The 110,285-nt window shown below is 63.5% G+C and carries 113 protein-coding genes, 1 tRNA gene and 2 pseudogenes (1 of these 116 cut by a window edge); 74 read left to right on the plus strand and 42 right to left on the minus strand.

Annotated features, from left to right (window positions below):
* Nucleotides 1–3,806 carry the 5' portion of a kinesin gene (locus QAZ22_RS19750; RefSeq protein ID WP_278202407.1) on the minus strand. Its footprint begins 2,395 nt before the window's first position, so 3,806 of the gene's 6,201 nt are visible here — the first part of the coding sequence; it begins with the start codon at nucleotides 3,804–3,806; its stop codon lies beyond the left edge, outside the window.
* 288 nt (nucleotides 3,807–4,094) lie between these two features.
* Here QAZ22_RS19750 and QAZ22_RS19755 point away from each other — a divergent pair, with 288 nt between their 5' ends.
* From QAZ22_RS19755 to QAZ22_RS19765, 3 genes are all read left to right on the plus strand, one after another.
* Nucleotides 4,095–4,463 (plus strand): Hpt domain-containing protein, encoded by a 369-nt coding sequence (locus QAZ22_RS19755; RefSeq protein ID WP_278074141.1) that lies wholly within the window; start codon nucleotides 4,095–4,097, stop codon nucleotides 4,461–4,463.
* Nucleotides 4,464–4,587: 124 nt separating this feature from the next.
* Entirely contained in the window at nucleotides 4,588–4,908 is a 321-nt protein-coding gene (locus QAZ22_RS19760) for a 2Fe-2S iron-sulfur cluster-binding protein (protein ID WP_278074142.1), read from the plus strand.
* A 96-nt stretch (nucleotides 4,909–5,004) separates the two neighbouring features.
* On the plus strand, nucleotides 5,005–6,036 hold the full coding sequence (locus QAZ22_RS19765) for an NAD(P)/FAD-dependent oxidoreductase (protein ID WP_278202409.1): 1,032 nt from the start codon (nucleotides 5,005–5,007) through the stop codon (nucleotides 6,034–6,036).
* Nucleotides 6,037–6,221: 185 nt separating this feature from the next.
* Here the strand turns inward: QAZ22_RS19765 and QAZ22_RS19770 are convergent, their stop codons facing one another.
* Together QAZ22_RS19770 and QAZ22_RS19775 are read right to left on the minus strand one after the other, a co-directional pair.
* On the minus strand, nucleotides 6,222–7,703 hold the full coding sequence (locus tag QAZ22_RS19770) for an MDR family MFS transporter (protein ID WP_278202411.1): 1,482 nt from the start codon (nucleotides 7,701–7,703) through the stop codon (nucleotides 6,222–6,224).
* A gap of 233 nt (nucleotides 7,704–7,936) precedes the next feature.
* Nucleotides 7,937–8,557 (minus strand): DUF922 domain-containing protein, encoded by a 621-nt coding sequence (locus QAZ22_RS19775; RefSeq protein ID WP_278202413.1) that lies wholly within the window; start codon nucleotides 8,555–8,557, stop codon nucleotides 7,937–7,939.
* An 84-nt stretch (nucleotides 8,558–8,641) separates the two neighbouring features.
* On the opposite strand from QAZ22_RS19775, the gene folP reads away from it, so the two are divergent.
* Genes folP through folK form a run of 3 tightly spaced genes read left to right on the plus strand, consistent with a single transcriptional unit; the run spans nucleotide 8,642 to nucleotide 10,348 of the window.
* Entirely contained in the window at nucleotides 8,642–9,490 is an 849-nt protein-coding gene (folP, locus tag QAZ22_RS19780) for a dihydropteroate synthase (protein ID WP_278202414.1), read from the plus strand.
* A gap of 2 nt (nucleotides 9,491–9,492) precedes the next feature.
* Nucleotides 9,493–9,852 (plus strand): dihydroneopterin aldolase, encoded by a 360-nt coding sequence (folB, locus tag QAZ22_RS19785; protein WP_278202416.1) that lies wholly within the window; start codon nucleotides 9,493–9,495, stop codon nucleotides 9,850–9,852.
* Entirely contained in the window at nucleotides 9,836–10,348 is a 513-nt protein-coding gene (folK, locus tag QAZ22_RS19790) for a 2-amino-4-hydroxy-6-hydroxymethyldihydropteridine diphosphokinase (RefSeq protein ID WP_278202417.1), read from the plus strand. Before folB ends, folK begins: the two co-directional genes overlap by 17 nt.
* Nucleotides 10,349–10,351: 3 nt before the next feature.
* Here folK and QAZ22_RS19795 read toward each other — a convergent pair whose 3' ends face one another.
* Both QAZ22_RS19795 and QAZ22_RS19800 read right to left on the minus strand, forming a co-directional pair.
* The gene (locus tag QAZ22_RS19795) at nucleotides 10,352–10,900 is read right to left on the minus strand and encodes a DUF924 family protein (protein ID WP_278202418.1); all 549 of its coding nucleotides are present in this window, start codon (nucleotides 10,898–10,900) and stop codon (nucleotides 10,352–10,354) included.
* A gap of 10 nt (nucleotides 10,901–10,910) precedes the next feature.
* Nucleotides 10,911–12,746 (minus strand): monovalent cation:proton antiporter-2 (CPA2) family protein, encoded by a 1,836-nt coding sequence (locus tag QAZ22_RS19800; RefSeq protein WP_278202420.1) that lies wholly within the window; start codon nucleotides 12,744–12,746, stop codon nucleotides 10,911–10,913.
* Nucleotides 12,747–13,023: 277 nt separating this feature from the next.
* On the opposite strand from QAZ22_RS19800, the gene QAZ22_RS19805 reads away from it, so the two are divergent.
* Nucleotides 13,024–13,290, plus strand: a complete 267-nt coding sequence (locus tag QAZ22_RS19805) for a hypothetical protein (RefSeq protein ID WP_059185639.1) — start codon at nucleotides 13,024–13,026, stop codon at nucleotides 13,288–13,290.
* A 67-nt stretch (nucleotides 13,291–13,357) separates the two neighbouring features.
* Here QAZ22_RS19805 and QAZ22_RS19810 read toward each other — a convergent pair whose 3' ends face one another.
* From QAZ22_RS19810 to QAZ22_RS19825, 4 genes are all read right to left on the minus strand, one after another.
* The gene (locus QAZ22_RS19810; RefSeq protein WP_278202423.1) at nucleotides 13,358–13,912 is read right to left on the minus strand and encodes a hypothetical protein; all 555 of its coding nucleotides are present in this window, start codon (nucleotides 13,910–13,912) and stop codon (nucleotides 13,358–13,360) included.
* Nucleotides 13,913–14,011: 99 nt separating this feature from the next.
* The gene (locus QAZ22_RS19815; RefSeq protein WP_278202424.1) at nucleotides 14,012–15,094 is read right to left on the minus strand and encodes a TIGR01620 family protein; all 1,083 of its coding nucleotides are present in this window, start codon (nucleotides 15,092–15,094) and stop codon (nucleotides 14,012–14,014) included.
* The gene (locus tag QAZ22_RS19820) at nucleotides 15,091–16,563 is read right to left on the minus strand and encodes a YcjX family protein (protein ID WP_278202425.1); all 1,473 of its coding nucleotides are present in this window, start codon (nucleotides 16,561–16,563) and stop codon (nucleotides 15,091–15,093) included. Before QAZ22_RS19820 ends, QAZ22_RS19815 begins: the two co-directional genes overlap by 4 nt.
* 63 nt (nucleotides 16,564–16,626) lie before the next feature.
* Nucleotides 16,627–17,130: a histidine phosphatase family protein gene (locus tag QAZ22_RS19825; protein WP_278202427.1), complete on the minus strand. Its 504-nt coding sequence runs from the start codon at nucleotides 17,128–17,130 to the stop codon at nucleotides 16,627–16,629.
* A gap of 264 nt (nucleotides 17,131–17,394) precedes the next feature.
* Between QAZ22_RS19825 and dksA the strand changes: the two genes are divergently transcribed.
* On the plus strand, nucleotides 17,395–17,811 hold the full coding sequence (dksA, locus tag QAZ22_RS19830) for an RNA polymerase-binding protein DksA (RefSeq protein WP_059185643.1): 417 nt from the start codon (nucleotides 17,395–17,397) through the stop codon (nucleotides 17,809–17,811).
* A gap of 201 nt (nucleotides 17,812–18,012) precedes the next feature.
* Here dksA and QAZ22_RS19835 read toward each other — a convergent pair whose 3' ends face one another.
* Nucleotides 18,013–18,726 (minus strand): flagellar biosynthetic protein FliO, encoded by a 714-nt coding sequence (locus QAZ22_RS19835; protein ID WP_278207890.1) that lies wholly within the window; start codon nucleotides 18,724–18,726, stop codon nucleotides 18,013–18,015.
* 213 nt (nucleotides 18,727–18,939) lie between these two features.
* On the opposite strand from QAZ22_RS19835, the gene QAZ22_RS19840 reads away from it, so the two are divergent.
* Complete coding sequence (locus QAZ22_RS19840; RefSeq protein WP_278202429.1) at nucleotides 18,940–21,522, plus strand: ATP-binding protein; 2,583 nt, start codon at nucleotides 18,940–18,942, stop codon at nucleotides 21,520–21,522.
* A 78-nt stretch (nucleotides 21,523–21,600) separates the two neighbouring features.
* A complete protein-coding gene (locus tag QAZ22_RS19845) occupies nucleotides 21,601–22,308 on the plus strand; it encodes a DeoD-type purine-nucleoside phosphorylase (RefSeq protein WP_278202431.1) in 708 nt (235 codons plus the stop codon).
* A gap of 98 nt (nucleotides 22,309–22,406) precedes the next feature.
* Here QAZ22_RS19845 and QAZ22_RS19850 read toward each other — a convergent pair whose 3' ends face one another.
* Complete coding sequence (locus QAZ22_RS19850) at nucleotides 22,407–22,712, minus strand: ribbon-helix-helix domain-containing protein (RefSeq protein ID WP_278202432.1); 306 nt, start codon at nucleotides 22,710–22,712, stop codon at nucleotides 22,407–22,409.
* A 270-nt stretch (nucleotides 22,713–22,982) separates the two neighbouring features.
* Here QAZ22_RS19850 and QAZ22_RS19855 point away from each other — a divergent pair, with 270 nt between their 5' ends.
* The 3 genes from QAZ22_RS19855 to QAZ22_RS19865 all read left to right on the plus strand — a co-directional run bounded on the left by QAZ22_RS19855 (nucleotide 22,983) and on the right by QAZ22_RS19865 (nucleotide 25,622).
* Nucleotides 22,983–23,378 carry a VOC family protein gene (locus QAZ22_RS19855; RefSeq protein ID WP_278202433.1) on the plus strand — a complete coding sequence of 132 codons (396 nt, stop codon included), beginning with the start codon at nucleotides 22,983–22,985 and terminating at the stop codon, nucleotides 23,376–23,378.
* Nucleotides 23,379–23,456: 78 nt separating this feature from the next.
* Complete coding sequence (locus tag QAZ22_RS19860) at nucleotides 23,457–24,002, plus strand: gluconate 2-dehydrogenase subunit 3 family protein (protein WP_278202434.1); 546 nt, start codon at nucleotides 23,457–23,459, stop codon at nucleotides 24,000–24,002.
* A gap of 48 nt (nucleotides 24,003–24,050) precedes the next feature.
* Complete coding sequence (locus QAZ22_RS19865; RefSeq protein WP_278202435.1) at nucleotides 24,051–25,622, plus strand: GMC family oxidoreductase; 1,572 nt, start codon at nucleotides 24,051–24,053, stop codon at nucleotides 25,620–25,622.
* Nucleotides 25,623–25,697: 75 nt separating this feature from the next.
* On the opposite strand, the gene QAZ22_RS19870 is transcribed toward QAZ22_RS19865, so the two are convergent.
* Together QAZ22_RS19870 and QAZ22_RS19875 are read right to left on the minus strand one after the other, a co-directional pair.
* A complete protein-coding gene (locus QAZ22_RS19870) occupies nucleotides 25,698–27,611 on the minus strand; it encodes a PhoX family phosphatase (RefSeq protein WP_278202437.1) in 1,914 nt (637 codons plus the stop codon).
* A 109-nt stretch (nucleotides 27,612–27,720) separates the two neighbouring features.
* On the minus strand, nucleotides 27,721–28,107 hold the full coding sequence (locus QAZ22_RS19875; RefSeq protein ID WP_278202438.1) for a hypothetical protein: 387 nt from the start codon (nucleotides 28,105–28,107) through the stop codon (nucleotides 27,721–27,723).
* Between the two features lie 306 nt (nucleotides 28,108–28,413).
* Here QAZ22_RS19875 and urtA point away from each other — a divergent pair, with 306 nt between their 5' ends.
* The 6 genes and pseudogenes from urtA to QAZ22_RS19905 all read left to right on the plus strand — a co-directional run bounded on the left by urtA (nucleotide 28,414) and on the right by QAZ22_RS19905 (nucleotide 34,813).
* Nucleotides 28,414–29,724, plus strand: coding sequence for an urea ABC transporter substrate-binding protein (gene urtA / locus QAZ22_RS19880; protein ID WP_278202439.1), 1,311 nt, complete (start codon nucleotides 28,414–28,416; stop codon nucleotides 29,722–29,724).
* A 136-nt stretch (nucleotides 29,725–29,860) separates the two neighbouring features.
* A complete protein-coding gene (urtB, locus tag QAZ22_RS19885; RefSeq protein WP_278207891.1) occupies nucleotides 29,861–31,477 on the plus strand; it encodes an urea ABC transporter permease subunit UrtB in 1,617 nt (538 codons plus the stop codon).
* Nucleotides 31,474–32,535: pseudogene (gene urtC / locus QAZ22_RS19890) on the plus strand (urea ABC transporter permease subunit UrtC); the annotation flags it as partial. The gene urtB and the pseudogene urtC, both read left to right, overlap by 4 nt.
* 168 nt (nucleotides 32,536–32,703) lie before the next feature.
* A complete protein-coding gene (gene urtD / locus QAZ22_RS19895; RefSeq protein ID WP_278202442.1) occupies nucleotides 32,704–33,450 on the plus strand; it encodes an urea ABC transporter ATP-binding protein UrtD in 747 nt (248 codons plus the stop codon).
* Between the two features lie 70 nt (nucleotides 33,451–33,520).
* Nucleotides 33,521–34,216, plus strand: a complete 696-nt coding sequence (urtE, locus tag QAZ22_RS19900; protein WP_278202443.1) for an urea ABC transporter ATP-binding subunit UrtE — start codon at nucleotides 33,521–33,523, stop codon at nucleotides 34,214–34,216.
* Between the two features lie 420 nt (nucleotides 34,217–34,636).
* Nucleotides 34,637–34,813, plus strand: a complete 177-nt coding sequence (locus QAZ22_RS19905; RefSeq protein WP_278202445.1) for a hypothetical protein — start codon at nucleotides 34,637–34,639, stop codon at nucleotides 34,811–34,813.
* A 195-nt stretch (nucleotides 34,814–35,008) separates the two neighbouring features.
* Here the strand turns inward: QAZ22_RS19905 and QAZ22_RS19910 are convergent, their stop codons facing one another.
* The 11 genes from QAZ22_RS19910 to QAZ22_RS19960 form a co-directional block, all read right to left on the minus strand.
* Complete coding sequence (locus tag QAZ22_RS19910) at nucleotides 35,009–36,154, minus strand: GGDEF domain-containing protein (protein WP_278202447.1); 1,146 nt, start codon at nucleotides 36,152–36,154, stop codon at nucleotides 35,009–35,011.
* 106 nt (nucleotides 36,155–36,260) lie between these two features.
* A complete protein-coding gene (locus QAZ22_RS19915; protein ID WP_278202449.1) occupies nucleotides 36,261–36,515 on the minus strand; it encodes a hypothetical protein in 255 nt (84 codons plus the stop codon).
* Nucleotides 36,516–36,949: 434 nt separating this feature from the next.
* On the minus strand, nucleotides 36,950–37,756 hold the full coding sequence (locus QAZ22_RS19920; protein WP_278202451.1) for a DUF72 domain-containing protein: 807 nt from the start codon (nucleotides 37,754–37,756) through the stop codon (nucleotides 36,950–36,952).
* 29 nt (nucleotides 37,757–37,785) lie between these two features.
* The gene (locus tag QAZ22_RS19925) at nucleotides 37,786–38,262 is read right to left on the minus strand and encodes a GNAT family N-acetyltransferase (protein ID WP_278202453.1); all 477 of its coding nucleotides are present in this window, start codon (nucleotides 38,260–38,262) and stop codon (nucleotides 37,786–37,788) included.
* A 24-nt stretch (nucleotides 38,263–38,286) separates the two neighbouring features.
* A complete protein-coding gene (locus QAZ22_RS19930; protein WP_278202454.1) occupies nucleotides 38,287–39,591 on the minus strand; it encodes an ImmA/IrrE family metallo-endopeptidase in 1,305 nt (434 codons plus the stop codon).
* Between the two features lie 466 nt (nucleotides 39,592–40,057).
* On the minus strand, nucleotides 40,058–42,979 hold the full coding sequence (gene uvrA / locus QAZ22_RS19935) for an excinuclease ABC subunit UvrA (RefSeq protein ID WP_278202455.1): 2,922 nt from the start codon (nucleotides 42,977–42,979) through the stop codon (nucleotides 40,058–40,060).
* 765 nt (nucleotides 42,980–43,744) lie between these two features.
* Entirely contained in the window at nucleotides 43,745–44,026 is a 282-nt protein-coding gene (locus QAZ22_RS19940) for a hypothetical protein (protein WP_278202456.1), read from the minus strand.
* A gap of 68 nt (nucleotides 44,027–44,094) precedes the next feature.
* Nucleotides 44,095–44,700 (minus strand): ATP-dependent Clp protease proteolytic subunit, encoded by a 606-nt coding sequence (locus tag QAZ22_RS19945; RefSeq protein ID WP_278074177.1) that lies wholly within the window; start codon nucleotides 44,698–44,700, stop codon nucleotides 44,095–44,097.
* Between the two features lie 19 nt (nucleotides 44,701–44,719).
* Entirely contained in the window at nucleotides 44,720–45,211 is a 492-nt protein-coding gene (locus QAZ22_RS19950; protein WP_278202458.1) for an SRPBCC domain-containing protein, read from the minus strand.
* A complete protein-coding gene (locus QAZ22_RS19955; protein WP_127857980.1) occupies nucleotides 45,208–45,522 on the minus strand; it encodes a metalloregulator ArsR/SmtB family transcription factor in 315 nt (104 codons plus the stop codon). Before QAZ22_RS19955 ends, QAZ22_RS19950 begins: the two co-directional genes overlap by 4 nt.
* 39 nt (nucleotides 45,523–45,561) lie before the next feature.
* On the minus strand, nucleotides 45,562–45,966 hold the full coding sequence (locus QAZ22_RS19960) for a cupin domain-containing protein (protein WP_347566918.1): 405 nt from the start codon (nucleotides 45,964–45,966) through the stop codon (nucleotides 45,562–45,564).
* Nucleotides 45,967–46,157: 191 nt separating this feature from the next.
* Between QAZ22_RS19960 and QAZ22_RS19965 the strand changes: the two genes are divergently transcribed.
* The 3 genes from QAZ22_RS19965 (at nucleotide 46,158) to QAZ22_RS19975 (ending at nucleotide 47,644) form a co-directional block, all read left to right on the plus strand.
* On the plus strand, nucleotides 46,158–46,676 hold the full coding sequence (locus tag QAZ22_RS19965) for a single-stranded DNA-binding protein (RefSeq protein WP_278202460.1): 519 nt from the start codon (nucleotides 46,158–46,160) through the stop codon (nucleotides 46,674–46,676).
* 35 nt (nucleotides 46,677–46,711) lie between these two features.
* Entirely contained in the window at nucleotides 46,712–47,110 is a 399-nt protein-coding gene (locus QAZ22_RS19970) for a DUF2306 domain-containing protein (protein WP_278202462.1), read from the plus strand.
* A gap of 108 nt (nucleotides 47,111–47,218) precedes the next feature.
* Complete coding sequence (locus QAZ22_RS19975) at nucleotides 47,219–47,644, plus strand: OsmC family protein (protein WP_278202464.1); 426 nt, start codon at nucleotides 47,219–47,221, stop codon at nucleotides 47,642–47,644.
* Nucleotides 47,645–47,681: 37 nt separating this feature from the next.
* Here QAZ22_RS19975 and QAZ22_RS19980 read toward each other — a convergent pair whose 3' ends face one another.
* The 3 genes from QAZ22_RS19980 to QAZ22_RS19990 form a co-directional block, all read right to left on the minus strand.
* Nucleotides 47,682–48,311, minus strand: coding sequence for a MarC family protein (locus tag QAZ22_RS19980; RefSeq protein WP_278202465.1), 630 nt, complete (start codon nucleotides 48,309–48,311; stop codon nucleotides 47,682–47,684).
* A gap of 93 nt (nucleotides 48,312–48,404) precedes the next feature.
* A complete protein-coding gene (locus QAZ22_RS19985; RefSeq protein WP_278202467.1) occupies nucleotides 48,405–48,782 on the minus strand; it encodes a VOC family protein in 378 nt (125 codons plus the stop codon).
* A gap of 32 nt (nucleotides 48,783–48,814) precedes the next feature.
* Nucleotides 48,815–49,345: a hypothetical protein gene (locus QAZ22_RS19990; RefSeq protein ID WP_278202468.1), complete on the minus strand. Its 531-nt coding sequence runs from the start codon at nucleotides 49,343–49,345 to the stop codon at nucleotides 48,815–48,817.
* An 84-nt stretch (nucleotides 49,346–49,429) separates the two neighbouring features.
* Here QAZ22_RS19990 and QAZ22_RS19995 point away from each other — a divergent pair, with 84 nt between their 5' ends.
* Nucleotides 49,430–50,281, plus strand: coding sequence for an AraC family transcriptional regulator (locus tag QAZ22_RS19995; RefSeq protein ID WP_278202469.1), 852 nt, complete (start codon nucleotides 49,430–49,432; stop codon nucleotides 50,279–50,281).
* A 249-nt stretch (nucleotides 50,282–50,530) separates the two neighbouring features.
* Here the strand turns inward: QAZ22_RS19995 and QAZ22_RS20000 are convergent.
* A pseudogene (locus QAZ22_RS20000) lies at nucleotides 50,531–50,917 on the minus strand (SulP family inorganic anion transporter); the annotation flags it as partial.
* Between the two features lie 210 nt (nucleotides 50,918–51,127).
* Here QAZ22_RS20000 and gyrA point away from each other — a divergent pair.
* Nucleotides 51,128–53,923 carry a DNA gyrase subunit A gene (gene gyrA, locus QAZ22_RS20005; protein ID WP_278202471.1) on the plus strand — a complete coding sequence of 932 codons (2,796 nt, stop codon included), beginning with the start codon at nucleotides 51,128–51,130 and terminating at the stop codon, nucleotides 53,921–53,923.
* 51 nt (nucleotides 53,924–53,974) lie between these two features.
* On the opposite strand, the gene QAZ22_RS20010 is transcribed toward gyrA, so the two are convergent.
* The gene (locus tag QAZ22_RS20010; protein WP_278202472.1) at nucleotides 53,975–54,127 is read right to left on the minus strand and encodes a hypothetical protein; all 153 of its coding nucleotides are present in this window, start codon (nucleotides 54,125–54,127) and stop codon (nucleotides 53,975–53,977) included.
* A 299-nt stretch (nucleotides 54,128–54,426) separates the two neighbouring features.
* Here QAZ22_RS20010 and coaD point away from each other — a divergent pair, with 299 nt between their 5' ends.
* The 9 genes from coaD (at nucleotide 54,427) to QAZ22_RS20055 (ending at nucleotide 61,442) form a co-directional block, all read left to right on the plus strand.
* Complete coding sequence (gene coaD, locus QAZ22_RS20015) at nucleotides 54,427–54,927, plus strand: pantetheine-phosphate adenylyltransferase (RefSeq protein ID WP_278074191.1); 501 nt, start codon at nucleotides 54,427–54,429, stop codon at nucleotides 54,925–54,927.
* Nucleotides 54,928–55,097: 170 nt separating this feature from the next.
* The gene (locus tag QAZ22_RS20020) at nucleotides 55,098–55,595 is read left to right on the plus strand and encodes a peptidylprolyl isomerase (protein WP_278207893.1); all 498 of its coding nucleotides are present in this window, start codon (nucleotides 55,098–55,100) and stop codon (nucleotides 55,593–55,595) included.
* A 29-nt stretch (nucleotides 55,596–55,624) separates the two neighbouring features.
* A complete protein-coding gene (locus QAZ22_RS20025) occupies nucleotides 55,625–56,137 on the plus strand; it encodes a peptidylprolyl isomerase (protein WP_278074193.1) in 513 nt (170 codons plus the stop codon).
* A 10-nt stretch (nucleotides 56,138–56,147) separates the two neighbouring features.
* On the plus strand, nucleotides 56,148–56,597 hold the full coding sequence (locus QAZ22_RS20030; protein WP_278207894.1) for a DMT family transporter: 450 nt from the start codon (nucleotides 56,148–56,150) through the stop codon (nucleotides 56,595–56,597).
* Nucleotides 56,597–57,685, plus strand: a complete 1,089-nt coding sequence (gene queA, locus QAZ22_RS20035; RefSeq protein ID WP_278202475.1) for a tRNA preQ1(34) S-adenosylmethionine ribosyltransferase-isomerase QueA — start codon at nucleotides 56,597–56,599, stop codon at nucleotides 57,683–57,685. The genes QAZ22_RS20030 and queA overlap by 1 nt, the downstream gene beginning before the upstream one ends.
* Nucleotides 57,675–57,944, plus strand: a complete 270-nt coding sequence (locus QAZ22_RS20040) for a hypothetical protein (RefSeq protein ID WP_278202476.1) — start codon at nucleotides 57,675–57,677, stop codon at nucleotides 57,942–57,944. Before queA ends, QAZ22_RS20040 begins: the two co-directional genes overlap by 11 nt.
* Nucleotides 57,937–59,067, plus strand: coding sequence for a tRNA guanosine(34) transglycosylase Tgt (gene tgt / locus QAZ22_RS20045; protein ID WP_278202478.1), 1,131 nt, complete (start codon nucleotides 57,937–57,939; stop codon nucleotides 59,065–59,067). The genes QAZ22_RS20040 and tgt overlap by 8 nt, the downstream gene beginning before the upstream one ends.
* 66 nt (nucleotides 59,068–59,133) lie before the next feature.
* On the plus strand, nucleotides 59,134–59,859 hold the full coding sequence (locus QAZ22_RS20050) for an SDR family NAD(P)-dependent oxidoreductase (protein WP_278202479.1): 726 nt from the start codon (nucleotides 59,134–59,136) through the stop codon (nucleotides 59,857–59,859).
* Between the two features lie 212 nt (nucleotides 59,860–60,071).
* Nucleotides 60,072–61,442, plus strand: coding sequence for a hypothetical protein (locus QAZ22_RS20055; protein WP_278202480.1), 1,371 nt, complete (start codon nucleotides 60,072–60,074; stop codon nucleotides 61,440–61,442).
* Between the two features lies 1 nt (nucleotide 61,443).
* On the opposite strand, the gene QAZ22_RS20060 is transcribed toward QAZ22_RS20055, so the two are convergent.
* Nucleotides 61,444–61,863: a DUF4864 domain-containing protein gene (locus QAZ22_RS20060; RefSeq protein ID WP_278202481.1), complete on the minus strand. Its 420-nt coding sequence runs from the start codon at nucleotides 61,861–61,863 to the stop codon at nucleotides 61,444–61,446.
* A gap of 285 nt (nucleotides 61,864–62,148) precedes the next feature.
* On the opposite strand from QAZ22_RS20060, the gene QAZ22_RS20065 reads away from it, so the two are divergent.
* The 16 genes from QAZ22_RS20065 to glpK all read left to right on the plus strand — a co-directional run bounded on the left by QAZ22_RS20065 (nucleotide 62,149) and on the right by glpK (nucleotide 78,809).
* On the plus strand, nucleotides 62,149–62,385 hold the full coding sequence (locus QAZ22_RS20065) for an Lrp/AsnC ligand binding domain-containing protein (protein ID WP_059185676.1): 237 nt from the start codon (nucleotides 62,149–62,151) through the stop codon (nucleotides 62,383–62,385).
* Between the two features lie 167 nt (nucleotides 62,386–62,552).
* Nucleotides 62,553–63,965, plus strand: coding sequence for a circularly permuted type 2 ATP-grasp protein (locus QAZ22_RS20070; protein WP_278202482.1), 1,413 nt, complete (start codon nucleotides 62,553–62,555; stop codon nucleotides 63,963–63,965).
* Between the two features lie 103 nt (nucleotides 63,966–64,068).
* The gene (locus QAZ22_RS20075; protein ID WP_245464965.1) at nucleotides 64,069–64,383 is read left to right on the plus strand and encodes a four helix bundle protein; all 315 of its coding nucleotides are present in this window, start codon (nucleotides 64,069–64,071) and stop codon (nucleotides 64,381–64,383) included.
* Between the two features lie 63 nt (nucleotides 64,384–64,446).
* Nucleotides 64,447–65,388: an alpha-E domain-containing protein gene (locus QAZ22_RS20080; protein WP_278202484.1), complete on the plus strand. Its 942-nt coding sequence runs from the start codon at nucleotides 64,447–64,449 to the stop codon at nucleotides 65,386–65,388.
* Between the two features lie 14 nt (nucleotides 65,389–65,402).
* The gene (locus QAZ22_RS20085; protein ID WP_278202485.1) at nucleotides 65,403–66,197 is read left to right on the plus strand and encodes a transglutaminase family protein; all 795 of its coding nucleotides are present in this window, start codon (nucleotides 65,403–65,405) and stop codon (nucleotides 66,195–66,197) included.
* Nucleotides 66,198–66,350: 153 nt separating this feature from the next.
* On the plus strand, nucleotides 66,351–67,082 hold the full coding sequence (locus QAZ22_RS20090; protein ID WP_278202486.1) for a peptidase: 732 nt from the start codon (nucleotides 66,351–66,353) through the stop codon (nucleotides 67,080–67,082).
* A 114-nt stretch (nucleotides 67,083–67,196) separates the two neighbouring features.
* On the plus strand, nucleotides 67,197–68,609 hold the full coding sequence (locus QAZ22_RS20095; RefSeq protein WP_278202487.1) for a pyridoxal-dependent decarboxylase: 1,413 nt from the start codon (nucleotides 67,197–67,199) through the stop codon (nucleotides 68,607–68,609).
* A gap of 125 nt (nucleotides 68,610–68,734) precedes the next feature.
* Nucleotides 68,735–69,502: a DeoR/GlpR family DNA-binding transcription regulator gene (locus tag QAZ22_RS20100; protein ID WP_278074203.1), complete on the plus strand. Its 768-nt coding sequence runs from the start codon at nucleotides 68,735–68,737 to the stop codon at nucleotides 69,500–69,502.
* A gap of 126 nt (nucleotides 69,503–69,628) precedes the next feature.
* Complete coding sequence (gene glpD / locus QAZ22_RS20105) at nucleotides 69,629–71,155, plus strand: glycerol-3-phosphate dehydrogenase (protein WP_278202489.1); 1,527 nt, start codon at nucleotides 69,629–69,631, stop codon at nucleotides 71,153–71,155.
* Nucleotides 71,156–71,194: 39 nt separating this feature from the next.
* Nucleotides 71,195–72,274, plus strand: a complete 1,080-nt coding sequence (locus tag QAZ22_RS20110; RefSeq protein WP_278202491.1) for an ABC transporter ATP-binding protein — start codon at nucleotides 71,195–71,197, stop codon at nucleotides 72,272–72,274.
* A 10-nt stretch (nucleotides 72,275–72,284) separates the two neighbouring features.
* A complete protein-coding gene (locus QAZ22_RS20115; protein ID WP_278202492.1) occupies nucleotides 72,285–73,352 on the plus strand; it encodes an ABC transporter ATP-binding protein in 1,068 nt (355 codons plus the stop codon).
* The gene (locus tag QAZ22_RS20120) at nucleotides 73,353–74,219 is read left to right on the plus strand and encodes a sugar ABC transporter permease (RefSeq protein ID WP_278202494.1); all 867 of its coding nucleotides are present in this window, start codon (nucleotides 73,353–73,355) and stop codon (nucleotides 74,217–74,219) included. It abuts the gene before it with no gap.
* 1 nt (nucleotide 74,220) lies between these two features.
* Nucleotides 74,221–75,129 carry a carbohydrate ABC transporter permease gene (locus QAZ22_RS20125; RefSeq protein ID WP_278202495.1) on the plus strand — a complete coding sequence of 303 codons (909 nt, stop codon included), beginning with the start codon at nucleotides 74,221–74,223 and terminating at the stop codon, nucleotides 75,127–75,129.
* A gap of 3 nt (nucleotides 75,130–75,132) precedes the next feature.
* Nucleotides 75,133–75,420 carry a DUF2160 domain-containing protein gene (locus QAZ22_RS20130; RefSeq protein ID WP_278202497.1) on the plus strand — a complete coding sequence of 96 codons (288 nt, stop codon included), beginning with the start codon at nucleotides 75,133–75,135 and terminating at the stop codon, nucleotides 75,418–75,420.
* Between the two features lie 77 nt (nucleotides 75,421–75,497).
* Nucleotides 75,498–77,222 (plus strand): ABC transporter substrate-binding protein, encoded by a 1,725-nt coding sequence (locus tag QAZ22_RS20135; RefSeq protein WP_278202498.1) that lies wholly within the window; start codon nucleotides 75,498–75,500, stop codon nucleotides 77,220–77,222.
* 93 nt (nucleotides 77,223–77,315) lie between these two features.
* Entirely contained in the window at nucleotides 77,316–78,809 is a 1,494-nt protein-coding gene (gene glpK / locus QAZ22_RS20140) for a glycerol kinase GlpK (RefSeq protein WP_278202500.1), read from the plus strand.
* A gap of 60 nt (nucleotides 78,810–78,869) precedes the next feature.
* Here the strand turns inward: glpK and QAZ22_RS20145 are convergent, their stop codons facing one another.
* The gene (locus tag QAZ22_RS20145) at nucleotides 78,870–79,319 is read right to left on the minus strand and encodes a BA14K family protein (protein WP_278202502.1); all 450 of its coding nucleotides are present in this window, start codon (nucleotides 79,317–79,319) and stop codon (nucleotides 78,870–78,872) included.
* A 346-nt stretch (nucleotides 79,320–79,665) separates the two neighbouring features.
* Between QAZ22_RS20145 and QAZ22_RS20150 the strand changes: the two genes are divergently transcribed.
* The 4 genes from QAZ22_RS20150 (at nucleotide 79,666) to QAZ22_RS20165 (ending at nucleotide 82,551) form a co-directional block, all read left to right on the plus strand.
* Nucleotides 79,666–79,741, plus strand: a tRNA-Lys gene (locus QAZ22_RS20150).
* A gap of 607 nt (nucleotides 79,742–80,348) precedes the next feature.
* Nucleotides 80,349–80,888, plus strand: coding sequence for a DnaJ domain-containing protein (locus tag QAZ22_RS20155; protein WP_278202504.1), 540 nt, complete (start codon nucleotides 80,349–80,351; stop codon nucleotides 80,886–80,888).
* Between the two features lie 56 nt (nucleotides 80,889–80,944).
* Nucleotides 80,945–81,127 (plus strand): hypothetical protein, encoded by a 183-nt coding sequence (locus tag QAZ22_RS20160; RefSeq protein WP_278202506.1) that lies wholly within the window; start codon nucleotides 80,945–80,947, stop codon nucleotides 81,125–81,127.
* Nucleotides 81,128–81,324: 197 nt separating this feature from the next.
* Nucleotides 81,325–82,551, plus strand: coding sequence for a hypothetical protein (locus QAZ22_RS20165; RefSeq protein WP_278202507.1), 1,227 nt, complete (start codon nucleotides 81,325–81,327; stop codon nucleotides 82,549–82,551).
* A gap of 108 nt (nucleotides 82,552–82,659) precedes the next feature.
* Here the strand turns inward: QAZ22_RS20165 and dprA are convergent, their stop codons facing one another.
* The 4 genes from dprA to QAZ22_RS20185 are packed head-to-tail and all read right to left on the minus strand — an operon-like array spanning nucleotide 82,660 to nucleotide 86,696.
* The gene (dprA, locus tag QAZ22_RS20170; RefSeq protein ID WP_278202509.1) at nucleotides 82,660–83,796 is read right to left on the minus strand and encodes a DNA-processing protein DprA; all 1,137 of its coding nucleotides are present in this window, start codon (nucleotides 83,794–83,796) and stop codon (nucleotides 82,660–82,662) included.
* Nucleotides 83,793–84,374 carry a glycerol-3-phosphate 1-O-acyltransferase PlsY gene (gene plsY / locus QAZ22_RS20175; protein WP_278202510.1) on the minus strand — a complete coding sequence of 194 codons (582 nt, stop codon included), beginning with the start codon at nucleotides 84,372–84,374 and terminating at the stop codon, nucleotides 83,793–83,795. Before plsY ends, dprA begins: the two co-directional genes overlap by 4 nt.
* A 58-nt stretch (nucleotides 84,375–84,432) precedes the next feature.
* Nucleotides 84,433–85,719, minus strand: coding sequence for a dihydroorotase (locus QAZ22_RS20180; protein ID WP_278202512.1), 1,287 nt, complete (start codon nucleotides 85,717–85,719; stop codon nucleotides 84,433–84,435).
* Entirely contained in the window at nucleotides 85,716–86,696 is a 981-nt protein-coding gene (locus QAZ22_RS20185; protein ID WP_278202514.1) for an aspartate carbamoyltransferase catalytic subunit, read from the minus strand. The genes QAZ22_RS20180 and QAZ22_RS20185 overlap by 4 nt, the downstream gene beginning before the upstream one ends.
* Before the next feature lie 183 nt (nucleotides 86,697–86,879).
* Here QAZ22_RS20185 and QAZ22_RS20190 point away from each other — a divergent pair, with 183 nt between their 5' ends.
* From QAZ22_RS20190 to QAZ22_RS20200, 3 genes are all read left to right on the plus strand, one after another.
* On the plus strand, nucleotides 86,880–88,508 hold the full coding sequence (locus tag QAZ22_RS20190) for a DNA alkylation response protein (protein WP_278202515.1): 1,629 nt from the start codon (nucleotides 86,880–86,882) through the stop codon (nucleotides 88,506–88,508).
* Nucleotides 88,509–88,662: 154 nt separating this feature from the next.
* Nucleotides 88,663–89,226 (plus strand): hypothetical protein, encoded by a 564-nt coding sequence (locus tag QAZ22_RS20195; protein WP_278202516.1) that lies wholly within the window; start codon nucleotides 88,663–88,665, stop codon nucleotides 89,224–89,226.
* On the plus strand, nucleotides 89,226–89,567 hold the full coding sequence (locus QAZ22_RS20200; protein ID WP_278202517.1) for a DUF6105 family protein: 342 nt from the start codon (nucleotides 89,226–89,228) through the stop codon (nucleotides 89,565–89,567). The genes QAZ22_RS20195 and QAZ22_RS20200 overlap by 1 nt, the downstream gene beginning before the upstream one ends.
* Here the strand turns inward: QAZ22_RS20200 and ruvX are convergent.
* Entirely contained in the window at nucleotides 89,509–89,991 is a 483-nt protein-coding gene (ruvX, locus tag QAZ22_RS20205; RefSeq protein ID WP_278202518.1) for a Holliday junction resolvase RuvX, read from the minus strand. The two genes, QAZ22_RS20200 and ruvX, sit on opposite strands and share 59 nt — an antisense overlap.
* A gap of 107 nt (nucleotides 89,992–90,098) precedes the next feature.
* Here ruvX and QAZ22_RS20210 point away from each other — a divergent pair, with 107 nt between their 5' ends.
* The 5 genes from QAZ22_RS20210 to QAZ22_RS20230 all read left to right on the plus strand — a co-directional run bounded on the left by QAZ22_RS20210 (nucleotide 90,099) and on the right by QAZ22_RS20230 (nucleotide 94,082).
* Nucleotides 90,099–90,806, plus strand: a complete 708-nt coding sequence (locus QAZ22_RS20210; RefSeq protein WP_278202519.1) for a metal-dependent hydrolase — start codon at nucleotides 90,099–90,101, stop codon at nucleotides 90,804–90,806.
* A 130-nt stretch (nucleotides 90,807–90,936) separates the two neighbouring features.
* Nucleotides 90,937–91,224 carry an Asp-tRNA(Asn)/Glu-tRNA(Gln) amidotransferase subunit GatC gene (gatC, locus tag QAZ22_RS20215; protein WP_006202114.1) on the plus strand — a complete coding sequence of 96 codons (288 nt, stop codon included), beginning with the start codon at nucleotides 90,937–90,939 and terminating at the stop codon, nucleotides 91,222–91,224.
* Between the two features lie 6 nt (nucleotides 91,225–91,230).
* Nucleotides 91,231–91,689 carry a GNAT family N-acetyltransferase gene (locus QAZ22_RS20220; protein ID WP_278202520.1) on the plus strand — a complete coding sequence of 153 codons (459 nt, stop codon included), beginning with the start codon at nucleotides 91,231–91,233 and terminating at the stop codon, nucleotides 91,687–91,689.
* Complete coding sequence (locus QAZ22_RS20225; RefSeq protein WP_278202521.1) at nucleotides 91,689–93,254, plus strand: amidase family protein; 1,566 nt, start codon at nucleotides 91,689–91,691, stop codon at nucleotides 93,252–93,254. Before QAZ22_RS20220 ends, QAZ22_RS20225 begins: the two co-directional genes overlap by 1 nt.
* Nucleotides 93,255–93,284: 30 nt before the next feature.
* On the plus strand, nucleotides 93,285–94,082 hold the full coding sequence (locus QAZ22_RS20230) for a YdcF family protein (RefSeq protein ID WP_278202522.1): 798 nt from the start codon (nucleotides 93,285–93,287) through the stop codon (nucleotides 94,080–94,082).
* Here QAZ22_RS20230 and QAZ22_RS20235 read toward each other — a convergent pair.
* A complete protein-coding gene (locus QAZ22_RS20235) occupies nucleotides 94,031–94,774 on the minus strand; it encodes a DUF599 domain-containing protein (RefSeq protein WP_278202523.1) in 744 nt (247 codons plus the stop codon). The genes QAZ22_RS20230 and QAZ22_RS20235 overlap by 52 nt on opposite strands.
* Nucleotides 94,775–94,949: 175 nt before the next feature.
* Here QAZ22_RS20235 and QAZ22_RS20240 point away from each other — a divergent pair, with 175 nt between their 5' ends.
* The 5 genes from QAZ22_RS20240 to QAZ22_RS20260 all read left to right on the plus strand — a co-directional run bounded on the left by QAZ22_RS20240 (nucleotide 94,950) and on the right by QAZ22_RS20260 (nucleotide 98,337).
* Nucleotides 94,950–96,353, plus strand: coding sequence for an L-serine ammonia-lyase (locus QAZ22_RS20240; protein ID WP_278202525.1), 1,404 nt, complete (start codon nucleotides 94,950–94,952; stop codon nucleotides 96,351–96,353).
* Nucleotides 96,354–96,418: 65 nt separating this feature from the next.
* Nucleotides 96,419–96,673, plus strand: a complete 255-nt coding sequence (locus QAZ22_RS20245; RefSeq protein ID WP_278202526.1) for a type II toxin-antitoxin system HicA family toxin — start codon at nucleotides 96,419–96,421, stop codon at nucleotides 96,671–96,673.
* Nucleotides 96,670–97,008 carry a type II toxin-antitoxin system HicB family antitoxin gene (locus tag QAZ22_RS20250; protein ID WP_278202527.1) on the plus strand — a complete coding sequence of 113 codons (339 nt, stop codon included), beginning with the start codon at nucleotides 96,670–96,672 and terminating at the stop codon, nucleotides 97,006–97,008. The genes QAZ22_RS20245 and QAZ22_RS20250 overlap by 4 nt, the downstream gene beginning before the upstream one ends.
* A 73-nt stretch (nucleotides 97,009–97,081) precedes the next feature.
* Nucleotides 97,082–97,519, plus strand: coding sequence for a DUF1489 family protein (locus QAZ22_RS20255; protein WP_278202528.1), 438 nt, complete (start codon nucleotides 97,082–97,084; stop codon nucleotides 97,517–97,519).
* A 119-nt stretch (nucleotides 97,520–97,638) separates the two neighbouring features.
* The gene (locus QAZ22_RS20260; protein ID WP_278202529.1) at nucleotides 97,639–98,337 is read left to right on the plus strand and encodes a molecular chaperone DnaJ; all 699 of its coding nucleotides are present in this window, start codon (nucleotides 97,639–97,641) and stop codon (nucleotides 98,335–98,337) included.
* Nucleotides 98,338–98,378: 41 nt separating this feature from the next.
* On the opposite strand, the gene QAZ22_RS20265 is transcribed toward QAZ22_RS20260, so the two are convergent.
* Nucleotides 98,379–99,830, minus strand: a complete 1,452-nt coding sequence (locus QAZ22_RS20265) for a D-alanyl-D-alanine carboxypeptidase (RefSeq protein WP_278202530.1) — start codon at nucleotides 99,828–99,830, stop codon at nucleotides 98,379–98,381.
* 285 nt (nucleotides 99,831–100,115) lie between these two features.
* On the opposite strand from QAZ22_RS20265, the gene QAZ22_RS20270 reads away from it, so the two are divergent.
* The 4 genes from QAZ22_RS20270 to QAZ22_RS20285 all read left to right on the plus strand — a co-directional run bounded on the left by QAZ22_RS20270 (nucleotide 100,116) and on the right by QAZ22_RS20285 (nucleotide 104,255).
* Entirely contained in the window at nucleotides 100,116–100,445 is a 330-nt protein-coding gene (locus QAZ22_RS20270) for a phasin family protein (protein ID WP_040972326.1), read from the plus strand.
* Between the two features lie 277 nt (nucleotides 100,446–100,722).
* The gene (gene clpS, locus QAZ22_RS20275; protein WP_041000825.1) at nucleotides 100,723–101,049 is read left to right on the plus strand and encodes an ATP-dependent Clp protease adapter ClpS; all 327 of its coding nucleotides are present in this window, start codon (nucleotides 100,723–100,725) and stop codon (nucleotides 101,047–101,049) included.
* Between the two features lie 6 nt (nucleotides 101,050–101,055).
* Nucleotides 101,056–103,521 carry an ATP-dependent Clp protease ATP-binding subunit ClpA gene (clpA, locus tag QAZ22_RS20280; protein WP_278202532.1) on the plus strand — a complete coding sequence of 822 codons (2,466 nt, stop codon included), beginning with the start codon at nucleotides 101,056–101,058 and terminating at the stop codon, nucleotides 103,519–103,521.
* 107 nt (nucleotides 103,522–103,628) lie between these two features.
* Nucleotides 103,629–104,255, plus strand: coding sequence for a chloramphenicol phosphotransferase (locus QAZ22_RS20285; protein WP_278202533.1), 627 nt, complete (start codon nucleotides 103,629–103,631; stop codon nucleotides 104,253–104,255).
* Nucleotides 104,256–104,261: 6 nt separating this feature from the next.
* On the opposite strand, the gene QAZ22_RS20290 is transcribed toward QAZ22_RS20285, so the two are convergent.
* Nucleotides 104,262–104,690 carry an HIT family protein gene (locus tag QAZ22_RS20290; protein WP_278207895.1) on the minus strand — a complete coding sequence of 143 codons (429 nt, stop codon included), beginning with the start codon at nucleotides 104,688–104,690 and terminating at the stop codon, nucleotides 104,262–104,264.
* A gap of 64 nt (nucleotides 104,691–104,754) precedes the next feature.
* On the opposite strand from QAZ22_RS20290, the gene QAZ22_RS20295 reads away from it, so the two are divergent.
* Complete coding sequence (locus tag QAZ22_RS20295; RefSeq protein WP_278074237.1) at nucleotides 104,755–104,919, plus strand: cytochrome oxidase subunit III; 165 nt, start codon at nucleotides 104,755–104,757, stop codon at nucleotides 104,917–104,919.
* Between the two features lie 20 nt (nucleotides 104,920–104,939).
* Here QAZ22_RS20295 and QAZ22_RS20300 read toward each other — a convergent pair whose 3' ends face one another.
* The 3 genes from QAZ22_RS20300 to QAZ22_RS20310 all read right to left on the minus strand — a co-directional run bounded on the left by QAZ22_RS20300 (nucleotide 104,940) and on the right by QAZ22_RS20310 (nucleotide 107,546).
* The gene (locus QAZ22_RS20300) at nucleotides 104,940–106,154 is read right to left on the minus strand and encodes a GNAT family N-acetyltransferase (protein ID WP_278202534.1); all 1,215 of its coding nucleotides are present in this window, start codon (nucleotides 106,152–106,154) and stop codon (nucleotides 104,940–104,942) included.
* Nucleotides 106,155–106,341: 187 nt separating this feature from the next.
* Entirely contained in the window at nucleotides 106,342–107,070 is a 729-nt protein-coding gene (locus QAZ22_RS20305; RefSeq protein WP_278202535.1) for a glycerophosphodiester phosphodiesterase, read from the minus strand.
* 11 nt (nucleotides 107,071–107,081) lie between these two features.
* Entirely contained in the window at nucleotides 107,082–107,546 is a 465-nt protein-coding gene (locus tag QAZ22_RS20310; RefSeq protein WP_278202536.1) for a RidA family protein, read from the minus strand.
* Between the two features lie 138 nt (nucleotides 107,547–107,684).
* Between QAZ22_RS20310 and QAZ22_RS20315 the strand changes: the two genes are divergently transcribed.
* The 3 genes from QAZ22_RS20315 to QAZ22_RS20325 all read left to right on the plus strand — a co-directional run bounded on the left by QAZ22_RS20315 (nucleotide 107,685) and on the right by QAZ22_RS20325 (nucleotide 110,247).
* Complete coding sequence (locus tag QAZ22_RS20315) at nucleotides 107,685–108,515, plus strand: cell envelope integrity EipB family protein (protein WP_278074240.1); 831 nt, start codon at nucleotides 107,685–107,687, stop codon at nucleotides 108,513–108,515.
* 95 nt (nucleotides 108,516–108,610) lie between these two features.
* Nucleotides 108,611–109,906 (plus strand): hypothetical protein, encoded by a 1,296-nt coding sequence (locus tag QAZ22_RS20320; RefSeq protein WP_278202537.1) that lies wholly within the window; start codon nucleotides 108,611–108,613, stop codon nucleotides 109,904–109,906.
* A 62-nt stretch (nucleotides 109,907–109,968) separates the two neighbouring features.
* A complete protein-coding gene (locus QAZ22_RS20325) occupies nucleotides 109,969–110,247 on the plus strand; it encodes a DUF4031 domain-containing protein (protein WP_059188655.1) in 279 nt (92 codons plus the stop codon).
* The last annotated feature ends 38 nt before the right edge of the window (nucleotides 110,248–110,285 follow it).

Raw genomic sequence — 110,285 nt, forward strand, 5'->3', positions numbered from 1 at the left:
GAATTGGATGCATCGTCGGCGCGGGCCATCAGCATGCTGGAGGTGTCCTGCGCGCGCTCATGCAGGCGGCGATCCGCAGCCTCGAAAGCGTTGGCAATGTCCTCGGCCCTGGCAAGCAGGGCGGCCGAAGTCTGCTCGGCGCGCTCGGCGATCTTGCGATCGGCGTCGCTGAAGGCGGCGCCGGCCTGTTCGTGCAGGGCGCTGGTGACTTCCATCACCTTGTCGCGCAGCGCGCCGGCAACGAAGACGGCGGTCTTTTCAAGCACGCCGCGGACATTGTCGACGCCGGTCGACAGCGCACGTTCCATGGTGGCCGAGCGTTCCTCGATAATGCCGGTCTGTCGGCTGAAGGCCTGCTCGATCTTCTCGACATCGGCGGCGATCGCCGCTGAGATGTCGCCGCTTTTGGCCGCGATCTGGTCGATGTGCCCGGACACCGAGCGGTCGACGTCCTTGCGCGCCTCGGCGAGCTTGGCGAGATCGTCCTCCAGGGCGCGGGCCAGCATGTCACGGCCCTCCGACAGCTTGCCGACATGGCCGGCAATGACGCCGTCGATCTCGGAGCGGCTTTCGGCCAGCTTCTGCAGGTCGGCTTCGAGCGCACGCTTGAGGATATCACGACCCTCTGCGAGCTTCTCCACCTGGCCGGAAACCAGGCCGTCGATACCGGCGCGGCTTTCTGCGAGCTTGGCAAGGTCGGCCTCGAGGGCGCGCGTGAGGATGTCGCGGCCTTCGGCGAGCTTCTCGACCTGGCCGGCAACGAGGCCGTCGATCGAGGCGCGGCTTTCGGCGAGCTTGGCGAGGTCCGCTTCCAGAGCGCGCTTGAGGATGTCGCGACCCTCGGCGAGCTTCTCGACCTGACCGGCGACCAGCCCGTCGATGCTGGAGCGGCTTTCGGCCAGCTTGGCGAGATCGTCCTCCAGGGCCTTGGACAGCGCAGCGCGGTCCTGCGACAGCCTGTCGGCGTGGGTCTGCATGAGGCCGCTGGCATTGACCATGTCGGAATCGAGAGCGCGCGACAGCTCGGCACGATGGTCGCTGATCTTCTGCGAATGATCGACGATGGCGCCTTGGATGGTATTGAGGTCGGCTTCCAGGGCCCGCTTGAGGATATCGCGGCCTTCGGCGAGCTTCTCGACCTGGCCGGCGACAAGGCCGTCGATGCTGGAGCGGCTTTCGGCCAGCTTGGCGAGATCGTCCTCGAGAGCCTTCGACAATGCCGAGCGATCCTGGACGAGCCTGTTTTGATGGTCGGCGATCGCACCGCTGACCGTATGCAGATCGGTTTCCAAAGCCCTGGACAGCTGGGCGCGTTCCTCCTGCACCCGCTCGGAATGTCCCGCGATGGCACCCCTGATGGTGTTTATGTCTGCTTCCAGCGCGCGCTTGAGGATATCGCGGCCTTCGGCGAGCTTCTCGACCTGACCGGCGACCAGCCCGTCGATCGAGGCGCGGCTTTCGGCGAGCTTGGCCAGGTCGGATTCCAGCGTCTGCGACAGCAGGCTGCGGTCCTCGACGAGCTTGCCGGCATGACTGTTGATCAGGTCCCGGATTCCGCTCAAGTCGCCTTCCAGGGCTCGGCTGAGTTCGCCCCTGTCTTCCGCGAGCTTGGCCGAATGTGTTTCGATCAGGGTCCTTATACCGGCGATGTCGGTCTCCAGCGCCTTGGCGAGCACCGCGCGGCCTTCGGCTATCTTCTCGACCTGACCGGCGACCAGGCCGTCGATCGAGGTGCGGCTGTCTGACAGCTTACCGAGATCGGCTTCCAGCGCGCGCGCCAGAATGTTGCGGCCCTCAGCCAGCTTGCCGACATGGCCGGCGACCATTTCGTCAATCATCGTACGGGCTTGGACGAGTCTGCCGGAGTCTTCGTTTAGGGCCTGAGACAGTCGGTTGCGGCCCTCTTCGAGCTGTTCGAGGTGGCTGCCCAGCGAGGCATCGATGGCTGCGTGCGCCTCGTTGACCTTGCGCAGGTCATCTTCCAGCGCGCGCGAGATCAGGCTGCGGCCCTCGGCCAGTTTCTGGACCTGACTGGCCACGGCGTCATCGATGCCGGCGCGACTCTCGGCGAATTTCGCGAGGTCCTCCTGCATGGCGGCCGCCATACGGCTGCTGCTTTCGGAGAGCTTCCGGCTGTGGTCTTCGATGGCTTCGTCGATGCCGGCGCGGGCATCGGCTAGCCGCTGGATGTCGGCGTCGAAGGAGCGCGACACGACGTGGCGGGCAGCTTCCATGCGTCCGGCGAAATCAGTGGCGCGGGCTTCGAGCATGGACGAGGTCGACGAGATGATGTCGGCCATGTCCGCACCGATCTGGGTCTTGCCCTGATCGATCATCGACGACAGTTGGTCCTTGCTCTCGGCGAAAGTATTGGCGATGTCGCGGGCGCGTTCGACCAGCGTCTCATTGATCTGACGGGCGCGGGCCTCAAGCGCCGCGTTGAGCTTCTGCGTGCCGGTGTCGAGCGCCTCGGCGCGGGTCTGGAACTCGCTGATCAGCGCCTGGCCGCGCTCGGCCAGCGTCCGCTCGATGCCGCTGAGGCTCGCTTCGAATTCGGAGCTCAGCGTGCGCGCGGCCCCGCCGAGCAGCGAGACCATGCCGGTGGTGCGGTCGTCGAGCAGGTCGGTGAGCGAGCGGGTGAGGCCGTCGGTCGTGTCGGTCAGCTTGGCGATGCGGGTGTCGAGCAAGCTGGCGAAGGCCTCGCCGGAGGTCGACAGGCGGTCGGTGATCGTATCGAGCCGGGTCTCTACCGAATCGAAGATCGACATCGAGCTTTCGTTGATGCGATCGATCAGCGTGTCGCCCGAATTGTTGATCGTCATCGACAGCTTGGTCGAGGCGTTGAGGATCGAGTCGCGGATGATGTCGCTGGCGGCGCCGATCTCGTCGCGCAGCGTCTCGTGCGCGCCGTGAATCGAGGCGCGCACGCGCTCTGCATGGCTCACGACCGCCTCGCGTTCGCTGCCGAGCCCGTCGACCAGCGAGCGGATGCGCGCTTCGTTCTCGGAATAGGAGCGCTCGATCTGGCTGACTTCGCTGTGGACGAGCGTTTCGAGCTCGACGGCGCGCGCCAACGTGCGCTCGATGCCTTCGCCCATGGCCGCCACCTCGCGGCGAACGGCCTGGCCGATCATCATGACGCGGTCCTGGGCAAGGTTTTCCGGCTCGGCGAGGCGGAAGGCAACTTCGGTCATCGATTGCGCCGCAATGCGCATTTCCTGGGCGCGCCGGATCATGGCGGCGAAGGCCCAGAACAGAATGACCGGGATAATCGCCGCGACCGCCAGGCCGATCAGCTCGGGGCGGGCGAAGAATTGGTCGAAGCTGCGGATCTTCCAGATGTCCGAACCGAACAGAAGATTGGCGAGGCCGCCGGCGCCGGCGATCCAGGCAAGCGAGATGAACGCTATGACCCAGTAGACGGTGCTCGACGCACGCCGGTTGAGGCCATGCAAAAGCGTCCGGTAATCCTTCTGGCGATCGTCGTTGGCTGGCGTGAAACCGGCGGGAGCCGGTGTGAAGCCGGCCGGCTGCGAACCGCGCGATTCGATTGGGCGCAGCTCCGCCGGCTTTGGCTGAGGCGCCGCCTTCGGCGCCGGAGCCTCATTTGCCGGCTCGATCCTCTGGCTGCGGCCTTCGCGCGCCAGCTCGTCCGCGGCCGCGGAAATCTGGGCCTCGAGATCTTCCATCGACGCCGCCATGTCGAGCCCGCCTTCGTCGCCGTTGAGGTCAAGGTCAAGCGCCTTTTCCAGCTCCGCGGCCACGTCGCTCTCGAGGGATTTGGTCGTCGTCGGTTTCTTAGCCATGCCTTCGCTACCCTGTACTAGCTGCCGCGGGACTTATGATTCTGGCCTGATTTTGGCTTGTCTGGTCCCAGACAGGAGGCTGAAAATGGACGTTCGTATCGTAATGACACACGGGGGTAAAGAAAACATGCATTCAGGGCGATACGTAAAACTTTAAATATAAGGTTAACGGAGGCGTGATTTGGGCTGCCTCTGTGACAACATTTTTCCCTGGCAATCGTTAACGCGATGGCGACGCAAGTCGCCTATTTTTTGGCGGTAGGCCGCCTTTCGGGAGTTGCAGTGCGTATGCGTGGTGACAGTGGGATCGCGTTTTCCATGCCCGGCGGTGACGTGTCGGGAACGGCAGGGTCGCGACCTGTGGATATGGCCCATCTTGCGCGGCAGACGATGGATGATCGCGCGCTCGAACAGGAAGTGCTGGCGCTGTTCGTGCAGCAGGCGCTATCGGTGCGCGACAAGATTGCCGATGCCGATGCCAAGGAACGGGTGCTCCTCGCACACAGCCTCAAGGGCTCGGCGCGCGGTATCGGCGCCTTTGCCGTCGCCGAATGCGCCGCGGCGATCGAAAAGCAGCCCGAGGATGCCCGCATCTTGAAGAAGCTTGGCGTGCTGATCGAGGAAGTGCGGGACTTCATCGCCGCCATCAGCCGCTAGCCCCTCGCGAGAGCACCTTCCGAAAACGTCATTTGGCTGAAAACGTCATTTGGTGGCGTTTTTCGCGCCGCAGTTGACTTGTCCGGCGGAGTGATTATCTCGGCTGCGACTCCTCAGGTGACAAATGACAAAGCTGACTTTCATCGCCAATGACGGCACTCAATTCGACGTGGAGGCCGAGAACGGCTCGACCGTCATGGAAAACGCGATCCGCAACGCGGTGCCCGGCATCGAGGCGGAATGCGGCGGCGCTTGCGCCTGCGCGACCTGCCACGTCTATGTCGACGAGGCTTGGACGGCCGAGGTCGGCGAGCCGGAAGCGATGGAGGAGGACATGCTGGACTTCGCTTACGACGTCCGGCCGAACTCGCGCCTGTCCTGCCAGATCAAGGTGCGCGACGCGCTCGACGGCCTCGTCGTGCGCGTTCCCGAACGCCAGGGCTGAACCAACCCTCCATTTTCCAATTTTTCCCGTGGCTGCTTGGCAGCGGGCCATAGGTCATGCACTGTCCCCACCATTTCCCAAAATGGGGCGGAGCTGATGACGGATACGATCAAGACGGACGTACTTATTGTCGGGGCAGGGCCGGTCGGCCTGTTCGCCGTATTCGAACTCGGCCTGTTCGACATGAAGTGCCATCTCATCGACATCCTCGACCGTCCCGGCGGACAATGCGCCGAGCTCTATCCGGAAAAGCCGATCTACGACATTCCGGGCTGGCCATTGATCACCGCCCAGGGCCTGGTCGACAAGCTGCTCGAGCAGATACATCCGTTCAAGCCGGACTTCACCTTCAACCGCATGGTCTCCAGCCTGGAGAAACTCGAGGACGGTACGTTCCGCGTCACCACCGACGAAAATGAAGTGTTCGAGGCCAAGGTTGTGGTGATCGCCGCCGGCGGCGGCTCGTTCCAGCCCAAGCGTCCGCCCATCCCGGGCATCGAGGACTATGAAGGCAGGAGCGTCTTCTACTCGGTCCGGCGCATGGAGGATTTCCGCGGCCATGACCTCGTCATCGTCGGCGGCGGCGATTCGGCGCTCGACTGGACGCTCAATCTGCAGCCGATCGCCAAAAGCGTGACGCTCGTCCACCGGCGTGCGGAGTTCCGGGCGGCGCCGGACAGCGTCAACAAGATGTATGCCATGCAGGAGATGAAGCAACTGAGATTCCTGGTCGGTCAGGTGAGCGGCTTGGCGGGCGCCGAGGGCCAGCTCTCATCCGCGACCATCAAGGGCGGCCCAGACGGCGATATCGAGGTGCCGTGCACCCGCATGCTGCCGTTCTTCGGCCTCACCATGAAGCTCGGGCCGATCGCCGAGTGGGGGTTGAACCTGCACGAGAACCTGATCCCGGTCGACACCGAGAAATTCCAGACATCGGTGCCCGGCATCTTCGCCGTCGGCGACATCAACTGGTATCCCGGCAAGCTGAAGCTGATCCTGTCAGGCTTCCACGAGGTCGCCCTGATGGCGCAGGCCGCCAAGCGCGTCGTCAGCCCCGGCGAGCGGATCGTATTCCAGTACACGACCTCGTCGACCAGCTTGCAGAAGAAGCTCGGCGTCCACGACTGAGCTATGTTGATATTCAGGTGATGCCGGCCTGCGAACGGAGCCTCCTGCGCTTCCGGCCTTCGCCGGCCGGAGCCACTCGTGAGTGGCCAAGCAGCCGAATTAAGGCTACGGCCGGCGTAGGCCGGTTCTCGGAAGCCGCCATTCTCGGCTCGGCCTGACCTGAATCTCAACACACCTCGGAGGGACTACTCCGCAAGCACGGGCGCGGCGTTCTCGTCATGGCCGCGCAGCGGCTTTTCGGGCATCAGCGCCAGCACGACGAGCGCCAGGACGAGCGTGATGCCGGCGGTGAGGAAGATCATCACGAACGGCATCGCCGATGTCAGCTCGATATGCGTCTCAGAGCCCTCGGCCGCGAGCGGCAGGCCATAGCCGAGCGCGACGGCGCCGAGCATGGCGACACCAAGCGCGCCGCCCAGCGAGCGCAGGAAGGTCAGCACGCCGGTCGCGACACCGAGATGGGCACGATCGACCGCGTTCTGGACCGAGACGGTGCTGACCGGGAAGGTCGTGCCGCTGCCGATGCCGATGAGCGTCGTCAGGACCTCGACTTCGAGCAGCGAGGCTTGCCCCGCAATGGCGCTGAGCACGCCGATGCAGACGATCGCCAAAATGATGCCGATCATGGCGATGCGCTTGTAGTGGACGAAGCGCGGGATCATGCGGCCGCTGAAGGTGGCGCCGGCAACGGTGCCGAGAAGCAGCCCGAGCATGGCGGTGCCGGATTCGCTGACCGAGAGTCCGACGACCGACTGCAGATAGACCGGCAGGTAGACCGAGGCGCCAATGTTTGCCGCCTGCAGCAGGAACAACGACAGCGTGCCGGCGAGCACGATCGGATTGCCCAGCACTTCGAGCGAGATCAGCGGCTCACTGGCCCTCAGCAGCCGTAGCGCGAACAGCGCCCAGAACACGGCCGAGCAGGCGACCAGCCCGAGGATTTCCGGCGAGAGCCACGGATAGGTGCTGCCGCCCCAGTTCAGCGCCAGGAGCAGCAGCGCCGTGGCGATCACCAGGAGCACGGCGCCCAGCCCGTCGATGCGGTGGTGCTTGGCCGCGATAGGCAGCTTCTTCAGCGGGTTGTTGATTATTGCCATCGCCAGGAAGCCGATCGGCAGGTTGATCCAGAAGATCAGCGACCAGTGCAGGTGCTCGGCGAACACGCCGCCAAGCAGCGGACCGGCGACGCTGGCGACCGCCCATGTGCCGGCTATCCAGGCGGCGTAGCGTGCGCGCTCGCGCGGCGGCACGAGATCGCCGATGACCGTTTGGGCAAGCGCGAACAGACCGCCGCCGCCCGCGCCCTGAATCGCCCGGCCGATGACCAGCACCAGCATGTTGGGGGCCAGGGCACTGACCAGCGAGCCCAGAAGAAAGATCAGGATAGCGGCGTAGATGACCGGCCGGCGGCCATAGACGTCGGAAATCTTGCCGTAAAGCGGCGCCATCGCCGTCGCGGTCAAAAGATAGCCGGTCACGATCCATGGCAGATATTCAGCGTGGCCGAGAGCGCGCGCGATGGTCGGCAGGGCAGGGGCGACGATGGTCTGGTCAAGTGCCGCCAGAAGCATCGACAGCAGCACGCCGCCGATAATGGCGTTCTTCTCGCTTTCGCTGATCGGCGGCGAGGTCGCCATCGTCGTGCGATTGTCGACGGTCTGGTCCATGCGTCGTTCTTTCAAAAAGGCCGGCTCAAGGCTCGTGCGCGGTCCGCAAGAAACGGCCGGTTCCGGGACGTCTTCCGCTTGCCGTTCCTATCTCTGCTTCCGAAGCCCGCCCGAGGCGGACCCGGTACATGTCGTCCGATATAGGTCGTTTTCGACCGCCGCTCGAAAGTTTTTCGAATCTGGCACCATGTTTAGGGCGGGATTGGCCTTCGCTGGGACTGCGGCTCCGTCGATCAAGCCGGCGGCAGTTGGCCACTTTGGATGCGCTGCATCCGGTAGCGCAGAAGCCGGATGATCCGGCTTTCGAAGTTGACGCTTTCGACGCGGTCGAACTGCACCTGGGCGCGGTCGTGCTCGGCAAGGATGGCGGAAGAGATCTCGGCGGCCTTGGCCTTCACCGCTTCGCAGGTCTTTTGCGGATAGGTCGCCTTCAGCGCGTCCTCGAGGTCGCGGGCATGGTTCTTGGCGATCTCGACATGGCGCTCCTCGTGGCGCTTGATGTCCGCCGACAGCGTGTCCCAGAACAGCCTGACGTCCGGATCGGCCTTGCGCGGTCGCCGCCATTCGGGAAGGATCACCTTGACCTTCAGAGTGACCTGCGCGTTCGCGATCCGGCAGGAATTCGCAGTCTGCGCGTAGCTGACGCGGGTGGTGAAGGCCATCTGCGTTGCGCCCGGATGCCTGGAGCCGGTGCTCTTCACTTCGGGACCGTTTTTTGTCAGCTGCTTTTCGATGTCGTCCAGCGTGCGGCCGGTGACGGCGAAATAGCTGTAGGTCTTCACCAGATTCGCCGCGCCAGCCGGCGCGGTGGCGAGGACGAGCATCAGGGCGCTGAGCAGGGGACGGTTCATCATGTTGCCTCTTCACGCACCTTGCTTTACGGCCGTTGCCGGCGCAACGAAATTGATTTCGCGCGGATCACACATGGTTGATGGACAATGACAAGGCGATGGCAGCTCGCGCATGGACGCCATCTCGACCTCGGCCCCAAGGCGGTGGTCGTCGGTATCCTCAACGTGACACCGGATAGTTTTTCCGATGGTGGATTGTTCATTGCGCCCGAGAAGGCGATAGCCCAGGCGCGCCGCATGGCGGAAGAGGGGGCCGCCATCATCGATATCGGCGGGGAATCGACGCGGCCGGGGTTTGCCCCGATCACCGCCGGGGAAGAGCAGGGGCGGGTGCTGCCGATCATCGAGGCGCTCGCAGGATCGGGCGAGGCCCTGATTTCGATCGACACCTATCGCGAGGATACGGCGCGTCGGGCCGTCGCAGCCGGTGCGCATATCGTCAACGACGTCTGGGGCCTGCAGCGCGAGCCCGGCATAGCGCGTGTCGCGGCCGAGACCGGCGCCGGCCTCATCATCATGCATACCGGACGCGAACGGCAGAAGTTGCCGGACGTGATCGAGGACCAGTTCCTGTTCCTGCGCAAATCGCTGGAGATCGCGCGCGCCGGCAATGTTTCCGATAGCCAGATCGTGCTCGACGCCGGCTTCGGCTTCGCCAAGGAAACGACGGAGGAAAATCTCGATCTGATGGCGCGGTTCTCCGAGCTTCAGGCGCTCGGCTTCCCGCTGATGGCGGGGACTTCGCGCAAGCGTTTCATTGGAGGCGTCACGGGGCGCGAACCTGCTGAGCGGGCGGCCGGCACCGCGGCCACCAGCGTCATCCTGCGGCTCAAAGGCGCCGATCTTTTTCGCGTCCACGATGTCGCAATCAACGTGGATGCGCTGGCGGTGGCCGATGCTATGTTGGCGCGAGAAACCCACTCTCCCGGACGCTGACCATGTATGTCATCCGCATGAAGAACTGCGCCTTCTTTGCCCGGCACGGCGTGCTGGACGAAGAGGAGACGCTCGGCCAGCGTTTTTATGTCGACGCCGAACTGACCGTCGAGCCCAGCCGGCCGCTGGAGGAAGATTCCATCGAGGATACAGTCAATTACGGCATCGCCTTTTCGGTGATCGAGAAGATCGTCACCGGGCACCGCCGTTTCCTGATCGAGGCGCTGGCGCTGGAAGTGGCGAAGGCGCTGGCGGCTCGGTTTCCACAGATAAGGAAAGCCGAGATTACGGTGCGCAAGCCGAACGCCCCGGTGCCAGGCGTGCTCGATCATGTCGAGGTGACCGTTGTCTGGCCCCAATAGCGTCGTCTACCTCAGTCTCGGCGGCAATCTCGGCGACCCGGCGAAGTCCATGGCCGCGGCGCTGCGCATGCTGGATGGCGATGACAAGACGCGCGTCACCGCCGTCTCCTCGCTTTACCGCACGCCGCCCTGGGGCAAGCTCGACCAGCCGGATTTCCTCAACGCCGCGGCTGCGGTCGAAACGGCGCTGCCGCCACGCGCCCTGCTCGACCTCTGCCTCGACGTCGAGAGACGGCTGAAGCGGGTGCGCGAGGAGCGCTGGGGGCCGCGCCTGATCGACATCGACATATTGGTGTTCGGCGACCGCGTGATCCACGAGACCGGCCTTGAGGTTCCTCATCCACGCATGCTGGAGCGCGCCTTCGTGCTGGCCCCGCTGGCCGAGATCGCGCCCGACCTCGTTGTCGGCGGCAAAAGCGTGTCGGAGCGGCTCGGCGCCGTCGATGCGTCGGGGATCGAGCGCCTGCCGTCAGGCCGGGAATGGTGGCTGAGCTGAAACTCAGCCGGAGAAGCCGCCGCCTTCGAGAAAGGCCTTTTCCTCGAGCGTCGTCTGGCGGCCGAGCATTTTGTTTCGATGCGGAAAGCGGCCGAAGCGCTCGACGATCTCCAGATGCTCCTTGGCGTATTTGAGGTAGTCCGGCGCTCGCGCGGCGGTGAGTTCCACCGATCGCTGCTGGTCCGCAAGCAACTCCGAATGCTCGAAGGGCAGATAAAGGAAGACGCGCAGGCTCTCGTCGAGCGCAAGGTCTTGGCCGGCGGCGATCGCCCGGTCGGCGAAATGCCTGGCGAGCGGATCGGTCGCGTACATATGCCCGGTGCCGCGGAAGCAGTTGCGCGGAAACTGATCGAGCAGGATCATCAGCGCCAACGATCCCTCGGCATGGGCGTTCCAGTCGTCGCATTCACGGCCGGCGGCGGCATAGTGCAGCTCCAGGAAGCGCTTGCGGAAATCCGTGTCGAACGCATCGTTCTTCTCGAACCAGGCGTCCTCGCCGGCATCGCGCCAGAATTTGGTGACGGAAAGCGCCCGCGCGTCGAGCCCTGCCATGCGTTGCTCCTCAGTTCTTCGTCTCTGCCTTGTTCAGCACGCCCGCCGTCTCTTCGTTCAGTGCCCGGCCGGCGTGGCGCGGCTGCGCGAGCGGCGTCGGGATCGGCGTGCCGATATTGCCTTTCAGAAAGCGCTGGCCGGCGCGGATGCCTTCGGCAAGCTGCGTCTCGAAACGGGCGGTGTCGCGGCGGCGCACGTCCTCGATGACCTCGGCAACCTCTTCTGGGTCGACGCCTAGCGCTTCCAGCGCCGAGCCGCCGAACACCAGCGCGGATTCGAAGGTCTCACGCAACTGATAGTCGGCGCCGGCGCGGATGAGCTGCAAAGCGGTGCCCCGGTCGAAGGCGCGCGCCAGGATGGTGACCAAAGGGAATTCGGCCTTGATCAGCTGCGCGATACGCACAGCGGCGTCCGGCTTGTCGACGCAGATCAGCACGGCACGCGCGCGGCCCGCGCCGGCCGCATGCAGGATGTCGAGCCGCGTGCCGTCGCCGTAATACACCTTGAAGCCGAAATCGGCCGCCGCCTGGATCATCTCGACCTCGTTGTCGATGATCGAGACGTCGAGGCCGCGCAAAAGCAGCGGTTGGCTGGCGATCTGCCCGAAACGGCCAAAGCCGATGATCAGCACGCTGCCGGTGAGGCCGTCGGCGATGTCGACGCCTTCGAGCGATTGCTCGTCGCGCGGCGTGAGATAGCGCAGCGCCACGATCGCCAAGGGCGTCAGCACCATGGAGATGATGACGATGGCGGTCAGCGTGGCGTTGGCCTGGCCGTCGATGATGCCGACCGCGGCCGCCGAGGAGTAGAGTACGAAGGCGAATTCGCCGCCCTGCGCCATGAAGACGGCGCGTTCGAGCGCCTCGCGGTGGCCGCTCTTGAGCATGCGCGCGACGATATAGATGCCGAGCGCCTTCATGATCATGTAGGCGACGACATAGATGGCGACGAGGCGCCAGTTCTGGGCGACAACGCCGAGGTCCAGCGACATGCCAACAGCAAGGAAGAACAGGCCGAGCAGGATGCCCCGGAACGGCTCGATGTCGGCTTCGAGCTGATGGCGGAAGGTCGATTCGGAGAGCAGCACACCGGCGAGGAAAGCGCCCATTGCCATGGAGAGGCCGGAAAGCTGCATGGCTAGAGCCGACCCAAGCACTACGAGCAGGGCCGCGGCCGTCATCACCTCGCGGGCGCGGGCGTCCGCCAGGATGCGGAAGAGCGGGTTGAGCAGATAGCGCCCCGCCACCACCAGTCCGATGATCGCCGCGATGCCGATGCCGACTTCGGTCAACCGTTCGGACAGGCTGGTCTCGGCACCGCCGGGCGCCAGAAACGCAACCAGCGCCAGAAGCGGCACGATCATGAGGTCTTCGAGCAGAAGGATCGACACGATACGCTGGCCCTTGGGCGTGGCGATCTCGCCGCGCTCCTCGAGCAACTGCATGACGATCGCCGTCGACGTCAGCACGAAACCGGCGCCGGCGACGAAGGACTGCGCGATCGGAAAGCCTCCGGCCAGTCCGACGCCGGTCAGCAGCAGGGCGCAAACGCCGACCTGCAGCGCGCCGAGCCCGAAAATCTCGCGGCGCAGGCCCCAGAGCCGCGACGGCTGCATCTCCAGGCCGATGATGAACAGGAACATGACGACGCCGAGCTCGGCGACGTGGAGGATGGCTTCCGATTCGGAGAAGACGCGGAGGCCGAACGGCCCGATGACCACGCCCGCCGCGAGATAGCCGAGGATGGAGCCCAGTCCCATGCGCTTGAAGATCGGCACGGCGACCACGCCAGCGGCAAGCAGCGCCACCACCTGTACGAGATCGCTGCTCGATGCTTCAGCCGCCATGCCTGTCGTTCCGTTGTCTCGAAGCACTCCTTGCATGCAGCGGGAGTGGGAGGCAAGGGCAGGGCGCCTGGCAGGAACGGCAGGGCCATTGGCAGGAAACAAAGGTGACGCCTGTCCGGCAAACTCCTGTTGCAGCTTCGTTACACAAGTTTACGCGGCCCGGTCGTTGCGTGCCGCCACAATCAGAGGTTAAGGCACGACCGGCTTTGGCCATTGGGCTTCGGCCATTGGAAGGCAGCGGCGATGGGCAGCTGCCTTTTTTGAGGAGATGACTGACATGAAGAAGTTTTTGCTCGTTGCCGTTGGTGTTGCGGCGCTGGCCGTTTCGGCCTGTTCGAAGGGACCGGAGTGCACGCAGGAAATTGCCACCAAGAAGGCGCAGGATATGGCCGCCGCGCTGCAGGAAGCAATCACCAAGGATCCGAGCAAGGCGGCAGATCTGACGGCCAAGGTGCAGGCCGTGACGACGAAATATCAGAACGCCACGACGCTGGACGAGGCCTGCAAGGCCTATGACGAAGTGACCGCCGCCATCAAGGGTTGAGCTAAGTCAAAAACGGATGAAGGCGGCAGCCATGGCTGCCGCCTTTTGTCAATCCACGCTTGTCTGGTCAGTTCTTGGCTATGGAGCCGACCTCGACCGTATCGACCCGCTTCAGGCTCATGCCGATGACCGGCACCAGCTCTTTGTTGACGCGCACGGCGACCGTGACGGTCATCGAATTGTCGTCGGGGATGCGGGCCTGCATGACGCCATTCAACTGATTGCGGTTGATGGTGAAGACCACCTTCTGCGCGTCGACGACATTGCCGCCGATGATGTCGAGCCCGTTGCCGGCCGAGCCGCCCATGAAGTTGCCTTTGTAACCTTCATGGCCCTTGCGTTCGACGCTCGCTGACATTTTTTGGGTGAACACACCGACCCGGCAGTCTCCGTCCAGCGTCATGCCGACCTTGCCGTCAGGCGTCGAGCCGTTGAAATTGCAGGTGAATTTCGTGCCCTTGTATTTGCCGGCGATGATTTCGCCTGGGCCGACCCATTTGCCTTCGACCGAACGGAAGAACTGCTTGTCAGGTTCTGCGCCAACGGCTTTTTCGACGAGGCCGACCGGTGCGGCGACCGCAACCGCCACGGGCAGGACGCAGGACAGAAACACGCTTTTCATGGACGACACCCGGCACGACAGAGTCTGTTCTTGGGACAGAGACGACCATGAACAAGATTGGTTAATGCTTCGCTACCGGTGGCCGTTTCGACATTTACCCTACTGCTCGCTTTGACCGTCCTTCCGGGTGGCGAACGAGGTCAGCGCCGAGAGGAAATCGCCGAGCCCCGGGCGCTTGGTCGCGATGAACGGCAGCGGGCGCGCCGTTTCCATCGCAGCGATGCCGATGCGCGCCGTCATCATGCCGTTGACCACGCCTTCGCCAAGCTTTGCGGAGAGTTTGGCGGCCAGGCCGTGGCCGACGATCTGCTGCACGAAACTGTCGCCGACGGCGATGGAGCCGGTTACCGCGAGATGAGCGAGCACGCCGCGCGCCAGGCGGATGAAGCCCAGCGTGCCGGGACGGCCGCCATAGAGTTCCGACAGGCGCCGGATCAGCCTGCCGGCCTCGAACACGACATAGGCGACGTCGACGAGCGCGCGCGGGCTGACCGCGGTTACCAGCGAGACGCGCTTTGCGGCCTCCAGGATCATCGCCCTGGCGCGGGTATCGAGCGGCGACAGGATCTCGGTCTCCGCAAGCCGCACCAGATCGCCGCCGTCAATGATTTCGCCGCGCAATTCGGCGAGCGAGCGGCGGCCGGCCGCGGTCTCTGGTTTTGCCGCGACGAAGGCGGCAAGCTCATCGACCAAAGCGCGGGCGGCCTTGGGGTCGTCACGCGCCACCGCATCCAAGGCCCGCCGCTGCAGCTTCTCGACCTCGGCGAGGCGGGCGATCGCCAGGAATTCGCGGATCAGGATGACGAGCAGCGACAAAAGCGCGATCGCCGCCATGCCGGCCGCCAGCCAGCCCAGCCATTCGGCGCGCGCGAAGAGATCGCGGATGAGCTGGTCCGTCCACAGGCCGACCGCGAGCGAGACAAGCACGCCGAAAGCGCCGAAAAACAGGCGGGCCAGCAGCGAGCGCTTCCTTGGGGCGGTCGCCGGCGGCGGCGCGGCCTGCTCGATATCCGGTTCGTCGAAGACGTCGATCGGCGAAGGGACGACGACCGCGACATCGGCCCTTGCGGCCTGCGGTTTGCGCGTCGGCCGTTCGTCGGTGCGATGCTTCTGCGGCGCCTCCTGTTTTGGCGCTGGCTCGGGCTCGATGCGGAAGGCCGCCGGTTTGCGGGGCGCGGTCATGCCAGATGGTCTCCGATCAGGAACTGCAGCGCGCGGTCGAGCCGGATATGCGGCAGCGAGAGCGAGACGCCTTCGGCCGTGCGTTCGAGCTTCGGCGGACGGAACCGCACGAAGCGGATCGCCGATTCACTGCTTTCGCCCTGCGGCCCGGAAGGGTCGAACACCGCGTCGACCTTTTGCGGCAAGTCACCGGGGAATATGGCGGTTTCGGTTTTGCCGTCAAATGTCTCGCCGTTGATCGTTTCGCCTTTCAACGGGGTGCCGATGATCACCGGCAATGTCTCGCGGCCCTGCTTGACCGTGCCTTCGCGGGTCGAGCGCACTGCCGCCATGGCGGCGACATCGACATCGGCGCCGCTGAAATTCGCCCGCGCGACGGCCCGGTCGGCCAGGCGGCGCACGATCGCCTGCAGCCGGTCATGGCTTTCATGATGCAGCTGATCGGCCTTGGTCGCCGCCACCAGGATGCGGTCGATGCGCCTTGAAAACAGGTCGGTGACGAAATTGCCACGCCCTGGCCGGAAGCAGGACAGGATCTCGGTGACGGCGCGTTCGAGGTCGGCCAAGGCGGCGGGGCCGGCGTTGAGCGCCTGCATGGCGTCGATCAGCACGATCTGGCGGTCGAGACGGGTGATATGCTCGCGAAAGAACGGTTTCACGACATGCGTCTTATAGGCCTCGTAGCGGCGCTCCATCATCGCCTGCAGCGATCCGGAACGGGGACGTCGCTCCGACAGCTTCATCAGCGGCGCAAAGGTGAGCGCCGGCGAGCCTTCGAGATCGCCCGGCATGAGGAAACGGCCGGGCGGCAGGGTCGACAGCGCCCGTTCGTCCAGCTTGCAAGCCTTGAGATAGGCCGCGAAGCTTTCGGCGAGACGGCGCGCCGTCATTTCGTCGGCATCGGCATCCGGATCGATCGAGGAGGCGAGCTCGCGCCAGGCATGCGACAGGTCGGACCGCACAGGCAGGGCTGCGAGCTCGACCGCCTCGTGCGAAAAATCGGCGAAGGATTTGCCGAGCAGCGGCAGGTCGAGCAGCCATTCGCCGGGGTAGTCGACGATGTCGACCGACAGCTTTCCCGCCGAAAACAGCCGGTTCCAGCCGGAGGCAGACTCATATTCGATGGTGAGCCTCAACTCGGAAATGGCGCGCGTCGAATCCGGCCAGACGCGGTCTTCGACCAGGGCAGCTATATGGTCCTCGTACTGAAAGCGCGGGACGGCGTCGTCCGGCTGCTCCTCGAGGAAAGCGCGAGCGATGCGGCCCGATTTCTGCGCTTCGAAGAGCGGCAGCCGCCCGCCATGGATCAGGTTGTGCACGAGAGCGGAAATGAACACCGTCTTGCCGGCGCGGGAAAGGCCGGTGACGCCCAGGCGCAGCGATGGAGAGAAGAGCCCTGCGGCGCGGCCCGACAGGGTGTCGAGCGCAATCTTCGCCTCGTCGGTAAAGGTTGTCAGCGATGATGCCAAATCTGCCTCTGGGTCGCCCGTCAGGGCCCGATATAGGCCTCGGGCGAGGCGTTTGAAATGGTGTCAGAGATCGGCCGGAGTGAGAAAGGCTTCGAGATAGCCGTTGCCTTGGCCTGCTTCACCGAGATTGCCGGGAAAACGCACGACGGCGAGGCCGGAGGTGGGAAAGCCGTGGTTGAGCATGCCACGCGCGGTCTCATCGCCGTCACCCGACACCGCCATGGCGAGATCCTCCGTCATCGGGTTGTGGCCGATCACCAGAAGCGAGCCGGTCCCGCCATTCCTGCGGATGATGTCGAGATAGCCGGCGGCATCCTCGCTGTAGAGCGTGTCCAGGAACAGCACGCGGCCGATGTCTGTGCGGCCCGCGAGGCCTTCCAGCGTCTGCCGCGCCCGCTTGGCGTTGGAACAAAGCGTGACGTCCGGCATGTAGTTGCGGGCCCGCATGGCATCGCCCATCGCCTCGGCATCGGCCATGCCGGATTCGTCGAGCGGACGATCGAAATCGCGCACCCCGGGCAGCGCCCATCCGGCCTTGGCATGCCTCAACAAATAAAGTTTGCTCAACCGGTCCCTCACTACTAGCAAGCAACGAAAATCCGTCCAAGGCGTTATGGGATTAGCCACGAGAATGGTCCCATGCACAATGGCCGGCATCGCTCAAACATAGCGAATCGTACAGGAATTCGGCTGTCCCCTTATTGCGAAAAGGCCTGTCTGTGCTGGCCTCCCCCTTCCTAACAATTGCGTGAAACTGTCGCCGATTGCGCTTGTGCAGCCTTCGGTCCGCGAATATATAGGCGCCAAATTTGGGGTTGTTGGGTGAGTCGAATGAACGATATCGTTACCGCCGATTACGTACCCTCCGAAGACGAGCCGTTCATGAACGAACGGCAGAAATCTTACTTCCGCATGAAGCTTATCACATGGAAGAACGATATCCTTCGCGAAGCGCGTGAAACCCTCGAAATCCTCCAGCAAGAAAACGCCAACCACCCCGACCTAGCCGACCGCGCCTCTTCCGAAACCGACCGAGCCATCGAACTGCGCGCCCGCGACCGCCAGCGCAAGCTGATCTCGAAGATCGATTCGGCGCTGCAGCGTATCGACGAAGGCACCTACGGCTATTGCGAGGAAACCGGCGAGCCGATCGCGCTGAAGCGGCTCGACGCCCGCCCCATCGCGACGCTGTCGATCGAGGCGCAGGAGCGCCACGAGCGCCGCGAGAAGGTCTACCGCGACGATTGAGGCGGGCAGGGCAGGCATAGAATTTGAAAAAATGGCCGGGTTTTCCGGCCATTTTTTGTTTTTCGGCTGCCTTCGTAAGCTGCAGAGCGGCTGGCCGCTTATTTGCCCAAGGCACCCATGGACAGGTTCACGGTGGTCCCCGTCATCCCGCGCTTGCCTGGCCCGAGGCCTTGAAGGCCGTCACGTTCGCGTATTGCCGAGTCAGCGTTTGTGGCTGGCAAGCTCGCCGAGAAGCTTGGTCATCTCGTCATCGAGCGAAGGCTTGGCGGCCGGCTTGCTGCTCGCCGGCTTGGGATGCGACTCGTCCAGGGACGCCTCGAGTTCGTGCATCAGCGTATCGTCGATCGAGTCGTTGGAGGGCGGCGGCGGGACATGGCGGACGCTGCCATTCGTTCCATGAGCTGGGAGCGGCATGACCTTCGCGGTCGGCTGGCTCGGCGCCGCCGGCTTTGGCGTGGGGGGCGCTGCGTGCGGACGCGACACTGGCTCTGTCATCGGAGCCGGCGCCGGTGCGGGGGGCTGTCTCGCCGGGGCCGGCGTCGGTGCCGACTGAGGCCCGCGCGGGCGCGGCGCAGCGGCCTGCTGGCCGCCGTCGCCGGTCAGCGCCGGGCGGCGAGGCGCGACCAGCCTTATGTCGCGTTCGACCACGACATCGGTCGGGCCGCCGATCAGGATCAGGTGCTCGATGTCGTCGCGGCGCACCAGCACCAGCCGGCGATGGCTGTCGACGGCAGTGGCGTCCATGACGGCGAGCCGCGTCTTGCGGTTCCTGCCGCCGGCAACGTAGGTGCCGAAAGTAAGGTTGCGGACCACCTTGATGACGAGCAGGACGACGACAAGCAAAATGAGTGCTGCAAACGTCCACAGGATTGCACCAACATAACCCGGACCCGCTGTGCGCTCCACCCACTCCATCATCGGTGCACCCAATCGCCTTCTTGAGGTGACGCGACACTAGACCGTTGGGACTAGCGACCGCAAGTTCGCATCACGCATCGTGAACAGTTTGAAACATGAATCGTTGATTTTATCGGACATTTGCCGCCGGGGCCTTTTCCGCTACAGGAGAATGTGATTCAACCGGCCGTTCGCGGGTGTCGGGGCACCGGAATCACGAGCAGGGGGCACATGGCCAAGGAAACGCGCGGCGATTTCTATCCGGTACCGATCGTCGACCAAAACACGCGTCCGGGCGCCGTCGCCAGGCTCATTATCTTCATCGTCGTCTTGACCGGCGCCGCGATCGTCTTCGGGCTCTTCCGCGAACGCCTCGGCGATCCGTTCCTGCTCGGCATGCTGGGCGTGCTCGCCATGATCGGCGTCGGCTTTCTGTTCGCGACGGCGATCGGCTTCGTGCAGATCGCTCCGCGCTCCACCGGCGACGAGTTGTCGAAGGCCTTCGTCGATTCGATGTCGCAAGGTCTCCTGGTCACCGACACCAAGGGGCGCGTCATCTACGCCAACCGGGCCTATGCCGACATGACGGGTGCCGCTTCGGCGACCGACCTCAAGACGGTCGAAGGGCTGCTTTCGGATATCCCCGAGGCCTCGATGACCATCTACCGGCTGGCGTCCGGCCTGCGCGACGGCCAGGCCGGCGACGGTGAATTCCGGCTCGCGCAGTCGATCAAGCCCGGGGCCGAGCCTGGCGCGCGCTGGTACCGTGCCCGGGCACGTGCCTTCAACGTGCCAGGCCAGCGGCTGCCGATGCTTGCCTGGCAGATCGCCGACATCTCGCAGGAGCGGGCGGAGCAGGAGCGTTTCTTCCTCGACCTGCAAAAAGCGATAGACCACCTCGATCACGCGCCGGCCGGTTTCTTCTCGGCCGACCAGGAAGGCCGCGTCACCTATATCAACGCGACGCTTGCCGAATGGCTGGGCATCGACCTTGCCAGCTTCACCCCCGGCGCGGTGACGCTGCCGGAAATCGTCGCCGGCGACGGCATGGCGCTCGTCCGCTCGGTGAAGGCTGATCCCGGCACCACGCGCAACGCCGTCATCGACCTCGACCTCACCACAATGAGCGGGCAGGCGCTGCCGGTCCGCTTCATGCATCGCGTTTCGGCGAGCCGCGAGGGGGTGAACGGGCCGACCCGCACCATCGTGCTCAACCGCACCCAGGGCGAGGACGCCTCCGCCGACCTGCGCGCCTCGGAAGTCCGGTTCACCCGCTTCTTCAACTCGACGCCGATGGCGATTGCCGGCGTCGATGCCAGCGGACGCATCCTGCGCACCAACGCGCCGTTCCTGTCGCTGTTTTCGTCCGTCGTCGACCGCGACGCGGTCGACCGACGGGTGCGCTTCGAGAGCGTGGTGCATGAGCGCGATAGGCCGGCCTTCGCCGCAGCCTTCGAAAAGGCGCGGCAGCGGCAGGCCAATATCGAGCCGATCGACTCGCTGCTGCCCGGCAATGACGAGCGCCACATCCGCTTCTACGTCAACGCAGTCGCCGACGGCGCCGGCGGCGAGGGAGCGGAGGAATCGGCCATCGTCTACGCCGTCGAAACCACCGAGCAGAAGGCGCTCGAAGGCCAGATGGCGCAGAGCCAGAAAATGCAGGCGGTCGGCCAGCTTGCCGGCGGCATCGCGCACGACTTCAACAACGTGCTCACCGCCATCATCATGGCGTCGGACCTTCTGCTCACCAACCACCGTCCGTCGGATCCGTCCTTCCCCGACATCATGAACATCAAGCAGAACGCCAACCGCGCTGCGTCGCTGGTGAGGCAATTGCTCGCCTTCTCGCGCAAGCAGACGCTGCGGCCGGAAGTGCTCAACCTGACCGATGTGCTCGCCGATCTCAGAATGCTGCTTGCCCGCCTGGTCGGCAACGACATCCGGCTGAAGATCGACCATGGCCGCGATCTCTGGCCGGTCAAGGTCGACATCGGCCAGTTCGAGCAGGTGGTGGTCAATCTCGCCGTCAACGCACGCGACGCCATGCCCGCCGGCGGCGATCTTACCGTGCGCACCCGCAACGTCGCGGGCGAGGAGTGCAAATCCTTCGGCTACCGGGAGCTAACACCGGCCGATTATGTGCTGGTCGAGGTCGAGGACACCGGCAGCGGCATCGCGCCCGACGTGCTGAAGAAGATCTTCGAGCCGTTCTTCACCACCAAGGAGGTCGGCAAGGGAACCGGCCTTGGCCTCTCGATGGTCTATGGCATCATCAAGCAGACCGGCGGCTTCATCTACTGCGATTCCGAGGTCGGCAAGGGAACGGTGTTCCGCATCTTCCTGCCGCGCCATGTCGCCGAGGCAAGGAAGGTTGTCGAGGCAGGCGAGATGCAGGCGGCGGCTTCGGCGCCGGCCAAGCCGGCCGACACCGCCAAAGACCTGTCCGGCTCGGCCACGGTGCTTCTGGTCGAGGACGAGGACGCCGTTCGCATGGGCGGCGTCAGGGCGCTGACCTCGCGCGGCTACACCGTCCACGAGGCGTCCTCCGGCGTCGAGGCGCTGGAAGTCTTCGAAGCCCTCGGCGGCAAAGTCGACATCGTCGTCTCCGACGTGGTGATGCCGGAAATGGACGGTCCGACGCTGCTCGGCGAGCTGCGCAAACGGCAGCCGGACATCAAGTTCGTCTTCGTTTCGGGCTATGCCGAGGACGCCTTCGCCAAAAACCTGCCGGCCGATGCGCATTTCGGTTTCCTGCCCAAGCCGTTCTCGCTCAAGCAACTGGCGACGATCGTCAAGGACGTGCTGGAATCCTAAAACAGCTACCGCTTGCACATTGCGGCGACCCTGTCATGATGGTTAACGGGATGGATCCCATCATGGGGGTGATAAAGCGTGACGCCGCACATCGAGGCGGGCCGGGGAGATTACGCCGAAACGGTGCTGTTGCCGGGCGACCCCGAGCGCGCGCAGTGGATGGCGGAAACTTTTCTCGAAAGCCCGCGCTGCGTCAATCGCCGTCGAGGTGCTCTTGGCTTCACCGGCCGATTCCGCGGCAAGCCGGTCAGCATCCAGGCAACCGGCATCGGCGTTTCCTCTTTCCTGATCTATGCCCATGAGCTGCTAGACTATCACGGCGTGAAGACGCTGATCCGCACTGGCACATGCGGCGCCCTGTCCGAGAACGTTCCGCTGCGCGGCGTGGTCATTTCCAGTGCGGTACGCGCCGAGGGCGCGATGAGCGGGCAAGTGTTCGGACTTTACCGGCCGGCGGGGCCGGACGAGGCGCTCCATGAGCTGGCGCTGCAGCGGGCCGCCGATCTCGGCATCGCGTGCAGCGCCGGCCTGACTGTCTGCAGCGACATATTCCATCACCCCGACGGCCGCGCCCGGTTTGACGAGCCCAGGGCGCTCGGGGCACTGGCGGTCGACATGGAAACCAGCGCGCTCTACCGCATCTCGGCGCAGTTCGGCGCGCGCGCGCTGTCGCTGCTGACCGTGGTCGACCACGTCGCCACGGACGAGCAGACCGATTATTCCGAGCGCCAGGCGCTGTTCACCGACATGACCCGTCTCGCGCTGGAAGTCGCCGCGGCAAGCTAGAGCAGTTCATCGTTTCACGGGAACGCTGAACTGCTCTAGCTGTCTTCGTTTACGCAATTCCGGACGGAAAACCGTTACACACTTTCCTGGAATTGCTCTTAGGCGGCTTCGCGCTTGAGCGCTGCCTGCTCCTGCGTCGTTGGCCGGTGACCGCGCAGATAGAGCGCGCAGGTGGTGCGCAGCATCGAAGCGAAGTTCGGGATCTGACCGTTGATCTCGATCGCCTCGTCATAGAGCGTCGAGATGAATTTGGGTGTCGTCAGACCCTGGCTCTCGGCGATCTCGTCGAGGAGTGCCCAGAATGTCGCCTCAAGCTGGATGCTGGTCGAATGCCCGTCTATGCGGATCGACCGATTGATCTGCCGGTAGCCTTCCGGATCTTGTCCGGCAAAGACTCTGCACATCGTTACCTCCCGTTCTTGTTGGTCTTGGGCGCCGATTGATCGGTTGGGCGCCTTTTGAACACTGCCTGCGCTTCCATTTTCGGCCTGACGGCCGGTTACGGCAATCAGACTTTGGTCCTCAAAGTGCGTCGCGCCGCACTTTGGTCGCCCTGCAAAACTGGCGCGACATTAGCCGTTTTCCATGCGCATGCGTGGTAATCGGCTGCCACCACCTTTTTTCGCCGGCGCGCATAATCTGCTTCGAAAGCACCAAAAGCTGCGGAGTCCGATTTGGCGAAGGCGATTCATACCATGATCCGGGTTCTCGACGAGGCCCGGTCCGTCGATTTCTACAACAAGGCCTTCGGCCTCGATGTCGCGCAGCGGCTCGATTTCGAGACTTTCACGCTCGTCTATCTCAGCAATGCCGATACTCCGTTCGAGGTCGAGCTGACCGTGAACAAGGGTCGCACGGAGCCTTACACGCTTGGCGACGGCTACGGCCACCTTGCCGTGTCCGTCATCGATCTCGACAGCGAGCACGATCGGCTCGGCGCTCTCGGACTCAATCCGAAGAAGATCGTGGAATTCAACCGCGACGGAGCGCTCATCGCCCGCTTTTTCTTCATCGAGGATCCCGACGGCTACAAGATCGAGGTCCTGCAGCGGGGAGGGCGCTTCCAATAGGGGACAAATGCCGCGCGGGCCGGCGCGGCGCCAGCAACGGCACCCGTTGGGGTGCGAACAGCAAGCAGGGAGGAAATTATGGTCACGATCTATGAGAGGAAGCCCCATGAGAGGAAGCCTGGTCTTTCGCGGCGCGAGCTTCTCAAACGCGGCGGCGCAGGCGCGCTGCTCGTCATTTCCGGCAGCGCCGTCATCAGCCCCGAATATGCGTGGGGCTTGGAAGCCACGTCGCTGAAGCCAGAGACGATGGCGACGCTGATCCAGGTGGCGCGCGACATCTACCCGCACGACCAGGTCCCGGACAAATACTACGCCATCGCCGTCAAGGGTCATGACGAGACGGCCGCCAAGGATCCGGCTCACAAGGAACTGATCGAGAAGGGCATCGCCGATCTCGACAAGAAGGCCGGCAGCGGCGGCTATCGCGGGCTCGGCTGGGAAGAAGAGCGGGTCGCGCTGCTGAAGGAGATCGAGAAGACGCCCTTCTTCCAGGCGGTGCGCGGCGGCCTCGTCGTCAGCCTCTACAACCAGAAGGAAGTGTGGCCGATCTTCGGCTACGAGGGCGAGTCCTATTCCAAGGGCGGCTACATCGCGCGTGGCTTCAACGACATCGAGTGGCTCTGAGCCACTCTGTTCTTGAACCGCTTTTGACGGATTTCATGGGAGGAAACCATGGCAGCACAATTTGATCTCAAGAACGATGGCGTGGTCGTCATCATCGGCTCGGGCGCCGGCGGCGGCACGCTCGGCAACGAACTCGCCCAGAAGGGCGTCGACGTCGTGATCCTCGAGGCGGGCGCCCGCCACGAATACGAGGACTTCATCAACGACGAGTGGGATTCGTTCACCCAGCTCGCCTGGAAGGACAAGCGCACCACGTCCGGCGACTGGCGCGTGGCAAAGGATTTCCCGAACCTGCCGGCCTGGATCGTCAAGTCGGTCGGCGGTTCGACCACGCATTGGGCGGGCGCGTCGCTGCGCTTCCAGGAGCATGAGTTCAAGACGCTTTCGACCTACGGCAAGGTGAAAGGCGCGAACCTGCTCGACTGGCCGGTGACGCTCGCCGAAATGGAGCCCTATTACGCCAAGGCCGAGGCCAAGATGGGCGTGACCGGAACCAACAACTGGCCGCGGCTGCCGGGCAACAACAACTTCAAGGTGCTCAAAGCCGGCGCCGACAAGCTCGGCTACAAGGAATGCCACACCGGCAACATGGCCATCAATTCGGTGCAGCGCGACGATCGCAACTCCTGCCAGCAGACGGGCTTCTGCTTCCAGGGCTGCAAATGGGGCGCAAAGTGGTCGACGCTCTATACCGAGATCCCGAAGGGCGAGGCGACCGGCCATCTCGAGGTGCGGCCGAACTCCATGGCGATCAAGATCAACCATGATGCCTCGGGCAAGGTGACGGGCGTCGTCTATGCCGACAAGGACGGCAAGCTGCAGGAGCAGAAGGCCCGCATCGTCGCTGTCGCCGGCAATTCCATCGAAAGCCCGCGGCTGCTGCTCAACTCCGAATCGAGCAAGTTCCCGCACGGGCTTGCCAATTCATCGGGGCAGGTCGGCAAGAACTACATGCGCCACACCACGGGCTCGGTCTATGCCGTCTTCGACAAGCCGGTGCACATGTATCGCGGCACCACCATGGCCGGCATCATCCGCGACGAGGCGCGCCACGATCCGTCGCGCGGCTTCGTCGGCGGCTACGAGATGGAGACGCTGTCGCTCGGCCTGCCGTTCATGGCGGCCTTCCTCAATCCGGGCGGCTGGGGCCGCTCCTTCACCACGGCGCTCGACCATTATGACCATATGGCCGGCTTGTGGATCGTCGGCGAGGACATGCCGCGCGAGGAGAACCGCATCACGCTGCACAAAGACGAAAAGGACGAGCACGGCATGCCGATCGCCGATGTCCATTTCGACGACCATCCCAACGACACCGCGATGCGCGACCATGCCTACAAGCAGGGTCAGTCGCTCTACGCCGCAGTCGGCGCGACCAGGACCTTCCCGACGCCGCCCTATCCCTCGACCCACAATCTCGGCACCAACCGGATGAGCGAGAAGGCGGCCGACGGCGTCGTCAACAAGCATGGCCAGACGCACGACATCAAGAACCTGTTCGTCTCGGATGGCAGCCAGTTCACGACCGGCGGCGCCGAAAATCCGACGCTGACCATCGTGTCGCTGGCGATCCGCCAGGCCGACTATATCGCCGCCCAGATGTCGGCGAAGAGCATCTAGTACTGCCTCCCGACTGCCTGCTGGCGCGGGACCCGACCGGGTTCCGCGCCCTTTTTTGTCAAACACTCGACCGGTTTACGCGCCGACCGGCTGGCCATCCTTGCGGCGGATGGCGATCACGGATGGCCGCGGCGGTTGGCCGTCCTTGAAGTCGGGCCACAGCGATTGTGCCTTGTCGAGCGTTTCGGCATCCTCGGACGGATGCTGGACGGACAGGAACAGCGTCGTGCCGTCGGGCGTGAAGCAGGGTCCGGTCGCCTCCGCGCCATGCGGGCAGGTGAAGAGCAGTTTTGGCAGGCCGCGCGCCGCGCCCTCGGTGTCGACGCCATAGACGCCGTCCGGAAGGTCGAAGTCGTTGGCGCCGTCCGTTGCCACCCACAGCCGGCCGGCCGGGTCGAAGGTGATGTTGTCGGGGCAGACGAACCAGCCATTGTCGGACGTGTCCGGATGGAAGGTGGCGCCGACCTTGGCGTCCTTGGGATTGCCGCAGAGCACGAACAGGTCCCAGGCATATTTGTCGGCGGCGTGATCGGCGTCTGTGCCGCGGCCGCCGGGCGGAATCAGCTCGACGATGTGGCCCCACAGGTTCTCCGGCCGCGTGTTGGCCGGATTGATCTTGGATTCGTCGCGCTTCTTGTTCTTGGTCATGACGGCGTAGACGCGGCCGGTGACCGGATTGGTCTCGATGTCCTCGGGCCGGTCCATCGGCGTCGCGCCGACCGCGTCGGCGGCAAGGCGGGTCTTGAGAAGCACTTCGGCCTGGTCGGCAAAGCCGTTCTCTGCGGTGAGCTTGCCTTGCCCGTGAACCAGCGGCAGCCAGCTCATCGAGCCGTCGGCATCGAAATGCGCCGCCGAAAGCACGCCATCGTCGAGGAGATCCCTGCCGGAGGCGGGATTGGCAGGGTCGTAGGGCTTGGCGGAGACGAAGCGGTACATGTACTCGAAATAGTCGTCATCACCCATGTAGACGACGATACGGCCGTCCTTGTTGCGCACGACGGTGGAGGCCTCGTGCGACATGCGGCCGAGCGCGGTGCGTTTCACCGGCTTCGACTGCGGATCATAGGGGTCGATCTCGACAACCCAGTCGAAGCGATTCGGCTCATTCGGCTCCTTGTCGATGTCGAAGCGGTCGTGGAACCGGCCGCGGCCGTAGATGTCGGAGCCGTCAAAGCCGTAGCGGTCGAGTATGTCGGCGGTCGGCGCCTTCTTCGGGTTGCCGCCGAAGAGATCGGAAACGCCTTCCTCGCAGGTCAGAACCGTGCCCCAGGGCGTGACGCCGCCGCTGCAATTGTAGCTGGTGCCGAGTACCTTGCTACCGGTCGCGTCGGCCGAAGTCCGCATCAGCGCATGGCCGGCGACGGGACCGGAGACTGCCATCTCGGTGTTGGCGGTGATGCGGCGGTTGAGCGGACTATCCTCGACGGTCTGCCACTTGCCGTCCTTCAGCATCACCTCGACGATCGAATGGCCCATGGCCACGAGGCCGAGGTCGACCTGTTCCTTCGTCATCGCCTTGCCGGCACCGTCCTCGGTCATGCCGGGGAACATGACGTTCGGCGAGATGTACTCGTTGTTGACGCAGAGCAGGCCGTGGTCGGAATTCACCGAACCCTTGGGCAGCGGCATGAAGGCGATGTAATCGCAATTGTAGCCGAAGCGCTTCTCCTGCTCTTCCGCCGCGACCTTGTTGCCGTCGAATTCGCCCAGGCCGGCCGCGAGCGGGTCGCCCCAGCGCGCGACGATGGTCGTCTCATAGCCTTCGGCGGCGGCGTGGTTCTTGTCGTAGACCCGCTTCAGCTCCGGAAAGCCGAGCGTGGAAAGGGCGGCAGCGGCATGTGTTTCGCCGGCAAACAAGGAGCCGACGAAGCTGCCGCCGGCAACCAGCGCGCTGGAGGCAAGGCCGCCTCTCAGCAGCTCGCGGCGCGAGACGCGCGCTGCAATGACGTCGCGAATAACAGGGGAGGGTGAAGACGGAGAGTTGGCCATCGTGTCTGCCTCTCGGAGTGGAATGTTGACGACACGCGCTGCCTAGGCCGCTTCGGCAACATCCGGATGACATGAGAACGGCGGAACGCAGACGGCAGGGACGCCGCTGCTATCTCCTGGTGCAGGTCGAAGCGGTGAAGGCGCCGTCCTGCTGCTTCATGATGATGTCGAAGGAGGGGGCGTTCGGATCGTCCAGCGTGGCCTGCGTAAGCGAAATAGAGTTACCGCCGCTGGTATAGCCGCCGAGCGGACCGAGCCAGCTGATCTCGCCATTGGCGTCCATCTGGTAGTTGTAGGTTCCCGAGGTGCCGAAGGTCACGGGGCCGCTATAGACATTGCCCTTGATGGTGATGTCGCCAAGGTTGAGGAACAGGCCGAGCAGATAGACCTCGCAGTGATAGACGCCGTCCGGCAGCTTGCCTTCGGCGAAGTCGGCATGGGCGCTGCCGGCGGCGGATATCAAAAGCAGGAAACTCAGGAAAAAGCGGAAGGCCATGACGTCGCTCGGTTGCGCGGCGACCTTGCCCCATTTTGCCGGCGCCCCGCAACAGGCGCGGGCCTGGTTTTCATCCGGTCAGATTAAAGTTTAGGCATTTTTATCATTTGGGCAAAATCTGGGCAGCATTGCGTAAACTTTTCTCAACCTTCGCGCGCTGCAGGAAACACGAAAGTTCGACGGCTACAAGATAACCGGCTGTAAACGCTTCGCTATTTCACTATTTGCCACCGCGCTTCCGCGTCTGGCACGTCGCTTGCAACGAAATGTGGCGATGCAAAAACAACCAGCGTGGGAGCGTGGAACATGAGGGGTAATTTTTCGACAATAACAAAAATGTTTTCGGCCGGCTTGATCGCTGCCGGCCTGTCAATGTCGGCGCCCGCGAAGGCCGCTGAGGACACCATCAAGGTCGGCATTCTCCATTCGCTGTCGGGGACCATGGCGATTTCGGAGACGACGCTGAAGGACGTCATGCTGATGCTGATCGAGGAACAGAATGCCAAGGGCGGCCTGCTCGGCAAGAAGCTCGAGGCGGTCGTCGTCGATCCGGCGTCCAACTGGCCGCTCTTCGCCGAAAAAGCGCGCGAGCTGATTTCGAAGGACAAGGTGGCGGCGGTGTTCGGCTGCTGGACGTCGGTGTCGCGCAAGTCGGTGCTGCCGGTGTTTTCCGAGCTCGACAACATCCTGTTCTACCCCGTCCAATATGAGGGCGAGGAGAGCGAGCGCAACGTCTTCTACACGGGCGCGGCGCCGAACCAGCAGGCCATTCCGGCCGTCGACTACCTGATGAGCGCCGATGGCGGCTCGGTGAAGCGCTGGGTGCTCGAAGGCACCGACTACGTCTATCCGCGCACCACCAACAAGATCCTCGAGGCGTATCTCAAGTCCAAGGGCGTGCCGGCCGAGGACATCATGGTCAACTACACGCCGTTCGGTTTCTCCGACTGGCAGACCGAGGTCTCGGCGATCAAGAAATTCGGCTCTGCCGGCAAGAAGACGGCGGTCGTCTCGACGGTCAATGGCGACGCCAACGTGCCGTTCTACAAGGAGCTCGGCAACCAGGGCATCAAGGCCGAAGACATTCCGGTCATGGCCTTCTCGGTCGGCGAGGAAGAACTGGCCGGTCTCGACACCGGACCTTTGGTCGGCCATCTCGCCGCCTGGAACTACTTTGAAAGCGTCGACACGCCCGAGAACAAGAAGTTCATCGACGACTGGCACAAGTTCATCAAGAACGACAAGCGCACCACCAACGACCCGATGGAAGCCCACTACATCGGCTTCAACATGTGGGTGAAGGCGGTGGAGAAGGCCGGCACCACCGATCCGGACAAGGTCATCGACGCCATGGTCGGCGTGTCGGTGCCGAATCTCACCGGCGGCTATTCGACCATGATGCCGAACCACCACATCACCAAGCCGGTGCTGATCGGCGAGATCCAGGCCGACGGCCAGTTCGAGACCGTCTCGCAAACACCCGGCCTCGTCATGGGCGACGAATGGTCCGACTACCTGCCGGACTCCAAAGACCTGATCTCGGATTGGCGCGCCCCGCTCAGCTGCGGCAACTTCAACGTCGCCACCGGCAAGTGCGGCGGCAAGGGCACCAACTGATCCCGGTCTGGACCTGGTCCGTGACCTCCCAGGTCTGTCGGATCGCGGCGTGGCCCCGCAATCCGAGACCGCTGCCCGGGCGGGCTTTGGCTGGCCCGGGCAAAGCCTTCAAACCTTTGAGAGCCGCTCGAAGACGATGATCCTGTTGCGCGTGTTTGGCCTGATAATGCTGCTGACGATGGCAAGCCTGTTGCCGTCTGGCGCTGCCGAGGGCGATCTTCGCGCCACGATCGCCAAATTCGCGGCCGCCACCGGTTTCTCGGCCACGGAGGCCGTCGTGCGCGAGCTGGCCGCGAGCGGCGATCCGGCCGTCGAAAGGGCGCTTTCGGCGCTGGCCGAGGGCAATCTCTATATCCGCAAGGCCGATTCCCAGATATTCGTCGGTAAGGACGCCGGTGACGGCATCGAACTGCTCGATCCGCTGAGCGGCGAAAAGGCAGCCGACGCGGCCAAGGCCGACCTCACCAAGATCAAGGTCAACAACGGCCTGCGCCGTACGATCCGCGATGCGCTGGGCACGCTGACGCTGCGCGCCAAGGGTCCTGCCGTGCGCCTCGCCGCCGCGGCGACCATGTTCAGGACGCCCGATGCGGCCAACATCGAGCCGCTCGATGCCGCGATCGCCGCCGAAACCGATCCCGCAGTCAAGGCGATGTTCGAACAGGCGCGCGCGGCATCGGTGCTCGTTTCCGATAAGCCGGAAGCCGACAAGCTCGCCGCCATCTCGATGATCGCGGCGCGCGGCGACCGCGACGCGCTGTCGTTGCTGACCTCGGTCGAGGCCGGCGCTCAGGGCGCTGTCAAGGACGCGGCGTCCGCCGCCATCGGACATATCAATTCGACGCTGGCGTTGTGGGATGCCGGCCAGAACATCTGGTACGGCATCTCGCTCGGATCGGTGCTGCTGTTGGCCGCGATCGGCCTTGCCATCACCTTCGGCGTCATGGGTGTCATCAACATGGCGCATGGCGAGATGGTGATGCTCGGCGCCTACACGACTTTCGTCGTCCAGCAGGTGATCCGCAGCTCGTTTCCTGGCCTGTTCGACTGGTCGCTGGTCATCGCGCTGCCGCTCGCCTTTCTCGTCGCAGCGCTGGTCGGGCTTGCCATCGAGCGCGGCATCATCCGCTTCCTCTACGGCCGGCCGCTCGAGACGCTTTTGGCAACCTGGGGCGTCTCACTCATCCTGCAGCAGGCGGTGCGCACCATCTTCGGGCCGACCAACCAAGAGGTCGGCAATCCGTCCTGGATGTCGGGCTCGTTCGACATCGGACAGCTCGCCATCACCTGGAACCGGCTGTGGATCCTGGTGTTCGCGCTCGTCGTTTTCGCGGTGCTGCTCTACGTCATGAAGCGCACGCCCTGGGGGCTGCAGATGCGCGCCGTCACCGCCAACCGCCGAATGGCCGCTTCGATGGGCATCAAGACGCCATGGGTCGACGCGCTGACCTTCGCGCTTGGCTCCGGCATTGCCGGCATTGCCGGCGTTGCGCTCAGCCAGATCGACAACGTCTCGCCCAATCTCGGCCGCGGCTACATCATCGACAGCTTCATGGTCGTCGTCTTCGGCGGCGTCGGCAATCTCTGGGGCACGCTGGTCGGCGCCTTCTCGCTCGGCATCGTCAACAAGTTTCTCGAGCCTTATGCCGGCGCGGTGCTCGGCAAGATCGTCGTGCTGGTGCTGATCATCCTGTTCATCCAGAAACGCCCGCGCGGCCTGTTCGCGCTGAAGGGCAGGGCGGTGGAAGCATGATCGCGCAACGCCTGTTCGGCGCCGACCGGCGCATCGCCGTCACGATCTTCGTCCTGCTGGCGGCCGCCGTCATCGTGCCGCTGCTCAACCTCGCTGTTTCGCCGTCGAGCGCGCTTTACGTCCCGCCCTATATCGTGGCGCTGCTCGGGAAGTATCTCTGCTATGCGCTGCTCGCCCTGGCGCTCGACCTGGTCTGGGGTTATTGCGGCATCCTCTCGCTCGGCCACGGCGCCTTCTTCGCGCTCGGCGGCTATGCGATGGGCATGTATCTGATGCGCCAGATCGGCTCGCGCGGCGTCTACGGCAACCCGATCCTGCCCGACTTCATGGTGTTCCTGAACTACAAGGAGCTACCCTGGTTCTGGTACGGCTTCGACCATTTCTGGTTCGCGGCGTTGATGGTGCTGGCCGTGCCCGGCCTGCTCGCCTTCGTCTTCGGCTGGTTCGCCTTCCGCAGCCGCGTCACCGGCGTCTATCTCTCGATCATCACCCAGGCGATGACCTATGCGCTGCTGCTCGCCTTCTTCCGCAACGACATGGGTTTTGGCGGCAACAACGGCCTGACCGACTTCAAGGACATTCTCGGCTTCAACGTGCAGGCAGACGCGACGCGCTCGGCGCTGTTTGCGGCCAGCGCCGTGACCCTAGCGCTCGCCGTCTTCGTCACCGCGGCGATCGTCCGCTCCAAACACGGCAAGCTGCTGATGGCGGTGCGCGACGCCGAAAGCCGCACCCGCTTCCTCGGCTGGCGGGCGGAGAACGTCAAGCTGTTCGCCTTCACCGTCTCGGCGATCATGGCCGGCATTGCCGGCGCGCTTTACGTGCCGCAGGTCGGCATCATCAATCCCGGCGAGTTCGATCCGGCGAATTCGATCGAGGTGGTGATCTGGACCGCCGTCGGCGGTCGCGGCACCATCGTCGGTCCGATCATCGGCGCGCTGCTCGTCAACGCGGGAAAATCCTGGTTCACCGGCGTGCTGCCGGAATTCTGGCTGTTCGCACTGGGCGGATTGTTCGTCGCCGTCACGCTGTTCCTGCCGAAAGGCGTCGTCGGCACCTGGGATGGCTGGCGCGGCAAGGCCAAGGCACTGCGCGCGGCCTCGCTCGCTGCGGAGGTCGGCACAGATACCGTCGCGCCGCCGCCGAAGATCATGCGCTCGGCGGCGAGGACGCCCGGCGCCTGGTCCGCCACCGGCCCCGAACCGCAGCCGGCGGAGTGAGCGACCATGGGCAAGTCGAACACCATCCTCTATCTCGACGGCGTCTCGGTTTCCTTCGACGGGTTTCGCGCCATCAACAATCTGTCGCTGGTGCTCGACAAGGGCGAGATGCGCGCGATCATCGGCCCTAACGGCGCCGGCAAGACGACCATGATGGACATCGTCACCGGCAAGACGCGGCCGGACGAGGGCGAGGTCTTCTTCGATGGCCAGGTCGATCTCACCCGGCATGACGAGGCCGAGATCGCCATGATGGGCATCGGCCGCAAATTCCAGAAGCCGACCGTCTTCGAAAGCCACAGTGTCGAGGACAATCTGATGCTGGCGCTGAAGGGTCCGCGCTCGATCTTCCCGGCGCTCTTCCATCGTCGCTCGGCCGCCGAGACGCGGCGCATCGACGATATCCTCGGTATCATCCGTCTCGGCGACAAGCGCGACGAACTCGCCGCCAATCTGAGCCACGGTCAGAAACAGTGGTTGGAGATCGGCATGCTCTTGGCGCAGGACCCGAAGCTGCTGCTCGTCGACGAGCCGGTCGCCGGCATGACCGATGCCGAAACCGAGGAGACCGCGCGTCTGCTGAAGGACATTGCCCGCGATCATTCGGTGATCGTGGTCGAGCACGACATGCATTTCGTGCGCGAGCTCGGCGTCAAGGTCACCTGCCTGCACGAAGGCTCGGTGCTGTCGGAGGGCACGCTCGATTTCGTTTCGGCCGACGAGCGCGTCGTCGAAGTCTATCTGGGGCGCTAAGCATGATCTGGCGGGTTCCGTTCCACCGTTTCGATTTCGCCTTCCTGAAGCGCTGGAGAAGGGGCTGACCATGCTCGAAGTCTCCAACGCCACGCTCCACTACGGCGCCGCCCAGGCGCTGCGCGGCGTTTCGCTGAAGGCCGGCGCGGGCAAGATCACCTGCGTGCTCGGCCGTAACGGCGTCGGCAAGACCAGTTTGATGAGATCGATCGTCGGCCAACACCGGCTGACGAGCGGAAGCGTTGCCTTCGAGGGGAAGGCGCTCGACCGGAGCGCGGCGTATGATCGCGCCCGGTCGGGCATCGCATTCGTGCCGCAGGGCAGGGAGATCTTCCCGCTGCTGACGGTGCGCGAGAACCTGGAATCGGGCTTCGCGCCGCTCAGGCGCGGCGACCGCAGCGTTCCAGCGCATGTCTTCGAGCTGTTCCCGGTGCTGAAGCAGATGCTGGGTCGCCGCGGCGGCGATCTCTCCGGTGGCCAGCAGCAGCAGCTCGCCATCGGCCGCGCGCTGGTGATGCGGCCGAAGCTGCTCGTGCTCGACGAGCCGACCGAAGGCATCCAGCCGTCGATCATCAAGGATATCGGCCGCGCGATCCGCTATCTGCGCGACCAGGCCGGAATCGCGGTGCTGCTGGTCGAGCAATATCTCGACTTCTGCCGCGAGCTTGCCGACGAGGTCAACATCATGGACCGCGGCCAGATCGTGCACACCGGACCGGCCGAGGATCTCGACAGGGCGGACGTGCGGAAGTTTTTGACAGTATAACGCGCCTCGTCGTCATCCTTGGGCGAAGCAAGGAGTGAAGCGACGCGGCGCAGACCCAAGGATCCATTCCGTGACGCTGGCCGAAGAGTGCTGCGACAGAGAATAGATTCTTGTGTGGCGGCCCCAACCATTTCCGGATTCTGCACCGATAGTGACATTTGGAAGTAACGGCAGGATCCTGGGTCTTCGCTCCGCTTCGCGTCGCTACGCCCAAGGATGACGAACTCATTCTACTCTGGCGGCTTCAAAGCTGCATGTTAGTCTTTCCCTGGCCTTGGTGAGTCGGCCGCTTTCCGTACCAGTCGCGAATGAGGGGAAGGGGCGCTCAGCCGGCAAGTTCCACGCAAGCAAGCCTGCCTAGCTTTCTCCTGAGTGATTGTCGGTCGATGCGTCCAACAAGGAACTTGCCAGGGGAAGGCGATGGAACGTTTTGTCGAGGACTATCAGAAGCGGCGCCTCACCGAACGCATCGACATCATGACGGCGATCAACATCCTGATGTCGCAAGGCTACGACGAGGACGATCTGCTTGGAGAAATAACCAAGGTCTTTTACGTCGACCTCGACGCCTATAACGAAGTGATCGGGCATCACTGACCGCTTGAGCCGCTAGAGCGTTTCACCGTTTCACCGAAACGGCGAACCGCTCTATCTCTTTGACGCAATTCCGGACGGAAAGCCGCTCACACCTTTCCTGGAATTGCTTTAGGGATTGACGCAATTCCGGACGGAAGGCTACGGCGAAGTCGCCGAGCCCGATCGTTTCACGCTTTTCCTGGAATTGTCAGAGCTTCAAGCGCAGCGGCGGATGTCGAGCACACGGTTGCGGCCGCCGCGCTTGGCTGCGTAAAGCGCCTTGTCGGCGGCGCTGAGCACCTTGTCGAATTTCGTGCCTTCATTGCTGCCAAAGGCGAAGCCGGCGCTCACCGTGCATTTCAACAGGCCCGTCTCGGTTTCGATCGTCCGCGCCGCGAAGGCCATCCTTATCCGTTCGGCCGTGCTCTCGACCATCTCCGGCAAGGTGCGTTTCAGCACCAGCGCGAACTCCTCGCCGCCCATGCGGGCAGCGACATCGTTCGGGCGCAGATTGCCGGCCAGTTCTTCGGCGAAAACCTTCAGCACCTCGTCGCCGGCGGCGTGGCCGAACTGGTCGTTGATCGCCTTGAAGCCGTCGAGGTCGAACACGACCACCGCCATGAAGGCGCCGACGGGCATCTTGCCATGCAGGTCGAACAACGCGCGACGGTTGAGCAGCCCGGTCAGCGCATCGGTCTCAGCCTCGCGCTTGTGGTGGCGCGCGAGCCGCCCCTGGTTGAGCGCCAGCGACAGCGCGCCGATGCCGGTCATCGAGGCGATGACGATGACCAGGCTCAGATCCTCGGCCCAGTTGCTCGGTGCGTGGCCGAGGACCAGCCTGCCCTCCCATGCCAGCACGGCCGCGCACAGCACGAAGGACGCGGCGGTCAGCGAATAAAGCAGCGCCACGCCAATAAGCTGCGCCGGCGCTTCCCCTCGGCCCTTCCAATACTCATACGCGGTGCCGAACAGAAGCAGCGCTGCAAGAAAATTCTCCAGCATGAAGCCCAGCCCGTCATAGCCGAGCGCCATCGGCGGCAGAGCCAGCGCGAAGGAGATGCCGGCGCCAAGCGCGATGCGCGGCAGCGGCGAGCGGCCGGTCCGGAACTGGTGGGCGGCGCCAAGCATTACCGAGAAGCCGAGCAGGAGCAGCGCCAGCGTCAGGACGCCGAGGGCCGCTCCGGGCGCTGCGATATAGGCGTCATAGGCAAAGACCTCGGCCACAACCACAAGCACGCTGATCGCCCATGTCAGCAGGAACTTGTCGGAACGGGCGGTCAGCCAGGTTCCGAACAGCGTGAGGCTGAGGCAGGCGGCGGAGAAGCCGACGGCCAGCAGCAATGAGTTGTAGTCGAGCAGCATGCACCCGTCCTCGCCGGGCTTCTGCAACCTGGCGTAGGTGCCTTAATGCGGCAAGGAAGTATCGATTACGTTACGATAGTGGTGAAGATGCCATAATTCCGGGGCGTCAGAGGACCGCCACCGACAACAGCAGTATGATGCCGACCCCCATCATCACCAGACCCGGCCAATTCTGCGACAGGCCGAGGAAACCGAGTCCGCGCCGCCGCGGCTCCAGTGTTGGGCCTGGTGTTGCCAGGTTCGGCGCCGGACGATCCGGCGCTGTAGATGCTGGATCGCTCAGGCGCCCACGCCTCAAAGTGGCGCCTGCCATGTACACGACGCCGGCAATGGTAAGCAACGCACCGAGGATGGCGATCATCTTTCCTCGCTCCTTTCCGACGCCGCGGGATTTGGCAAGCGTTTCGGGAGATGGCTGCCTCGCCGTGCGACCTTCGGCGAGACGAGTGGTGCGACTTCAGTCTCTGGCGGCTTAAAGCGCGTCGCGCTGAAACGGATTCAGACGACGCGCTTTAAGTCCTCATTTTGATGCATGTCGTTTCTCCCAAAACCGCTGCGCACTTTTGGGCGACATGCATTAGGCAGAACGGTCAAGGTGGCTGACAGGTTCCGACAAGCCAACCGCCGACCGGCGTCGCGTGGCGCGCCGGGCAGAGCTCCGGCGTTTGAATAGGCCGCGGTGGATGTCCGCACTCTGTAACAGTTCATCGTTTCACGCACGGAAACGCAATTTCGGACGGAAAGCTAGGGCGAAGTCGCCGAGCCCGACCCGTTACACACTTTCCTGGAATTGCCCTAAGCCGCTACCCGCTTCATCAGCGCCATGGCGCCGAAGGGCGCGCGCACCTTGCCTTCGGTGATGAAGTAGACGAACACGTCGCGGGGCTTGACCGGCGCATCGGTCTTGGGATCGGCGCGCGGCAGGTCGGCCGGCTGCTTGCCTTGCGCCCAGGTCTTGGCCCGCGCCGCCCATTCGTCGAGCCCCTTCGGCGTGTAGCAGTCTGGATTGTCATCGCTGCCGGTCTGCAGGCGCGCATAGACGAAATCGCCGGTGACGTCGGCGATCGCCGGATATTTGGCATGGTCGGCATAGACGATCGCGGCGTTGTATTTTCGCGCCAGCGCCGGGAATTCGGGCACGATGAAGCTGTCGTGCCGCACTTCCAGCGCGTGGCGCAGCGGCACGCCGTCCTGCTTTTCGGGCAGCAGCTTCAGGAAAGCCTCGAAATCGTCCGCGTCGAATTTCTTCGTCGGCGCGAACTGCCACAGGATCGGCCCGAGCTTCTCGCCGAGCGCGGCGACGCCGGAGCCGAGGAAGCGCATCATCGATTCACCCGCCTCGCCGAGCACGCGGCGGTTGGTGACGAAGCGGTTGCCCTTCAGCGAGAAGACGAAGCCGTCCGGCGCGTCGCCGGCCCATTTGACGAAGGTCGGTTCCTTGAAGCTGGAATAGTAGGTGCCGTTGACCTCGATGGTCGGCACCTGGCGGCTGGCATAGTGGAGCTGCTTGGCCTTGGCGAGCTTGTCCGGATAGAAGGACGTATCCCAGGGTTCGAAGGTCCAGCCGCCCATGCCGGAGCGGATCTTTCCTTGGCTGGTCATCGTCTTCCTCCCATTTGCAAAAAATACGATTAGGCGGCCTTGTCGACGGGCTTGGCCATGTCGACCACGGTCCATCCCGGCCGGTGCGGATTGGGCCGGCGGCCCGTCTCGCGATAGCCATAGGCCGAGTAGAGCGCGATGTTCCGCTCCATCCGCGAATTGGTGTAGAGCCGAACCTCCGGTACGTGCCACGTTCGTGCCTGTTCATCGGCGAAGTCGAGCAGCCTGATGCCGAGCTTCCTGCCCTGGAAGGCCGGCGCCACCGCGACGCTGAAGATCATGGCGTGGTCGGGATGCCGTTCCAGCACGATGAGCCCGGCCAGTTCGGAGCCTTCCTCCAGCAGCCAGATCTCGCCGCGCTCGATGCGCGGCGCGTAGTCTTCCGTGACCGGGATCGGCGGCGCGCCGAACAGAGCGGTGTAGGGGGCGTAGGCTGCGGTAGTCAATGCGACGATCTTTTTTAGGTCATTCGCGAGTGCTCTTCTGATTTCGGGTAACGCCTCCATCGAAAATATTCCTTGATGAATATGCTAACTTACAATGTGTCCAATATTATGGTTCTCTAATTGATGCCTAACTACGTATTCTGATACATGGTATTCTTCCGCCAATTCTAAAACGTCATCTTCGTACCAGACGTTTTCTTGAGATTTTGCCTGGCGCTCTCGAAGTACAGAGCTCGGGAGGAGGAATTCTGCAGCAAAAGCTCTGCTGGCCTTGTCCGCTTCTAAGTCTGTGTCAGCCACAACGTTGACACTAAGTTCTGGTGCAGTGATGCGATCAAATATTCCCCGAGCTAGCGCGAAGGTGTCGGAGTCGGGCCTGCGCGTAGTAATCTTAAATCTAGGGTTTTGACCGCCGGTACTTAGCGATCGAACTTGTGAAAAGGCCTCTCTGTCAATGAGAATGCTGTCCTCAAATTCGTGCACGCCAAATAGGCTTGCAAGGTTCGCTACGGAGGGAACGGGGTCATTGTGCAACGAAAATTCGGACCGAATTTTCCTCGCGACATCGTATCCCCACTGAAAAGGGGCTTTCTTCTTTTCTTGGTTCAGGCGCAGCTTATTAGATTTCGCGACTATAGAGGGAATAGCCGAAAGGCCTCCCTTAAGACGGTCTAACTGGGTCAGGCTTTTGTCAAGCCACAACGCTCGATCAGAGAAATGGGAACCTCTCGTTGCTGTGAGGAATCTGGCTAGGCTTTCCAGAGGGAGCTTTTGAGAAAGGAGAATGATACCTTCTTCGATGCTCTCTTCCATGTTAAACGGGTCTATTCCTGAAGACGCTGCCATTCTAGCGAAATCGATCTCATCGCTATTCATTTCCGAGATAAATCGCCACTCATTTTGAAAATGTGTGCCAAATATACCAAAAGACTCTAGGCGGCCGTTAACTGCGTCTAGCAGGTTACGAAGTTCATCGATAACTTGGGACGTTAGGGAAGTGGATGAACCTTTACCAAGATACTCTATAGTGGAGTATCCCTTATATTTTGGTATCCAGACTAGGTCGGTGTGCAGTCCTGTTGGCTGAATTAGGAACTGGGGAAAAGAGTAACCCGAATCCGCCCAGACGAACGAATGTCGCCTCCAAAACGCCTCGCGGGACTCATATGTGTGAGCCTCAAACTGTAAGAAAAACCAATTCTCCGCTATCCATTCCGCGAGGGGATAGAGTGGCAGATATACGGCATCACGAACAGAGCGCAGAGAGAGATCTGTAACCCTCGTGACATAGTGACCATCGACTTTGATCGCAAATCGCGACCATGTAGCCCGTAGTTCATCCCCTTTGGCTTTACCGGGATCTTCCCAATCAAATTCAAGCTTGAACATTATTCACCAACGTCGGCCACTCATTCTTCTTCAATGGGTAGCCCTTGTATTCACCGGTTTCCCGATTTACGAGACGTGCTTCGTACATTGTGTCCCCGTCTCTGTACCAAGCATACCGTGGGAATTTTCCTTCCCATGGCTCTCCTATGTGCCCACGCTCGATAGCGGTTTGAAGCCACGACGTGAGTCTTTCCTGATCTCCGCTAACGCTACTATCGCAGATCGTAGCGTCCGATCTAGGTCGGGGCCAGCCAGCGAAAGTAGGTCCGCTTTTGTGTTCGACGCTCCCAACATAACTCGTCTGTTCCGCGAGTGTCGCTAGTTCATGGGGCAGCTTGCCTTGTACTACCTGACGAACACGTGGACGCTTCCGTTTGATAGCTCTCATGGCCTTCCCCCTTGGATGACAGACACTTCCAAGCACGGAAGCTTAGCATGTTCCATCAATTACATTAATGAGTTGTGGTCACTCCGCCGCTTCGCGTTTGCCTCCGGGGCGCCGCTCCAGCAGCTCCTTCAGGAACTGGCCGGTGTAGCTGCGCTTCTCGCGCACGATCGCTTCCGGCGTGCCGGAGGCGACCAGCTCGCCGCCGCCGTCGCCGCCCTCGGGGCCGAGGTCGAGCACCCAGTCGGCAGTCTTGATGACCTCGAGATTGTGCTCGATCACCACCACCGTGTTGCCCTGGTCGACCAGCTCGTGCAGCACTTCGAGCAGCTTGGCGACGTCGTGGAAATGGAGGCCGGTGGTCGGCTCGTCGAGAATGTAGAGCGTCTTGCCCGTCGCCTTGCGCGACAATTCCTTGGCGAGCTTGATGCGCTGCGCCTCGCCGCCCGACAGCGTCGTCGCCTGCTGGCCGATATGGATATAGCCGAGGCCGACCTGGTTCAGCGTCACCAGCTTGTCGCGCACGCCTGGCACCGCCGAGAAGAAGTCGACACCTTCCTCGACCGTCATGTCGAGCACGTCGGCGATCGACTTGCCCTTGAACAGCACGTCGAGCGTCTCGCGGTTGTAGCGCTTGCCGTGGCAGACGTCGCAGGTGACGTAGACGTCGGGCAGGAAGTGCATTTCGATCTTGATGACGCCGTCGCCCTGACAGGCTTCGCAGCGGCCGCCCTTGACGTTGAAGGAGAAGCGGCCGGGCTGGTAGCCGCGCGCCTTCGCCTCCGGCAAGCCGGCGAACCAGTCGCGGATCGGCGTGAAGGCGCCGGTATAGGTGGCCGGGTTGGAACGCGGCGTGCGGCCGATCGGCGACTGGTCGATGTCGATGACCTTGTCGAGGAACTCAAGCCCCTCGATGCGGTCATGCTCGGCCGGATGCTCGCGCGAGCCCATGATCCTGCGCGAGGCCGCCTTGAACAGCGTCTCGATCAGGAAGGTCGACTTGCCGCCGCCGGAAACGCCGGTGACGCAGGTGAAGGTGCCGAGCGGAATCTCCGCCGTGACATTCTTCAGATTGTTGCCGCGCGCGCCGACGACCTTGATCCGCCGGTTCTTCTTCGCCTCGCGGCGCAGCTGTGGCGTCGTCACTTCGAGCTCGCCCGACAGATATTTGCCGGTGATCGAGGCGGGCGTCGCCATGATCTGCTGCGGCGTGCCCTGCGCGATGATCTGGCCACCGTGGATGCCGGCGGCCGGGCCGATGTCGACGACATAGTCGGCATGCAGGATGGCGTCCTCGTCATGCTCGACGACGATCACCGTGTTGCCGATGTCGCGCAGGTGCTTCAGCGTGTCGAGCAGTCGCGCATTGTCGCGCTGGTGCAGGCCGATCGACGGCTCGTCCAGAACATAGAGCACGCCGGTGAGACCGGAGCCGATCTGCGAGGCCAATCGGATGCGCTGGCTCTCGCCGCCCGATAGCGTGCCGGAGTTGCGTGACAGCGTCAGATAGTCGAGGCCGACATCGTTCAAGAAGCGCAGCCGCTCGCGGATTTCCTTCAGCACCCTGACCGCGATTTCGTTCTGCTTTTCGTTGAGCTGCGCCGGCAGGTCGGTGAACCACTGGTCGGCCTTGCGGATCGACAGCTCGGTGACCTCGCCGATGTGCTTTCCGGCGATCTTCACGGCGAGCGCTTCCGGCTTCAGCCTGTAGCCGTTGCAGGCAGGACAGGGCGTCGCCGACATGAAGCGCTCGATCTCCTCGCGCATCCAGGCCGATTCCGTTTCCTTCCAGCGCCGGTCGAGATTGGGGATGACGCCCTCGAAGGTCTTGGTGGTCTTGTAGGAGCGCAGGCCGTCGTCGTACTGGAAGGTGATCTCGCGCTCGCCGGTGCCGTGCAGCACGGCTTCTTGCGCTTCGGCGCTCAGGTCCTTGAACTTGTCGCCGAGCTTGAAGCCGTAGGCCTTGCCGAGCGCTTCCAGCGTCTGCGCGTAGTAGGGCGAGGTCGATTTCGCCCATGGGCTGATGGCGCCGTCCCGCAGCGAGACGTTCTCGTCCGGCACCACGAGATTGGCGTCGATGGCGCGCTGACTGCCGAGGCCATCGCAGGTCGGGCAAGCGCCGAACGGATTGTTGAAGGAGAACAGCCTGGGCTCGATCTCCGGAATGGTGAAGCCGGACACCGGGCAGGCGAACTTCTCCGAGAACATGATGCGTTCATGTGTCTCGTTCTTCGACTTGTTGACCGAGTCCTCGCCCGTCTGGCTGGCGTCGAGCGGCCGGTCGGCGAACTCGGCCACCGCCAGCCCGTCGGCCAGCTTGAGCGCGGTTTCCATCGAGTCAGCAAGCCGCGTCGCCAGGTCTCCGCGCACGACGATGCGGTCGACGACGACGTCGATGTCGTGCTTGTACTTCTTGTCCAGCGCCGGCACGTCGGCGATCTCGTAGAAGACGCCGTCGACTTTGACGCGCTGGAAACCCTTCTTCTGCAGCTCCAGCAGTTCCTTGCGATACTCGCCCTTGCGGCCGCGCACGATCGGCGCCAGCAGATAGAGGCGCGTGCCTTCGTCAAGCGCCACCACGCGGTCGACCATCTGGCTGACCGTCTGGCTCTCGATCGGCAGGCCGGTGGCCGGCGAATAGGGGATGCCGACGCGCGCGAACAGCAGGCGCATATAGTCGTAGATCTCGGTGACGGTGCCGACCGTCGAGCGCGGGTTGCGCGAGGTGGTCTTCTGCTCGATCGAGATGGCGGGCGACAGGCCATCGATCTGGTCGACGTCCGGCTTCTGCATCATCTCCAGGAACTGGCGGGCATAGGCCGAAAGGCTCTCGACATAGCGGCGCTGGCCCTCGGCATAAATGGTGTCGAAGGCAAGCGACGACTTGCCGGATCCTGACAGGCCGGTCATGACGATCAGGCTGTCGCGAGGCAGGTCGAGGTCGACGTTCTTGAGATTGTGTTCGCGTGCCCCGCGAATGGAAAGGTATTTTTGGTCGGCCATCGCCGGTCGCCGCCTCAGGTCTGGAATTTTGCTGGATTGGCGGGTTTGTCCCGGCCATCCTCTATGTAGGTAGTTTGGCCGCCGCGTCGAGAGACGCCACAATCTCGACGGAAACGGCCAACTATGGGTTTAACCGTCTTTCGCGCGAGCGGGCAAGCGGAAAGAACAAAGGCCGAACACGCTCCTGACAAAGCGCTGTGGAAACAAACGCCGTCGATTGCCGGCCTGACTGATCAGCGGCGGTGCCCGACTAACCCGCACGTAACCTCCCGGCGATCACATTTTTCGGTAATCGGCTACTGAACGGTTGACGCAGGCGACCCGCGGGAGCAGTCTCGGGTCGTCAGCGAAGCCGGCCGTCTTTTGATGGCCTCGCCACCCGAAGGTGGCCTGCGAGACGCCGCAGGCACTTGCGATTAGAGCTTCGTACGACAATGGTCGCAACGGACAGAAGGAGCGGAGCATGACGCCACCGGACAGTCCCTTGAGGCTCCACGCAAGGATGGGGCCGCGGCGGGCATAAGTGCCAGGGCGGCGTGAGCGCCGACCCGACAAACCGTGACCTGCCGATTCCTACAATCAGAGACCATAGTCGGATCGTCGGCTGAAGGCCGCGTTGCATCCGAAACAGAACGCCGGCAGTCCACTCCCGGCCAAAGTTGGGTTTCAGATCCATGAAAGCCCCGTCCACCTGCGGAAGCAGTGGCGGGGCTTACATTTTACGGTCAGAAGTCGGCCCTTGGCCCCCGGAGTGTGCGATGAGCCTCAGTGGTTGGGCGGCCCGATGCCGCCCGTCGCCATGTCGATGGTTACGCTGCCGGAAATCCTGACATCGGTATTGCCGATCTTGAACGTGCCGTTGCTGCCGGCGGGCTGCGCGTCGTCCGGTTCGGGCTGCGGGGCTGGTTTGGCAATACGATAGTCGCCGCTGACGCCTGGCAGTTTCTGCGTCGAGCTATCGTCGGCAAAGGCGGTGTTGGAGGTGATCAGCGCGACCGCGAGTGCCGCTGCCGCAGCAACAAGTGGATTTCTGAACGAACGGATCATGCCGGGACTATAGAGGCGCGCCGAAAGCGAAGCCAGACGCGCGGCAATCAAATTGCCGCGCAGCGCTGTCAGGCCGCCTTCTTGCGCGTGTCGTAGACATGATCGACGAGGCCCCAGGCCTTGGCCTCCTCGGCGGTCATGAAATAGTCGCGGTCGAGCGTACGCTCGACCTCTTCGTAGCTGCGGCCGCAATGCTTGGCGTAGAGTTCCGTCATATGGCGCTTGGTGCGCAGGATGTCCTCGGCATGCCGCTGGATGTCGGAGGCCTGGCCCTGGAAGCCGCCGAGCGGCTGATGCAGCACGATCCTGGTGTTGGGCAGCGCGATGCGCCGGCCGGGCGAGCCGGCCATCAAAAGGAAGGAGCCCATCGAAGCCGCGAAGCCCATGCACACTGTCGACACCGGGCAGGAGATGTACTGCATCGTGTCGTAGATGGCGAAGCCGCTGGTCACCACGCCGCCCGGCGAGTTGATGTAGATCGATATCTCCTTGTCGGGATGGTCCGATTCCAGCGACAGGAGCTGCGCGCAGACCAACGCCGAGACGCCGTCATTGATCTCGCCGTTGATGAAGACGATGCGCTCGCGCAGCAGCCGCGAGAAAATGTCGAAGGCGCGTTCGCCGCGGCTCGACTGCTCGATCACCATCGGTACCAGATTGGCAAGGGCGCTCATGGGCGGGGTCTCCTCGGGGTCAGGCTGCGCGCAGCATCATGCATGGCGCATTGGCGGCTATAGGCTTCTTGCGCGCGTCGAGCGAAAGACCGCAGCCGGCGCCGGCCACGGCGATGACAGGCTGCGCCGCCGGCACGAAGGCGTCATGGACGATGCGAAGATGCGTGCCGCCGGAAACCGTGCGCGCGAGCGTGAAGGTGACGATGCTGTCGAAGGAGGGGTTGTCGAATGCCGGCAATCGGTCGGGGGCATCCGCGCCAGGCCGTTCGCGCCAGGAATAGCGCAGCAGCTTGCCGGCCTCGACCTCGAGCACCTCGCAGTCGATCGGCGCGTCCGGTCCGGCAAAGGCGAAGCGCCTGCCGGTTTCAGGCTTCATGTCGTTCGGCATCATCCAGGCGGCGAGCAGCTCCGGCTCGGTCAGCGCCCGCCACACTTTTTCCGGCGGGTCGGGAAGATCACATTCGAAGCTGAGCGGCGCATTGGCCGCTTCCGGGTGTTTTGCAGTCGTCATTGGTCCATTTCCTTCAGAACCGTCTTCAACCTCTCGATGCGCTCCGGCCAGAAGGCGCGGTAGCGTTCGATCCAGCCGAGCAGAGGATCGAGCCCTTGCGGGTCGGCGCGATAATAGGCGTTGCGGCCGGCGCGCCGCTCGACCACGAGACCGGCGCCGCGCAGCACGGCAAGATGCTGCGAGACCGCCGGCTGCGACACGCTCATGCCCGCGCGCAGTTCGGACACGGTCAGCTCGCTAGCCGCCAGCCGCTCGTAGACCGCACGTCGTGTCGGGTCGGCCAAGGCGCGAAAGATCTCTGCTTCGATCATGTAAGAAGCATAAGTCGATACTTATTGGTTTGGCAAGTGCTATTCGACCGGAATCCAACGCCTCACGGGCTCGGACGATCCGTCAAACGTCGCTTCGAAAATCGGTGAAGCCAGCACGGCGTGGATGTGCACCGCCCCGGAGCCGACGGCGCGGAAGCCATGTCGCCGGTGCGCGGGAATGATCAGGGACTGCCCGGCGGCCAAGATCATGTGTTCGTCCTCGATCCACATCTCGGCCTCGCCGGCAATGACAGTGAGCACCTCTTCGACCGTGTGGAAATGCGACGGGGCGCCAACTCCGGGCTGCACCCACTGCTCGAATATGCAGAGCTGTTGCGCGCCGTTGATCGCCGAGACAAGCATGCGGCTTTCGACGCCTGCTCGCCACGTCTCTCTCGGCTGCTTCTCATGTGCAATCACGTTCATTTCGAAAACGAACTCCACCGCAACATGTCGAAATTGCCGAGCATAACACTACATGTTGCTGACATTCCTTGACAACGCGCAGGGATCTAACTAGAACGAAAAGAGAACAAAAACCTTGTGGGAAAAGCCAGCCTCTGCGGGCATGGGCGACGCGCAGGCTGTAAGGTGAGCGACTTAAAATTTGTTTCGGATGAGCGCGGAGAAGTACGATGGCGGGTAGCGTCAACAAGGTCATTCTGGTCGGCAATCTCGGGGCGGACCCTGAAATCCGCCGGCTGAATTCGGGCGATCCGGTCGTCAACATCCGCATCGCCACGTCTGAAAGCTGGCGCGACAAGAATTCCGGCGAGCGCAAGGAGAAGACCGAGTGGCATAACGTCGTCATCTTCAACGACCAGCTCGCCAAGGTCGCCGAGCAGTATCTGAAGAAGGGCATGAAGGTCTATGTCGAGGGCCAGTTGCAGACGCGCAAATGGCAGGACCAGACCGGCAATGACCGCTACACGACCGAGGTCGTGCTGCAGAAGTTCCGCGGCGAATTGCAGATGCTCGACGCACGCGGCGAAGGCGGCGGCGGCCAGGTCGGCAATTATTCCGGCGGCAACAGCCGCGGCTCCGATTTCGGCCAGTCGGGCCCGAACGAGGGCTTCAGCCGTGGCGGCGGTGGCGGTTCCAGGGGCGGTGGCGGCGGCTCGTCGCGCGAGCTGGACGACGAGATTCCGTTCTGAGAACCGAAATCGCGGTGGCTGTTTGAGGGCAAGCGATGTCGCTCGGACCGCTTTTATCCTCGCCATTTCCGATCCCATGGCATGCGTTCGCGGCCTTTGCCGCATTGGCAGTCGGCGGCGCCCAACTGGCGCTGCCGAAAGGCACGTCGCGACACCGTGCGATGGGCTACGTCTGGGCAGCGCTGATGCTGGTCGTCGCGCTCAGCAGCTTCTGGATCCAGCAGCTTCGAGTGATCGGGCCGTTCAGTCCGATCCATCTCCTATCGATCCTGGTGCTAGTCACGGTACCGCTGGCGGTTTGGTATGCGCACACCCACAAGGTCACCGCGCATCGCAGCGCCATGATCAGGCTTTACCTGTTCGCTCTGCTCGGCGCCGGTATCTTCACGCTGCTGCCCGGCCGCGTCATGCACGCGGTCGTGTTCGGCCAATGAGCAATTCCAGGAAAAGCGTGCGCCGGTTTTCCGTTCGGAATTGCGTATAAACAAACATTCGCAGCGGGTCACCGTCCGCTGCATGCAATGTTGCAAGGAAGGTTTATCGTGAAAGCACGCGTCAAATGGGTCGAGGAACGCACTTTTGTCGGCGAGTCCGGCAGCGGTCACAAGGTCGTGCTGGGCACGGCGCATGGGCCGGAAGGCAGGACGCCGGGACCAAGCCCGATGGAGCTGGTGCTGATCGGCACCGGCGGCTGCTCCGCCTATGACGTCGTCCATATCCTCGAGAAAGGCCGCGAGGCGGTTGAGGACTGCGTGGTCGAGCTCGATGCCGACCGCGCGGAGACCGAGCCGCGTGTCTTCACCCGCATCCACATGCATTTCATCGTCAAGGGCCGTGCGCTGTCGCGCGACAAGGTGAAACGGGCGATCGACCTCTCTGCCGAAAAATACTGCTCGGCGACGGCGATGATGGCCAAGACGGCGACGGTCACGCATGATTTCGAGGTCGTCGATACAGCGGTGAAGTAGGCAGTAGGCAGTAGGCAGTAGGCAGTAGGGGCGTCGCTCAAGCAGCCATCAGCGCCCTGACGCCGTCAGCCACGAACTGCACGGCGAGCGCCGCCAGGATGACGCCGAGCAGTCGCGTCAGGATCGAGCGGCCGGTCTGACCAAGAATGCGGTCGATGCGCTCTGCCAGCACGAAGACCAGGTACGTGATGGCGAGACAGGCGAAGATGATGCCGACGAGGGCCGCCTGCGCGGCAAAACCCTCGAAGTGTCCCGACAGCAGAACGGTCGCTGAGATCGCGCCGGGGCCGGCGATCAGCGGGATCGCCAGCGGGAAGGCGGCGATGTTGTGGATCATGTCCTTGGTGATGGCGACGTCGCCGATCTTCTCCTTGCGGTCTTGCCGGCGCTCGAAAACCATTTCGAAGGCGATGAAGAAGAGCAGGAAGCCGCCGGCGACGCGGAAGGCCGGCAGCGTGATGCCGAACACCGACAGGATCGAGGCACCGGCGAGCGCGAACAGCGCCATCACCAGGAAGCCGATCACCGAGGCGCGGACGGAAACCTGCTGACGCTCCTCGCGGTTCATGCCGCGCGTCACCGCGAGGAAGAGCGGCGCCAGACCCGGCGGGTCGATGGTCACCAGGATGGTCACGAAGGCGTTGAACAGGCTGTCGAAGCTCGGCATCGCTGGTCCCCTCCCGCCGGGCGAAGCCCAAGCCCGCAATTGGTAGAGCAAAGCCGGGGCGCTGGAAACAGCCGGAAGGAGGAAATCAGCCGGCTATTGGGCTCTGCCGCAATAGGCCTCCAGGCGATAGCCGTCCGGGTCGATGACGAATGCCGCATAGTAGTTGTCGCCATAAGCCGCGCGCAGGCCAGGCCGGCCATTGTCCCTGCCGCCCTCGCGCAAGGCCGCCGCATGGAATGCATCGACGCCGGCGCGCGTCGGTGCGGCGAAACAGAAGTGCAAGCCGGAGTCCGTGTCGGCCGGCACCGGGCGGCCGGCCTCGTTGACCCAGAGCCGGACGGCTTCAGCGCCGTAACCGAGCGAGCCGGGCGACCGGCTGAGGCAGGAATAGCCTAGCGGTTGCAAGGCCGCGTCGTAGAAACGTTTCGAGGCGTTGGTGTCGCGGACGCCTATCGAGATGTGGTCGAGCATCGTTTTCTCCATGATTACAGTTGGTTGATCGGTCAGGTTGGAGTCGAGCGTCGCGCCAGGAACTCGACCTCGATGCGCCAGGTCTCGCCGCCGTCATGCGAACGCTCGCCCAGCCAGCGGAACGAGTTCTGGGTGATGCGCGAAAAGCTCCAGCGTACCGAGGACCCGGTGTCATCGACGCCTTGCTGGACGATCGTGTCACCCTCGCCACGGCCGATCTGGCGGCTGAAATAGCGGCTGCGCGGATCGCTCCAGAAGATGTGCCAGGCATCGATGCCGGGATCGTAGACGCGCAGCGTCGTGCCGTAGAAGGTCCAGGGACCGAGGGAGGGCGAGGGGCCGGCGTCTCGATCGGGCAATATCCAGACGTCCTGGACCGCCTTGCCTTCCAGGACCCAACCGAAATGCACCTCGCCGCGTCCCGCAAGCCGGGTGCCGTCCTCGAGAGTGCGTGTGGCGTCGAATGTCCAGGCGCCGACGAAGCGGCCGTAGAGCTCGAGCTTCTCGGCAAGGCCCGGATCGGGACCGTCGCTGTGCAGGGCTTCAGCAAAAGGATCGGTCATGTTGCTGCCTCGTTTGTCAGGAGAGGGGAAGCAATAGGGGCACGGCCGGGTTCTGCGCTTGGGAAAAATTGCTATTTTTCGCCCATGACGACGACCGAGAAAAATCTTGCCTCTGGGCCTGGCTGGCAGGTGTCCGACGTGATCTGCACAGCACGAGCGGGCGACAGGCCGTTCGAGGAACAGCATCGCTGTTTTTGCGTCGCCGCCGTGACCAGGGGCACGTTCCGCTACCGGACGCGGCAGGGCACGGCGATGCTTGCTCCCGGCGCCGTCCTGCTCGGCAATCCCGGCGCCTGCTACGAATGCGGCCATGAGCACGGCGCCGGCGACCGCTGCCTCTCCTTCCATTTTTCGCCGGCCTATATGGAGCGCGTCGTCGCCGACGTTCCGGGCGCGAAGCGGCTCGGCTTCGCCGGTCCGCGCCTGCCGCCCTTGCCGGCGCTGGCATCCTTGCTGGCGCAAGCGGAGGCCGCGCGGGAAACGGGCGACGGCGAAGCGCTTGAGGAGCTCGGCCTGCGCATTGCCGGCGCGGTGGTTGGGGCCACGCCCAGTTCTTCCAGGGTCGCATCCGCACCCAGCCGCCGCGACCAGAAACGCGTTGCCGAGACGGTGCGCCTGATAGAGCTCAACGCCGAGCGGCCGTTGTCGCTGACCGAGCTCGCCGACGGCACGGCGACCAGCCCGTTTCACTTCCTGCGCACGTTCCGGCACGTCGCCGGCATGACGCCCTATCAATTCCTGCTGAGGACCAGGCTGCACCGAGCCGCCGTGCGGCTGCGCGCGTCGAACGAAGCGATCTCGACGATCGCTTTCGACGCCGGCTTCAACGATCTGTCGACCTTCAACCGGCGGTTCAAGCGCGAGATGGGGGAGGCGCCGGGCGCCTATCGCGCCCGCCGCGTCAGAGCGATCCGGCGCTTCACTGAACCGCTCTAACCGTTTGTTTTAAAAACGCTACGCACTTTTCCCGGGATTTGCTCCAGCCAATAGGATGCACCGTCAGTCCGATGTCGGGCCGCACCAGCCGGGCAGATAATCCGCGTCCTTGCTCTTGGCCAGGGCAAGGGCCCGCTTCATCGATGGGTTCACGTGGACTTGTCATTGCACGTCGTCCTGCTGTTGAGGTTGTCCTGGGCCAAGCGCCTTGATGGCGGCGTCGACGCTGTGGAATATCCGCTGCGTGCCGACCAGGTCGGCGATCCAGCCGAGGCGGAAGATGCCGCTCAGCGCCACCAGCAGCCCGACCATCAGCGCCAGCATGGCCGCCAGTGCCAGGTAGTGCGGCGAGCCGGATGTCGCGATCAAGGCAAGCCCGCCGGCGAAAAGCGGCGTGATTGTCGAATCCGCCCCGACCGAGAGCTGGCGGTTGGCGCCGAAGAGGGCGAATGCCACGGATCCGGCGACGAAGGCGAAGAAACCGATCTCCGGCTGGAAGCCGCCGAGCCTGGCCGTCGCCATCTGTTCGGGAATGGCGATCGCCGCCAGCGTGATGCCGGCCGCCAGATCGCCGTCGAGGTCCTTTGCCGTCCAGCCGCTCAACGCCCGCAGAGGCAGCCACGAGATCCAGTTCATCGCGTTCGCAGTTTCCGCCCGAGGAAGACGATCCATGGCCGACCTTGCCCCTTTGACGGAGAAATTGACCTTGGCCATATCGTCGCAATCAGCGGTATCCTTTTGAAATTACCACCGAAATTGTCTCTGGAAAAGTGTCGCCGCCATTGGAGTTTCAGCCCGGCTTCCTATATAAGCGGTGAGTGATTCCCGACAGGATTGTGACCTGATTTGACCGACCAGAAGACACCGCGCGGGCCGGACGGCGGCCCCACCGGCATCGAGCCGATTTCGATCATCGAGGAGATGCAGCGCTCCTACCTCGATTATGCCATGAGCGTGATCGTCAGCCGCGCGCTGCCTGACGTGCGCGACGGCCTAAAGCCCGTCCATCGCCGCATCCTCTATGCCTCGCATGAAAGCGGCTACCACTGGAACCGCAAATATGTGAAGTCGGCGCGCCCGGTCGCCGACGTGATGGGTAAATACCATCCGCATGGCGACGCTTCGATCTATGACGCGCTGGTGCGCATGGCGCAGGACTGGTCGCTGCGCGTGCCGCTGATCGACGGTCAGGGCAATTTCGGCTCGATCGACGGCGATCCGCCGGCGGCGATGCGCTACACCGAGTCCAGGCTGACCAAGGTCGCGCATGAGCTGCTGGAGGACATCGACAAGGAAACGGTCGATTTCCAGGACACTTACGACGCCTCCGCCACCGAGCCGCGCGTGCTGCCGGCCCGCTTCCCGAACCTTCTCGTCAACGGCTCGGGCGGCATCGCCGTCGGCATGGCCACCAACATCCCGCCGCACAATCTGGCCGAAGTCTGCAACGGCGCCATCGCCATCATCGACAATCCGGCCATCGACCTGCCGTCGCTGATGGAGATCGTGCCCGGTCCGGATTTCCCGACCGGCGGCATCGTGCTTGGCCGTTCCGGCATCTACAACGCCTATTCGACGGGCCGCGGCTCGATCGTCATGCGCGGCCGCGTCAACATCGAGGCGCGCGGCAACGACCGTGAATCGATCATCGTCACCGAGATCCCCTACCAGGTGAACAAGGCGGCGATGATCGAGAAGATGGCCGAGCTGGTGCGCGAGAAGCGCATCGAGGGCATCTCCGACATTCGCGACGAGAGCGACCGCCAGGGCTACCGCGTCGTCATCGAGCTGAAGCGCGAGGCCGTCGCCGACGTCATCCTCAACCAGCTCTACCGCTTCACGCCGCTGCAGACCTCGTTCGGCGCCAATATGGTGGCGCTGAACGGCGGCAAGCCGGAGGTGCTGACGCTGATCGACATGCTGAAAGCATTTGTCGGCTTCCGCGAGGAAGTGATCAGCCGGCGCACGAAGTATCTTTTGCGGAAGGCTCGTGAGAGAGCTCATGTGCTGGTCGGCCTTGCCATCGCGGTCGCCAACATCGACGAGGTGATCAAGCTGATCCGCACCGCGCCCGATCCGCAGACGGCGCGCGAGCAGTTGATGGAGCGGCGCTGGCCGTCCCACGACGTCGCTCCGCTGATCCAGCTGATCGACGATCCGCGCCACCGTATCAACGAGGACGGAACCTACAATCTCTCCGAGGAACAGGCGCGCGCGATCCTCGATCTGCGCCTGCAGCGCCTGACCGCGCTCGGTCGCGACGAGATCGCCGACGAGCTGAACAAGATCGGCGCCGAGATCGTTGATCACCTTGACATTTTGTCGTCCCGTGCGCGCATCCAGCAGATCGTCAAGGACGAGCTGATCGCGGTCCGCGACGAGTTCGGCACGCCGCGCCGCACCGAGCTCGCCGAGGGCGGAGCGGACATGGAAGACGAGGACCTGATCCAGCGCGAGGACATGGTCGTCACCGTCAGCCATTCGGGCTACATCAAGCGCGTGCCGCTGTCGCTCTACCGGGCGCAGCGCCGCGGCGGCAAGGGCCGCTCCGGCATGTCGACGAAGGAGGAGGATTTCGTCACCCGGCTGTTCGTCGCCAACACGCACACGCCGGTGCTGTTCTTCTCCTCGCGCGGCATCGTCTACAAGGAAAAGGTCTGGCGGCTGCCGGTCGGCAACCCGCAATCGCGCGGCAAGGCGCTGATCAACATGCTGCCGCTCGAGCAGGGCGAGCGCATCACCACCATCATGCCATTGCCCGAGGACGAGACGAGCTGGGGCGAGCTCGACGTGATGTTCGCCACCACGCGCGGCACGGTGCGCCGCAACAAGCTGTCCGACTTCGTCCAGGTCAACCGCAACGGCAAGATCGCCATGAAGCTGGAGGAAGAGGGCGACGAGATCCTCGGCGTCGAGACCTGCACCGACAATGACGACGTGCTTCTGACCGCCAATTCCGGTCAGTGCATCCGCTTCCCGGTCAGCGACGTGCGCGTCTTCCAGAGCCGCAATTCCGTCGGCGTGCGCGGCATCGCCATGGCCGAGACCGATCGCGTGATCTCGATGTCGGTGATCGAACATGTCGATGCTTCACCGGCTGAGCGTGCGGCCTATCTCAAGCGTGCGGCGTCCGAACGCCGGCTGGCCGCCGGCGGTGCTGCCGAGGAGGAAGAGATCGCGCTCACCAATGAGGAGATCGGCGAGGAAGCCGAGCTTTCCGACGAGCGCTACGAATTCCTCAAGGTGCATGAGCAGCTTGTGCTGACGGTGACCGAATACGGCTACGGCAAGCGTTCGTCGTCCTACGATTTCCGCCTGACGGGCCGCGGCGGCAAGGGCATTCGCGCCACGGATGTGTCGAAAGTGGCCGAGATCGGGCGCCTTGTCGCGACTTTCCCGGTCGGCAACGACGATCAGATCATGCTGGTTTCGGACGGCGGCACGGTCATCCGCGTGCCGGTCAACGGCATACGCTTCGCCAGCCGCGCCACCAAGGGCGTGACCATCTTCAACACGGCCGAAGGCGAGAAGGTGGTGTCGGTTGAGCGGATTTCGGAGCCGCAGTCGGACGAGGAAGCCGAAGAGACGCCTTCGAGTGAGGCTGGCACCGCAGAGGATGCGGGCGAGAGCAATCCCGAATAGGCTTTGGCTACGCGCCACCGGCCCCTGGGCCGGTGCGATCATGGCTTGAAATCAGTGGCGACGGTAGACGTTGCGGGCAATGAAGCCATCGAACCGCTTGGTGTTGGCCTTGACGCGCACTCGCGCCGCTTCCTGATGCAGCCCGAAGGCGGTTGCGATCAGCATCACGATGGTCATTGCAGTGGCAAGCATGTAGATCAGCATTTGCGTGTTCTCCTGCGCTCACAACGATAAAGATGGTGCTTTGGTTTCATCTCCTGAAGCGGCAACCTAGTGAACGCTGCGTGAAACGTTCGTGATTGTCGCATTCATCTGTCGTTCATGTCCGTGAAAAGGTTCACGGCCGTTGCGCATCCGGGCACATCAATGGGATTTGCGTTTGTTCGAGAGGCTCGCTAAAGCGTTTCACCGTCTCAAGGAAACGGCGAACCCCTCTTTTGTTTTGCGCAATTCCGGACGGAAAACCGCTCACACTTTTCCTGGAATTGCTCTAGAAGCCTGCCATGACCGAACGCACCGCCCTTTACGCCGGCTCCTTCGACCCGCTGACCAACGGCCATCTCGACGTCCTGAAGGCGTCGCTCGCCGTGGCCGACACCGTCTACGCGGCGATCGGCATCCACCCGGGCAAGACGCCGCTGTTTTCCTTCGAGGAACGCGTGAAGCTGATCGAGGCCGCGACCAAGGCGGAGTTCGGCCGCGACAGCGCCCGCATCAAGGTCGTTGCCTTCGACGGTCTGGTCATCGATGCCGCCAGGAAGCATGGCGCCTCGATCATCATCCGCGGCCTGCGCGACGGCACCGACCTCGACTACGAGATGCAGATGGCCGGCATGAACGAGACCATGGCGCCGGAGCTGCAGACCGTTTTCCTGCCGGCCAGCCCGTCGGTGCGCACCATTACCGCCACACTTGTCCGCCAGATTGCGTCGATGGGCGGCGACATCCGCCCATTCGTGCCGGCTGCCGTTGCAGGCGCGCTCACTGCCAAATTCGCGAAATAGTGCATGTCGCCCAAAAGTGGATCCCGGTTTTGGGGTAACGACATGCACCCAAACAAAAGACTTTCGGAGAAGAGTTCATGCAGCTGAAAAAGCTCGCTTCGTTCCTTGTCGTGCTTGCCGGCGTTTTGGCGGCATCCCTGCCTGCCTTCGCCGCCGACAAGGAAAACACCATGGTCGTCACGCTGAAGGACGGCGACGTGACCATCGCGCTGCGTCCCGATCTCGCGCCCAAACATGTCGCGCAGATCAAGAAGCTGGTGCGTGACGGCGCCTACGACAACGTCGCGTTCCACCGCGTCATCGACGGCTTCATGGCGCAGACCGGTGACGTCAAGTTCGGCAACATGAAGAAGGGTTTCAACCCCGAAGCCGTCGGCACCGGCGGTTCCGACCTTCCCGACCTGCCCGCCGAGTTCTCGCAGACCGAGCAATTTACCCGCGGCGTCGTCGGCATGGCCCGCTCGCAGGACCCGAATTCGGCCAATTCCCAGTTCTTCATCATGTTCGCGCCGGCGCCGAACCTGGACGGCCAGTACACCATCGTCGGCAAGGTCGAGAGCGGCATGGAACTGGTGGACAAGATCAAGAAGGGCGACGAGGCGGACAACGGCACGGTCACCGATCCCGATCGCATGATCAAGGTTCGCATCGCCGCCGACAACAAGTAACCAACTCAATTTTCAAAGGATTTTCTGACATGGCTGAGATCAAGGACCGCGAGAACGCGCTCATCATGGAAACGACCAAAGGCCAGGTCGTCATCGAGATGTATCCGGACCTTGCGCCCGGTCACGTCGCCCGCATCAAGGAGCTGTCGCGCGAAGGCGCTTATGACGGGGTGGTCTTTCACCGCGTCATCGACGGCTTCATGGCGCAGACCGGCGACGTCAAGTTCGGCAATTCGAGCAAACCCTCTTTCGCGCCGTCCCGCGCCGGCATGGGCGGTTCTGACAAGCCGGACCTCAAGGCCGAATTCTCCAACGCCAACCACGGCCGCGGCACCTGCTCGATGGCTCGCGCGCAGAACCCGAACTCGGCCAACTCGCAGTTCTTCATCTGCTTCGACGACGCTTCCTTCCTCAACCGCCAGTACACGGTCTGGGGCCAGGTCATCGAAGGCATGGAGAATGTCGACAAGATCAAGCGCGGCGAGCCGGTGCAGGATCCTGACAAGATCGTGTCGCTGAAGGTCGCAGCGGACGTCAAGTAAAGGCATATCGATAATGGGCGCTGTCTGGTCCCTGCTTGGCATCCTGTCCGGCGCCTTCATCGCCATCCAGGCGCCGATCAACTCGCAATTGGCGCGCGGCCTCGGCCTGCCGGTCGCGGCCGCAGCCTTTTCGTTCCTGTCGGGCGCGATCGTGCTAGGTATCATCGCGGTCGCCGTGGTGAGGCTGCAAGGCATCTCGCTCGACTGGAAGGCGCCGGCGCCGTGGCTGTTCGTGGCCGGCGGCGTTCTCGGCGGCTTCTATGTGACGCTCTCCACAATCCTGACCCCACGCATCGGCGCCGCCGCGCTGATGGCCTTCCTGGTCGCCGGCCAGCTGATTGCCGGCATGCTCGTCGATCGCGTCGGCTTCCTCGGCGTCGCGGTGCGCGAGATCTCGCTTGGCCGCGTCGCCGGGGCCGTGCTGCTGCTGGCCGGAGCGCTGCTCATCCGGCTGTTCTGATGCGCGTCGACCTGTTCGACTTCGATCTGCCGGAGGAGCGCATCGCGCTGCGCCCGGCCGAGCCGCGCGACAGCTCCAAGATGTTGGTCGTCAGGCCCGGCGAAGGCCTGGAAGATCGGATCGTGCGCGATCTGCCGGCGTTGCTCCGCAGGGACGACGTGCTGGTGTTCAACGACACCAAGGTCATCCCGGCGCAGCTCAAAGGCATCCGCAAGCGCGGCGAGGCGATGGCGCAGGTCGAGGCGACGCTGCATATGCGGGTGGCGCCGGACCGCTGGCAGGCCTTCATGCGGCCGGGCAAACGCATCGCTGTCGGCGACCGCATCCATTTCGGCCATGACCAGAATTCTTGCTTCCTCGGCCAGCTCGACGCGACGGTGATCGAGAAGGGCGAGGCGGGCGAGGCACTGCTCGGCTTCGATCTTTCCGGCCCGTTCCTCGATGAGGCGATGCACGCCGTCGGCCACATTCCGCTGCCGCCCTACATCGCCTCAAAACGCGACGACGACGAGCGCGACCGCAGCGACTATCAAACCATCTATGCCAGGGAAGAGGGCGCCGTTGCCGCCCCCACCGCGGGACTGCATTTCACGCCGGAGCTGTTTGCCGCGCTCGATGCCAAGGGCATCGAGCGCCGCTTCGTCACGCTGCATGTCGGCGCCGGCACCTTCCTGCCGGTGAAAGCCGACGACACCGCCGACCACAAGATGCATGCCGAAACCGGCTTGGTAAGCGCCGACACGGCGGATGCGCTCAATGCGGCAAGGGCGCGGGGAGGGCGGATCGTCGCCGTCGGCACGACGTCGCTGCGCCTCCTGGAAAGTGCTGCGCGCGAAGACGGCAGGATCGAGCCCTGGTCCGGACCGACGGATATCTTCATCACTCCAGGCTACCGCTTCCGAACGGCCGACATGCTGATGACCAATTTCCATCTGCCGCGCTCGACGCTGTTCATGCTGGTCTCGGCCTTCAGCGGGCTGGAGACGATGCGTTCGGCCTATGCGCATGCCATCGCAAGCCGTTACAGGTTCTATTCCTACGGGGACTCGAGCCTGCTTTTCCGAGCGGAGACACGCGATGGACAGTGATCTCGAGACAATGGGGCACGACGCGCTGATCGCGGAGGTCAAGAAGCTGCGTGCCGGCATTCGCGCGCATCGCGATGCGACCGGCCATGATCTGTGCTGGCACCACCCCGACCTCTGGAACCTTTTGCCGGAAAAGATCGAGCCGGCGATCGCCGTGCCGCCCTGGCCGAAATTCATGCGCGGGTGCATCCGCTACCGGCAGTCGCTCGACGAGCAGGCACCCGGCGCACCCGTACACGACAAGGAATTCGATGGCTGAGACTTTTTCGTTCAAGCTCACCGCCACCGACCGCAAGGCGCGGCGAGGTGTGATCCGCATGCCGCGCGGCGAGATCCGCACGCCGGCCTTCATGCCGGTCGGAACGGGCGGCACGGTCAAGGCCATGTATATGGACCAGGTGCGCAGCGTCGGCGCCGACATCATCCTCGGCAACACCTATCATCTGATGCTGCGGCCAGGCGCCGAGCGGGTCGCGAAGCTCGGCGGTCTGCATGAGTTCGCGCGCTGGCCGCACCCGATCCTGACCGACAGCGGCGGCTTCCAGGTCATGTCGCTGTCGAAATTGAGAAAGCTCAGCGAAAAGGGCGTCACCTTCCGCTCGCATATCGACGGCGCTCCCCACGAGATGTCGCCGGAGCGGTCGATCGAAATCCAGGGGCTGCTCGATTCCGACATCCAGATGCAGCTCGACGAATGCACCGCGCTTCCGGCCAAGCCGACGGAGATCGAACGCGCCATGGAGCTGTCGCTGCGCTGGGCCGAGCGCTGCAAGACGGCGTTCGGCGACCAGCCGGGCAAGGCCATGTTCGGCATCGTGCAGGGCGGCGACAGCGCGGTGATGCGCGTGCGCTCGGCGCAGGCGCTGAAGGCGATGGACCTCAAGGGCTACGCCGTCGGCGGGCTGGCGGTCGGCGAACCGCAGGCCGTGATGCTGGAGATGCTGGACATCACCTGCCCGGAACTGCCGGCCGACAGGCCGCGCTACCTGATGGGCGTCGGCACGCCGGACGACATCTTGAAATCGGTGGCACGCGGCATCGACATGTTCGACTGCGTGATGCCGACGCGCGCCGGCCGCCATGGGCTCGCCTACACGCGTCGCGGCAAGATCAACCTGCGCAACGCCCGTCATGCCGACGATCCACGTCCGCTGGACGAGGAAAGCGACTGCCCGGCCGCGCGCGACTACTCGCGCGCCTATCTGCATCACCTCGTGCGTTCGCAGGAGTCTTTGGGGGCAATGCTGCTCACCTGGAACAACCTGTCCTACTATCAGAAGCTGATGCAGGACATCCGCGCCGCGATCGAGGCCAAAGCCTTCGAGACGCGCGCCGCCGAGATTTCGGAGGGCTGGGCGAGGGGCGACATTCCCGTCCTCTAGCCGCTCCGTTCCCGCAATTGACGGGCGGCCGCTCCCGGGAGCAGACTTGGTGCCCTGGGGATCGGCATGAGTGTAACCTACGACTTTGCCGGCAAGACGGCTATCGTGACCGGCGGCTCAAGGGGCATTGGCAGGGGCGTGGCGACGCTGTTAGCCCGGTCGGGTGCGGACGTCTGGATATGGGACGCCGACCCCGCGCCTGCCGACGGAATCCGCAGCCAGACAGTCGACGTCACCAAGGCTCAGGACATAAGCAGTGCCCTCGGCGAGGTCGTCGCCAGGACGGGGCGGGTCGACATTCTCGTCAACAATGCGGGCTATCTTGGTCCCTATCTTGGCTTCGAGGCTTTCGATCCGGCCGAGTGGCAGCGCATCGTTGGTGTGAATGTCATCGGCACGTTCGAGGTCACGCATCAGGTCCTGCCGGTCATGCGCAAGGCCGGCAGCGGCCGCATCGTCAATATGGGGTCGCTCGCCGGCAAGGAGGGATTGCCGAACCTAGCGGTCTATTCGGCGGCGAGCGCGGGCATCATTGCCTTCACCAAGGCCTTATCGCGTGAGGTCTGCGACACCGACATCCGCGTCAACTGCGTCGCGCCGGGTCCGATCGACACCGATCTTATCCGGCGTCTCGGAAACGAGGTCGTCAGCGACATGGTCGGCGCCAGCCCGCTGAAGCGGCTCGGAGCGGTGGAGGAGGTCGCGGCGCTGGTTCTCTGGCTCTGTTCCGATGCCTCGAGCTTCAACACCGGCGCGGTGTTTGACATGTCTGGCGGCAGGGCACGGTATTGACGTGACCGCCTCGAGCGCGAACTGTTTTGAAACAACTTTGGATATACAAATCGCCGAGATGACATCAGGCGAAGGTCAACACCTTGCGCATCTCGGGACAAGCCGCGGCGCTAGGCGAGGCGCAACCCAGCCACGCAAGCGGCTCTTCTGAGCCGGTCATTGCCATCCGACGGTGGACAAGCGCGGTATCGCTGGCGATCGCGGCGATTGCGGTGGCCGGCCTCGTCCTGCGCTTACTGGGCGCCCGCGGCGATCTTTGGCTCGACGAGATCTGGAGCCTTACTCTCCTCAAGCCTCTGACCTCGATCGACCAGATATTCTGGCGCGTCAATCACGACAACAACCATTTCCTGAACTCCTTCTACCTCTATCTGGTCGGCCCGGACACCTCGCCGCTGATCCAGAGGGGCCTGTCGATCGCTCTTGGCGTCTTGACGATCCCTGCCGCGGCAGCGGCGGCCGCGCCACGCGGACGCTGGGCGATGATTGCCACCAGCCTCTTGTTTTCCATCAGCTTCCCGATGGTGGAATATGGCTCCGAGGCACGTGGTTACGCCGGCCTCGTACTGTTCACGCTCCTGTCCTTGATCTTGCTGGAGCGGCGCCTCGACAAAGGCGGATCGGCCTTCGGCCTGGCCGCGATGATCCTGCTCGGCATACTGTCGCATCTCACAATGATCGAGACAGCGGCGATCCTTGCGGGAGGGACCCTCTGGCTGACTTTGCGAAGCAAGGACAGCCACGGCCGCACGCTCATCGATGGCGGCCAGAAGCTGTGGCCGATCTTCGCCGCCGTGCTTCCGGTGGCTGCTTGCGTGGCTCTATTGGACCAATTGTTCGGCTTCAAGATAGGCGGGCTCTCACAGTTTTCGTGGTCGGACCTGGTGCAAGGCTATGGCGGACTCATCAAGGGCGAGCTCGGTCTGCCGTCCAGGATCGGCGACTTGACCTCGATCATCGCGGCCTGCGCTCTCGTCTGTGTGTCCGCCTTTGTCTGGCGCGACCGGCGGGCCAGCCTGTACGTGATCGGGATTGTCGGATTGCCCCTTGTCATGGGCGTGGCGCGTCTGCCGAACCTTGGAACTCCGCGCTATTTTCTCGTCAGCGGAACATTGCTGCTGCTCTGGACCGGGGAGATGCTCGGCCGTGGCTTCGACGCCGGAAGGATGAAAGGGCTGCTGGCTTTCGGGGCGTTGGCCGTCGTGGTCGCAGGTGCCGCATCGTCGCTGCTTGGCTTCTATCAATACGGACGTGGCTCCTATTCCGTGATTGTCGAAAAAGTAACGGCCAACGGCACCGCCACCTACGCCAGCAACAGCAGCTTCCGTACCGTTATGGTCGTCGACTATTTTGCCGCCCGGTCCAACCGCAAGGCGTCGCTTGTTCCGCAGAGCAAGGTCTGTGCCGAACGCCCGGGCTGGCTGATCTATGAAGGCGATCCTGACGCCCAGCCGGTGACGATCGAACCGAAATGCGGTGATCTCGTCTATGACCGCGCCGAGTCTTCCCGCTATTGGGGCCTGTCAGGCTTGAGCTGGACACTCTATCAAGGGCGTCCCGCACCTGTGTTGGTCCGGCCGTAGGTCAGGTGCTGACCGAAGTCGAGGCGCGCAGGCTGCAGCCGGTGATCTTGAAGCTGCCGTCCGGCTGCTGTTCCAGCGTGTAGACCGCTTCGTAGTCCTTGCCGTCGGGACCGACGATCAGCACCTGCTGGATGATCGAGCTCGGTCCGGTCTGCTCGACCTTGCCGAAGGAATAGCTCTGCGGCCTGCGCACCGGCGCATAGCCGTTGGTCACCATGTTCATGAAGGTGTCGATGGTCGGAAAGGTGCGCTTCACGTTGGGTGCCGCGAAGCTGTAGGCGGTTGCGCCGTCATCGGCGAGGAAAGCCTTGAGCTGGCTGTCGATGACCGTTTGCGCCGCCTTGATCTCGGCATCGCCGGCGAAGGCCATGGAGATCAGAAGCATCGGAACGAGAGCGAATGCGAACAAAGCGCGGCGCATGGCCTGCCTCCCGGAACTCACTTGCAAAGCTCAGTCTAACATACGCTGGGCGGCGTGCCGCGGTTTCATCGTGCTCGGAATATTCTTCTTACCCGCGCCGCCGTCTAAGCCGGCGCTTCTCATTCAAAGACATGCTGGGCTGGTCAATGGCGGCGGCCGATCGGGTATGCCCATCGCCTGATTGCGGCAAGCGGTCGCCGAGACCTGCGCCGCCTGATGCTTGAAAGCAGGGCGGCAGTCTGCCACAAGGGCCGCTTATTCGCATATAAGCTCACAGGATCGGCAATGAAGGCATTTTTCGTGCAGATAAAGTGCGATCTGGGCAAGGCCTACGAGGTCGCCAGCGCGCTCGCCGACGCCGAGATCGCCTCCGAAATCTATTCGACCGCCGGCAATTACGACCTGCTCGCCAAGTTCTATGTCGACGATGAAGAGGATATCGGCCACTTCGTCAATGAACGGGTGCAGATCCTGCCTGGAATCAAAGACACCTTCACCATCGTTACCTTCCGGGCATTCTGACTCGCCTTTTATGCCCGGTCACCGGGCAGGGTCTGACCCAGCATCGCTCCCGCTGCCCTAATCTTAGGCAATTTGCATAGAGCGGCCGCCGCCGCCTCTCAAATCACCGATTGCGCTTGATTTTCTCCGGCGAGGCCAGTGAAATGGCTTCAGAGGGGAGTACGCGATTGGCAGCGTTCGACGAAATGCTTCCGGAAGCCTCCGGATTGAGAAGACCATATCAGGCTTACGATCGCTGGCTGAAGGAACAGGATCCGGCCAGGCTTACCGAGAAAATGCAGGACGCCGAGCGCGTCTTCCGCAAGACCGGCATCACCTTTGCCGTCTACGGCGAGCAGGACGCCTCCGAGCGGCTGATCCCCTTCGATATCGTTCCGCGCATCATCTCCGGCCAGGAATGGCGCCGGCTGACGCAGGGCATAGAGCAGCGCGTGCAGGCGCTGAACGCTTTTCTCGACGACATCTATCACCGCCAGGAAATCCTGCGCGCCGGGCGCATTCCCAAGGAGCTGGTGGCGAAGAACGAAGCGTTCCTGCCAGAGATGATCGGGGTGAGGCCGCCGGCCGGCGTCTACACCCACATCATCGGCGTCGACATCGTCCGCATCAGCGAGAACGAATTCTACGTGCTCGAAGATAATGCCCGCACGCCGTCGGGCGTCTCCTACATGCTGGAGAACCGCGAGACGATGATGCAGCTCTTTCCCGAGCTGTTCCAGCAGGTCAAAGTGCGGCCGGTCGAGAACTATCCGCAGCTGCTGCGCCAGTCGCTGGCAGCGGTAAGGCCGCAGAGCGCCAAGGGCGCGCCGACCATCGCGGTGCTGACGCCGGGCAGCTACAACTCAGCCTATTTCGAGCACGCTTTCCTCGCCGATCAGATGGGCGTGCAACTTGTCGAAGGACAGGACCTGCGCGTGGTCGACGGCCATGTCACGATGCGCACCACCGAAGGCTACAAGCAGATCGACGTGCTTTACCGTCGCGTCGACGACGCCTTCCTCGATCCGCTGACCTTCCGGCCGGACTCCGCCCTTGGCGTGCCGGGCATCATGGACGTCTATCGAGCCGGCAACATCACGATAGCGAATGCTCCGGGAACCGGTATCGCCGACGACAAGGCGATCTATTCCTACATGCCCGAGATCGTCGAGTTCTACACCGGCCGCAAGGCGATCCTCGGCAACATCCCGACCTGGCGCTGCTCGGAGCCGGACAGCCTGAAATATGTGCTGGAGCACATTGGCGAGCTCGTGATCAAGGAAGTGCACGGCTCCGGCGGTTACGGCATGCTCGTCGGTCCAGCGGCGACCAAGAAGGAATGTGAGGCGTTCGCCAAGAAGCTGCAGGCCAAGCCCGCCAACTACATCGCCCAACCGACGCTGGCACTGTCGACCTGCCCGATCCTCACCGAGAAGGGCCTGTCGCCGCGCCATGTCGATCTCAGGCCTTATGTGCTCGTCTCGGACCGCATCCAACTAGTGCCCGGTGGACTGACCAGGGTGGCGCTCAAGGAGGGGTCGCTGGTGGTCAACTCCTCACAAGGGGGCGGGACGAAGGATACGTGGGTGCTGGACGATTGAGACGAGCGAATAGCGAGTAGCGAGTAGCGAGTAGGGAAAAAGGGGGAATACGACGGCAATCAATTCCTACCGAGATCTGATCGTTTGGAAGGCGGCCTTGAAGTTGGCAGTAAATTGCTACTCGGCCACAAAAGGTTTTCCGAACAGCGAAGCATACGGGATGACATCTCAGATACGACGCTCGGCGGCTTCCATCGCAGCGAATGTTGCAGAGGGTCACGGAAGAGAAAGTACAGGAGCCTTTATCCAATTTCTTCGCACGGCGCAGGGCTCTCTGAAAGAGTTGGAGACTCATCTCATACTGAGTGGAGAGGTAGGACTGATGGTCGAAGCGGAGGTCGCCAGCTTGCTTGGCCAAACTGATGAAATCGGGAAAATGCTGCGTTCGATGATCAGGAGCCTGCAACAAAAGTCATGAGGCCCTTTTTCCGCTATTCGCTATTCGCTATTCGCTATTCGCTCGACACCGGAGCAAGCTGATATGCTTTTGGGCCGCACCGCCAACGGTCTCTACTGGATGAACCGCTATATCGAGCGGGCCGAAAACATGGCGCGCCTGGTCGATGCCGGCCTGCGCATGGCTTTGACGCGTACCCAGAACGCATCGGAGGAATGGAATTCGGTGCTGCTGAGCGCCGGCTCCGACTACGCCTTCAGCCAGAAATACCAGGATTACACGGTCGCCAACGTCTCCGACTTCCTGGTGCGCGATACCTCGAACCCGTCGAGCACGATGTCGTCGATCGAGACGGCGCGCAACAATGCGCGCATGGTGCGCACCGCGCTGACCCGCGAAACCTGGGAGAGCATCAACGAGGCCTGGATGTCGCTGAAGCGCATGCTGGCAAGGCCGATCGACGAGCGCGACCTGCCGACCGTGCTCGATGCCATCAAGCGCGAGACGGCGCTGATCCGCGGCTCGTTCTACGGCACCATGCTGCGCAACGAGATCTTCGACTTCTCGCAGCTCGGCACCTATGTCGAGCGCGCCGACAACACGGCCCGCATCCTCGACGTCAAATACTACGTGCTCCTGCCGTCGATTTCATGGGTTGGCTCGACGCTCGACAATTATCAATGGGAATCGATCCTGCGCTCGGTGTCGGCGCACCGTTCCTACCGCTGGGTCTACGACGCCGACTACAAGCCGACCAATATTGCAGACTATCTGATCCTCAACGTGCGCATGCCGCGCTCGCTCACCTTCTGCTATCGCTTCCTCGGCGAGCACCTGAAATTCCTCGCCGACGACTATGGCGAGCGCCACGCCTGCCACGCGACGGCCGAGAAGACCCAGGCGATGCTGAAGAAGGGGTCGATCAAGGACATTTTCGACCACGGCCTGCACGAGTTCCTGGCTGAATTCATTCGCGACAACACCAGGCTGGGCGACGAGATTGCCCAGGATTATCGGTTCTATTGAGCGGGGCACGCGCCATGCGGCTCAAGATCACCCACCGGACCGAGTACCGCTACGACGCACCCGTACAGTATCTGCTGCAGCGGCTGCGCCTGATGCCGCTCAGCGGGCCGACGCAGACAGTCGCGTCCTGGGCGATCAGGATCGACGGCGCGCGCGAGGAAGTGCGTTTCATCGACCATTTCGGCAACGATACCCGGCTGGTGAGCGCCGAGGGCGGCCACAACGTCATCACGGTCGAGGCCGCGGGCGAGGTGACGACGCGCGACACGGCCGGTGTATCCGGAGCGCACCATGGTTTTACGCCGCTCTGGCTGTTCGCTCAGGAAACGCAGCTCACCATCGCCGGTGACGGCATCCGCCAACTGGCCGCATCGGTCGGCGAGGGGACCGACATCGACCGGCTGCACAGGCTGATGGGCACGATCCGCGAGCGCGTCGCCTACAAGCCCGGCACGACCAGCGCCGTGACGCCGGCGGAGGAAGCGCTGGCTCTGAAGGCCGGCGTCTGCCAGGACCACAGCCACATTTTCGCTGCCGTCGCGCGCGTGATGGGCTTTCCCGCCCGCTATGTCAGCGGCTATCTGATGATGGACGCCTCGGTCGAGCAGGCGGCAAGCCATGCCTGGGCCGAAGCGCATGTGCCCGGCCTCGGCTGGGTTGCCTTTGATCCCGCGAACGGCATCTCTCCCGACGAACGCTACGTGAGAGTGGCGACGGGTCGCGACTATCGCGATGCCTCGCCTGTGTCGGGAATAGTGCTGGGGCAAGCGCAAGAGAAGCTTGCCGTCACCGTCACGGTAGAGCAGTAAACCGCGAACCGCTCTATCTCATTGTCTTGATGCAATTCCGCGCGGAAAACCGTTTCACACTTTTCCTGGAATTGCTCTGGCTCTTTGTCTTGACGCAATTCCGGACGGAAAACCGTTTCACACTTTTCCTGGAATTGCTCTAGAAGAGCGACCATGACCTATTGCGTCGGCCTCAAGATCGATCGCGGGCTCGTGTTCATGTCGGACACGCGCACCAATGCCGGCATGGATTCGATCTCGACCTTCAAGAAGATGCATGTCTGGGAAGAGCCCGGCGAGCGCGTCATCGTGCTGATGTCGGCGGGCAATCTTGCCACGACCCAGGCCGTCGTCAGCCTGCTCGACGAGCGCAACAAGGCGGTCGGCGACCGCCACGAGAAGCTGCTCGAAACGCCGTCCATGTACCAGACCGTGCGGCTGGTCGGCGAAACTGTGAAAGAGGTGATCGCGCAATCGTCGCCAACCGGCGACCAGGCCGATTCCTATTTCAACGCCTCCTTCATCCTCGGCGGTCAGATCAAAGGCAGTCCGCCAAGGCTGTTCATGATCTATCCCGAGGGCAATTTCATCGAGTCGACCGACGACACGCCGTTCTTCCAGATCGGCGAGACCAAATACGGCAAGCCGATCATCATTCGCGCCTACGACCGCGCGATGAGCCTGGCCGAGACGGTGAAGCTGCTTCTGGTTTCCTTCGACTCAACGCTGAAGTCGAATCTGTCTGTCGGCTTGCCCCTCGATCTGCTCTTCCTGGAGAAGGACGCGCTCAAGGTCGGTCTCAAGAAACGGTTCGGCCAGGACGACCAGTATTATCGCGCTATTTCCGAGGGCTGGTCGAACGCGCTTAAGACGGCTTTCGCCAGCTTGCCGGACTTTCCGGGGTAGGTCGCCTTTTTCCGTTCAGGCGGCGGTTGATCGATTATATTTAACACGTTAATCAAATTGCTGATGGGCCGGCGCTATCGCCGGCTATGACTGGTCGATCCGGCGAGAGGCTGTATGAACAACGATGAATTCAAGGCATGGTCGAGACGCGCGGCCGACTGGGGCGCGGACTACCGCGCGAGTCTGCGCGAGCGGCCGGTGCGGCCTGCGATAGGTCCGGGCGAGATCTTCAGGAGTATCGAGGCCTCGCCGCCTGAAACGGCAGAGCCGATGGAAAAGATCTTCGCCGATTTCGAAGCGAAGATCGTGCCGGGCATGACGCATTGGCAGCATCCGCGCTTCTTCGCCTATTTTCCGGCCAACGCGGCGCCGGTTTCGGTCGTGGCGGAATATCTGGTCTCGGCGATGGCGGCGCAGTGCATGCTGTGGCAGACCTCGCCGGCTGCTACCGAGCTCGAGATGCGCATCGTCGACTGGATGCGGCAGGCGCTCGGGCTGCCCGAAGGGTTCTCCGGCGTCATCCAGGATTCCGCCTCATCGGCGACGCTTGCCGCGGTGCTCACCATGCGCGAGCGGGCGCTGGACTGGCAGGGCAACAAAAAGGGGCTCGCAGGACAGGCGAAGCTGTGCGTCTATTCTTCCGACCAGGTCCACACGTCGATCGACCGCGCGGTCTGGGTTTCGGGCATCGGCGAGGAGAACCTCGTTCGCATCCCGGTAGCCGGCCGTTTCCGCGCGATGGACGCGGCGGCGCTGGAGGCAGCGATCATTGCCGATCGCGAGGCTGGCCTGCTACCCGCCGGCATCATCGCATGTGTCGGCGGCACCAGCACCGGCGGCACCGACGACATCGCCGCTGTTGCCGCTATCGCGAAGCGGCATGGGCTTTACCTTCATGTCGACGCAGCGTGGGCAGGATCGGCCATGATCTGCCCGGAATACCGGCATTTCTGGGCTGGCGTCGAGGGCGCCGATTCGATTGTCTTCAATCCGCATAAATGGCTGGGCGCGCAGTTCGACTGCTCGATCCAGTTTGTCCGCCAACCGGAAGACCTCGTGCGCACGCTGGCGATCAAGCCGGACTATCTCAAGACCCGCGGCCACGACGGCATCATCAACTATTCGGAATGGTCGGTACCGCTCGGCCGCCGTTTCCGGGCGCTGAAGCTCTGGTTCCTGCTGCGCGCCCATGGGCTGGAAGGCCTGCGCAGGATGATCCGCAATCACGTCGCCTGGAGCGAAGGCCTCGCCGGGCGACTTGCCATGGAGGACGACTTCGAGCTCGTCACCGAGCCGATGCTGTCGCTGTTTTCGTTCCGGCATCGCGCCCCGGCGGACGCCGACCCGGACGAGCACAATCTGCGGCTTGTCGATGCCATCAACACGGACGGCCGCATCTATCTGACGCAGACCCGCGTGGACGGACGAGTGGCGATCCGTTTCCAGGCGGGGCAGTTCGAGACCACGGCTGCCGATATTGACGCGGCCTTCGATGTGGTCACCGAGGTCGCGCGTCGTCTTGTCTGAGGCGGCAAAATGGGTTGCGAACCGGTTTGCGTTTGCGATCAAGTGAATTTCGTTAGCCGGCTTATACCTATTCATCGCTTTCGTTTTCCGATATAGACCAGAAAAACGAAAACGGAGGACGCCGGATGTTTCTTTCGCCACGCCATGCCGAGATCATACAGATGGCGAAGGACCACGGCCGCGTTCTGGTCGAAGACCTGGCGACACATTTCAACGTGACGCCGCAGACCATCCGCAAGGACCTCAACGACCTCTGCGACCAGCGTTTGCTGACACGCGTCCATGGCGGCGCGTTGTTTCCGTCCGGCATCGAGAACATGGAATATGAGGCGCGGCGCAAGATTGCGGCCGAGGAGAAGGAGGCGATCGGTCGCGCCGCAGCCAGGCTGATCCCCGACAACGCCTCGCTGTTCATCAATATCGGCACTACCACTGAAGCCGTCAGCAAGGCGCTGCTCGACCATAACGGGCTTATGGTCATCACCAATAATATCAATGTTGCCAATAGGATGCGCATCTACCCTTCGATCGAGGTGGTGATCGCCGGCGGCGTGGTGCGCGGCTCGGACGGCGGCGTCGTCGGTGAGGCCGCCGTCGATTTCATTCGTCAGTTCAAAGTGGATTACGCCGTCATCGGCGCCTCGGCCATCGACCACGACGGCGCCTTGCTCGACTTCGATTTTCGCGAGGTGAAAGTGGCGCAAGCCATCATCGCCAATGCGCGTCACGTGATTCTCGTCTCCGACCAGACCAAATTCGAGCGCACGGCGCCGGTTCGCATCGGCCATCTGTCGCAGGTCAACACCTTCATCACCGACCGGTGCGATATCCCTTCGGTGCGCAGGATCTGCGAGGAGACGGAGGTTCGTTTGATCGAGACGGCGCTCGGATAAGGTCGCTTCGCGGGCATCTCACACATCTGTGATATTTCGTTTGACATTCGTATTGAGTTCGAAATAATCCCGTCACGGTTTCGCGAAACACAAAAATGGTGCAATGCGAAATCGTGGAGGAACCCTGTGAGCGCATCCCCGATCCATGACATTTTCGTCATAGGTGGCGGCATCAACGGCTGCGGCATCGCCCGTGATGCCGTCGGCCGTGGATTTTCGGTTTTCCTGGCCGAGATGAACGATCTTGCCAGCGGGACGTCCTCCGGCTCGACCAAGCTGATCCATGGCGGCCTGCGCTATCTCGAATTCTATGAATTCCGCCTGGTGCGTGAAGCGCTGATGGAGCGCGAGGTTCTCTGGAAGAACGCGCCGCACATCATCTGGCCGATGCGCTTCGTGCTGCCTTATGCCAAGGGCTTGCGCCCGGCCTGGCTGATCCGGCTCGGCCTGTTCCTCTACGACCATATCGGCGGGCGCAAGCTGCTGCCGGCGACGAAGACGCTGGACATGGCCAGCGACCCGGCCGGCAAACCACTTAAGCCGCTCTTCCGCAAGGCGTTCGAATATTCGGACGGCTGGGTCAACGATGCCCGCCTGGTAGCGCTCAATGCCCGCGACGCGGCCGACCGCGGCGCCGTCATCCGCACCCGCACCAAAGTGGTCAGCGCGCGCCGCGACGGCGCGCTGTGGACGATCAAGATCCAGAACGTGCTGACCGGCGAGACCGAGGAAGTTCGGGCCCGCCTTCTCGTCAATGCCGCGGGACCCTGGGTCGATCAGGTGCTGGCAAAGGCGGTCGGGCAGAACGACGTGCACAATGTTCGCCTGGTGCAGGGCAGCCACATCGTCATCAAGAAGAAGTTCGACGATCCGCGCGCCTACTTCTTCCAGAACAAGGACGGGCGCATCATCTTCGCCATTCCCTACGAGGAAGAGTTCACGCTGATCGGCACTACCGACCGCGACTATCCCGGCGATCCGCATGACGTGAAGATCAGCGATGCCGAGATCGACTATCTCTGCGCCGCGGCGAGCGAATATTTCGCGCAACCCGTCAAGCGCTCGGATATCGTCTGGACCTATTCCGCCGTGCGCCCTCTCTATGACGACGGCGCCTCGAAGGCGCAGGAAGCGACGCGCGACTATGTGCTGAAGGCCGAAGGCGGGGAGGGCGCAGCCCCCTTGCTCAATTCATTCGGCGGCAAGATCACGACGTTCCGCCGGCTGGCTGAATCGATGCTGGAGAAGATCGAAGGTTTTCTCGGCAAGCGCGGCAAGCCATGGACCGCCAATGCGCCGCTGCCGGGCGGCGATTTCCCGGCGACCGGTTTCGACGCGCAGGTTGCCAGGTTGAAGAATGCCTATCCGTTCCTCGACCAGCGGCTGGCGCGCAGGCTCACCCGGCTGTACGGTACGCGCGCCGAGAAGCTGCTCGGGCTGGCCAAGTCGAATGCCGATCTCGGCCGCAATTTCGGCGCCGACGTTTACGAGGCCGAGCTGCGCTACCTCGTCGAGAACGAATGGGCCGTCACCGCCGAGGACGTGCTGTGGCGCAGGACCAAGCGCGGCCTGCATTTCAGCCGCGAGCAGACAGCGGCCTTGGAAGAATTCATGCGTGGACTGAGCCGACGCCACGTCGCGGCGGCCGAATAATGACCGCCCAATAGCGCGCAAGGCCTGGGAGGAGGCGTGATGCTGGAATTGAGGAACGTGACGAAGACGGTCGGTGCGCAGGAGCATATCCGCGACGTGTCGCTGACGCTTCAGCACGGCTCGCTGAACGTCCTGCTCGGGCCGACGCTTTCCGGCAAGACCAGCCTGATGCGGCTGACGGCCGGGCTCGACGCGCCGACCTCCGGCTCGGTCTGGTTCGACGGCAAGGACGTCACCGGACAGCCGGTGCAGAAGCGCAACGTCGCCATGGTCTACCAGCAGTTCATCAACTATCCGGCGATGACCGTCTACGAGAACATCGCCTCGCCGCTTCGGGTCGCCGGCGTCGATCACGCCAGGATCGACAAGGAGGTGCGCAACGCCGCCGCGCTCCTGAAGCTCACGCCCTATCTCGACCGCACGCCGCTCAGCCTGTCGGGCGGCCAGCAGCAGCGCACGGCGCTTGCCCGCGCCATTGTCAAGAACGCCAGCCTGGTGCTGCTGGACGAACCGCTCGCCAATCTCGACTACAAGCTGCGCGAGGAACTGCGGGCCGAGCTGCCGAAGATCTTTGCCGCCGCCGGCACCATCTTCGTTTACGCGACCACCGAGCCGCACGAGGCGCTTTTGCTCGGCGGCAACACGGCGACTCTCTCGGAAGGGCGGGTCACGCAATTCGGGCCGACCGTGGAAGTGTTCCGCAAGCCGGTCGACCTGGTGACGGCACGAACCTTCGCCGATCCGCCGCTCAACACCATCGTGCTCGCCAAGAAGGGATCCGATTTCCTGCTCGAAGGCGGCGTCAAGCTGCCGGTCCCGCCGGAATTGCTCGGCATTCCGGATGCCAGCTACACGATCGGCTTCCAACCGCACCATTTGTCGCTCGAGCGCCCCAGTGCCGGCGCCGTGCCGGTGCGGGCAAAGGTGACCATCACCGAGATCACCGGCTCGGAAAGCTTCGTGCATCTCGACTTCGCCGATGCGCGCTGGGTCATGCTTGCGCATGGCATTCTCGATTTCGAGACCGACGACGAGGTCGAGGTGTTCATCGATCCGCGCCACATCATGGTGTTCGACCAGAACGGCCGCGCCGTGACTGCGTCGAAGCTGGCGGCCTGAGGAGGAAGCGATGGCGCGCATCGAGGTCAACCATATCCGCCACTCCTACCTGCCCAATCCGAAGAAAGATTCGGATTTCGCGCTGAAGGAGGTGCACCACACCTTCGAGGACGGCGGCGCCTACGCGCTGCTCGGGCCCTCGGGCTGCGGGAAGACCACCTTGCTCAACATCATTTCGGGGCTGCTTCATCCCTCGCACGGCCAGCTTTTGTTCAACGGCAGGGACGTGACCCGTCTGTCGACGCAGGAGCGCAACATCGCCCAGGTGTTCCAGTTCCCGGTCATCTACGACACCATGACCGTCTACGACAATCTGGCCTTCCCATTGCGCAACCGCCGCGTGCCTGAGGCCGATGTCGACCGCAAGGTGCGCGAGACGCTCGACATGATCGATCTCGCTTCGATGGCGAACCGGAAGGCGCGCAAGCTGACCGCCGACCAGAAGCAGAAGATCTCGCTCGGCCGCGGCCTGGTGCGCTCGGACGTCAACGCCATCCTGTTCGACGAGCCGCTCACCGTCATCGACCCGCATATGAAATGGGTGCTGCGCTCGCAGCTCAAGCAACTGCACCGCCGCTTCGGCTACACCATGGTCTATGTCACGCACGACCAGACCGAAGCGCTCACCTTCGCCGACCGCGTCGTGGTCATGTATGACGGCGAGATCGTGCAGATCGGCACGCCGGCCGAACTGTTCGAGCGGCCGCGCCACACCTTCGTCGGCTATTTCATCGGTTCGCCGGGGATGAATGTTCTGCCGGTTGCGATCGAGGGCAAGACGGCGATGCTCGGCGCGCAGCGCATCGAGCTGCCGGGCGTTCCCAAGGCCGAAGCCGGCCCCGTCGAGCTCGGCATCCGTCCGGAATATGTGCGGCTCGGCCGTGAAGGCATGGCGGTGTCGGTCAGCAAGGTCGAGGATGTCGGCCGCCACAAGGTGGTGCGCGCCAGTCTCGAGGGCAAGGAGATCGCCGCCGTCATCGGCGAGGACGACGAGGTGCCGGCCGAACCAAAAGTTCGCTTCGAGCCTGCCGGCATCAACATCTACGCCGATTCCTGGCGTGTCGAGATGGGGGCATAGATGGACAAGACCTGGAACAACAAGGCCTGGTTCCTTGTCCTGCCGGTGCTGGTGCTGGTGGCGTTCTCGGCCGTCATCCCGCTGATGACCGTCGTCAACTATTCGGTGCAGGACACGTTCGGCAACAACGTCTTCTTCTGGGCCGGCACCGAGTGGTTCGAAGAGCTGCTGCATTCCAACCGCTTCTGGGAAGCGATGGTGCGCAACCTGATCTTCTCCTTCATCATCCTGGCGATCGAAGTGCCGCTCGGCGTCTTCATCGCGCTCAACATGCCGAAGAAGGGCTGGGGCGTGCCGGTCTGCCTGGTGCTGATGGCGTTGCCGCTGCTCATTCCGTGGAACGTCGTCGGCACGATCTGGCAGGTCTTCGGCCGCAACGACATCGGCCTGCTCGGCTACTACGTCAACAGGCTCGGCATCAATTACAACTATGTGCAGAATCCGATCGATGCCTGGGTCACGGTCATCGTCATGGACGTCTGGCACTGGACGAGCCTGGTAGTGCTGCTCTGCTATGCCGGCCTGGTCTCGATCCCCGACGCCTTCTACCAGGCGGCCAAGATCGACGGCGCGTCGCGCTGGGCGGTGTTCCGCTACATCCAGCTGCCGAAGATGCAGCGCGTGCTGCTGATCGCCGTGCTGTTGCGCTTCATGGACAGTTTCATGATCTACACCGAGCCCTTCGTCGTCACCGGCGGCGGTCCGGGCAATTCGACGACCTTCCTGTCGATCGATCTGGTCAAGACGGCGCTCGGACAGTTCGATCTCGGTCCGGCGGCCGCCATGTCGCTGGTCTACTTCCTGATCATCCTGTTGTTGTCATGGGTGTTCTACACCGTGATGACCAACTACGACGCGGAGCGCTGAGATGGCGAGTGCCAACGAGACGACACGCGTGAGCGAAACGGTGATCACCGAAGTAGGCAGCACGCTGTCGCAGGACGAGGTGGCGAAGCTCATGCGCCGTCGCGGCGAGGAGTCGCGCTGGTGGTGGATCGTGCCGACGATCTACATCGTCCTGCTTCTGCTGCCGATCTACTGGCTCATCAACATGAGCTTCAAGACCAACCAGGAGATCGTGTCCTCGCTGACGCTCTTTCCGCACGAGCCGACGCTGCGCAACTACAAGATCATCTTCACCGATCCGTCCTGGTATTCCGGCTACATCAATTCGATCACCTATGTGGTGATGAACATGGTGATCTCGGTGGCGGTCGCATTGCCCGCGGCCTACGCCTTCTCGCGCTACCGTTTCCTCGGCGACAAGCACCTGTTCTTCTGGCTGCTCACCAACCGCATGGCGCCGCCGGCGGTGTTCGCGCTGCCGTTCTTCCAGCTCTACTCGGCCTTCGGCCTGATCGACACGCATATCGCGGTGGCGCTGGCGCACTGTCTGTTCAACGTGCCGCTGGCGGTGTGGATCCTCGAAGGCTTCATGTCCGGCGTGCCGAAGGAGATCGACGAGACCGCCTATATCGACGGCTATTCCTTCCCGCGCTTCTTCGTGAAGATCTTCATGCCGCTGATCGCGAGCGGCATCGGCGTCGCCTGCTTCTTCTGCTTCATGTTCTCGTGGGTGGAACTCTTGATCGCCCGCACGCTGACGACGACCGACGCCAAGCCGATCGCCGCCACCATGACCCGCACCGTCTCGGCCGCGGGCATGGACTGGGGCCTGCTCGCCGCCGCCGGCGTGCTGACGCTGATCCCCGGCGCTTTGGTCATCTGGTTCGTCCGCAACTATATCGCCAAGGGCTTCGCCCTGGGGAGGGTGTGATCCATGAATCTCGACTTCTCCTGGATGGCATGGACCTGGCCGACGGCCGCCTTCTTCGTCGTCATCGTGCTGATGCTCTTCGGCATGGGCGTGTGGGAATATGTCTCGCCCGGCGGCAATCCGCGCGTCGGCGTGCTGCGCTTCGAGACGACGCGCGGCGACCGCCTCTTCGTTTCGCTGCTCGGCAGCGCCTTTATCCATCTCGCTTGGCTGGGTCTGGTTGGGCCCAACCTGTGGTGGGCTCTCGCTCTCTCCGTGGTCTACGCGATTGGCGTATTCCGATACGTATAGAGGGGGAAATAGTTGGAGCGGCCGCGTGGTGGCGGCCGCTCCAGATCGCACTTGAAACTTAAGACTGGAGGAGACACATGCGACGGCAATTTCTAACATCAACGACCGCCCTTGTTCTATTGCTCGGCGCGGGCCACGCCTACGCCGGAATGGACGAGGCAAAAGCCTTTCTGGACAAAGAGATAGGCCCCTTGTCGACGCTTTCGCGCGCCGACCAGGAAAAGGAAATGCAGTGGTTCATCGACGCAGCCAAGCCGTTTGCCGGCATGGAGATCAAGGTCGTGTCGGAAACCATCGCCACGCATTCCTATGAATCGCAGGTGCTGGCGCCGGCCTTCTCCGCCATCACCGGCATCAAGGTCACGCACGACACCATCCAGGAAGGCGATGTCGTCGAGAAGATCCAGACCCAGATGCAGACCGGCCAGAATCTCTATGACGGCTGGGTCAACGACTCCGACCTGATCGGCACGCACTGGCGCTATCAGCAGGTGCGCAATCTCTCCGACTGGATGGCGGGCGACGGCAAGGACGTCACCGACCCGATGCTCGACGTCGACGACTTCATCGGCAAGTCGTTCACCACCGCGCCGGACGGCAAGCTCTACCAGCTTCCCGACCAGCAGTTCGCGAACCTCTACTGGTTCCGCTACGACTGGTTCAACGACGAGAAAAACAAGGCGGACTTCAAGGCCAAGTACGGCTACGACCTCGGCGTTCCGGTCAACTGGTCGGCCTATGAGGATATTGCCGCCTTCTTCACCGGCCGCGAGATCGACGGCAAGAAGGTCTTCGGTCATATGGACTACGGCAAGAAGGACCCGTCTCTGGGCTGGCGCTTCACCGACGCTTGGCTGTCCATGGCCGGCAATGGCGACAAGGGCATTCCGAACGGCAAGCCGGTCGACGAGTGGGGCATCAAGGTCGACGAGAATTCGCGTCCCGTCGGCTCCTGCGTCGCCCGCGGCGGCGACACCAATGGCCCGGCTTCGGTCTACGCCATCCAGAAATATCTCGACTGGCTGAAGGCCTATGCGCCGCCGGAAGCGCAGGGCATGACCTTCTCCGAATCCGGTCCGGTGCCCTCGCAGGGCACGATCGCCCAGCAGATCTTCTGGTACACCGCCTTCACCGCCGACATGGCCAAACCCGGCCTGCCGGTGGTGAACGAGGACGGCACGCCGAAATGGCGCGTCGCGCCGTCGCCGCACGGCGTCTACTGGAAGGACGGCATGAAGCTCGGCTATCAGGACGCGGGTTCCTGGACGCTGATGAAGTCGACGCCGACCGACCGCGCCAAGGCCGCCTGGCTCTATGCGCAGTTCGTAGTGTCGAAGACGGTCGACGTGAAGAAGAGCCATGTCGGCCTCACCTTCATCCGCGACTCCACCATCCACGACAAGAGCTTCACCGAACGGGCGCCGAAACTCGGCGGCCTCGTCGAGTTCTACCGCTCGCCGGCACGCGTGCAGTGGACCCCGACCGGCACCAATGTTCCGGATTATCCGAAGCTGGCGCAGCTCTGGTGGCAGAACATCGGCGATGCTTCTTCCGGCGCCAAGAGTCCGCAGGAAGCGATGGACTCGCTCTGCGCCGACCAGGAGAAGGTGCTCGAACGTCTCGAAAAGGCGGGCGTGCAGGGCGACATCGGCCCAAAGATGGCCGAGGAGCACGACCTCGACTACTGGAACAAGGACGCTGTCTCGAAGGGCAACCTTGCGCCGCAGCTCAAGGTCGAGAACGAGAAGGACAAGCCTGTCACCGTCAACTACGACGAGCTGGTGAAGAGCTGGCAGAAGTAACGGCATGACGTGGGCGGGCTCGCCCATGCTAGGAAATGCAGGGGAGGCGGCTTTGCCGTCTCCCCTGTTGCATGAGAAGCGGAGGGATATGGAATGAGCGGTTTTGTGCTGGCCATCGATCAGGGGACGACCTCGACCAGGGCGATCCTGTTCGACGAAAAGATGAAGGTGGCAGGCGTCGGCCAGCAGGAATTCACGCAGCATTATCCGGCTTCCGGCTGGGTCGAGCATGACCCGGAAGACATCTGGTCAAGCGTGGTCGCGACGGTGAAGGCGGCGCTGAAAGCCGCCGGCCGCACGGCGTCGGATGTCGCCGCCATCGGCATCACCAACCAGCGCGAGACGGTCGTCATCTGGGACAAGGCGACCGGCAAGCCGATCCACAATGCGATCGTGTGGCAGGACCGTCGCACTGCACCGCTCTGCCAGAAGCTCCGTAGCCAAGGGCTGGAGAAGACATTCACGAAGAAGACCGGGCTGCTGCTCGATCCCTATTTTTCCGGCACCAAGATCGCCTGGATGCTGGACAAGGTGAAGGGCGCAAGGAAGCGCGCCGAGAAGGGCGAGCTGCTCGCAGGCACCATCGACAGTTTTCTCGTCTGGCGGCTGACCGGCGGCAAAGTGCACGCCACCGACGCCACCAACGCCTCGCGCACGCTGATCTACAACATCGAGAAGAACGCCTGGGACGGCGAACTGCTGGCCATCCTGAAAATACCGGCCACGATCCTGCCGCAGGTGAAGGACTGTGCCGACGATTTCGGCGTCACCCGGAAGGGCCTCTTCGGCGCCGAGATGAAGATCCTCGGCGTCGCCGGCGACCAGCATGCGGCGACCATCGGCCAGGCCTGTTTCGAGCCCGGCATGATGAAGTCCACCTACGGCACCGGCTGTTTCGCGCTGCTCAACACCGGTGCCGATCTGGTGCGCTCCAAGAACCGGCTCTTGACCACCATCGCCTACCGGCTGAACGGCAAGACCACCTACGCGCTGGAGGGCTCGATCTTCATCGCGGGTGCGGCCGTGCAATGGCTGCGCGACGGCATCAAGGTGATCGGCAAGGCCGAGCAGAGCGGCGCTCTGGCGGCGGCGGCCGACCCGGCGCAGCAGGTCTATCTGGTACCGGCCTTCGTCGGCCTCGGCGCGCCGCACTGGGACGCGGACGCGCGCGGCGCCATTTTTGGACTGACCCGCAATTCGGGTCCCGCGGAATTTGCCCGGGCAGCGTTGGAGTCCGTCGCCTTCCAGACGCGCGACCTGCTCGACGCCATGCGCAAGGACTGGAAAGGCGCTTCCGCCAAGACCGTGCTTCGGGTCGACGGCGGCATGGTGGCGTCCGACTGGACCATGCAGCGGCTGGCCGACATCCTCGACGCGCCGGTCGACCGCCCGACGATCCTGGAGACGACCGCGCTGGGCGCCGCCTGGCTTGCCGGATCGAAAGCCGGCGTGTGGCCGAAGGCGAGGGAGTTCGCCAAGACCTGGGCGCTCGACCGCCGTTTCAAGCCGGACATGGACGCCGCCAGCCGCTCGGCGAAGCTGGCAGGTTGGCGCGATGCGGTGAGGCGCACGCTGAGCACGCACTGACCCATCGAGAAGAGCCCGCGCCTTGCGAAGCGGGCTCGGTCAACGACTCCGGGGGTACCGTCAGTAGGGCGAGCGACACTCGCGCCTGCCGTAGCTGGACAGGTATGTATTGTCCGAGGCGCGATAGCTTCTGTAGTGATCGTAGCACCACTGTACATGCGCATCCGCATAGCGGTTCTGGCTGTTGACGATCGCGCCGGTGATCAGCGCGCCGGTAGCGAATGCGGCAAGCGGGAACCAGAAATCGCCGTGACGGCGATAGCCGCGATGATATTCGCGGTAGCCGCGATGGCCGTTCCAGTACACGGCGCCATTGCGCTCATACATGCCGCTTTGGGAGCGATTGAAACTACGGCGCTTTCTCCAGTCCTGGTACTGTACCGTCTGGACATTCGAGAGGTCCTGTCCTTGCGGCACATAATTCGGCTGGGCATTGACCGGCACGACCTCCGCCGCGGCGAACGAAACCGATAGCGCGGTTGCCAGCAGACCCGATGAAATCTTGTTCATGGTCTTCTCCTCGAGGGTGGTTGTCGTCCCTTGCGGAGGCAACGGTCGGGCGGTGCGATAGTTCCGCCAGACGCCTGGTCGCGTTCAACGAGCACGCCCGATGCGCGCAGTCGGTCTGAGCGTAAGACATGCGTGAAAACAATAACTTAAGCGCAGATCGCGATTCCGTTCAAGACGAAGCGCACGACCCGAAGCGTCCCCCCTTCGGCCTTGCGTGCAACAGGGTTCGGACGGACCCTGATGTCGCGAAAAAGCAAGACTTGCGGGCGATCTTTTTCCGGTTGACCGGCCGATGTACTCTCCCTATGTTCCGCGCAATTTCGAGGGCGGCGTTTCCAGCCCACGGGAGCGCGTAGCTCAGCCGGTAGAGCAACTGACTTTTAATCAGTAGGTCATGGGTTCGAATCCCATCGCGCTCACCAAGATTTTGCCAAGAAATTCAATGGTTTGTCAGAGATCGCGCGGGTTTTGCGGCGCCGCTGACTAGTGTCCCCAGGCACTCGATTCCGCCGTCGCATTTTTTGCTTCCCACCAGGGTATTGGCCGCTGCCCCAACGGAATAAGGGGCTATATCTGTCGTTTATTCGGACCAATGCCGTTGGAAGGATGGACCTCAGCCGATTGTGGGCCTGCCGGCAACTCAGGCATTTTGCAGCGCGCTGGCTGATAACCCCAAGCCCCCCGCCCATCAGTCGGCGTACAGCCCGGCTTGCGAACCTCAGTCCAACCCCAAAGCAAGCCGGGCTTTTGATCTAACTAGCATCCATACCGAACCGAGGAGCGCCGCATGATCACTTGCATCCTCGTAGCGAGGCTCCTCCTCCAGCCCGCCAGCATCGTCGCCGGCAAGTCGATCGCCTTCGGCAGCCGGTGATGGCCGACTGATGTACCCCAAGCTCCCGCCCATGGCTGGAGATGAATGTGCCGGGCCGGCAGACGCGGGGAAGCCGGCTTGCGTGGGCAGAACGGTTGCGCGATGCTGTCGTCGGGGTGTGGTGTTCGCGATGCCGATTCTGTGGAAGCACCACTATGTTCATCGACTATTACGAACTTCTGGAAATCAGCCCGAACGCGAATTCGGAAACGATTGAACGGATATTTCGTTATTTTGCAATGCGCTATCATCCCGACAACCGGGAAACCGGCGATGAATCGCGCTTCAGCGAAATCGTCGAGGCGCACAACACGCTCAAGGATCCGGTCAAGCGCGCTCAATACGACGTCCAGTATAGGGACCATTTGAGCCTTCGCCGCGAGCTGACCGAGGAAGCCAGCAACGCCAAAGGGCTGGAGCGCGACATCGTCATCCAGGCCAAACTGCTGTCGCTTCTTTACGTAAAGCGGCGACAGGACGTGAACAATCCCGGCATCGGCGATGAAGAACTCGAACGCTTGTCAGGCTGCCCGCGTGAGCATCTGGAATTTCATCTCTGGTACCTGAAGGCAAAGGGCTGGATTGCAAGGATCGAAAACGGGATGTTCGCCATTACGGTCGATGGAATCGATCGCGCCAATTCCGAGCACCGTCGTGAAGCCCCCGCTACCAGATTGCTGGATCATGCAAACTGAAGGGTAGCGTCGGTTAGCTGCAGCCAGGCTCGAAGGGGTGCCCGAGGGAGGGCAAAATGCCCGAGAAAAAGGTGATCGCCGTCAAGGACTGGACCTGCGCCATGAGCGACGAGCTCGGTCGCGTAGCGCTGACGATCAATCCGACCGACGGCGAGCCGATCCTGGTTTTGCTGACGATCTTTCAGGCGGCAAAGATGGGGCGCGATCTGCAGGCGCCGAAACGCACACAGCTACGCTGAAGCAGTGAAGCGTAGAGTCTCAGGATCGGAGCCTGTCGGAGAAAGGGCTTGGACAAGTGGCGTTACGACGCTCGTTCTGAACAGTGGCGCAGGCGTGCAGCGCGAGGCCACAGGTGGCGCCTTTCTCGCAATGCGGTGATATGGGCGCTGACCCTAACAGCAATTTTGGTCTTTTCCGTTCTGATAGCGATGAAGGCTTGATCGGCAAGCGCAGAAGGAGCCCAACCTTGTCGCCAAACCGGGTGATGGCTAAAGTCGGCTTTCCCGAGGGAGGCTCCAAGATGGCACTTGACCTTTCGGTAGATGCTTCAGCCGCCAAAGTGGCGACGCCTGGCAAATATCTCTTCGGCCCCGTCGCCGACTTCCTCATGCTCGGAGGCAGCGCGTTTCTGATCCTGCCAATCCTGTTCCTGGTGCCGCTCGAATACGAAGGCCTGGTCGCCGCAACGATGGTCGTCGTGGCCTATCTTGTGAACTATCCCCACTTCGCTCACTCGTACCAGATTTTCTACCGTAATTTCGGTCGCAAGGTGAGCGGGAACGGCTACGACAGGAGCCTGCAGCTTCGCTATATTTTCGCGGGCATCGTCGTCCCCGTGATCATGGGCGCGTTCTTTGCTTATGGCGCGGCAACGGAGAATACCCGGCTGCTCGGCTACGCGGCCAATGCGATGTTCTTCTTCGTGGGCTGGCATTACGTCAAGCAAGGCTACGGCATGCTGATGGTGGACGCCGTGCTCAAGCGCAAGTTCTTCGACGACCGCGACAAAAAGGTGCTGCTGGTCAACAGCTATGCCGTGTGGATCCTGGCGTGGCTGCAGACGAACACTGCAGTCACCCAAGGGAACTACTACGGCCTGCAATATTACACATTCGCCGCTCCTTCATGGATCGCCAACGTCGCCCTTTTGGCGGCCGTCGCGTCCACGGCGGCCACGGTCCTGATGCTGGTCAACCGCTGGCGAAAAAACGGCCGCGGGCTGCCGTATAACGGCATCGTGGCCTATGCCGCGTCGCTCTATCTGTGGATCCTGATTGCCAGAATTAACCCGCTCTGGCTGCTGGTGGTGCCGGCGCTCCATTCGCTGCAATATCTGGCCGTGGTCTGGCGATACCAGACCAATGTCGAGCGCGACGTCGCGGATGCCGCAAGAAATCCGGAACCGAAGATACTCTCCCTTGTCGGGCCGCTCTACAGGCTGCGGGTGCTGGGGTTTATCGTCGGGGGCGGGGCGCTGGGATATCTCGGTTTTTGGCTGATCCCATTCGCGCTGACTGCGTTGATCCCCTACGACCAGCAAGTCCTCGGCTCCTCGCTGTTCTTCTTCATCGTCCTGATCTTCATCAACGTGCACCACTATTTCCTGGACAATGTGATGTGGCGCCGCGGCAATCCGGAAGTATCCAAGTATCTGTTCCGGTAGAGCAGTTCATCGTTTCACGAAAACGCTGAACTGCTCTAGCTATTTGTCTTTACGCAATTCCGGACGGAAAACCGTTACACACTTTTCCTGGAATTGCTCTGGAGCGATTCAGGAACGTCCGAGAACCAGCGATACATTCCCGCCGGGATGGCGTTCGAGCCGGCCGGCAAGGTCGAGCTCCAGCAGCACCATGGCGATCTGCGTCGCGCTGAGCCCCGTGTGGCGGATGATCTCGTCCACCCCGACCGGCGTGGGCCCGAGCGCTTCCAGCACGTCGGCGCGGTCGTTCTCGCCGGGCGGCGGCATTGCCGACAGGTCGGGCGCCTCGGCGAGCGGGGCCGGCCGGGATACGCGAACTCCGGCAAGAGGCGCCAGCGCGCCGAGAATGTCGGCTGCCTCGGTGACGAGCGTGGCGCCGTCCTTGAGCAGGGCGTTGCTGCCGGCGGCGCGCGGGTCGAGCGGCGAGCCCGGCACTGCGAAAACCAGCCGGCCCATCTCGTTGGCGAGGCGGGCGCTGATCAGCGAGCCGGAGCGCTGTGCGGCTTCGACCACGACCAGCCCGAGCGCCATGCCGGCGACGATGCGATTGCGGCGCGGAAAATCCTGCGCGCGCGGCTGCCAGCCGAACGGCATTTCCGAAACGATGGCGCCGCCGCGCTCGGCTATGTCTTCGCACAAGCCGGCATTTTCGGGCGGGTAGGGCAAATCGAGCCCGCCGGCGAGCACGCCGACGGTGCCGGTCGAGAGACTGCCCTGATGCGCTGCAGTGTCGATGCCGCGCGCCAAGCCCGACACGATGGCGTAACCGTCGCGGCCGAGATCCGCCGCCAGCATGCGCGCCATCTTGATGCCGGCGAGCGAGGCGTTGCGGGCGCCGACGATCGCCACCGCCGGCAGACGGAACACCGCGCCTTCGCCCTTCATCGCCAGCAGCGGCGGCGGGTTGTCCATGGTCTTCAGCATGGACGGGTAGTCGGCCTCGCCGATGCCGACGAAGCGAGCGCCGGCGCGCCGGGCCGCTTCCAGCTCCGCTTCGGCTTCAGTGGCCGCCGGAATGCGGACGATACGGTTAGCACCGCCCGAAATCATCAGCTCTGGCAGCATTTCGAGCGCGGCCTCGGCCGAGCCGAAGCGGTTGATCAATTCACGGAAGGATGCGGGGCCGACATTCGGCGTGCGGATCAGGCGAAGCCAGCTCAGCCGCTGCCGGTCGCTGAGGCGCGGGCCGGCGGCGGGCGCGCTCATCCCTTCGCCCCGATCTTGCCCTCGGTGCCGGCGAGGAGCCGCGAGATGTTGGCGCGATGCTTGATGAAGACGATCAGGCTCATCACCGCGAACAGGCCGGCAATCTGGGGCGTGCTTATGAAGTAAAGCGCGATCGGCACGACCACGGCGGCCGCCAGCGCGGCCAGGGAGGAGTAGCGGAACAGGAACGCCATGGCGAGCCAGACGACGGCGAAGACGAGCATGCCCTGCCAGGCAAGACCGAGCAGCACACCGAGATAGGTGGCGACGCCCTTGCCGCCCTTGAAGCCGAGCCAGACCGGAAAGAGATGTCCGAGGAAGGCGCCGAAACCGGCCGCGAGCGCCAGCTCCGGCGCGAAGCGGCCGGCAATGAGCACCGCCGCGGTGCCCTTCAGCGCATCAAGCAGCAGCGTGGCGGCGGCAAGGCCCTTGTTGCCGGTGCGCAGCACATTGGTCGCGCCGATATTGCCGGAGCCGATCCGGCGCACGTCGCCGAGACCGGCCGCGCGGGTGATCAAGAGCCCAAACGGGATCGAGCCGAGCAGGTAGCCGAAGATCAGTGCGAGCCCGTAACCCATTGTTCCCCCGCTTATTTTTGTCAGTCGAACCGTGCTTCCGGCGCTGTCGACCGAACGCTCAGGCCGAAAACACTGTGCGGCCCGCCACCATGGTTTGCAAGACCTTGCCCTGCAGGCGCGCGCCCTCGAAGCAGGTGTTCTTGGAGCGCGAGCGCAGGCCGCCTTCACTGACGATCCAGGGCTCGTCGAGATCGAGGACCGCGAGGTCGGCCGCAGCACCCGGCTTCAGCGTCCCGCCCGGCAGGCCGAACAGCTTTGCGGGTGCGGTCGAAAGCGTCTCGACCAGCCGCAGCAGCGGCACGTCGCCGTTGTGGTAGAGGCGAAGTGCGGCGCCAAGCAGCGTCTCCAGCCCGATCGCGCCGGCGGCGGCATCGGCAAAGGGCAGGCGCTTGGTGTCGACATCCTGCGGATCGTGCGAGGAGACGATGATGTCGATGGTGCCGTCCTTGATCGCCTCGATCATCGCCAGGCGATCGTCCTCGGCGCGCAATGGCGGGGTCAGTCGGAAGAAGGTGCGGTATTCGCCGACGTCGTTCTCGTTGAGCGACAGATTGTGGATGGCGACGCCGGCCGTGACATCGGCACCGTCCGCCTTTGCCCGGCGCACGGCTCCAGCCGCCATCGCCGTCGAGATCTTGGCGGCGTGATAGGCGCCGCCCGTCAGCCGCGCCAGGGCCAGGTCGCGCTCCAGCGGGATGAGTTCTGCCTCGCGCGGAATGCCGGAAAGGCCGAGCCAGCTCGCATAGAGGCCTTCGTTCATCACGCCCGACGAGGCGAGCTCGGCATCCTGCGTCTCATGCGCGATCACGCCGCCGAAATCGCGCGCATAGGTCAGCGCCCGGCGCATCACCAGCGCGCTGGGGATCGTGTGGCGGCCGTCGGTGAAGGCGACGGCGCCGGCTTCGCGCAGCAGGCCGAACTCGGTCATCTCGCGGCCTTCGAGGCCCTTGGTGATCGCCGCTGCCGGGAAGATGTTGACGCTTGCCGTATCCCTTGCCGTGCGCAGCACGAACTCGACCAGCGCCACATTGTCGATCACCGGATTGGTGTCGGGCATCATGACGACCGAGGTGACGCCACCGGCGGCCGCCGCGACACTTGCCGAGGCAATCGTCTCGCGATGCTCGCCGCCGGGTTCGCCGATGAAGACGCGCGCATCGACAAGGCCAGGAATGATCGTCCTGCCGGCGCAGTCGATGACAACGGCGCCTTCGGGCGCGCCCTGGTTCAGCGCCGCCTTGCCGGCGGCCGCGATCTTGCGGCCATCGACGACGACGGTGCCGATCTCATCGACGCCGCGCGAGGGATCGACGATATACGCCTTGCTGAAGACCGTCACGCTCATGCGCCGCGCCCCTCATGGTTGCGGCTCTCATAGTTGCGGCGGGGATCGAGCAGCGCTTCCATCACCGCCATGCGAACGGCGACACCCATCTCGACCTGTTCCTGGATGACGCTCTGCGGTCCATCGGCGATCTCCGAGGCGATCTCGACGCCTCTGTTCATCGGTCCTGGATGCATGACCAGCGCATCCTCCTTGGCCGCTTTGAGCTTTTCGGCGTCGAGGCCGAAATAGCGGAAATATTCGCGGGTCGAGGGCACGAAGGCGCCTTCCATGCGCTCGCGCTGCAGGCGCAGCATCATCACCACGTCGGCGTCCTTCAGCCCTTCGGCCATCGAGCGCGACACGATCACGCCCATCCGCTCGATGCCCGCCGGCAGCAGCGTCGAGGGCGCTACGACCCGCACCTGCGCGCCGAGCGCGTTCAAGAGCATGATGTTGGAGCGGGCGACGCGCGAATGCAGGATGTCGCCGCAAATCGCCACGATCAGCTTCGACAGCGGTCCCTTGGCGCGGCGAATCGTCAGCGCGTCGAGCAGCGCCTGCGTCGGATGTTCATGCGCGCCATCGCCGGCATTGACCACCGAGCAGCCGACTTTTTGCGCCAGAAGCGCTGCAGCACCCGCCGACTGGTGCCGAATGATCAGGATGTCCGGCCGCATGGCGTTGAGCGTCATCGCCGTATCGATCAGTGTCTCGCCCTTCTTCACCGAAGAGCTCGCCACCGACATGTTCATGACGTCGGCGCCAAGCCTTTTTCCCGCGAGCTCGAAGGACGACTGCGTGCGGGTCGAGGCCTCGTAGAAGAGGTTGATCTGGGTGCGGCCGCGCAGGGTCGAGGTCTTCTTTTCCGGTTGTCGCGAGATCGCCACCGCCTGGTCGGCGCGATCGAGCAGCAGCTCGATATCGGCGGGAGAAAGATCGCGGATGCCCAGAAGATGGCGGTGAGGAAAAAGCGGCAGGGACGAAGCGTCGGTCATCTCAAGGCGCTGCTATAGGGTGCGGCCCGGCCAGCCGCAAGCGCCAGCTTTGGATTGCGGGCGTTCTCCCCGGTATTTTCGTCGCGCGCCTTGCATTGCTTGGGCTATAAGGCCCGGTGGCTTCGGATTCGCGACCGCGGCCTTGAGATGGTAAGGACCTCTCTGCCAACTGAAGGATTGGGCGTGACCGACGAGGTGATCAACCAGCCGCCGCCATTGACGGGCGGCAATGCATGGCGGGGCGATCCGTTGCTCATCCAGCTTGCCGAGCGTTTTTCCGATCCGGTGCGCAAGGACCTCGACGCTCTCGGCCGGTTCGTCATGACGCAGGAGGCGCAGGAGCTTGCCCGCCTCGCCAACACCGACACGCCGAAACTCAAGACGCATGACCGCCAGGGCCGGCGCATCGATCTGGTCGAATTCCATCCGGCCTATCACGCTTTGATGCGTCGTTCCATCGCCGGCGGCCTGCATTCCTCGGTCTGGGAAAACGGCGATGCCGAGATAGGGCGCCGGCACCAGGTGAGGGCGGCGCGCTTCTACCTGACCGCGGAGCTCGAGACCGGGCATCTTTGCCCCATCACCATGACCAGCGCTTCGCTGGCGGCGCTGATGGCAAGCCCAAAACTGTTCCGCGAGTGGGCGCCGCGCGTGACGACGCGCAAATACGACCAGAGCCAGAAGCCGCCGGTGCAAAAGACCGGACTGACGCTCGGCATGGGCATGACCGAGAAGCAGGGCGGCACCGACGTGCGGGCCAACATCACAAAAGCCGAGCGCGCGGGAAACGGCTTCTATCGGCTCACCGGCCATAAATGGTTCATGTCGGCGCCGATGTCCGACGCCTTCCTGGCGCTTGCCCAGGCACCGGAAGGCCTGTCCTGCTTCCTCGTTCCACGCATTCTGGGCGATGGTTCCGGCAATGGTTTTCGCTTCCAGCGCCTGAAGGACAAGCTCGGCAACCGCTCCAACGCCTCGTCGGAAGTGGAATTCGTCAACGCTATCGGCGAGATGGTCGGAGAACCGGGCGCCGGCATAAAGACGATCATGGACATGGTCACGCTGACCCGGCTCGATTGTGCGGTCGCGTCTTCTGCGGTCATGCGGGCAGGGCTGGCGGAAGCCGTTCACCACACCCGCCATCGCCAAGTGTTCGGCACCAATCTGATCGACCAGCCGCTGATGCAGCGGGTGCTGGCCGACATGGCGCTCGACGTCGCCGCCGCGACGGCGCTGTCGTTTCGGCTGGCGCGCTCCTTCGACGAGGCCGCGAGCGATCGCGGCGAGGCGGCTTTTGCCCGCGCCATGACGCCGGTGGTCAAATACTGGGTCTGCAAGATCGCGCCGGCACTGCTTTACGAGGCGATGGAGTGCCTGGGCGGCAACGGCTATGTCGAGGAAGCGCCGCTCGCCCGCTACTATCGCGAGGCCCCGGTCAACGCGATCTGGGAAGGGTCCGGCAATGTCATGGCGCTCGACGTGCTGCGCGTGCTCGGGCGCGCGCCCGGCCTGTTCGAGGAAGTGCTGGCCGGCATCGATCGCGATCTCGGCACAGGCGGCCGCGGCACCATAGGCGTGCTCAAGGCGGCAATGCAGGTGGCTTCGACCGACCAGGGCTCGGCGCGCCTGCTCACCGAGCAGCTCGCGCTGTCGGCCGCAGCTGCGGAATTGCGCCGGCTGGGAGCAGGGCGGATTGCCGACGCCTTCGTCGAGACGCGGCTCGGCGGCCAATGGCGCACCACCTACGGCATGCTCGATTCGCGCCATGACGCGCGCATGATCATCGACACGCTTTATCCGCCGCTGACCTGAACAAGCCCGAAACGCGGTCCCATCCGGGCTGTGGATAGCCATTAACCTTAACAAATGGTTTCCGTTGCCGGGAGCCTTTGCAAAGCCCACTCTGTCCACCGGAGTAGGGAAGTGTTAACCATGAACATCCCGTGCTCCGCCAGGCAGGAAGCGCATGCGGCACGTCTTGACATCATTTCTGGCATTGCACTGGGCGGTCGTTTTCGCCCTGCTGGCCTACATCTGCATGGATGGCGACCGCGGCATTGCGTCGGCGCTCGGCGTGCTTGGCGTGTCGGTGCAAAGCAGCCGTTTCCCGGGGCTCGAACACGCCGTCGTCGTGGCGCCGCTTTCGATCGCGCTGCTGATCGTCGCGCTGCTGTTCTGCTGGGCTTTCGTCGAGACGCTGCTCAACATTGCGGCGAGGCCGGATACCGGCGATGCGGTGGTGCGGATCGCCTTCATCGGCGCCTCTTTCCTGCTTTCGATCATCCTCGTCGGTGGCGCCGCGCAAGGGATCAACGGCCTGTTCATGGTGGTCGCCATTCAAATGACGGCTCTGCTTGCCTCCTATGTCGCGGTGCTCGCTGAGCGACGCTCGACCCTTGCAGCCGCTATGGCCTCGCATGACAGCGACGCCCGCCTGGCCGCCCATCGCATGGCGGCTGGCGCCGCGCACAGCTCCCTGCTTTCCCGCATCTCCGCACGACCGGAAACCAGACCCGGAGGCCGCCGCTGATGCGCGCGCTGTTCGCATTCTGGGCGGCTCCGTTGGTCCTGTTCTGGGGCTGGTTCTTCCTGTCGCTCAACGACATCAATTTCGGCTATGTGATGCTCAGCCGCCAATTGCATGACCTGGTCTTCCAACTCTACGGCCAGATGCTGGGCATCGATCCGGCGATCATCCCGGGCATGGTCGCGCGGGCCTGCGTGTTCGACAGTTTCCTGCTGGCCGGACTGGTGGCTTTCCGGCGCCGGCGCCAGATCTTCGAATGGATCAGGCAGCGCCGTGAAGGCCCGGTCAGTCCTGAGAGGCTCGGCGGAGCGACTGAAGCCGGTCCAACGCTCCCTGCAGAATAAAGGCCGCCGCGGCCGAATCGATCTTGCCGGCGCGCTTCTTGCGCGAAAAATCCATCTCGATCAGCGTCCGCTCCGCGGCGACTGTCGAAAGCCGTTCGTCCCACAACACAAAGGGCAGGTCGGACAGGGGCGCCATGTTGCGCGCGAAAGCGCGGGACTTTTGCGCGCGCGGCCCTTCCGATCCGTCCATGTTGACGGGAAGGCCGAGCACGATCGCCCCGACATTGTCCTTCTCGAGCTGGGCCAGCAACTGGGCGGCATCGATCGAGAACTTCTTGCGCAGGATGACCGGGCGCGGATGGGCAAAGGACAGGCCGCGGTCCGACACCGCCAGGCCGATCGTCTTGTCGCCGAGATCGAGGCCGGCGAGCGTGCGGCCGCCCACGAGCCTTGCCGGCAATTCCTCGATGCCGATGATGCTCAACAGCCCTCCATGATCTTTCGCTGCGCGGCTTTTTGACAGGCCGCTGGACTTTCAATTTGCCGCCGGCGTTCTATCCTTTGATAACGGGAAAATCGAGGAACGCATTCATGAAACTCACCTGGTATGGCCATTCGGCATTCCGCATCGAGACAAAGGACGCCACCATCCTCATCGACCCCTATCTGGTCGGCAATCCTTCGTGGACGGGCGGCTGGGAAGGCCCGGCAGAAGGTGTGACGCATGTTCTCCTCACCCATGGCCACAACGACCATGTCAGCGGTTCGATCGAGGTGCTGAACAAGAGTGGCGCCATGCTGGTCGCCAATTTCGAGGTCTGCATGTATCTCGTCGGCCAGGGCGTCAGCGACAAGAAGATCAACCCCGGCAATATCGGCGGCACCGTCGATTGCGGTCCCTTCACCACCACCTTCGTCCAGGCGCTGCACTCCTCCTCCTTCGGCGGGCAGGGCGGCACCAACACCTATCTCGGCAATCCGGGCGGGCTGGTGCTGCATTTCCCGGAGGAGAAGACGCTCTATCACATGGGCGACACCGACATCTTCTCCGACATGGGGCTGATCAACGAGTTGCATGAGCCGAAGATCGGCATCGTGCCCATAGGCGACCGCTTCACCATGGGCGGCGCCGTGGCGGCCCTTGCCTGCCGCCGCTTTTTCAGCTTCGACACGGTCGTCCCCTGCCATTTCGGCACGTTCCCGATCATCGACCAGACCGCCGACAAATTCGTGGCCGGCATGGAAGGATCCGGCGTCAAGGTGGCGCTGCCGGAGAAAGGCAAAGCGATCACGATCTAGACGCTTCGCCCTGTTGCGCTGCCTTTGGCGGCGCCCGAAGCATCCGTATGCGGTCCGCCCGGCATGATCGATGTTGCGCCGCAAGCGTCGCGCCGCTATAGCCCGCACTGGTTTTCCCGAGGCAACAAACATGTCCGTTGATCTTCAGACCGTTAAGCGCGTCGCGCACCTTGCCCGCATTGCGGTGAGCGAGGAGGATGCCGAACGCATGACCGGCGAACTGAACGCCATCCTCGGCTTCGTCGAGCAACTGAACGAGGTCGATGTCTCCGGCGTCGAGCCGATGACCTCGGTCACCCCGATGGAGATGAAGAAGCGCCAGGACGTCGTCACCGACGGCAGCAAGGCGACCGACATCGTCGCCAACGCGCCGGCCACGGACGAGAATTTCTTCCTCGTTCCCAAGGTCGTGGAGTAGGGCACGATGGCCATCGAGATCGCCGTCGAGACGCCCTTGCAGGACGATGTGCGCGCGCTGGTGGCGGAACTCAATGCGACGTTGCTCGAACTGACGCCGCCGGAACATTGCTACCACCTGAGCGTCGAGCAGATGGCCGGCGAAGATACGACCGTGTTCATCGCCCGCGACGGCGGCCTTGCCGTCGCCTGCGGCGCGCTGAAGCGCCACGGCGACGCGACCGGCGAGGTCAAGCGCATGTATACGCGGCCATCGCATCGCGGCCAGAAGATCGGCGCGCAAATCGTCCAACAGGTCGAGGCGCTGGCACGGCAGGAAGGGCTGAAGCGCCTGGTTCTCGAAACCGGCGACCGCCACCCTGCCGCCTGGACCGTCTATGAACGTGCCGGTTTTTCGCGTTGCGGCCCGGTGCTGGATTATCCCGACTCCATGTGGTCGGTGTTTTACGAAAAGAGCCTTGCCTGATGAGCGACCTCACACATCTCACCATTTCCGAGGCCCGCGCCAAGCTGCGCGGCAAGGAGATTTCGGCTACCGAGATCACGGAAGCCTATCTTTCGGCGATCGACCGCGCCAATCCACTGCTCAATGCCTATATCGCGGTAACCGCCGACAAGGCGCGCGACATGGCCAAGGCGTCCGACGCCAAGCTGGCTCGGGGCGAGGGCGGGGCGCTCGAAGGCATTCCGCTCGGCATCAAGGACCTGTTCGCTACCGAAGGCATCCACACCCAGGCCTGCAGCCATGTGCTGGACGGCTTCAAGCCGCGCTATGAATCGACCGTCACGGCCAATCTCTGGGCCGACGGCGCCGTCATGCTCGGCAAGCTCAACATGGACGAGTTCGCCATGGGCTCCTCCAACGAAACCTCCTATTACGGCCCGGTGATCAACCCGTGGCGGCGCGCGCGCCTCGACACGGTGGTGATGCCGACGACGCATCAGGGCGACGGCGGCTTCGTCTCGGCCGGAGGCGCGAAGACCCAGCGCACTCTGGACAACGCCCAGCTGGTTCCGGGTGGCTCCTCCGGCGGATCGGCCTCGGCCGTCGCAGCCTTCCTCTGCGCCGGCGCCACCGCGACCGACACCGGCGGCTCGATCCGCCAGCCGGCGGCGTTTACGGGCACGGTCGGCATCAAGCCGACCTATGGCCGCTGCTCGCGCTGGGGCGTGGTCGCCTTCGCTTCGTCGCTCGACCAGGCCGGGCCGATCGCCCGCGACGTGCGCGACGCCGCGATCCTGTTGAAGTCGATGGCTTCTTCCGATCCGAAGGACACGACGTCGGTCGACCGGCCGGTGCCGGATTACGAAGCGGTGATCGGCAAGCCGATCAAGGGCATGAAGGTCGGCATCCCGAAGGAGTACCGCGTCGACGGCATGCCGGAAGACATCGAGGCGCTGTGGCAGAAGGGGATTGCCTGGCTGAAGGACGCCGGCGCCGAGATCGTCGACATCTCTTTGCCGCACACCAAATACGCGCTGCCGGCCTATTACATCGTGGCGCCCGCCGAGGCCTCTTCCAACCTGGCCCGCTATGACGGCGTGCGCTACGGGTTGCGCGTTCCCGGCAAGGACATTGTCGACATGTACGAGAAGACGCGCGCCGCCGGCTTCGGCCGCGAGGTCAAGCGCCGCATCATGATCGGCACCTATGTGCTGTCGGCCGGCTATTACGACGCCTACTACCTGCAGGCGCAGAAGGTGCGCACCCTGATCAAGCGCGACTTCGAGACCGTCTTTGCCGCCGGCGTCGACGTGATCCTGACGCCGGCGACGCCGTCCGCCGCTTTCGGTATTGCCGACGAGGACATGAATTCCGATCCGGTGAAAATGTATCTCAACGACATCTTCACCGTGACGGTGAACATGGCCGGATTGCCAGGCATCTCGGTGCCGGCTGGCCTCGACGGCAAGGGCCTGCCGCTCGGTCTGCAGCTCATCGGCCGGCCGTTCGATGAGGAAACGCTGTTCCAGACCGCGCATGTCATCGAACAGGCGGCGGGCAGGTTCCAGCCGGACAAGTGGTGGTAACGTTGTCCCTCATCTGAAACGGGGTGAGGGATGTTCTACTATCTTTCCAAGATCCTCTGGTTCTTCATCCAGCCGCTGAACCTGGCGATCTTCCTGCTGCTTGCAGGTTTGTTGGCGGCGCTCTTGGGCCGCCGTCGGCTGGCTGCCACCGGCAGCGTGCTCGCCTTCCTGATTCTCGCCCTTTCGGCCTGGACGTCGCTCGGCGCGATGATGCTCAATCCATTGGAAGAGCGCTTCCCCAAGCCGCCGCTGCCGGCCAGCGTCGACGGCATCGTCGTGCTCGGCGGCGGCTTCGAGGGCGCCATCAACCTCGCGCGCGGCGGGTACGAACTGAACAGCGGCGGCGACCGCATGGTCGAGACCGCGATCCTCGCCAGGCGCTTCCCGCAAGCGAAAGTGGTCGTCTCCGGCGGCAATGGCGAGCTTTTCCTCGATGGCGAGGGCGATGCCGATACCGCACCGCGCCTGCTTGGCGCGTTGGGTGTCGCGCCCGATCGCCTGGTTCTCGAGAACAAGTCGCGCAATACCTATGAGAATGCGGTCTTCACCCGCAGGCTGGTCGACCCGAAGCCGGGCGAGACATGGCTGCTGGTGACGTCCGCCTTCCACATGCCACGCGCCAAGGCTCTCTTCGACAAGGCAGGTTTTCCGACCGTTCCCTGGCCGGTCGACTACCGCACGTCAGGTCGCGAAGGCATCGGCCTCTACCGCGACAACCCGGCCGACGCGCTGCAGGCGACGACGGTGGCGATCCGTGAATGGATAGGACTTTTCGCCTATTGGCTGTCGGGTCGCATCGATCGGCCCTTCCCGGCGCCGGGCGGCTGACCGAGCACTGCTTGGCGCGCGGCCGAGAAGAACTGCCGGCGCACCAGCACAGCAAGCAGCACCAGCGTCGACAGCACGAATACGGTCGGACCGACGAACCAGCCGAGATAGCCGATCGAGAAAAAGACGGCGCGCAGGCCGGAATTGAAATGCTTGCCGGCAAGCACGTTCATGCGGGTGGCACGCCATACCGCCGTGTCACTGGCGGGATTGCGCGAGGCCTCGCCATGCGGAACCGGCACGGCGCCGATCAGGATCGAGCAGTAGTTGAACAGCCGGTAGGCCCAGCCGAACTTGAAGAAGGCGAAGGCAAGGATCAGCACCAGGCCGAACATCTTGGTCTGGAAGGCCTCGCGGGAGGATGCGGCGGCCAACGGCAGGTCGGCCATTATGGTTAGAACCCGGTCCGAGGCCCCTAGCAGGGCAAAGCAGCCGCCGAGCGCGATCAGCGAGCTGGACGCAAAGAAGGCGGTGCCTTGCTGCAGCCCGCTCATGATGGCGGTGTCGACGATGCGCACCTCGCGCTCGGCCATGTTGCGCATCCAGGCCTCGCGCTGGGCGTTCATCGCGGTCGTCAGCGACACGCGGCTGATCAGCTTGCCGTCCGAGGCCAGCGTGTGCAGCACCCAGACGACCAGGAAGAAAGCCAGCGCCGCCACATCGGCGGCGGAAAGATGAATGGAATCGCCCATGCATTCTTCTACCACAGGCCCGGCAGGCACTTCGACGGGCGGAGGCAAGCGCCGGAGGATGTCGCTGCCGGAGCAGACAAGGTCGGCAGACGCGGCGACGCGACACGCAAAACAGCGGAAACATCGCAGGAATTCCTATATGTAATTTTCAAGCGGCCCCAGGAGGCAACGGCGCGTGTTCCTTTCGGTTTTCGACCTGTTCAAGATCGGCATCGGTCCATCGAGCTCGCACACGATGGGGCCGATGACGGCCGCGCGCCGCTTCCTGGACGAGATCCTCGCCGGCGACTGGCCGCGCCCCGCGGGCGTCAAGGTCGATCGCATCGGCGCCAGCCTGCACGGCTCGCTCGCCTACACTGGAATCGGCCATGGCTCGGACCGCGCCGTGATCCTCGGCCTTGCCGGCGAGACGCCTCAGACGGTCGATCCGGATGAGGCTGATGGTATCGTTGCCCGCATCGGAGCGGACAAGCGGATTTCGCCGCCTGGGCATCCGTCCTATCGCTTCGACCCGGCCAAGGACCTGGTGCTCGACCGCAAGACGCCGCTGACTGGCCACGCCAACGGCATGGCCTTTTACGCCTACGACGCCTCCGCCCGGCTCCTGCTCAAGCGCATCTATTATTCGATCGGCGGCGGCTTCGTCGTCTCCGAGGAAGAATTGCAGCGCATGAAGGCCAAGGGCTCGGTGACGACGGAAGGCAAGAAGGTGCCGTATCCGTTCAAGAACGCCGTCGAGATGCTGAAGATGGCCGCCAAGAGCGGGCTTTCGATCGCCGAGATGAAGCGCGCCAACGAGGAAAAACACATGTCGCGCGAGGAGCTCGACGCCGGCCTCGACGCGATCTGGAGCGCCATGAAGGGCTGTATCGATCGAGGCCTGTCGCAGGACGGCGTCATGCCGGGCGGATTGAAGGTGCGCCGCCGTGCGCGCCAGCTGCACGACAAGCTGCAGGAGCAGTGGCAGCAGAACCGGCCCAACCCCTTGCTCGCCAATGACTGGCTGTCGATCTATGCCATGGCTGTCAACGAGGAGAACGCCGCCGGCGGACGCGTGGTGACCGCGCCGACCAACGGCGCCGCCGGCACGCTGCCGGCGGTGCTGCGCTACTGGCTGCATTTCCATCCCGAAGCCGACCAGCCGAGCATCCGCGACTTCCTGCTGACGGCCGCCGCCGTCGGCGGCATCATCAAGTCCAACGCCTCGATTTCCGGCGCCGAGGTCGGCTGCCAGGGCGAGGTGGGATCTGCCTCGGCAATGGCTGCCGCCGGCCTTTGCGCCGTGATGGGCGGCACGCCGGAGCAGGTCGAGAACGCCGCCGAAATCGCGCTCGAGCATCATCTCGGCATGACTTGCGATCCGGTCGGCGGCCTCGTGCAGGTGCCCTGCATCGAGCGCAATGCGCTCGGCGCGGTCAAGGCGGTGACCGCCGCCTCGCTCGCCATCAAGGGCGACGGCACGCATTTCGTGCCGCTGGACGCGGCGATCGAAACCATGCGCCAGACCGGTCTCGACATGAACGAGAAGTACAAGGAAACCAGCCTCGGCGGGCTGGCTGTCAACGTGGTCGAGTGCTGAAGACCCTACGCTTTCCGACCCTTGCATTTCTTGCTTAACGATACCAAATTGTGGTACTAAACCGCATGAAGCGAAAGCATCAGGCAACGCTTGCGCAGATTTTCTCGCGACCGGTAAGCGGCACAATTCGATGGTCGGATATCGAAGCCTTGTTCGTGGCTTTGGGTGCTGAAGTCAGCGAACGCGAAGGATCGCGTGTCGGCGTGTTTCTGTTCGGTGAGGTCCGCGTTTTCCATCGGCCTCATCCGACACCGGACACTGATAAGGGCGCGGTTGCCAGCATCAGGAAATGGCTGGAGAGCCATGGAGTGAGACCATGAAGAACATCATTGAGATCGACGGCCACAAGGCATCGGTGTCTTTCGACCCGGAGCTGGGAATGCTGAGGGGCGAATTCCTGGGTCTGGCCGGCGGCGCGGATTTTTACGCCGCGAATGTCGAACAACTCTACGCCGAGGGCGCGGCGTCGTTGAAAGTTTTCCTCGAAATGTGCCGCGAGAAAGGCATCAAGCCTTTTCGGGAATTTTCCGGCCGCTTCAATGTTCGGCTCGATCCCGCTACTCATCAGGCCGCCGTTATCGCCGCCGCCGCCGAGAACAAAAGCCTCAACGAGTGGGTTGCCCAAGCGATCGAAACGGCCGCTCTGGCCTCATGATCTGGCAGTTACAGGCCTGTGTATAACCTCGCCCGTCGTTGAACGCCTTGGTGGCAGTCGCTAGATTGCGGGCATGTCTCTCAATCTCATCAAGCTCTGTGTCGGCTGCGACAGCGTCGAGGATTTGGAAGAGTGGATCGCTTTTCGCCTTGACGAGCGGCGCCGCGCCGGCGAGCCGGCCGAGCACTGGCACACCACGCGCATGGTGCCGACTCGGGGCGAAGAGATCACCGACGGCGGTTCGCTCTACTGGGTGATCAAGGGCAACGTGCAGTGCCGGCAGCTGATCACCGAGATACGCCCGTTCGTTGACGGCGACGGCATCGGCCGCTGCCATCTGGTCCTCGACCCCGAAGTGGTGCGCACCGACTGGCAGCCGCGCCGCGCCTTCCAGGGCTGGCGTTATCTCAAGCCGCCCGATGCCCCGGCCGATCTCGGCAAGGGCAGGGCGGCATTGGCCGAGATGCCGCCGAAACTGCGCCTGGAGCTCGCCGAGCTCGGCCTGCTCTAACTTAGCACCGCACTGTCACTTGGCGGCTGGCCTCGCTGCTCGTCCAATGTGGGACTTGCAAGCACGGCGACTGCGCCCCATCCTGATTAGAGACGCAATCATCCGGATGATGCAAACCGATGGGCGTGATCATCGCGTTGGCGGCCCTGCTGCTGGTGCTTTTCGGCGCCGCCACTATCTTCGTGCGCGCCGATGCCGCCACGATGGCGGACAATCTCAGAACGCTTGGACCTGCGCTGCTGGGGCTGATCGGCACCGCGATGCTCGTGGTCGGCCGCAGCGGCATCGGCGGGCTACTCCTGATTGCGGCGGTCGGCTGGTATGCCTGGCTGCGATCGAAGCGGCCGCTCGCGAAACCTGTGGCGGCCAAACGCTCGACCGTGCGCACCGCGGCTCTCGAAATGGATCTCGACCACGACAGCGGCAAGCTCGAGGGCCTGGTTCTCGCCGGCCACTATGAAGGTAAGATGCTTGGCGCGATGGGAATTGCGGACCTGCAGCAACTCCATGCCGAGCTGCGGTCCGATCCGGAGAGCCGCCAGCTCTTAGAGACGTATCTTGACGGCCGTTTTCCCGTCTGGCGCAAGGACGCGCAGCCGGACAGTGGCGAGGGGCTGGGTGTTGCGCCAGGTGCGGGCGCCATGACTAAGGAGGAGGCCTACAAGATCCTTGGTCTTGAAGCGGGGGCTGCCGCGGCGGATATCCGCAAGGCGCACCGCCGCCTGATGCAGCGCCTGAACGCCGATGTCGGCGGCACGTCTGTCCTGGCGGCGCGGATCAATGAAGCCAAGGACGTCTTGCTCTCCAATCACGACTAGTCTCCTTCGACGCGGAACTTCCCGGGAGGTTCAAAAGCCGCCTATTGCTGGACGGCGTAGCACGAGATTTTCTTTCGCTTCAGCGCATCGCAGGCCTTCCAGGCGGCGTCCTTCGACCCGAACCCGCCGAAACGGGCGCGGTAGTAGGTGACGCCGTCCTTGTCGAACGCGACCGTGAAGCCCTCAGCGTCTGCGAGAACCTTCGGCGCCTGCTTGCTCGTCTTGTCGAGCAGGGCCTTGGCCCCCGACTGCGTGGGCGAGGAGGCGACCTGCACCACCCATCCAGAAGGCACCGACGAGGTCTTGACCGGATCGACGGACGGCGCGGGGGCCGTAGCCGGCTCGGCGTAGGCAGCAACGGCCTGGGATGTGGTCTCGGTCTGCGACGCGGTTTCTTGAGGCGCGGGGGCCGGAGCCATCGCGGCCACGGCAACCGTCTTCACCTTCCTGACCTGGATCACCGGCTTGGTCTCCTCGGCGATCGGGGTGCTGTCGTCAGCCGCATTGTCGTCGGCCGACGCGACTTCGGTGTCGTCGACGGCCGGTTTTTCGTCTGGGGTCGGCGCGTCATGCTTCGGCAGAAGGACCTTCGCCAGGGCCTTGATCGGATTGTCGCCGCCGGCCTTGGCGATCAGATTGCTGCCGCCGCGGGTCGAGGCGCGCGGCAGGTAAGTGTTGATCAGCGAGGCCATCTGGTTGTCGCGGCTGCGGCCGGAAGCGCCGCCCATCACCACGGCGACGAGGCGGCGATCGCCATCGGCGACGGAGGAAACCAGGTTGTAGCCCGAAGCGCGCGTGTAACCGGTCTTGATCCCGTCGACGCCCTTGATGCGGCCGAGCAGGCGGTTGTGGCCGTTGATGCGCTGGCGGCCGTAAAGGAACGAGCGCTGCGAGAAATAGCCGTAATATTGCGGAAAGTGCTCGCGGAGCGCGATGCCGAGCATGGCCATGTCGTGCGCCGTGGTGAACTGACCGGGATCGGGCAGGCCGTTGGCGTTGCGGAAGACGGTGCCGTTCATGCCGAGCTGGCGCGCCTTGGCCGTCATCATGCGGGCGAAATTGTCTTCGCTGCCGCCCAGCAACTCGCCAAGCGCGGTGGCCGAGTCGTTGGCGGACTTCGTCACCATCGACAGGATCGCGGTCTCGACCGGAACCGAGCCGCCGGCGCGCACGCCGAGCTTGGTCGGCGGCTCGGACGCGGCATGGGCCGAGTACGGCACTGGCGTGTTCTTGCTGATCCTGCCCTTCGCCAGCGCCTCGAAGGTGAGGTAGAGCGTCATCATCTTGGTGAGCGAGGCCGGATAGCGCCGGCCGTTGGCGTCGGCCGAATAGAGCACCTTGCCGGTCTTGGCGTCGACGACGATAGCCGCGGACTTCGCGGCGAGAGCCGATGCGACATCGGCGGCGACAATCGTCACCGCGAGCGCGGCGACCATGATTGCCTTGAAGGAGAATGAAGATTTCGAGACGAAGCCCGACAACGCCTGACGCACCGCTACTTACCCTGAATTTTCGTTGCCCCGGAGGCGGCTGAGGGAGTGCCCGCCCCGCTTCCGGCCAAGCTATCGCGGGCAGCGTTACCAATCCGTTTATGGTAACCGCGGCGTTCACCATTTTCCGGCGATTTGAGCCTCTATTTATTCGAATTTTAGCCGTTGCCGCCTCTCGGCCCCTTGCGGCTCAAGGGAATCTTGACTTTTTGTGCAGTGCACAATACATTCGATGCGTTGCACAAGGGCGCCCGGGGCTAAAGGGCGTTTCAACCAAGGGAAAGTGAAATGACCCAGACCTATGAGGACTTCACGAAATACGGCAAGGAGTTTGCCGACACCGGGCTGAAGAGCTTTGCCTCGCTCACCAAGGGTGCGCAGGCAATCGCCACGGAAGCCGGCGAATACACCAAGAAGAGCTTCGAGGCCGGCAGCGCCGCCTTCGAGAAGCTGTTCTCGGCCAAGTCGATCGAGAAGGCCATCGAGATCCAGACCGACTACGCCAAGCAGAGCTACGAGAGCTTCGTGGCCGAGGCCAGCAAGATCGGCAACCTCTATGCCGAGCTCGCCAAGGAAGCCTACAAGCCGTTCGAATCGGTCGTCGCCAAGGCGAAGTAATTTCGTCGGATCGCATATGACACGGCCTGCGGGCCCGCAGGAAGGACCCGGTCGCGGAAGCGCGGCCGGGTTTTTTCATGCGCGGCTGCAACCGCCCGAGCCCTGCCGCATTCACGATTGAGAAAATCGCTGAAGTTTGCCCACCTAGCCATATTGTCAGCTAAACAGAAGGGCTTAAAATCGGCCATCGAAGACCTACATGTTGAACTCGCACGAGGATTCGAAAAGGCAGGACTACGTGACGATCGGTTTGACTGCCACGGCAGACGTGGTGCGAATGCAAGGTGACGGCGACCGAAACGATCCCGGTCGCGGCACAGCGGTCATCACGCGCACCAAAACCAAGACCAAGAAGCCCAGCCTCTACAGGGTCCTCATCCTCAACGACGACTACACTCCGATGGAGTTCGTGGTCCACGTCCTGGAGCGTTTTTTCCAGAAGGACCGCGAGGCCGCCACACGCATCATGCTGCATGTTCATAATCATGGAGTGGGCGAGTGCGGGGTCTACACATTCGAGGTGGCCGAGACCAAAGTGTCTCAGGTCATGGATTTCGCCCGACAGAATCAGCATCCGCTGCAATGCGTGATGGAGAAGAAGTGAGGTAACATGCCGGCTTTCTCCCAAGGCCTGGAAAAGGCGCTACATCAGGCGCTGACATTCGCCAACGAACGACACCATGAGTATGCAACGCTCGAACACCTGCTGCTCGCGCTGATCGACGACACCGAGGCGGCCGCCGTCATGCGCGCCTGCAACGTCGATCTCGACGAGCTCAAGCATACCGTTCTGACCTATATCGACACCGAGCTCGACAACCTCGTCACCGGTTACGACGAGGATTCCAAGCCGACCGCCGGGTTCCAGCGCGTCATCCAGCGCGCCGTCATCCACGTGCAGTCATCCGGCCGCGAGGAAGTGTCCGGCGCCAACGTGCTCGTCGCCATCTTCGCCGAGCGCGAGAGTCACGCCGCCTATTTCCTGCAGGAGCAGCAGATGACCCGCTACGATGCGGTCAATTACATCTCGCACGGCATCGCCAAGCGCCCGGGCGCTTCGGAGTCGCGCACGCCGCGCGGCGCCGAGGACGAGCAGGGCGGCCAGAACGGCGCCGAGCCGCAGGAGGACGGCGGCAAGAAGAAGCCGCAGGACGCGCTGACGGCCTACTGCATCAACCTCAACAACAAGGCCAAGGCCGGCAAGATCGATCCGCTGATCGGTCGCGAGAGCGAGATCAACCGCACCATCCAGGTGCTGTGCCGCCGCTCCAAGAACAACCCGCTCTATGTCGGCGACCCGGGCGTCGGCAAGACGGCGATCGCCGAGGGCCTCGCCAAGCGCATCGTCGAAGGCGACGTGCCCGAGGTGCTGCAGGACGCCACCATCTTCGCGCTCGACATGGGCACTCTCTTGGCCGGCACCCGCTATCGCGGCGACTTCGAGGAGCGGCTGAAGCAGGTCGTCAAGGAGCTCGAGGACTACCCCGGCGCGGTGCTGTTCATCGACGAGATACACACCGTGATCGGGGCAGGGGCCACGTCGGGCGGCGCCATGGATGCGTCGAACCTGTTGAAGCCAGCGCTGTCGTCCGGCGCCATCCGCTGCATCGGCTCGACCACCTACAAGGAGTTCCGCCAGTTCTTCGAAAAGGACCGCGCCTTGGTGCGGCGCTTCCAGAAGATCGACGTCAACGAGCCGACCATCGAGGACGCCATCGAGATCATGAAGGGCCTCAAGCCTTATTTCGAGGAGTTCCACAAGGTCCGCTACACGAGCGAAGCGATCAAGGCCTCGGTCGAACTCTCGGCCCGCTACATCAACGACCGCAAGCTGCCGGACAAGGCGATCGACGTGATCGACGAGACCGGCGCCTCGCAGATGCTGGTGCCTGAGGCCAAGCGCAAGAAGACGATCGGCATCAAGGAAATCGAGGCGACGATCGCCACCATGGCGCGCATTCCGCCGAAGACGGTTTCGGCCGACGACGAGAAGGTGCTGCAGGGTCTCGATGTCGAGCTGAAGCGCGTCGTCTACGGCCAGGACACCGCGATCACCGCGCTGACTTCGGCGATCAAGCTGGCGCGCGCCGGCCTGCGCGAACCGGAGAAGCCGATCGGCTCCTACCTGTTCTCGGGTCCGACCGGCGTCGGCAAGACGGAAGTGGCCAAGCAGCTTGCCGCCTCGCTCGGCGTCGAGCTGATCCGCTTCGACATGTCGGAATATATGGAACGCCACACCGTCTCGCGGCTGATCGGCGCGCCTCCCGGCTATGTCGGCTTCGACCAAGGCGGCCTTTTGACCGACGGCGTCGACCAGCATCCGCATTGCGTGCTCCTGCTCGACGAGGTCGAGAAGGCGCATCCGGACCTGTTCAACATCCTGTTGCAGGTGATGGACCATGGCAAGCTGACCGATCACAACGGCAAGCAGATCGACTTCCGCAACGTCATCCTGATCATGACGACCAATGCGGGCGCGTCGGACGCCCAGCGTGCGGCGATCGGCTTCGGCTCGACGAAGCGCGAGGGCGACGACGTCGAGGCGATCAACCGGCTGTTCACGCCGGAGTTCCGCAACCGCCTCGATGCGATCATCCCGTTCGGCTCGCTGCCGGTGCCGGTCATCCACCAGGTGGTGCAGAAGTTCGTCATGCAGCTCGAGGCCCAGCTTTCCGAGCGTGGCGTCACCTTCGACCTGTCGCCCGAGGCGATCGCCTGGCTGGCCGACAAGGGCTATGACGAGCGCATGGGCGCGCGTCCGCTCGGCCGCGTCATCCAGGAGCACATCAAGAAGCCGTTGGCCGACGAGGTGCTGTTCGGCAAGCTGAAGAAGGGCGGCACGGTGCGCGTCACCGTCGAGAAGAAGGAGACCGGCGAGACCGGCCTGAAGCTCGAATCGCTCGCCGACGAAGCCCCGGTGAAGCCGAAGAAGGAAGAGCCGGAGGACGCGCCGAAGACGAGGAAGGCAGCGGCGAAGAAGCCCGCCGCCAAAAAGGCGGTGGCGCAGAAGCCGGACCCGAAGGGCAAGGACGGCGGCAAGCGCAGCCTTGTCCCGCAGCTGCCTCGCAAGGGCTGATCGGCCTGGAAATCAAAAAAGTCCCGGCATGAACTGACCCCCGAAAGTTGGACACAACCTTCGGGGGTCAGTTCACAACGGGGCTTTTTTCGTTAGAGGGATCGGCATTGGCGGCCGGACAAATCATCATACTGAACGGCGTGCCGCGCTCCGGAAAGTCGAGCATAGCCGGCGCCGTCCAGGAGATGTTCGATGGCGTGTGGGTCAATCTCGGCGTCGACGCCTATGCGCAGATCACGCCGCCGCGACTGCGTCCGGGCATCGGCCTGCGTCCCGGCGGCGAACGCCCCGACCTCGAGGCCTTTCTGCCGGGCTTCTATGCCGCGCTCTATGACTCCATCGCGGCACACAGCCGGCAGGGGCTGAATGTCGTCACCGATGTCGGCCACCACGATGCCTATTCGAGGCCGCTCGACATCCTTCCCGACTGCGCCCGGCGCCTCGCGGGCCTGCCGGTGCTGTTCGTTGGCGTCCGCTGCCCGATCGAAATGATCCTGCAAAGACGCGCCGCAGGCGCGGCTGACCGAACCTACGTGACCGGATCGGACGAGGATCCGCTGCCGCGGCCCGTGCGCCTGTGGCAGGAAGGGGTGCACAAGCCCGGCATCTACGATCTGGAGATCGATACGTCGCGGCTGAGCCCGGCTGAGTGTGCGGAAGCCATCCGGCGGCGGCTCGTCGACGGACCGGAGCCCACCGCCTTCCCGACGCTGGCGCAATCGCGGGCCGGCTGAGCCGGATCAGCCTCCCAGCGCCGCCCGAATCTTGCCGGCGTTCTCGGCGAGCACCTCCGGCTTTTCCATCTGCCCGGAATGCGGCTTCAGCGGCACGCCATCGAAGCGCGGAATGACATGGACATGGAGGTGGTAGACGGTCTGCCCCGAAGCCGGCTCGTTGAACTGCATCACGGTGACGCCGTCGGCGTTGAAAGCCTTTTTCACGGCCACCGCCACTTTCTGCACAACGGCAAACAGCGGCCCGAACGTCGCCGGATCGGCGTCGAGGATGTTGCGTGACGGAGCCTTCGGCACCACCAGCGTGTGGCCGACTCCTTGCGGCATCACGTCCATGAAGGCAACGACCGCATCGTCCTCATAGATGCGGTGCGAGGGGATTTCGCCGCGCAGGATTTTTGCGAAAATGTTGTTCGTATCGTAGACGGTCATGATGCCTCGCTATTTGATGATCGACGATGTTTGTCGCCGGACAGGGTAGCGTCAAGATGGAGCAGCCATGAAGTGGATCGTTGCCGGCTGGCTTTTGTTCATCGTGTCGGCGCTGTTCTTCATCGCCGCGGCATGGCGCGCGGGCGATCTATTGGCGCTCGCAGGCGGCGTGTTCTTCCTGGTCGCCTGCTTTTCGTTCCTTGTCCCGATCGCGGCCAGAAAGCCGCAATAACCGGGGCGTAGCGCGCGGAGCTATTCCTTGAGATCCTTGCGGAACGGCGTGTGCTCTTCGAGATACTCGCCCATCCGCTCCACTTCGCGCCGCTCGCGGCGCAGATAGTCGGCGACCGCGTTGCGCAGGCCGGGATGAGCGATGTAGTGCGCCGAATGCATGGTCACCGGCTGATAGCCGCGCGCCAGCTTGTGCTCGCCTTGCGCGCCTGCCTCCACCACTTTCAGCTTGCGTTCGATCGCGAAGTCGATCGCCTGGTGGTAGCAAACCTCGAAATGCAGGAAGGGGTGATCCTCGATGCAGCCCCAGTTGCGGCCATAGAGCGCGTCCGAGCCGATGAAGTTGATGGCGCCGGCGATGTAGCGGCCATTGCGTCTGGCCATCACCAGGAGGATATCGTCGGCCATGCGCTCCCCGATCAGCGAAAAGAACTGGCGGTTGAGATAGGGCCGGCCCCATTTGCGGCCGCCGGTATCCATGTAGAAGGCGAAGAAATCGTCCCAGGCGCGTTCGGTGATGTCCCTGCCGGTCAGCCAGTCGATCGAGATGCCATCGGCCAGCGCCTCGCGGCGCTCCTTCTTCATCGCCTTGCGCTTGCGCGAGGCAAGCGTGGCGAGGAAGTCGTCATAGCTCGAAAAGCCTTCGTTGAAGAAATGGAACTGCTGATCGGTCCGATGCAGGAACCCTGCCGCCTCCAGCGTCGCTATGTCGGGCTCCGCCGCGAAGGTGACATGGGCGGAAGACACGCCAAGCTTGTCGGTCACCAATTTCAGGCCAGCGGCAAGTCCGGCCCTCACCGCGCTCTGGTCCTCCTCCTTGCCGACCAGCAGGCGAGGGCCTGTGACAGGCGTGAACGGCACCGAGCATTGCAGCTTGGGGTAATAGCGTCCGCCGGCACGCTCGAACGCATCCGACCAGCCATGATCGAAGACATATTCGCCCTGACTGTGCGACTTGAGATAGCAAGGCACGGCGCCGAGCAGCTTGCCTTGCGCCGTCTCGAGTCTGAGGTGATGGCCCTGCCAGCCGGTGCGCCGCACGGCGCAGCCGGAGTCCTCGAGCGCGCTCAGAAAAGCGAATGAAACGAGCGGGTTGTAACCATTTTCATTATCGCCGCGTGTGGTTCCGGCGAAGCCGTTCCATTCCTCGCAGGTGAACGCGCCTATGCCCGCCGCGACGCGGATGGCATAGTCCGCATTCGTTGTCCGTCCATCGTCGTCGTCACCCTGATCCATGGGGCTTATTTAAGCGTCATCAGTGCAGCTACAAGTCACGTTTCAGGCACCGCCTCAGAGCACGATGCCGAAAAGCACGAAAAGGTTTTTTGCTTCGCTGACCTTCGGTTCGGACGACATCATGCTCTCTCTTTGGTTTGTTTGGGCGGATCAGATTTCACGTCGTTCGACCTGAAATCATCCGGCTCTAGGCGACCTTGACCAGATCGGGCTCGAAGCCCTCGAAGGTCATCTGGTCGGCATATCTGAACGTGAGGTCGACCGCCGGCTGGTCGTGCACGGTCCAGGTGATGACGGGCATTTTGAGCTTTTCGCGCACGAAGCTGACGAACGGGTTGGGCAGGTCGCCGGCGGCGTAGGACGTGAAGGCGATGTCGTGCGCCAGCATGGCGAAATGCGCCTCGATCAGCTGATTGTCCTTGCCGTAGGCGGTCAGCCCGCCGGGGATGCCCGGCGCATCCTTGGCGAAGTCGCGGATCAGCCAATGATCGAACGACATGATCGCCACCTTGCCCTTGTAGCGCTTGAGCAGCCTGCCGACGCTCGCGACCAATCCTTTGTCGTGGCCGGGAGCACCTTTCAGCTCGACCACAAGCGGCACCCGACCGTCGATCAGGTCGAGCGCCTCCTGCAATGTCGGCAGGTGATCCCTCGTGCCGCCCACCTTGAGCGCGGTGAGTTCGGCCGCGGTGCGCTGCCAGACAAAGCCGCCCTCGCCGGTCAGGCGTTTCAGATCGCCGTCGTGGATGATGACGGGAACGCCGTCAGACGAGATATGCACGTCGCATTCGATCGCATAGCCGCGCTCGGCCGCCGCCGCGAAGGCCGACAGCGTGTTCTCCCAGCGCGTCTTGTTCATGTCGTGGAAGCCGCGATGCGCGACGGGGCGGGCAATCAGCCAGGAAAGGTCGGTCATGTCAGGCTCGTTCACTCGACTTCGAAAATCGCTTCGATTTCCACCGCGGCATTGAGTGGCAGCGAAGCGGTGCCGACGGCGGAGCGGGCATGCTTGCCGCGCTCGCCGAGGACTGCGACCAGGAAATCGGACGCGCCGTTGGCGACCAGATGCTGCTCGACGAAATCCGGCGCCGAGGCGACGAAGACGGTGATCTTGACCAGCCGGCGGATTTTCCCGAGGTCGCCGAGCGCTGCCTTGGCCTGCGCCAGGATGTTGATGGCGCAGAATTTCGCGCCTTCCTTGCCGGCGGCAGTATCGATGTCGCGGCCAAGCAGCCCGCTGGCCTGCAGCTTGCCGTCCTTCAGCGGAAGCTGGCCGGCGGTGAAGAGCGTGTTGCCGGTCCGGCAGTAGGGCACGTAGTTTGCGGCGGGGGCCGCGGCGGCCGGAAGAGTGACGCCGAGATCGCTTAGCCGCTTTTCGATTGTTTCGCTCATTGGTTTTCCCTATTGCTGGAAGGCGCCGCGTTGGCCGGGCCGAAATTGCTATTTTTGCCTCGCTTCCGCCATGACTTTTTTTAAGCTGGACCATCTTTCCCTGCGGCCTGCCATCGGTCGCGACGATCGGAGCACTTCATGCGCGTGACGCGCCTTTTCCTTTCCGCCGCCTTGCTGTCGACGGTCATCCCGATGGCTCCGGCCTTTGCCGTGCCCGCTCTGCAGGCGCACCGCGCCGTCTACGACCTTACCCTCAACAAGGCGTCCGACCGCTCGGGCATCACCGGCATTTCCGGCCGCATGGTGTATGAGTTCAACGGCTCTCCTTGCGAGGGCTATACGGTGAAGTTCCGTTTCGTCACCCAGATCGTGACCAGCGACAACACCAGGCTGACCGACCAGCAGACGACGACGTTCGAGGACGCCGAAGGCAAGACCTTCTCCTTTGTAACGAAGTCCTTCGTCGACCAGAACCTCGACAAGGAGGTCAAAGGCATGGCGACAAGGGAGCCGAAGGGCCTCAAGGTCGACATCGACAAGCCTGAGAAGAACACGCTCGAACTCGCCGCCACGCAGTTCCCCACCCAGCATCTCGTCGAGCTGATCGGCAAGGCCGAGAAGGGCGAGAACTTCTACCAGACCAATCTGTTCGACGGCTCCGAGGACGCCAACAAGGTGATGACGACGACGGTCGTCGTCGGCAAGAAGACCGACGCCGACAAGTCGGACCCGGAAGCGCCGGCGCTCGCCAAGCTCGCCACCGACAAATACTGGCCTGTCGACATCGCCTATTTCGACGACACCGACAAAAGCGGCGAGGAAGTGCCGGAGTACCGGATCAGCTTCAAGCTGCATGAGAACGGCATCACGCGCGATCTCGTCATGGACTACGGCGACTTCTCGATGACCGGCAAACTGGTCAACCTGTCGCTGTTCGATCAGACCAAGCCCTGCCCGGCTTCGAAATAGCCGCGGGTTAACCACGAAGCAGGCTGCCGAACGGCCCGACTTGAAGGCGCCGCAATCCAGTCCCAGCTTTCCTGACGGCAGTTGGGGGAGAAGGCTTGGGCAGGATCGACGTGTTCGTGGCGCCGCGACCCAATCGGGCGCTGATCAACATGATGACGATCGTCAATCGCATCGTCATGCTGCGTGGGGTTCCAGGTTTCCGCGACCTGTTGCCGTTCAACCGGCTCGCCGGCTTGCGCGGTGTCGCCAATGTCCGCCACATCGACTTTCCCGCCGCCGACCAGCAAAGGCTGCAGACCTGCTGCGGCGAGGGCCAGGCGACGTTCCTCACGCCCAACCATCCGGAATTCTTCACCGACTGGATGATCGACAAGGAGATCGTCTCGCGCGTCAGCCCGCTTGCGGCATCCTGGGCGACGCATGGCGTGGTCAACGGGCTCGGCCGGCTGATGCAGAAATTCTGGTTGGCCAACAATCTCATCGCTCAGATTCCCGGCAACAACGAAGCCGCTAAAGCGCATTCGGTCGACTGGGCGTTGAAGGGTCATGGCGTGCTGCTTCACCCGGAGGGCCGCGTCGGCTGGCACGGCGACTATGTCGGGCCGTTGCTTCCCGGCGCGGTGGAGATGGGGCTCGAGGCGCTGCAGCGCGGTCGCGAAACGAACACGGATTTCAAGGTCTGGGTCGCTCCGGTGGTCTGGAAACTCGCCTTGACCGGCAATGTCGAGCGGGCGCTCGCCAGGGAATGCGCCTATGTCGAGAAAAGCCTGAAAATCGAAGGTGCCGCACACGGCTCGCTGCCGGAGCGCGTCTATCGCATCTATTCGGATCTGTTGTCCCGCGACGAACAGGCCTTTGGCCTGACGGCAGTGCAGGGCGCTTCCTATGCCGTCCGCCAGCAAAGGGCGCTGGCGGAGCTCGGCCAGCGGCTTGCCGACGGCGTTGCGGCTGAGCCCGGCCTCGACCTGGCCGAGCTGTTGCGGCGCTCGCGTCGCTGGCTGCGCGAGGGCGAGGCCGATACCGAGGAACAGAAACGGGTGCGGAAATTGGCGGAAACGATCCAGCGCATCCAGCGCGTCGGTTCCTGGGCCTTCGCCGATCGAACGATCACGCAGGAAGAAATCGCCGAGCACCTGAAGCGCATCCGCAACGACTATTGCAAAGGCACGTTGCGCGACACGATCAACCGCTTCATCCCGCAGCCCGTGGGGCCGCGCTGCGCGCACATCCGCGTGCCCCAGCCCTTGGGGTTGCACGACTACGACGGTTCCGTCGACGAGGCGCTCGTCGTGCTGCGCACGCGTATGCAGGAAGCCGTGACCAGGACCGTGACCGAGCTCGAAGCCGGCGGCGGCTTCATTTCCTATCCGAATCCCTTCTATCATCGCTGACTTGACGTTGGCCCGGGTGACTGTGACGGGCCGGCCCTGTCGGTTGGAGTGCAGCAGGTTCAATGGCTGTCTATGTCGATGCGGCGATCTGGAAATGGGCCGGCCATCGGTGGTGTCATCTGCTTGCCGACGATACCGATGAACTCCACCGCTTCGCCGCCGAGCTCGGCGTCAAGCGCTCGTCCTATCAGGGGCCGCCGAAGACTTCGGCGCCGCATTACGATATCACCGGCTTCGAGCGCGACCGCGCCGTGCGGCTTGGCGCGGTTGAATGCAGCCGCGAGGAGATCGTCGCGATCTTCCGCCGCGTGCGGGTGCCTAACGGCAAGGTAAAACGCTGAGATTTGGGCGGATCGCCGCAGGTGTGGGCGTTTTCGGA

Source organism: Mesorhizobium sp. WSM4906 (genome assembly GCF_029674625.1).
Lineage (GTDB): Bacteria > Pseudomonadota > Alphaproteobacteria > Rhizobiales > Rhizobiaceae > Mesorhizobium.

Excerpts from the sequence above, each read along its gene's own strand:
- clpS (WP_041000825.1), top strand. The coding sequence starts at position 100,723 with ATGCAAGGTGACGGCGACCGAAACGATCCCGGTCGCGGCACAGCGGTC.
- QAZ22_RS20210 (WP_278202519.1), top strand. The coding sequence starts at position 90,099 with ATGAAACTCACCTGGTATGGCCATTCGGCATTCCGCATCGAGACAAAG.
- QAZ22_RS20100 (WP_278074203.1), top strand. The coding sequence starts at position 68,735 with ATGTTTCTTTCGCCACGCCATGCCGAGATCATACAGATGGCGAAGGAC.
- urtB (WP_278207891.1), top strand. The coding sequence starts at position 29,861 with ATGATCCTGTTGCGCGTGTTTGGCCTGATAATGCTGCTGACGATGGCA.
- queA (WP_278202475.1), top strand. The coding sequence starts at position 56,597 with ATGCGCGTCGACCTGTTCGACTTCGATCTGCCGGAGGAGCGCATCGCG.
- QAZ22_RS20095 (WP_278202487.1), top strand. The coding sequence starts at position 67,197 with ATGAACAACGATGAATTCAAGGCATGGTCGAGACGCGCGGCCGACTGG.
- QAZ22_RS20250 (WP_278202527.1), top strand. The coding sequence starts at position 96,670 with ATGAAGAACATCATTGAGATCGACGGCCACAAGGCATCGGTGTCTTTC.
- QAZ22_RS19915 (WP_278202449.1), bottom strand. The coding sequence starts at position 36,515 with ATGATCGCCATCCTCGGTGCGTTGCTTACCATTGCCGGCGTCGTGTAC.
- QAZ22_RS19760 (WP_278074142.1), top strand. The coding sequence starts at position 4,588 with ATGACAAAGCTGACTTTCATCGCCAATGACGGCACTCAATTCGACGTG.
- QAZ22_RS20145 (WP_278202502.1), bottom strand. The coding sequence starts at position 79,319 with ATGAACAAGATTTCATCGGGTCTGCTGGCAACCGCGCTATCGGTTTCG.
- QAZ22_RS19850 (WP_278202432.1), bottom strand. The coding sequence starts at position 22,712 with ATGTGCAGAGTCTTTGCCGGACAAGATCCGGAAGGCTACCGGCAGATC.
- QAZ22_RS19800 (WP_278202420.1), bottom strand. The coding sequence starts at position 12,746 with ATGGCGGCTGAAGCATCGAGCAGCGATCTCGTACAGGTGGTGGCGCTG.
- QAZ22_RS20040 (WP_278202476.1), top strand. The coding sequence starts at position 57,675 with ATGGACAGTGATCTCGAGACAATGGGGCACGACGCGCTGATCGCGGAG.
- QAZ22_RS19865 (WP_278202435.1), top strand. The coding sequence starts at position 24,051 with ATGGCAGCACAATTTGATCTCAAGAACGATGGCGTGGTCGTCATCATC.
- QAZ22_RS19990 (WP_278202468.1), bottom strand. The coding sequence starts at position 49,345 with ATGACCGATCCTTTTGCTGAAGCCCTGCACAGCGACGGTCCCGATCCG.
- QAZ22_RS20135 (WP_278202498.1), top strand. The coding sequence starts at position 75,498 with ATGCGACGGCAATTTCTAACATCAACGACCGCCCTTGTTCTATTGCTC.
- dprA (WP_278202509.1), bottom strand. The coding sequence starts at position 83,796 with ATGAGCGCGCCCGCCGCCGGCCCGCGCCTCAGCGACCGGCAGCGGCTG.
- coaD (WP_278074191.1), top strand. The coding sequence starts at position 54,427 with ATGACCGAACGCACCGCCCTTTACGCCGGCTCCTTCGACCCGCTGACC.
- QAZ22_RS20305 (WP_278202535.1), bottom strand. The coding sequence starts at position 107,070 with ATGACCGACCTTTCCTGGCTGATTGCCCGCCCCGTCGCGCATCGCGGC.
- QAZ22_RS19955 (WP_127857980.1), bottom strand. The coding sequence starts at position 45,522 with ATGATCGAAGCAGAGATCTTTCGCGCCTTGGCCGACCCGACACGACGT.
- tgt (WP_278202478.1), top strand. The coding sequence starts at position 57,937 with ATGGCTGAGACTTTTTCGTTCAAGCTCACCGCCACCGACCGCAAGGCG.
- QAZ22_RS19965 (WP_278202460.1), top strand. The coding sequence starts at position 46,158 with ATGGCGGGTAGCGTCAACAAGGTCATTCTGGTCGGCAATCTCGGGGCG.
- QAZ22_RS19930 (WP_278202454.1), bottom strand. The coding sequence starts at position 39,591 with ATGTTCAAGCTTGAATTTGATTGGGAAGATCCCGGTAAAGCCAAAGGG.
- QAZ22_RS20315 (WP_278074240.1), top strand. The coding sequence starts at position 107,685 with ATGCGCGTGACGCGCCTTTTCCTTTCCGCCGCCTTGCTGTCGACGGTC.
- QAZ22_RS20110 (WP_278202491.1), top strand. The coding sequence starts at position 71,195 with ATGCTGGAATTGAGGAACGTGACGAAGACGGTCGGTGCGCAGGAGCAT.
- QAZ22_RS19755 (WP_278074141.1), top strand. The coding sequence starts at position 4,095 with ATGCGTGGTGACAGTGGGATCGCGTTTTCCATGCCCGGCGGTGACGTG.
- QAZ22_RS20085 (WP_278202485.1), top strand. The coding sequence starts at position 65,403 with ATGCGGCTCAAGATCACCCACCGGACCGAGTACCGCTACGACGCACCC.
- gatC (WP_006202114.1), top strand. The coding sequence starts at position 90,937 with ATGTCCGTTGATCTTCAGACCGTTAAGCGCGTCGCGCACCTTGCCCGC.
- QAZ22_RS19835 (WP_278207890.1), bottom strand. The coding sequence starts at position 18,726 with ATGGAGTGGGTGGAGCGCACAGCGGGTCCGGGTTATGTTGGTGCAATC.
- QAZ22_RS19950 (WP_278202458.1), bottom strand. The coding sequence starts at position 45,211 with ATGACGACTGCAAAACACCCGGAAGCGGCCAATGCGCCGCTCAGCTTC.
- QAZ22_RS20115 (WP_278202492.1), top strand. The coding sequence starts at position 72,285 with ATGGCGCGCATCGAGGTCAACCATATCCGCCACTCCTACCTGCCCAAT.
- QAZ22_RS20220 (WP_278202520.1), top strand. The coding sequence starts at position 91,231 with ATGGCCATCGAGATCGCCGTCGAGACGCCCTTGCAGGACGATGTGCGC.
- QAZ22_RS20325 (WP_059188655.1), top strand. The coding sequence starts at position 109,969 with ATGGCTGTCTATGTCGATGCGGCGATCTGGAAATGGGCCGGCCATCGG.
- QAZ22_RS20200 (WP_278202517.1), top strand. The coding sequence starts at position 89,226 with ATGCGCGCGCTGTTCGCATTCTGGGCGGCTCCGTTGGTCCTGTTCTGG.
- QAZ22_RS20195 (WP_278202516.1), top strand. The coding sequence starts at position 88,663 with ATGCGGCACGTCTTGACATCATTTCTGGCATTGCACTGGGCGGTCGTT.
- QAZ22_RS19905 (WP_278202445.1), top strand. The coding sequence starts at position 34,637 with ATGGAACGTTTTGTCGAGGACTATCAGAAGCGGCGCCTCACCGAACGC.
- QAZ22_RS19945 (WP_278074177.1), bottom strand. The coding sequence starts at position 44,700 with ATGAGCGCCCTTGCCAATCTGGTACCGATGGTGATCGAGCAGTCGAGC.
- QAZ22_RS20155 (WP_278202504.1), top strand. The coding sequence starts at position 80,349 with ATGTTCATCGACTATTACGAACTTCTGGAAATCAGCCCGAACGCGAAT.
- QAZ22_RS20050 (WP_278202479.1), top strand. The coding sequence starts at position 59,134 with ATGAGTGTAACCTACGACTTTGCCGGCAAGACGGCTATCGTGACCGGC.
- QAZ22_RS20060 (WP_278202481.1), bottom strand. The coding sequence starts at position 61,863 with ATGCGCCGCGCTTTGTTCGCATTCGCTCTCGTTCCGATGCTTCTGATC.
- QAZ22_RS20185 (WP_278202514.1), bottom strand. The coding sequence starts at position 86,696 with ATGACCGACGCTTCGTCCCTGCCGCTTTTTCCTCACCGCCATCTTCTG.
- QAZ22_RS19910 (WP_278202447.1), bottom strand. The coding sequence starts at position 36,154 with ATGCTGCTCGACTACAACTCATTGCTGCTGGCCGTCGGCTTCTCCGCC.
- QAZ22_RS19765 (WP_278202409.1), top strand. The coding sequence starts at position 5,005 with ATGACGGATACGATCAAGACGGACGTACTTATTGTCGGGGCAGGGCCG.
- glpK (WP_278202500.1), top strand. The coding sequence starts at position 77,316 with ATGAGCGGTTTTGTGCTGGCCATCGATCAGGGGACGACCTCGACCAGG.
- QAZ22_RS19995 (WP_278202469.1), top strand. The coding sequence starts at position 49,430 with ATGACGACGACCGAGAAAAATCTTGCCTCTGGGCCTGGCTGGCAGGTG.
- QAZ22_RS20235 (WP_278202523.1), bottom strand. The coding sequence starts at position 94,774 with ATGGGCGATTCCATTCATCTTTCCGCCGCCGATGTGGCGGCGCTGGCT.
- QAZ22_RS20090 (WP_278202486.1), top strand. The coding sequence starts at position 66,351 with ATGACCTATTGCGTCGGCCTCAAGATCGATCGCGGGCTCGTGTTCATG.
- QAZ22_RS20065 (WP_059185676.1), top strand. The coding sequence starts at position 62,149 with ATGAAGGCATTTTTCGTGCAGATAAAGTGCGATCTGGGCAAGGCCTAC.
- QAZ22_RS20080 (WP_278202484.1), top strand. The coding sequence starts at position 64,447 with ATGCTTTTGGGCCGCACCGCCAACGGTCTCTACTGGATGAACCGCTAT.
- QAZ22_RS20010 (WP_278202472.1), bottom strand. The coding sequence starts at position 54,127 with ATGCTGATCTACATGCTTGCCACTGCAATGACCATCGTGATGCTGATC.
- QAZ22_RS20120 (WP_278202494.1), top strand. The coding sequence starts at position 73,353 with ATGGACAAGACCTGGAACAACAAGGCCTGGTTCCTTGTCCTGCCGGTG.
- QAZ22_RS20230 (WP_278202522.1), top strand. The coding sequence starts at position 93,285 with ATGTTCTACTATCTTTCCAAGATCCTCTGGTTCTTCATCCAGCCGCTG.
- QAZ22_RS19775 (WP_278202413.1), bottom strand. The coding sequence starts at position 8,557 with ATGATGAACCGTCCCCTGCTCAGCGCCCTGATGCTCGTCCTCGCCACC.
- QAZ22_RS19795 (WP_278202418.1), bottom strand. The coding sequence starts at position 10,900 with ATGGCAGGGCTCGACGCGCGGGCGCTTTCCGTCACCAAATTCTGGCGC.
- urtD (WP_278202442.1), top strand. The coding sequence starts at position 32,704 with ATGGGCAAGTCGAACACCATCCTCTATCTCGACGGCGTCTCGGTTTCC.
- uvrA (WP_278202455.1), bottom strand. The coding sequence starts at position 42,979 with ATGGCCGACCAAAAATACCTTTCCATTCGCGGGGCACGCGAACACAAT.
- QAZ22_RS19920 (WP_278202451.1), bottom strand. The coding sequence starts at position 37,756 with ATGACCAGCCAAGGAAAGATCCGCTCCGGCATGGGCGGCTGGACCTTC.
- QAZ22_RS20295 (WP_278074237.1), top strand. The coding sequence starts at position 104,755 with ATGAAGTGGATCGTTGCCGGCTGGCTTTTGTTCATCGTGTCGGCGCTG.
- QAZ22_RS19810 (WP_278202423.1), bottom strand. The coding sequence starts at position 13,912 with ATGAAAAGCGTGTTTCTGTCCTGCGTCCTGCCCGTGGCGGTTGCGGTC.
- QAZ22_RS20025 (WP_278074193.1), top strand. The coding sequence starts at position 55,625 with ATGGCTGAGATCAAGGACCGCGAGAACGCGCTCATCATGGAAACGACC.
- QAZ22_RS20255 (WP_278202528.1), top strand. The coding sequence starts at position 97,082 with ATGTCTCTCAATCTCATCAAGCTCTGTGTCGGCTGCGACAGCGTCGAG.
- QAZ22_RS19770 (WP_278202411.1), bottom strand. The coding sequence starts at position 7,703 with ATGGACCAGACCGTCGACAATCGCACGACGATGGCGACCTCGCCGCCG.
- folB (WP_278202416.1), top strand. The coding sequence starts at position 9,493 with ATGTATGTCATCCGCATGAAGAACTGCGCCTTCTTTGCCCGGCACGGC.
- QAZ22_RS20270 (WP_040972326.1), top strand. The coding sequence starts at position 100,116 with ATGACCCAGACCTATGAGGACTTCACGAAATACGGCAAGGAGTTTGCC.
- QAZ22_RS19815 (WP_278202424.1), bottom strand. The coding sequence starts at position 15,094 with ATGACCGCGCCCCGCAAACCGGCGGCCTTCCGCATCGAGCCCGAGCCA.
- clpA (WP_278202532.1), top strand. The coding sequence starts at position 101,056 with ATGCCGGCTTTCTCCCAAGGCCTGGAAAAGGCGCTACATCAGGCGCTG.
- dksA (WP_059185643.1), top strand. The coding sequence starts at position 17,395 with ATGAACGATATCGTTACCGCCGATTACGTACCCTCCGAAGACGAGCCG.
- QAZ22_RS20020 (WP_278207893.1), top strand. The coding sequence starts at position 55,098 with ATGGTCGTCACGCTGAAGGACGGCGACGTGACCATCGCGCTGCGTCCC.
- QAZ22_RS19970 (WP_278202462.1), top strand. The coding sequence starts at position 46,712 with ATGTCGCTCGGACCGCTTTTATCCTCGCCATTTCCGATCCCATGGCAT.
- QAZ22_RS20300 (WP_278202534.1), bottom strand. The coding sequence starts at position 106,154 with ATGGATCAGGGTGACGACGACGATGGACGGACAACGAATGCGGACTAT.
- folP (WP_278202414.1), top strand. The coding sequence starts at position 8,642 with ATGACAAGGCGATGGCAGCTCGCGCATGGACGCCATCTCGACCTCGGC.
- urtE (WP_278202443.1), top strand. The coding sequence starts at position 33,521 with ATGCTCGAAGTCTCCAACGCCACGCTCCACTACGGCGCCGCCCAGGCG.
- QAZ22_RS20310 (WP_278202536.1), bottom strand. The coding sequence starts at position 107,546 with ATGAGCGAAACAATCGAAAAGCGGCTAAGCGATCTCGGCGTCACTCTT.
- urtA (WP_278202439.1), top strand. The coding sequence starts at position 28,414 with ATGAGGGGTAATTTTTCGACAATAACAAAAATGTTTTCGGCCGGCTTG.
- QAZ22_RS20260 (WP_278202529.1), top strand. The coding sequence starts at position 97,639 with ATGGGCGTGATCATCGCGTTGGCGGCCCTGCTGCTGGTGCTTTTCGGC.
- QAZ22_RS20245 (WP_278202526.1), top strand. The coding sequence starts at position 96,419 with ATGAAGCGAAAGCATCAGGCAACGCTTGCGCAGATTTTCTCGCGACCG.
- QAZ22_RS19925 (WP_278202453.1), bottom strand. The coding sequence starts at position 38,262 with ATGGAGGCGTTACCCGAAATCAGAAGAGCACTCGCGAATGACCTAAAA.
- QAZ22_RS19860 (WP_278202434.1), top strand. The coding sequence starts at position 23,457 with ATGGTCACGATCTATGAGAGGAAGCCCCATGAGAGGAAGCCTGGTCTT.
- plsY (WP_278202510.1), bottom strand. The coding sequence starts at position 84,374 with ATGGGTTACGGGCTCGCACTGATCTTCGGCTACCTGCTCGGCTCGATC.
- QAZ22_RS19985 (WP_278202467.1), bottom strand. The coding sequence starts at position 48,782 with ATGCTCGACCACATCTCGATAGGCGTCCGCGACACCAACGCCTCGAAA.
- QAZ22_RS20160 (WP_278202506.1), top strand. The coding sequence starts at position 80,945 with ATGCCCGAGAAAAAGGTGATCGCCGTCAAGGACTGGACCTGCGCCATG.
- QAZ22_RS19980 (WP_278202465.1), bottom strand. The coding sequence starts at position 48,311 with ATGCCGAGCTTCGACAGCCTGTTCAACGCCTTCGTGACCATCCTGGTG.
- QAZ22_RS19875 (WP_278202438.1), bottom strand. The coding sequence starts at position 28,107 with ATGGCCTTCCGCTTTTTCCTGAGTTTCCTGCTTTTGATATCCGCCGCC.
- QAZ22_RS19805 (WP_059185639.1), top strand. The coding sequence starts at position 13,024 with ATGAAGAAGTTTTTGCTCGTTGCCGTTGGTGTTGCGGCGCTGGCCGTT.
- QAZ22_RS19870 (WP_278202437.1), bottom strand. The coding sequence starts at position 27,611 with ATGGCCAACTCTCCGTCTTCACCCTCCCCTGTTATTCGCGACGTCATT.
- QAZ22_RS20130 (WP_278202497.1), top strand. The coding sequence starts at position 75,133 with ATGAATCTCGACTTCTCCTGGATGGCATGGACCTGGCCGACGGCCGCC.
- QAZ22_RS19840 (WP_278202429.1), top strand. The coding sequence starts at position 18,940 with ATGGCCAAGGAAACGCGCGGCGATTTCTATCCGGTACCGATCGTCGAC.
- QAZ22_RS20125 (WP_278202495.1), top strand. The coding sequence starts at position 74,221 with ATGGCGAGTGCCAACGAGACGACACGCGTGAGCGAAACGGTGATCACC.
- QAZ22_RS19940 (WP_278202456.1), bottom strand. The coding sequence starts at position 44,026 with ATGATCCGTTCGTTCAGAAATCCACTTGTTGCTGCGGCAGCGGCACTC.
- QAZ22_RS20225 (WP_278202521.1), top strand. The coding sequence starts at position 91,689 with ATGAGCGACCTCACACATCTCACCATTTCCGAGGCCCGCGCCAAGCTG.
- QAZ22_RS20180 (WP_278202512.1), bottom strand. The coding sequence starts at position 85,719 with ATGAGCGTGACGGTCTTCAGCAAGGCGTATATCGTCGATCCCTCGCGC.